Annotated in this window: 98 protein-coding genes and 1 pseudogene (2 of these 99 only partly in view); 44 read left to right on the top strand and 55 right to left on the bottom strand. The window is 67.5% G+C overall.

Annotated elements, in window-relative coordinates; translation table 11 throughout:
• The 4 genes from BMZ19_RS11000 to BMZ19_RS10985 all read left to right on the top strand — a co-directional run.
• Positions 1-220 carry the end of a metallophosphoesterase family protein gene (locus BMZ19_RS11000; RefSeq protein ID WP_090310792.1) on the top strand. 1748 nt of this gene lie to the left of the window's left edge, so only the last 220 of its 1968 coding nucleotides appear in the window; the start codon falls outside the window, past its left edge; the stop codon is at positions 218-220.
• A gap of 162 nt (positions 221-382) precedes the next feature.
• The gene (locus BMZ19_RS10995) at positions 383-1138 is read left to right on the top strand and encodes a transporter substrate-binding domain-containing protein (protein ID WP_212633215.1); all 756 of its coding nucleotides are present in this window, start codon (positions 383-385) and stop codon (positions 1136-1138) included.
• 12 nt (positions 1139-1150) lie between these two features.
• A complete protein-coding gene (locus BMZ19_RS10990; protein ID WP_090310790.1) occupies positions 1151-2683 on the top strand; it encodes a GGDEF domain-containing protein in 1533 nt (510 codons plus the stop codon).
• 20 nt (positions 2684-2703) lie between these two features.
• Positions 2704-3231: a hypothetical protein gene (locus BMZ19_RS10985; protein WP_090310788.1), complete on the top strand. Its 528-nt coding sequence runs from the start codon at positions 2704-2706 to the stop codon at positions 3229-3231.
• Between the two features lie 38 nt (positions 3232-3269).
• On the opposite strand, the gene hrpA is transcribed toward BMZ19_RS10985, so the two are convergent.
• Both hrpA and BMZ19_RS10975 read right to left on the bottom strand, forming a co-directional pair.
• Positions 3270-7328 carry an ATP-dependent RNA helicase HrpA gene (hrpA, locus tag BMZ19_RS10980; protein ID WP_090310786.1) on the bottom strand — a complete coding sequence of 1353 codons (4059 nt, stop codon included), beginning with the start codon at positions 7326-7328 and terminating at the stop codon, positions 3270-3272.
• A gap of 61 nt (positions 7329-7389) precedes the next feature.
• Positions 7390-8592, bottom strand: coding sequence for an MFS transporter (locus BMZ19_RS10975; RefSeq protein ID WP_090310784.1), 1203 nt, complete (start codon positions 8590-8592; stop codon positions 7390-7392).
• Positions 8593-8692: 100 nt separating this feature from the next.
• Here BMZ19_RS10975 and BMZ19_RS10970 point away from each other — a divergent pair, with 100 nt between their 5' ends.
• Positions 8693-9598: a LysR family transcriptional regulator gene (locus tag BMZ19_RS10970; RefSeq protein WP_090310782.1), complete on the top strand. Its 906-nt coding sequence runs from the start codon at positions 8693-8695 to the stop codon at positions 9596-9598.
• A 12-nt stretch (positions 9599-9610) separates the two neighbouring features.
• On the opposite strand, the gene fadD1 is transcribed toward BMZ19_RS10970, so the two are convergent.
• On the bottom strand, positions 9611-11299 hold the full coding sequence (gene fadD1, locus BMZ19_RS10965; protein ID WP_090310780.1) for a long-chain-fatty-acid--CoA ligase FadD1: 1689 nt from the start codon (positions 11297-11299) through the stop codon (positions 9611-9613).
• Positions 11300-11647: 348 nt separating this feature from the next.
• On the opposite strand from fadD1, the gene BMZ19_RS10960 reads away from it, so the two are divergent.
• Complete coding sequence (locus tag BMZ19_RS10960) at positions 11648-12118, top strand: MaoC family dehydratase (RefSeq protein WP_090310778.1); 471 nt, start codon at positions 11648-11650, stop codon at positions 12116-12118.
• A gap of 139 nt (positions 12119-12257) precedes the next feature.
• Here BMZ19_RS10960 and ccoM read toward each other — a convergent pair whose 3' ends face one another.
• Positions 12258-12374, bottom strand: a complete 117-nt coding sequence (gene ccoM / locus BMZ19_RS22800) for a cytochrome c oxidase subunit CcoM (protein WP_280142154.1) — start codon at positions 12372-12374, stop codon at positions 12258-12260.
• Between the two features lie 261 nt (positions 12375-12635).
• Positions 12636-12797, bottom strand: coding sequence for a hypothetical protein (locus BMZ19_RS22385; protein WP_090310776.1), 162 nt, complete (start codon positions 12795-12797; stop codon positions 12636-12638).
• Positions 12798-12960: 163 nt separating this feature from the next.
• Here BMZ19_RS22385 and rapA point away from each other — a divergent pair, with 163 nt between their 5' ends.
• Positions 12961-15810, top strand: a complete 2850-nt coding sequence (gene rapA / locus BMZ19_RS10950; RefSeq protein WP_090310774.1) for an RNA polymerase-associated protein RapA — start codon at positions 12961-12963, stop codon at positions 15808-15810.
• 158 nt (positions 15811-15968) lie between these two features.
• Here rapA and BMZ19_RS10945 read toward each other — a convergent pair whose 3' ends face one another.
• The gene (locus tag BMZ19_RS10945) at positions 15969-16757 is read right to left on the bottom strand and encodes a hydroxypyruvate isomerase family protein (protein WP_090310772.1); all 789 of its coding nucleotides are present in this window, start codon (positions 16755-16757) and stop codon (positions 15969-15971) included.
• Positions 16754-17647 carry an NAD(P)-dependent oxidoreductase gene (locus BMZ19_RS10940; protein ID WP_090310770.1) on the bottom strand — a complete coding sequence of 298 codons (894 nt, stop codon included), beginning with the start codon at positions 17645-17647 and terminating at the stop codon, positions 16754-16756. The genes BMZ19_RS10945 and BMZ19_RS10940 overlap by 4 nt, the downstream gene beginning before the upstream one ends.
• A gap of 177 nt (positions 17648-17824) precedes the next feature.
• Between BMZ19_RS10940 and BMZ19_RS10935 the strand changes: the two genes are divergently transcribed.
• Genes BMZ19_RS10935 through phnE form a run of 4 tightly spaced genes read left to right on the top strand, consistent with a single transcriptional unit; the run spans position 17825 to position 21108 of the window.
• Positions 17825-18676 (top strand): putative selenate ABC transporter substrate-binding protein, encoded by an 852-nt coding sequence (locus BMZ19_RS10935; protein WP_090310768.1) that lies wholly within the window; start codon positions 17825-17827, stop codon positions 18674-18676.
• On the top strand, positions 18673-19479 hold the full coding sequence (locus BMZ19_RS10930) for a phosphonate ABC transporter ATP-binding protein (RefSeq protein WP_090310766.1): 807 nt from the start codon (positions 18673-18675) through the stop codon (positions 19477-19479). Before BMZ19_RS10935 ends, BMZ19_RS10930 begins: the two co-directional genes overlap by 4 nt.
• Positions 19473-20327, top strand: coding sequence for a PhnE/PtxC family ABC transporter permease (locus tag BMZ19_RS10925; RefSeq protein WP_090310763.1), 855 nt, complete (start codon positions 19473-19475; stop codon positions 20325-20327). The genes BMZ19_RS10930 and BMZ19_RS10925 overlap by 7 nt, the downstream gene beginning before the upstream one ends.
• A gap of 13 nt (positions 20328-20340) precedes the next feature.
• Complete coding sequence (phnE, locus tag BMZ19_RS10920) at positions 20341-21108, top strand: phosphonate ABC transporter, permease protein PhnE (RefSeq protein ID WP_090310761.1); 768 nt, start codon at positions 20341-20343, stop codon at positions 21106-21108.
• Positions 21109-21128: 20 nt separating this feature from the next.
• Here the strand turns inward: phnE and BMZ19_RS10915 are convergent, their stop codons facing one another.
• Both BMZ19_RS10915 and BMZ19_RS10910 read right to left on the bottom strand, forming a co-directional pair.
• Complete coding sequence (locus BMZ19_RS10915) at positions 21129-21494, bottom strand: DUF5064 family protein (protein WP_090310759.1); 366 nt, start codon at positions 21492-21494, stop codon at positions 21129-21131.
• Positions 21495-21565: 71 nt separating this feature from the next.
• Positions 21566-21889 (bottom strand): DUF2288 domain-containing protein, encoded by a 324-nt coding sequence (locus BMZ19_RS10910; protein WP_090310757.1) that lies wholly within the window; start codon positions 21887-21889, stop codon positions 21566-21568.
• A gap of 221 nt (positions 21890-22110) precedes the next feature.
• Between BMZ19_RS10910 and BMZ19_RS10905 the strand changes: the two genes are divergently transcribed.
• From BMZ19_RS10905 to BMZ19_RS10885, 5 genes are all read left to right on the top strand, one after another.
• The gene (locus BMZ19_RS10905) at positions 22111-23232 is read left to right on the top strand and encodes a branched-chain amino acid ABC transporter substrate-binding protein (protein WP_090310755.1); all 1122 of its coding nucleotides are present in this window, start codon (positions 22111-22113) and stop codon (positions 23230-23232) included.
• 210 nt (positions 23233-23442) lie between these two features.
• Complete coding sequence (livH, locus tag BMZ19_RS10900) at positions 23443-24366, top strand: high-affinity branched-chain amino acid ABC transporter permease LivH (protein WP_090310753.1); 924 nt, start codon at positions 23443-23445, stop codon at positions 24364-24366.
• Between the two features lie 8 nt (positions 24367-24374).
• Entirely contained in the window at positions 24375-25631 is a 1257-nt protein-coding gene (locus tag BMZ19_RS10895) for a high-affinity branched-chain amino acid ABC transporter permease LivM (protein WP_090310834.1), read from the top strand.
• The gene (gene livG, locus BMZ19_RS10890) at positions 25628-26395 is read left to right on the top strand and encodes a high-affinity branched-chain amino acid ABC transporter ATP-binding protein LivG (protein WP_090310751.1); all 768 of its coding nucleotides are present in this window, start codon (positions 25628-25630) and stop codon (positions 26393-26395) included. Before BMZ19_RS10895 ends, livG begins: the two co-directional genes overlap by 4 nt.
• Positions 26396-26398: 3 nt before the next feature.
• The gene (locus tag BMZ19_RS10885) at positions 26399-27100 is read left to right on the top strand and encodes an ABC transporter ATP-binding protein (protein ID WP_090310749.1); all 702 of its coding nucleotides are present in this window, start codon (positions 26399-26401) and stop codon (positions 27098-27100) included.
• A gap of 74 nt (positions 27101-27174) precedes the next feature.
• On the opposite strand, the gene rpsA is transcribed toward BMZ19_RS10885, so the two are convergent.
• From rpsA to mtnA, 8 genes are all read right to left on the bottom strand, one after another.
• Positions 27175-28851 (bottom strand): 30S ribosomal protein S1, encoded by a 1677-nt coding sequence (gene rpsA / locus BMZ19_RS10880; protein ID WP_090310832.1) that lies wholly within the window; start codon positions 28849-28851, stop codon positions 27175-27177.
• 120 nt (positions 28852-28971) lie between these two features.
• Entirely contained in the window at positions 28972-29664 is a 693-nt protein-coding gene (cmk, locus tag BMZ19_RS10875; protein ID WP_090310746.1) for a (d)CMP kinase, read from the bottom strand.
• A complete protein-coding gene (locus BMZ19_RS10870) occupies positions 29661-31892 on the bottom strand; it encodes a bifunctional prephenate dehydrogenase/3-phosphoshikimate 1-carboxyvinyltransferase (protein ID WP_090310744.1) in 2232 nt (743 codons plus the stop codon). Before BMZ19_RS10870 ends, cmk begins: the two co-directional genes overlap by 4 nt.
• Complete coding sequence (gene hisC, locus BMZ19_RS10865) at positions 31885-32997, bottom strand: histidinol-phosphate transaminase (RefSeq protein ID WP_090310741.1); 1113 nt, start codon at positions 32995-32997, stop codon at positions 31885-31887. Before hisC ends, BMZ19_RS10870 begins: the two co-directional genes overlap by 8 nt.
• Before the next feature lie 66 nt (positions 32998-33063).
• Positions 33064-34173 (bottom strand): prephenate dehydratase, encoded by a 1110-nt coding sequence (pheA, locus tag BMZ19_RS10860; protein ID WP_425287165.1) that lies wholly within the window; start codon positions 34171-34173, stop codon positions 33064-33066.
• The gene (serC, locus tag BMZ19_RS10855) at positions 34173-35258 is read right to left on the bottom strand and encodes a 3-phosphoserine/phosphohydroxythreonine transaminase (RefSeq protein WP_090310739.1); all 1086 of its coding nucleotides are present in this window, start codon (positions 35256-35258) and stop codon (positions 34173-34175) included. The genes pheA and serC overlap by 1 nt, the downstream gene beginning before the upstream one ends.
• 86 nt (positions 35259-35344) lie before the next feature.
• Positions 35345-38107, bottom strand: coding sequence for a DNA gyrase subunit A (gene gyrA, locus BMZ19_RS10850; RefSeq protein WP_090310738.1), 2763 nt, complete (start codon positions 38105-38107; stop codon positions 35345-35347).
• Between the two features lie 137 nt (positions 38108-38244).
• Positions 38245-39321 (bottom strand): S-methyl-5-thioribose-1-phosphate isomerase, encoded by a 1077-nt coding sequence (mtnA, locus tag BMZ19_RS10845; protein WP_090310736.1) that lies wholly within the window; start codon positions 39319-39321, stop codon positions 38245-38247.
• Between the two features lie 131 nt (positions 39322-39452).
• Here mtnA and BMZ19_RS10840 point away from each other — a divergent pair, with 131 nt between their 5' ends.
• The 6 genes from BMZ19_RS10840 to BMZ19_RS10815 all read left to right on the top strand — a co-directional run bounded on the left by BMZ19_RS10840 (position 39453) and on the right by BMZ19_RS10815 (position 48210).
• The gene (locus tag BMZ19_RS10840; RefSeq protein WP_090310735.1) at positions 39453-40778 is read left to right on the top strand and encodes a TRZ/ATZ family hydrolase; all 1326 of its coding nucleotides are present in this window, start codon (positions 39453-39455) and stop codon (positions 40776-40778) included.
• A 93-nt stretch (positions 40779-40871) separates the two neighbouring features.
• The gene (ubiG, locus tag BMZ19_RS10835; RefSeq protein WP_090310734.1) at positions 40872-41570 is read left to right on the top strand and encodes a bifunctional 2-polyprenyl-6-hydroxyphenol methylase/3-demethylubiquinol 3-O-methyltransferase UbiG; all 699 of its coding nucleotides are present in this window, start codon (positions 40872-40874) and stop codon (positions 41568-41570) included.
• Positions 41571-41574: 4 nt separating this feature from the next.
• A complete protein-coding gene (mupP, locus tag BMZ19_RS10830; RefSeq protein WP_090310732.1) occupies positions 41575-42246 on the top strand; it encodes an N-acetylmuramic acid 6-phosphate phosphatase MupP in 672 nt (223 codons plus the stop codon).
• A gap of 214 nt (positions 42247-42460) precedes the next feature.
• Complete coding sequence (locus BMZ19_RS10825) at positions 42461-43201, top strand: YciK family oxidoreductase (protein ID WP_090310730.1); 741 nt, start codon at positions 42461-42463, stop codon at positions 43199-43201.
• A gap of 191 nt (positions 43202-43392) precedes the next feature.
• The gene (locus tag BMZ19_RS10820) at positions 43393-46875 is read left to right on the top strand and encodes a hybrid sensor histidine kinase/response regulator (RefSeq protein WP_090310728.1); all 3483 of its coding nucleotides are present in this window, start codon (positions 43393-43395) and stop codon (positions 46873-46875) included.
• A gap of 78 nt (positions 46876-46953) precedes the next feature.
• On the top strand, positions 46954-48210 hold the full coding sequence (locus BMZ19_RS10815) for an MgtC/SapB family protein (RefSeq protein ID WP_090310725.1): 1257 nt from the start codon (positions 46954-46956) through the stop codon (positions 48208-48210).
• Between the two features lie 87 nt (positions 48211-48297).
• Here BMZ19_RS10815 and BMZ19_RS10810 read toward each other — a convergent pair whose 3' ends face one another.
• The 10 genes from BMZ19_RS10810 to oscA form a co-directional block, all read right to left on the bottom strand.
• On the bottom strand, positions 48298-49776 hold the full coding sequence (locus tag BMZ19_RS10810) for a DNA recombination protein RmuC (RefSeq protein ID WP_090310723.1): 1479 nt from the start codon (positions 49774-49776) through the stop codon (positions 48298-48300).
• A 419-nt stretch (positions 49777-50195) separates the two neighbouring features.
• Positions 50196-51605, bottom strand: coding sequence for a threonine synthase (gene thrC / locus BMZ19_RS10805; RefSeq protein WP_090310721.1), 1410 nt, complete (start codon positions 51603-51605; stop codon positions 50196-50198).
• Between the two features lie 53 nt (positions 51606-51658).
• Positions 51659-52963 carry a homoserine dehydrogenase gene (locus BMZ19_RS10800; protein ID WP_090310719.1) on the bottom strand — a complete coding sequence of 435 codons (1305 nt, stop codon included), beginning with the start codon at positions 52961-52963 and terminating at the stop codon, positions 51659-51661.
• Between the two features lie 109 nt (positions 52964-53072).
• The gene (locus tag BMZ19_RS10795; protein WP_090310717.1) at positions 53073-53807 is read right to left on the bottom strand and encodes a thioredoxin fold domain-containing protein; all 735 of its coding nucleotides are present in this window, start codon (positions 53805-53807) and stop codon (positions 53073-53075) included.
• Positions 53808-53902: 95 nt separating this feature from the next.
• Complete coding sequence (gene xerD / locus BMZ19_RS10790; protein ID WP_090310715.1) at positions 53903-54799, bottom strand: site-specific tyrosine recombinase XerD; 897 nt, start codon at positions 54797-54799, stop codon at positions 53903-53905.
• Positions 54800-54893: 94 nt separating this feature from the next.
• Positions 54894-55883: a sulfate/molybdate ABC transporter ATP-binding protein gene (locus BMZ19_RS10785; RefSeq protein ID WP_090310713.1), complete on the bottom strand. Its 990-nt coding sequence runs from the start codon at positions 55881-55883 to the stop codon at positions 54894-54896.
• A 3-nt stretch (positions 55884-55886) separates the two neighbouring features.
• Positions 55887-56771 carry a sulfate ABC transporter permease subunit CysW gene (gene cysW, locus BMZ19_RS10780; protein WP_090310711.1) on the bottom strand — a complete coding sequence of 295 codons (885 nt, stop codon included), beginning with the start codon at positions 56769-56771 and terminating at the stop codon, positions 55887-55889.
• 13 nt (positions 56772-56784) lie between these two features.
• Positions 56785-57603 (bottom strand): sulfate ABC transporter permease subunit CysT, encoded by an 819-nt coding sequence (gene cysT / locus BMZ19_RS10775; RefSeq protein ID WP_090310709.1) that lies wholly within the window; start codon positions 57601-57603, stop codon positions 56785-56787.
• Between the two features lie 134 nt (positions 57604-57737).
• A complete protein-coding gene (locus tag BMZ19_RS10770; RefSeq protein WP_090310707.1) occupies positions 57738-58736 on the bottom strand; it encodes a sulfate ABC transporter substrate-binding protein in 999 nt (332 codons plus the stop codon).
• Positions 58737-58931: 195 nt separating this feature from the next.
• The gene (gene oscA / locus BMZ19_RS10765) at positions 58932-59117 is read right to left on the bottom strand and encodes a sulfur starvation response protein OscA (RefSeq protein ID WP_090310705.1); all 186 of its coding nucleotides are present in this window, start codon (positions 59115-59117) and stop codon (positions 58932-58934) included.
• Between the two features lie 254 nt (positions 59118-59371).
• Between oscA and BMZ19_RS10760 the strand changes: the two genes are divergently transcribed.
• From BMZ19_RS10760 to BMZ19_RS10750, 3 genes are all read left to right on the top strand, one after another.
• The gene (locus BMZ19_RS10760; protein ID WP_090310703.1) at positions 59372-59953 is read left to right on the top strand and encodes an RBBP9/YdeN family alpha/beta hydrolase; all 582 of its coding nucleotides are present in this window, start codon (positions 59372-59374) and stop codon (positions 59951-59953) included.
• Positions 59954-60033: 80 nt separating this feature from the next.
• Positions 60034-60858, top strand: coding sequence for a sigma 54-interacting transcriptional regulator (locus BMZ19_RS10755; protein WP_090310701.1), 825 nt, complete (start codon positions 60034-60036; stop codon positions 60856-60858).
• A gap of 200 nt (positions 60859-61058) precedes the next feature.
• Entirely contained in the window at positions 61059-61652 is a 594-nt protein-coding gene (locus BMZ19_RS10750; RefSeq protein WP_090310699.1) for a nitroreductase family protein, read from the top strand.
• A gap of 97 nt (positions 61653-61749) precedes the next feature.
• Here BMZ19_RS10750 and BMZ19_RS10745 read toward each other — a convergent pair whose 3' ends face one another.
• The gene (locus tag BMZ19_RS10745; RefSeq protein ID WP_090310697.1) at positions 61750-62721 is read right to left on the bottom strand and encodes a 2-hydroxyacid dehydrogenase; all 972 of its coding nucleotides are present in this window, start codon (positions 62719-62721) and stop codon (positions 61750-61752) included.
• Between the two features lie 349 nt (positions 62722-63070).
• Between BMZ19_RS10745 and BMZ19_RS10740 the strand changes: the two genes are divergently transcribed.
• Positions 63071-64402 (top strand): OprD family porin, encoded by a 1332-nt coding sequence (locus tag BMZ19_RS10740; RefSeq protein ID WP_090310695.1) that lies wholly within the window; start codon positions 63071-63073, stop codon positions 64400-64402.
• Between the two features lie 208 nt (positions 64403-64610).
• On the opposite strand, the gene BMZ19_RS10735 is transcribed toward BMZ19_RS10740, so the two are convergent.
• A complete protein-coding gene (locus tag BMZ19_RS10735) occupies positions 64611-65609 on the bottom strand; it encodes a sulfate ABC transporter substrate-binding protein (RefSeq protein ID WP_090310693.1) in 999 nt (332 codons plus the stop codon).
• A gap of 239 nt (positions 65610-65848) precedes the next feature.
• Here BMZ19_RS10735 and BMZ19_RS10730 point away from each other — a divergent pair, with 239 nt between their 5' ends.
• The 6 genes from BMZ19_RS10730 to BMZ19_RS10705 all read left to right on the top strand — a co-directional run bounded on the left by BMZ19_RS10730 (position 65849) and on the right by BMZ19_RS10705 (position 70922).
• Positions 65849-66487, top strand: coding sequence for a peroxiredoxin (locus BMZ19_RS10730; protein ID WP_090310691.1), 639 nt, complete (start codon positions 65849-65851; stop codon positions 66485-66487).
• 239 nt (positions 66488-66726) lie between these two features.
• Positions 66727-67689, top strand: a complete 963-nt coding sequence (locus BMZ19_RS10725; RefSeq protein WP_090310689.1) for a sulfonate ABC transporter substrate-binding protein — start codon at positions 66727-66729, stop codon at positions 67687-67689.
• A gap of 109 nt (positions 67690-67798) precedes the next feature.
• Entirely contained in the window at positions 67799-68947 is a 1149-nt protein-coding gene (ssuD, locus tag BMZ19_RS10720) for an FMNH2-dependent alkanesulfonate monooxygenase (protein WP_090310688.1), read from the top strand.
• A 101-nt stretch (positions 68948-69048) separates the two neighbouring features.
• On the top strand, positions 69049-69840 hold the full coding sequence (ssuC, locus tag BMZ19_RS10715; protein ID WP_090310686.1) for an aliphatic sulfonate ABC transporter permease SsuC: 792 nt from the start codon (positions 69049-69051) through the stop codon (positions 69838-69840).
• Entirely contained in the window at positions 69837-70634 is a 798-nt protein-coding gene (ssuB, locus tag BMZ19_RS10710; RefSeq protein WP_090310684.1) for an aliphatic sulfonates ABC transporter ATP-binding protein, read from the top strand. Before ssuC ends, ssuB begins: the two co-directional genes overlap by 4 nt.
• A gap of 72 nt (positions 70635-70706) precedes the next feature.
• Positions 70707-70922, top strand: a complete 216-nt coding sequence (locus tag BMZ19_RS10705) for a TOBE domain-containing protein (protein WP_090310682.1) — start codon at positions 70707-70709, stop codon at positions 70920-70922.
• 65 nt (positions 70923-70987) lie between these two features.
• Here BMZ19_RS10705 and rplS read toward each other — a convergent pair whose 3' ends face one another.
• The 5 genes from rplS to ffh all read right to left on the bottom strand — a co-directional run bounded on the left by rplS (position 70988) and on the right by ffh (position 74520).
• Positions 70988-71344: a 50S ribosomal protein L19 gene (gene rplS / locus BMZ19_RS10700; protein WP_090310680.1), complete on the bottom strand. Its 357-nt coding sequence runs from the start codon at positions 71342-71344 to the stop codon at positions 70988-70990.
• 42 nt (positions 71345-71386) lie between these two features.
• On the bottom strand, positions 71387-72130 hold the full coding sequence (trmD, locus tag BMZ19_RS10695) for a tRNA (guanosine(37)-N1)-methyltransferase TrmD (RefSeq protein ID WP_090310678.1): 744 nt from the start codon (positions 72128-72130) through the stop codon (positions 71387-71389).
• Between the two features lie 3 nt (positions 72131-72133).
• Positions 72134-72670: a ribosome maturation factor RimM gene (rimM, locus tag BMZ19_RS10690; protein ID WP_090310676.1), complete on the bottom strand. Its 537-nt coding sequence runs from the start codon at positions 72668-72670 to the stop codon at positions 72134-72136.
• 9 nt (positions 72671-72679) lie between these two features.
• Positions 72680-72925, bottom strand: coding sequence for a 30S ribosomal protein S16 (gene rpsP, locus BMZ19_RS10685; RefSeq protein WP_090310674.1), 246 nt, complete (start codon positions 72923-72925; stop codon positions 72680-72682).
• A gap of 218 nt (positions 72926-73143) precedes the next feature.
• Positions 73144-74520 (bottom strand): signal recognition particle protein, encoded by a 1377-nt coding sequence (gene ffh, locus BMZ19_RS10680; protein WP_090310672.1) that lies wholly within the window; start codon positions 74518-74520, stop codon positions 73144-73146.
• A 142-nt stretch (positions 74521-74662) separates the two neighbouring features.
• On the opposite strand from ffh, the gene BMZ19_RS10675 reads away from it, so the two are divergent.
• Positions 74663-75460 (top strand): cytochrome C assembly family protein, encoded by a 798-nt coding sequence (locus tag BMZ19_RS10675; RefSeq protein ID WP_090310670.1) that lies wholly within the window; start codon positions 74663-74665, stop codon positions 75458-75460.
• A gap of 13 nt (positions 75461-75473) precedes the next feature.
• Positions 75474-76760 carry an HlyC/CorC family transporter gene (locus BMZ19_RS10670; protein WP_090310668.1) on the top strand — a complete coding sequence of 429 codons (1287 nt, stop codon included), beginning with the start codon at positions 75474-75476 and terminating at the stop codon, positions 76758-76760.
• Positions 76761-76837: 77 nt separating this feature from the next.
• On the opposite strand, the gene purT is transcribed toward BMZ19_RS10670, so the two are convergent.
• From purT to BMZ19_RS10650, 4 genes are read right to left on the bottom strand one after another with little or no spacing between them, the layout of a single operon-like run.
• Positions 76838-78019 carry a formate-dependent phosphoribosylglycinamide formyltransferase gene (gene purT / locus BMZ19_RS10665; RefSeq protein WP_090310666.1) on the bottom strand — a complete coding sequence of 394 codons (1182 nt, stop codon included), beginning with the start codon at positions 78017-78019 and terminating at the stop codon, positions 76838-76840.
• A gap of 12 nt (positions 78020-78031) precedes the next feature.
• Positions 78032-78268: a DUF1289 domain-containing protein gene (locus BMZ19_RS10660; protein ID WP_090310665.1), complete on the bottom strand. Its 237-nt coding sequence runs from the start codon at positions 78266-78268 to the stop codon at positions 78032-78034.
• Positions 78268-78792 (bottom strand): gamma carbonic anhydrase family protein, encoded by a 525-nt coding sequence (locus tag BMZ19_RS10655; protein WP_090310663.1) that lies wholly within the window; start codon positions 78790-78792, stop codon positions 78268-78270. The genes BMZ19_RS10660 and BMZ19_RS10655 overlap by 1 nt, the downstream gene beginning before the upstream one ends.
• Before the next feature lie 28 nt (positions 78793-78820).
• A complete protein-coding gene (locus tag BMZ19_RS10650) occupies positions 78821-79423 on the bottom strand; it encodes a CoA pyrophosphatase (protein WP_090310661.1) in 603 nt (200 codons plus the stop codon).
• Between the two features lie 270 nt (positions 79424-79693).
• On the opposite strand from BMZ19_RS10650, the gene BMZ19_RS10645 reads away from it, so the two are divergent.
• On the top strand, positions 79694-80200 hold the full coding sequence (locus BMZ19_RS10645; RefSeq protein WP_090310659.1) for a L,D-transpeptidase family protein: 507 nt from the start codon (positions 79694-79696) through the stop codon (positions 80198-80200).
• Between the two features lie 90 nt (positions 80201-80290).
• On the opposite strand, the gene BMZ19_RS10640 is transcribed toward BMZ19_RS10645, so the two are convergent.
• Together BMZ19_RS10640 and purL are read right to left on the bottom strand one after the other, a co-directional pair.
• Positions 80291-80608, bottom strand: coding sequence for a YqfO family protein (locus BMZ19_RS10640; protein ID WP_090310828.1), 318 nt, complete (start codon positions 80606-80608; stop codon positions 80291-80293).
• Positions 80609-80850: 242 nt separating this feature from the next.
• A complete protein-coding gene (gene purL, locus BMZ19_RS10635; protein ID WP_090310657.1) occupies positions 80851-84747 on the bottom strand; it encodes a phosphoribosylformylglycinamidine synthase in 3897 nt (1298 codons plus the stop codon).
• A gap of 156 nt (positions 84748-84903) precedes the next feature.
• Here purL and mltF point away from each other — a divergent pair, with 156 nt between their 5' ends.
• Positions 84904-86361 carry a membrane-bound lytic murein transglycosylase MltF gene (mltF, locus tag BMZ19_RS10630; protein ID WP_090310655.1) on the top strand — a complete coding sequence of 486 codons (1458 nt, stop codon included), beginning with the start codon at positions 84904-84906 and terminating at the stop codon, positions 86359-86361.
• Positions 86362-86388: 27 nt separating this feature from the next.
• On the opposite strand, the gene tadA is transcribed toward mltF, so the two are convergent.
• From tadA to guaB, 5 genes are all read right to left on the bottom strand, one after another.
• Positions 86389-86871: a tRNA adenosine(34) deaminase TadA gene (gene tadA / locus BMZ19_RS10625; protein WP_090310653.1), complete on the bottom strand. Its 483-nt coding sequence runs from the start codon at positions 86869-86871 to the stop codon at positions 86389-86391.
• An 88-nt stretch (positions 86872-86959) separates the two neighbouring features.
• Entirely contained in the window at positions 86960-88333 is a 1374-nt protein-coding gene (locus BMZ19_RS10620) for a multicopper oxidase family protein (RefSeq protein ID WP_090310651.1), read from the bottom strand.
• Positions 88334-88475: 142 nt separating this feature from the next.
• A complete protein-coding gene (locus BMZ19_RS10615; RefSeq protein ID WP_090310649.1) occupies positions 88476-89753 on the bottom strand; it encodes a DUF445 domain-containing protein in 1278 nt (425 codons plus the stop codon).
• A 127-nt stretch (positions 89754-89880) separates the two neighbouring features.
• Positions 89881-91461: a glutamine-hydrolyzing GMP synthase gene (gene guaA / locus BMZ19_RS10610; RefSeq protein ID WP_090310647.1), complete on the bottom strand. Its 1581-nt coding sequence runs from the start codon at positions 91459-91461 to the stop codon at positions 89881-89883.
• Positions 91462-91553: 92 nt separating this feature from the next.
• Positions 91554-93023 carry an IMP dehydrogenase gene (gene guaB, locus BMZ19_RS10605; protein ID WP_090310644.1) on the bottom strand — a complete coding sequence of 490 codons (1470 nt, stop codon included), beginning with the start codon at positions 93021-93023 and terminating at the stop codon, positions 91554-91556.
• 223 nt (positions 93024-93246) lie between these two features.
• On the opposite strand from guaB, the gene BMZ19_RS10600 reads away from it, so the two are divergent.
• From BMZ19_RS10600 to BMZ19_RS10585, 4 genes and pseudogenes are all read left to right on the top strand, one after another.
• Positions 93247-94236: a helix-turn-helix transcriptional regulator gene (locus tag BMZ19_RS10600; RefSeq protein WP_090310642.1), complete on the top strand. Its 990-nt coding sequence runs from the start codon at positions 93247-93249 to the stop codon at positions 94234-94236.
• A gap of 119 nt (positions 94237-94355) precedes the next feature.
• On the top strand, positions 94356-95228 hold the full coding sequence (locus tag BMZ19_RS10595; RefSeq protein WP_090310639.1) for a transporter: 873 nt from the start codon (positions 94356-94358) through the stop codon (positions 95226-95228).
• 14 nt (positions 95229-95242) lie between these two features.
• Positions 95243-96415: pseudogene (locus BMZ19_RS10590) on the top strand (MFS transporter).
• A 27-nt stretch (positions 96416-96442) separates the two neighbouring features.
• Complete coding sequence (locus tag BMZ19_RS10585; protein ID WP_090310637.1) at positions 96443-97555, top strand: class II histone deacetylase; 1113 nt, start codon at positions 96443-96445, stop codon at positions 97553-97555.
• Between the two features lie 18 nt (positions 97556-97573).
• Here the strand turns inward: BMZ19_RS10585 and BMZ19_RS10580 are convergent, their stop codons facing one another.
• From BMZ19_RS10580 to BMZ19_RS10565, 4 genes are all read right to left on the bottom strand, one after another.
• A complete protein-coding gene (locus tag BMZ19_RS10580) occupies positions 97574-97882 on the bottom strand; it encodes a ribbon-helix-helix domain-containing protein (RefSeq protein ID WP_090310634.1) in 309 nt (102 codons plus the stop codon).
• Positions 97883-98027: 145 nt separating this feature from the next.
• Entirely contained in the window at positions 98028-98609 is a 582-nt protein-coding gene (locus tag BMZ19_RS10575; protein WP_090310632.1) for a DJ-1/PfpI family protein, read from the bottom strand.
• A 119-nt stretch (positions 98610-98728) separates the two neighbouring features.
• Complete coding sequence (locus tag BMZ19_RS10570) at positions 98729-99277, bottom strand: sugar ABC transporter ATPase (RefSeq protein WP_090310630.1); 549 nt, start codon at positions 99275-99277, stop codon at positions 98729-98731.
• 78 nt (positions 99278-99355) lie between these two features.
• On the bottom strand, positions 99356-99823 hold the full coding sequence (locus BMZ19_RS10565) for a multidrug/biocide efflux PACE transporter (RefSeq protein ID WP_090310627.1): 468 nt from the start codon (positions 99821-99823) through the stop codon (positions 99356-99358).
• A gap of 88 nt (positions 99824-99911) precedes the next feature.
• Here BMZ19_RS10565 and BMZ19_RS10560 point away from each other — a divergent pair, with 88 nt between their 5' ends.
• Both BMZ19_RS10560 and xseA read left to right on the top strand, forming a co-directional pair.
• The gene (locus tag BMZ19_RS10560) at positions 99912-100802 is read left to right on the top strand and encodes a LysR family transcriptional regulator (RefSeq protein ID WP_170847743.1); all 891 of its coding nucleotides are present in this window, start codon (positions 99912-99914) and stop codon (positions 100800-100802) included.
• 43 nt (positions 100803-100845) lie between these two features.
• Entirely contained in the window at positions 100846-102225 is a 1380-nt protein-coding gene (gene xseA, locus BMZ19_RS10555; RefSeq protein ID WP_090310824.1) for an exodeoxyribonuclease VII large subunit, read from the top strand.
• Positions 102226-102291: 66 nt separating this feature from the next.
• Here xseA and BMZ19_RS10550 read toward each other — a convergent pair whose 3' ends face one another.
• The 5 genes from BMZ19_RS10550 to BMZ19_RS10530 all read right to left on the bottom strand — a co-directional run bounded on the left by BMZ19_RS10550 (position 102292) and on the right by BMZ19_RS10530 (position 110464).
• The gene (locus BMZ19_RS10550; RefSeq protein ID WP_090310625.1) at positions 102292-104670 is read right to left on the bottom strand and encodes a PepSY domain-containing protein; all 2379 of its coding nucleotides are present in this window, start codon (positions 104668-104670) and stop codon (positions 102292-102294) included.
• Between the two features lie 172 nt (positions 104671-104842).
• Positions 104843-105523, bottom strand: a complete 681-nt coding sequence (locus BMZ19_RS10545) for a Fe2+-dependent dioxygenase (protein ID WP_090310622.1) — start codon at positions 105521-105523, stop codon at positions 104843-104845.
• A gap of 62 nt (positions 105524-105585) precedes the next feature.
• Complete coding sequence (locus BMZ19_RS10540; RefSeq protein WP_090310621.1) at positions 105586-107805, bottom strand: TonB-dependent receptor; 2220 nt, start codon at positions 107803-107805, stop codon at positions 105586-105588.
• Positions 107806-107938: 133 nt separating this feature from the next.
• Complete coding sequence (locus BMZ19_RS10535; RefSeq protein WP_090310619.1) at positions 107939-109096, bottom strand: alpha-hydroxy acid oxidase; 1158 nt, start codon at positions 109094-109096, stop codon at positions 107939-107941.
• Between the two features lie 204 nt (positions 109097-109300).
• Entirely contained in the window at positions 109301-110464 is a 1164-nt protein-coding gene (locus BMZ19_RS10530) for a type III PLP-dependent enzyme (protein WP_090310617.1), read from the bottom strand.
• Between the two features lie 366 nt (positions 110465-110830).
• Between BMZ19_RS10530 and BMZ19_RS10525 the strand changes: the two genes are divergently transcribed.
• Positions 110831-112414, top strand: coding sequence for a peptide chain release factor 3 (locus tag BMZ19_RS10525; protein ID WP_090310615.1), 1584 nt, complete (start codon positions 110831-110833; stop codon positions 112412-112414).
• A gap of 59 nt (positions 112415-112473) precedes the next feature.
• Positions 112474-113253, top strand: a complete 780-nt coding sequence (locus BMZ19_RS10520) for a TatD family hydrolase (protein WP_090310614.1) — start codon at positions 112474-112476, stop codon at positions 113251-113253.
• 46 nt (positions 113254-113299) lie between these two features.
• Here the strand turns inward: BMZ19_RS10520 and ampE are convergent, their stop codons facing one another.
• A protein-coding gene (ampE, locus tag BMZ19_RS10515; protein WP_090310612.1) for a regulatory signaling modulator protein AmpE crosses the window boundary here: on the bottom strand, positions 113300-113509 show its 3' portion. It continues 615 nt past the right edge of the window; the window shows 210 of its 825 coding nt (coding positions 616-825); its start codon lies off the right edge, out of view; its stop codon occupies positions 113300-113302.

The following is a 113509-nucleotide window of genomic DNA, read 5'->3' as shown; positions in this document are numbered from 1 at the left end:
ACACTCGCCGCTCAACTGGTTCACCAAGCGGCGCAGGATGCAGATCACCCCGCGCATTCCCAGCCGCAGCCAGCGTGGCGAGCGCCTGTGGAACGGAGCCGGCCTCGGCCAGGTGCGCCTCGACGAGCACGGCCGGCCCAGCGAGATCCACCAGCTGAACGCCGATGGTTCGGAGCCGACGCGCTTCGAGGTAACCGAACGGGAGGAGCTGCACGGCTGAACACCAAGGCAGCCACGGAATCCCCAGCACGGCTCGTGCGTGTCGCCACGGGGGCTGCACAACACAGCCTTGATCCAGGTCAGCCGGCGGCGCGCCATACAGCTGGCGCTGGCATTACAATGCCATCAATGTGAATGCTATAACCGCACAAGGATCCCGACGATGCGCCCCGGACCGACCGCTCTATCCCTGCTGATGCTCGGCCTGCTACTGGTTCAGGGCGCCCATGCCGAAATCCTGCGTATCGCCACCGAGGGCAACTACGCCCCGTTCAGCTACCAGGGCGACAACGGCAGCCTGGCCGGTTTCGACGTCGAGATCGCTCAGGCCCTGTGCCAGCAGATGCGGGTCGACTGCGAAGTCCAGGCGATCGTCTGGGACAAGCTGATCCCCAGCCTAGAGTCAGGCCAGGTGGACATGATCGTCGCCAGCATGGCGCGTACCGCGGAGCGCGAGCAGCGGGTCGCCTTCAGCGACTACTATTACCAGTCCCACTCGGTATTCGCCGGCAAGGCCGGCATCGCCGCCGATACCTCTCCCGGGGCGCTGGCCGGCCTGCGCCTGGCGATCATCAGCGGTACCATCCAGGCCGACTTCGCCAGGGAGCGCTATCCGCAGAGTCCCTTGTTGCTGGTCGCCCACCAGGAAGAAGCCTTCGACATGCTGCTGGCCGGCAAGGCCGACCTGGTGCTGTCCGACACCATCAACCTGCTCGATTTCCTGCAGCAGCCGAAGGCGACCGGCTACGACTTCATCGGCCCGCCCCTGCTTGGCGACACCCTGAGCAGCAAGGCGCACATAGCCGTGCGCAAGAACGACCACCTGCTGGATCGGGTCAATCGCGCGCTGGAGGCAATCCGCCTCAATGGCGTCTACGACCGCATCAACCGCCACTACTTCCCCTTCAGCATCTACTGAGAGCCATCGCGCATGACTCAGCCGCGCCCGCACGCGCACTTTCGTCCCCGCCTGGCTACCACCGTGCGACTGGGGCTGGGCGGCCTGCTTCTGTTGTTCAGCCTGAGCGTCTGGCTGTCCCTGCCCCTGCTCGGCGGTATCGTCGACAAGACCAACCAGGTGCGCGACGAGTATCTGCCCGACCTGACCCGCTGGCGCTACAACACCCAACGCACCGAGCAGCTATACGGTTTCATCCAGACGCTCTACTGGAGCAATGACAGCCAGGTGGCGCGCAGCAGCCGCCTGCAAGCCCAGGTGCTGCTCGACAGCTTCGCCTTCGAGCCGAGCAACGCGCTGACAACCCAGGCCGCACAGATCCTCCTCAACATCCAGACCCTGGCGCGGCTGCGCGACAGCCAGCGCACCACCCTGCACGAAGTGCAGGCCCTGGCCGGCGCCCTGCAACGCGGCGACGCCATCTCCGGCGACGGTGCAGAGCGCCTCGGCCGCTTCGCCGCCTCCTGCACCCGGCTCGGCCTGATCGGCACGGACTGGCAGGCCCTGCGCCAGGAGGCCGATCAGTTGCAGGCCCGCCTCCCGACCGAGCCTGCCAAGGCCCTCGCCGAGTTGCAGACCCGCTTCGCACAACTGCAGGCGCTGGAAACCCAGGTCGATCAGACCTACCGGCAGGCCCTCGAGCAGCAGAAACACCTGGCCGCCACCCTCAATACCGACACTGCGCTGAAGACCCAGCAGATCGCCTCGGCTGTCGAGAAGGAAGCGAACCAGATCCGCCACTACGGCCTGCTGACCATGCTACTGCTCGGCGCCATCACCCTCGGCATGCTGTACGCCTTCCAGCGCTTCCTGCTGCGGCCGATCCTGCGCTGCACCCAGGCGCTGGAACAACTCAACAGCAAACAACCGGTCCAGCTGCCGGAGCGCACCCTGTTCCATGAACTGGACACCATCTGCCGGAGCGTGAGCCAGTACAGCGACATGACCCGCCAGCTGCAGCACCTCAACCAGGAACTGATGCAGCTGTCCCAGCAGGACGGCCTGACCGGACTCAGCAACCGGCGCCATTTCGACAGCGTGCTCGCCGTCGAACACGCCCGCGCCTGCCGCCACGGTCAAGACCTGGCGCTGATCCTCATCGACATCGACCACTTCAAGAAACTCAACGACCGCTACGGCCACCTGCTCGGCGACGACTGCCTGCGCCAGCTGGCCGACGTGCTCCGCCGTTTCAGCCGGCGACCGGGCGATCTTGCCGCCCGCTATGGCGGCGAGGAGTTCGCGCTGATCCTGCCGGAAATGAGCCTGGAGCAGAGCCGGCTGCTGGCCCAGCGCGTGCGCCAGACCCTCGCCGAGCTGGTCGTCCCCACCGATACGGGCGAGCCGGTATGCTTCACCGCCAGCCTCGGCCTGATCCATACTGGCCGGGCCGGCCGGCACACGCCGGAGAGCATGATCCACCAGGCCGACCTCGCCCTCTACCGGGCCAAGCAACTGGGCCGCAACCGGGTGGAGATCGCCGAGCAAGCCGTCGCGCCGACCTGACAGATACGCCGGAGAGAAACATGCTGCCCCGCACCCTCGAACAACTGGATGCCCTGCGCGACGAGTGCAAGGCCATGGTCACCCGGCGCGCCGGCCTCTCCGCCGGGGCGGCGGTGTTGCCGATCCCCGGCCTCGACCTGGGCGCCGACATCGCCCTGCTGGTCGAACTGATCCCGGCGATCAACCAGAAATTCGGCCTCGCCCCCGAGCAGATCGAGGGTCTCGACCCGAAGATCAAGCGGGTGATCCTGATCGGCGCCACCAGCCTCGGCAACCAGATGATCGGCAAATGGGTGACCCAGCAGCTGGTCATGCAGATGCTCAAGCGCGTCGGCATCCGCGTCACCACCAAGACGGTAGCCAAGTTCGTGCCCATCCTCGGCCAGGCCCTGGCCGCCTCGATCAGCTTCGGCGCGATGAAGATACTCGGCAACGCCCATGTGGAGGACTGCTACAAGGTGGCCAGACAGGCGCTGCTGGCGCAGGAGCCGGAGCAGATCCGGATCATCGAGGTGACCCCGGACATGGTCGAGATCGCCCGGCGCTGATCGTCCTTAAGCGTCGGCGGGCGCGAGGGGCTATCCGCCTACGCCTCGACCGCCGCCCACTGCTTGCTCAAGCGCTTGTCCGACACCGCCATTCTGGTCCCCAGCTGCTGGGCGAACAGCGATACCCGGTACTCTTCCAGCATCCAGCGATACAGGGTCAGCTCGGGATCGCGCTTGCCTTCCTGGGCGTGCTTGGCGGCTCTAGTCTGGTACTGCTCCCAGTAGCCGGCCAGTTCCCCGCTCCACACGCGGTCGCGCTGCAACTGGCTGCCGACCTTATCCAGGCGCTGTTCGACAGCCTTGAGGTAGCGCGGGTATTCCCTGATCCATTCGGCCGGGGTCTGGCGGACGAAGCCGGGGTAGACCAGGTGGCCGAGCTGGGTCTTGATGTCGTTGAGGGCGACGGCCATGGCCAGGTCGATGCGGCCCTTGAAGCGCTTCTGCAGGCCGTGCCAGAGCTTGAGGATTTCCAGCGTGAGTTTGGCCAAACGCTCGGCGTGCTCTGCCCAGCTACCGCGCTTCTGTTCAGCAAGTGACGCCAGGGCCGCGCCGTCGCGCGGCAGCGGGCTCTGGCCGTCGAGGATGCAGCTGTCCAGGCTGGCCAGCAGAATGTCCTCGACCAGCGCGTCGACGCGACCCAGGTCGCGGTACAGCAGGCCCAGCTCGGTGAGCCCCGGCAGCCGGGTGCGCAGGTACTTGGCCGGCTCGGCCAGTTGCTGCAGCAGCAGGCGCTGCAGTGCGCGGCGGTGCTGGAACTCGGCTTCGCTCTGGGTCGGGAAGCGCCCTTCCTTGACCACCCCGCCCTCCTCGACCAGCGCCGGGTAGACGGTCAGCGACAGGCCGGCGATCTTCTGCTGGGTCTGCGCCTCAACAGCGGCGAAGTCGCGGGCGGCGACCGGCTTGGCCTCGCCCTTGCTCGCCGGCAGCGCCAGCGCGGCCTGGCTGGCCTCGGCGAAGCGCGCGGTCAGCTCGGCGAGATCGCGGCCCTCGCCGAGGAACTTGCCGCGCGCATCGACCACCTCGATGTTCATCTTCAGGTGATTTTCCAGCTGGGCGGCGGCATCCGCCCAAGCCTCCTCCGGCACGCGGGCGCCGGTCATGCGCTGCAGCTCACGGCCCAGCGCTGCGGGCAGCGAGCCCTCGCCGAAGGCCAGCTTGGCCATGGCGGCGCCGACAAAGTCCGGCACCGGCACGAAGTTCTTGCGCAGCGCCTTGGGCAGGTTGCGCACCAGCGCCACGCACTTGGTTTCCAGCAGGCCCGGCACCAGCCAGTCGAGGCGCTCGGCCGGCAGCTGCGGCAGCAGCGGCGCCGGCACGCGGATGGTGACGCCGTCGCGCGGATGGTTGGGCTCGAAGTGGTAGGAGAGCGGCAACTGCAGGCGGCCGATGCTCAGGCTGTCGGGATACTGCTGCGCAGTGATCTCGCTGGCTTCGCGGGCCAGTACGTCCTCCTCGCGCATGATCAACAGCTGCGGGTTCTTCGCACTCTCGCGCTTGTACCAGGTCTCGAAGCTAGCGGTCTGGTAGATGTCCGCCGGCAGGCGCGCGTCGTAGTAGGCGTACAGGGTTTCCTCGTCGGCGAGGATGTCGCGCCGGCGCGCCTTGGCTTCCAGCTCGTCGAGCTTGTCGAGCAACTGGCGGTTGGCGCTCAGGCACCTGGCGCGGCTGTTGATCTCGCCGCGCACCAGGCCCTCGCGGATGAACAGCTCACGCGCGGCCGGCGGGTCGATGGGGCCGTAGTGCACCGCACGGCGGCCGACCACGATCAGGCCGTAGAGGGTGATCTGCTCGAAGGCCACCACCTGGCCGCGCTTCTTCTCCCAGTGCGGTTCGAGGTGGTTCTTCTTGACCAGATGCGGCGCCAGCGGCTCGATCCAGTCCGGCTCGATCTTCGCCACCATGCGCGCGAACAGCTTGGTGGTCTCCACCAGTTCGGCGGCCATGATCCACTGCGGGCGCTTGCGCGACAGCGCGCTGGACGGGTGGATCCAGAAGCGCCGCTGGCGGGCGCCGAGGTAGTCGCCCTCCTCGGCCTTCTGGCCGACCTGGCTGAGCAGGCCGGCGAGGATCGCCTTGTGCACCGCCGCATAGTTCTTCAGCGACTGCGCCACCTGCTGGCGCTCGCCCTGGGCGGCCACCGCCTGGCGGGCGCGCTGGTCCAGTTCGCCGCTGACCTTGGATCCGGCCGCCGGCTTGGCGGCGCTCTGCGGCGCCTCGGTCTTGTTCAGCGCCAGCTTGAGGTCGCGGCAGGTCAGCAGCAACTGGCGATGGGCGTCGCGCCATTCGCGCAGGCGCAGATAGTTGAGAAAATTCTTGCGGCACCAGCTGCGCAGGGCGCTGGAACCCAGCGCCTGGCGCTGCTCCTCGAAGCCGTGCCACAGGTTGATCAGCGCGGCGAAGTCGGAGTCGACGTCCTTCCACTGCGCATGGGCCTGGTCGGCGGCCTGCTGGCGGTCGGCCGGGCGCTCGCGCACGTCCTGCACCGACAGCGCGCTGGCGACGATCAGTACTTCGGCGAGGCTGCCCTGCTGGGCGCCTTCCAGCAGCATGCGGCCGAGCCGCGGGTCGATCGGCAGGCGCGCCAGCTGGCGGCCCAGCGGGGTCAGCTGGCCCTCGCGGTTGACCGCCGACAGTTCCTGCAGCAGGTTGAAGCCGTCGTTGATCGCCTTGCCTTCCGGCGGCTCGATGAACGGGAAGTTCTCGATGCTACCCAGGCGCAGATGAAGCATCTGCAGGATCACCGCGGCGAGGTTGGTGCGCAGGATTTCCGGATCGGTGAACTCGGGGCGAGCGAGGAAGTCCTCCTCGGCATACAGGCGCACGCAGATGCCCGGCTCGACCCGGCCGCAGCGACCCTTGCGCTGGTTGGCGCTGGCCTGCGACACCGCCTCGATGGGCAGGCGCTGGACCTTGGAGCGGTAGCTGTAGCGGCTGATCCGCGCGGTGCCGCTGTCGATCACGTAGCGGATGCCCGGCACGGTCAGCGAGGTTTCCGCGACGTTGGTGGCCAGCACGATCTTGCGCCCGGACATCGGCTGGAAGATCTTCTGCTGCTCGGCCGGGGTCAGCCGCGCATACAGCGGCAGAATCTCGGTGTGACGCAGGTTGGCCTTGCGCAGCACCTCGGCGCAGTCGCGGATCTCGCGCTCGCCGGGGAGGAACACCAGCACGTCGCCGGGACGCTGGCCGACGCTGCGCTCGTGGGCGGCCAGCTCGTCGAGGGTCGCGAGAATGCCCTGGTCGACCGACAGGTCTTCCTCGACGCGGTTGCCATCCGGGTCGACCTCGGCGGTCAGCGGCCGGTACCAGGTCTCCACCGGGTAGGTGCGCCCGGACACCTCGACCACCGGCGCCCCCGGAAGGCCGGCCCCGCCGAAGTGCTTGGAGAAGCGCTCGAGGTCGATGGTCGCCGAGGTGATGATCACCTTGAGGTCGGGACGGCGCGGCAGCAGGGTCTTCAGGTAGCCGAGCAGGAAGTCGATGTTCAGGCTGCGTTCGTGGGCCTCGTCGACGATGATCGTGTCGTAGCGCTCGAGATGGCGGTCGTGCTGGGTCTCGGCGAGCAGGATGCCGTCGGTCATCAGCTTGACCAGGCTGCTGTCCCTGCTCTGGTCCTCGAAGCGCACCTGGTAGCCGACCAGTTCGCCCAGCGGCGTGCCCAGCTCTTCGGCGACGCGGGTCGCCACGCTGCGCGCGGCCAGCCGGCGCGGCTGGGTATGGCCGATCAGGCCGTGACTGCCGCGGCCCAGCTCCAGGCAGATCTTCGGCAGCTGGGTGGTCTTGCCCGAACCGGTTTCGCCGGCGATCACCACCACCTGGTGCCTGGCGATGGCCGCCTTGATCTCGTCGCGGCGCGCGGCGATCGGCAGCGCATCGTCGTAGCGGATGCGCGGCACGCTGGCCTGGCGCGCCGCGACCTTGGCGGTGGAGGCCTGGAAGCGCTCCAGCCACTGCGCCAGCTTGGCCTCGTCCCACGCGGGCGTGCCCGCCTGCTTGCGCAGCTCGTGCAGCTGGCGGCGCAGGCGATGACGGTCGGCGATCAGCGCTTGGTCGAGATTCTTCAGCAGCTGGTCGAAGGCGGGCGTGGCGTCACTCATCGGGCAGGAGTCGGCTTGCTATTCAGGGGCGGCGATTGTCGCAGATTTGCTCGCCAGCGGGTCAGCCCTCGGCGCCGACGGCCAGCGTCGCGTCGCGCCGCCCGAGCGCCAGCCAGATCCCCAGTGCCACCACGCCCAGCGCCGCGCCGGCACTGCACACCCCTGCCCAGCCGTATGCCTCGAACAGCGCCGCCGAAGCCAGCGAGCCCAGCGCACCGCCGATGAAGTAGCCGGTCATGTAGCCGGCGTTGATACGGCTACGCGCCTCGGGGCGCAGCCGGTAGACCTGGTTCATGTTGCTGACGTGGGTCAGCTGCACGGCCAGGTCGAGCACCACCACGCCAACCAGCAGCGCAGCCAGCGAGGTGCCGCCGAAGCCCAGCGGCAACCAGGACAGGGCGAGCAGCAGCAGACCCAGGCTGGTGGCCTGCGCGCCACGCCCGCTGTCGGCCATGCGCCCGGCCTGGCTGGCGGCCAATGCACCGACCGCACCGACCACGCCGAACAGGCCGATCACTCCGTCGGAATAGCCATAGGGCTCGGCCGACAGCAGGAAGGCCAGCGGCGTCCAGAGCATCGCGAACATGGCGAAGCTCAGGCCGCCGAGCAATGTGCGCAGGCGGAATTCGGGCTCGTCGCGGAACAGCAGAGCCACCGAGGCCATCAGGCGCGGATAGCTGATGCGTTCCGGGTGGCGATAGCGCGGCAAGGCGAACCACAGGGCCAGTGCGGTGATCGCCATCACCGCCGCCGCCAGCAGGTATACGCTGCGCCAGTTGCCCAGCGCGGACAGCGTGTCGGCCACCGTGCGCGCCAGCAGGATGCCCAGCAGCAGGCCGCTCATCAACGTGCCGACCACCCGTCCGCGCTCCTCCGGCGCGGCCAGGGTCGCCGCGAACGGCACCAACACCTGGGCGACCACCGAGAACATCCCGGCCAGCGCAGTGCCCAGCAGCAGCACCGCGAAGCTTGGCGCCAGCGCACTGAGCAACAGGCCGCCGGCGACCACCAGGGCCATGCCGACGATCAGCCCCCGTCGTTCCAGCAAGTCGCCCAGCGGCACCAGCAGGATCAGGCCGACGGCATAGCTGACCTGGGCGGTGGTGACGAGGATCCCAGCCTTGGCATAGGAGAGGTCGAACTGCTCGGCCAAAGTCTGCAACAGCGGCTGGTTGTAGTAGTTGCTGGCCACCGCCACGCCGGTGGCGAAGGCCATCAGCAGGACCAGCCAGCGGCTCAGATAGGGGGTTGGGTGTTCGTGCATCGCGTCGGCCTCGCAGGGTGGGGAGGCAGTATCGGCCCGACGCAGCAATGACAGAAATGAATTGTTAAGATCGCTGCAATCGCATAACAAGATTAAAATCATGAACCTCAAGCAGCTCGAATTCGCCATTGCCGTCGCCGAGGAAGGCAACTTCACCCGTGCTGCCGAGCGCTGCAACGTGGTGCAGTCGGCACTCAGCCACCAGATCGCCCGCCTGGAGGAGGAGCTGGGCACTCGCTTGTTCGAGCGCCGGCCACGGCAGGTGCTGGTAACAGCCGCCGGCGAGGCACTGCTGGACCAGGCACGCCTGGCGGTGGAGGCCACGCGGCGGATTCCGGCGGTGGTCGCCGCGGTAGCCGGCGAGGTGCGCGGCAGCCTCACGGTGGGGATGATCTCTTCGCTCGACCTGTTCGACATCGTCGAGCTGCTCGCGGCCTTCCACGTCCGCTTCGCGCAGATCGACATCGGCCTGCGTCAGGAGCACAGCGAGATCCTGCTGGAGGCCGTGCGCAAGCGCAGCATCGATCTGGCTTTCATCGGGGTGTCGGCCAGCACGCTACTGGAGGGTGTCGAGAAACGCCTGCTGGCCGAAGAGGAGCTGGTCGCGGTCCTCCCCCCCGGCCACCCGCTGGCGGGCCGTGAGCGTCTGCATCTCGAGGAAATCCAATATTTGCCGCTGGTCGACTTTCCTGCCGGCAGCAGCGCCCGCCAACAGACCGACGAGGCCTTCGCTGCCCTCGGCCTGCCCCACCGGGTTCGCTTCGAGATCAGCCACATTGACCTGATGGAGCGCTTCGTCCGCGGCGGCATGGCGGTCGGACTCGCGCCCACCAGCACCGCTGCCACCTTTGACGGCCTGACGCGCATACCCGTCTGCGACGCGCCCAAGCGCAGGGTCTTCGCCATCTGGCCGAGTACGCCGACACCGGCGACCCGAGAGCTGCTGAGCGAGCTGGAAACGCTCCTGGCGCGAACCGGCCTCACGGCAGCGCCAAGCATCCCGTAGACCGACTGCGACTCAGGCCGCCGTGCGCTTCTTCAACTCCTCGTCGCGCAGTTCCCGGCGCAGGATCTTGCCAACGTTGCTGGTCGGCAGACTGTCGCGAAACTCCACCTGGCGCGGCACCTTGTACTTGGTGAGGTTGGCGCGCATGTGCGCCAGCACCTGCTCGGCAGTGAGCTCGGCTCCGGGCTTGCGCACTACGAACAGCTTGACCGCCTCGCCGGTCCTTTCGTCCGGCACGCCGATGGCGGCGCAGTTCTGCACCCCTGGGAGGGAAGCCAGCACCTCCTCCAGCTCGTTGGGATACACGTTGAAGCCGGAGATCAGGATCATGTCCTTCTTGCGGTCGACGATGCGGATATAGCCATCCGGTTGGATGACGGCGATGTCGCCGGTCTTCAGCCAGCCTTCGGCGTCCAGCACCTCGGCGGTGGCCTCGGCGCGCTGCCAGTAGCCCTTCATCACCTGCGGGCCCTTGACGCACAGCTCGCCGGGCTCGCCGAGGCCCAGATCGTTGCCGGCCTCGTCGATCACCTTGCACAGGGTCGAGGGCACCGGAATCCCGATGGTCCCCGGCTGGTTGTGCTGGCGCGGATTGACCGCCACCACCGGACTGGTTTCGGTAAGGCCGTACCCCTCGCAGATGGCGCAGCCGGTGATCTCCTTCCAGCGCTCGGCACTCGCCTGCTGCAGGGCCATGCCGCCCGAGATGGTCAACTTCAGCCCGGAGAAGTCCAGGCGGCGGAATGCCTCGCTGTTGCACAGGGCTACGAACAGGGTGTTGAGACCGACGAAGCCGTTGAACTTCCACTTGGCCATCTCGCCGACCATTGCCGGCAGGTCGCGCGGGTTGGTGATCAGCACATTGTGGTTGCCCATCAGCATCATCGCCATGCAGTGAAAGGTGAAGGCATAGATGTGGTACAGCGGTAGCGGGGTGATCAGCACCTCGCTACCCTCGTCGAGGTTGTCGGCCATCAGCGCCTGGCACTGCAGCATGTTGGCGATCAGGTTGCGGTGGGTGAGCATGGCCCCCTTGGCCACCCCGGTGGTGCCGCCGGTGTACTGCAGCACCGCCACATCGCCGGGCTGCGGCTGGGCCTCGCGCAGCGGCCGGCCACGGCCACGCTCCAGCACCTCGGTGAACTTCACCGCCTGTGGCAGGTGGTAGGCCGGTACCAGCTTCTTCACGTAACGCACCACGCTGTTGACCAGCAGGCGCCGCAGCGGCGACAGCAGGTCGCCGACCTCGGTGATGATCACCCGGCGCACGCCGGTATGCGGTAGCACTTCCTCGGCCAGGTGCGCCATGTTGGCCAGACAGACGAGGGCCTTGGCACCGGAGTCGTTGAACTGGTGCTCCATCTCCCGCGCGGTATACAGCGGGTTGGTGTTGACCACCACCAGTCCGGCACGCAGGGCGCCGAACATCGCGATGGGGAACTGGATCAGGTTGGGCAGCTGGATGGCGATGCGGTCGCCGGGCGCCAGATCGGTGTGCTCCTGCAGCCAGGCGGCAAAGGCGCCGGACAGTTCATAGAGCTCGCCGTAGCTGAGGGTGCGGCCGAGGTTGCTGAAGGCCGGCTTGTCGGCAAAGCGCTGACAGGATTCGCGCAGCACCGCGAGGATGTGCGGATAGCGGTCGGGATCGATCTCGGCTGCGACCCCTGCCGGGTACTTGTCCGTCCAGAAGCTTTCGGTCATCGCGACTCCCCCGAGCGACTGCGCCTGTCGACCGCTGCGGGAACGCAACTGCGCGTTGCCTCGCCTGCCGTGGCGCTTTGTTATGTATGGCCCGCGCCGGCGCGGGTCGCAAGCAGCGGTCGCCTGAGCGGGGTGAGTCGAGGATAGCAGCTCCCCGCCAGCCCCAACCAGCGGCGGACCGGGCCGCAGGGGAAGCCGGTCACAGCTTGCGCTGCCTGCCGGCCCCTGCGCCCGATGTAGCGGTCGTCACCAGCTACTCTGTACTTTATCCTGCGACCCGGTCGCCCCGGGCAGGACTCGCTGCCCCGGACACGCGAACGATAGCCACTCGATGAGCCAGGAGAATCCATGAATCTGGTAGAAAACACCCCCTACGCTGAACTGCAGGTCGGCCAGAAGGCCGCCTATCAGCGCACCGTGGAAGAGCGCGACATCCAGCTGTTCGCCGAGGTTTCCGGCGACCGCAACCCGGTGCACCTGGATGCCGAGTACGCCGCCACCACCCAGTTCAAGGAGCGCATCGCCCACGGCATGCTCACCGGTGCGCTGATCAGCGCGGCGATCGCCTGCACCCTGCCGGGACCGGGCACCATCTATCTCGGCCAGAACCTGCGCTTCACCCGCCCGGTGAAGCTCGGCGACGCGCTGACGGTGGAGCTGGAAGTTCTGGAGAAGCTGCCGAAGAACCGCGTGCGCATCGCCACCCGCGTCCTCAACCAGCAGGGCAAGTCCGTGGTGGATGGCGAAGCCGAGGTCATGGCGCCGCAGGACAAGTTGAGCATCGCGCTCACCGAGCTGCCGCCGATCACCGTGGGCTGAGCCCGCCCGCCACGACAGACACCACAACGCCCGCGATTGCGCGGGCGTTGTGCGTTCAGGGCTTTTCTGCAGGCAAAAAAATAGGCGACCGAAGTCGCCTTAAATGCCTTGCGTGCTCATGAGTCGGGAAGGATCGGTTCTACTTCTTGCTGCCTTTCTGTGCGTCCTTCCAGACGAAATATCCAAAACCACCCAAGAAGCCGGCAGTCAACACCACGATTACGATGCCTGCGATTACTACTTCATCCATAAACATGGTTCGTCTCTCCGCGCTGTCTTGCTGTTGGAGCCAGAATACCCATGCACGCAGCCGGGAAATTGACCCGGATCAACAGGCACCAACGACCTTGCCGACGAAGGCAGGCAAATCCTGACGCAGATCAACGGAAGCGGCGGGCGGCGGGCGGCGGGCACGATATAACCCTCGGCCGCTGGCGGCCGCCATGTGCGGACAATAGAGATAAGGGGCGCGAACGTAAGCTCGCGACACCCGCTAGACGCTTGGCGTCGAGTGGCCTCAGCGCTTCTTCGGCTTGCCGCGGGCCTTGCTCTTCTTCTTTGCGGTCAGCGGCAGCGCCTGCTCGAACGCCTGGCGCATGTCCTGCAGGCGCTTCTCGTGCAGGTCGTGGATGCGCCGCTCGCGCTCGGCGGCGAAGTCGATCAGGGTTTCGTCACTCATGGCAGCGCTCCTGCGGCGGTGGATGGGCGGGGGGACGGCGAATCCGTCGGTCATTCCATGATGCGCAGTTGTACCGGCCATGACCAGCCCGCGGTTGTCTTTGGCCTGCCCGGCATGCTTCCGCTAAAATGCCGCATTCTTCTTTTCGTGTCTGGAGACATGCATGGCGCAGTATCAACCGGGGCAACGCTGGATCAGTGACAGCGAGGCGGAGCTGGGTCTGGGAACCATTCTCGCCCAGGACGGCCGGCTCCTCACCGTCCTCTATCCGGCGACCGGCGATACCCGGCAGTACGCGCTGCGCAATGCACCGCTGACCCGCGTGCGCTTCTCGCCCGGCGACGAGATCACCCACTTCGAGGGCTGGAAGCTGACCGTGCAGGAAGTCGAGGACGTCGACGGCCTGCTGGTCTACCACGGCCTCAACGGCGAGCACGAAGCCCGCACCCTGCCGGAAACCCAGCTGTCCAACTTCATCCAGTTCCGCCTGGCCAGCGACCGCCTGTTCGCCGGGCAGATCGACCCGCTGCAGTGGTTCGCCCTGCGCTACCAGAGCCTCGAGCACAGCAGCCGCCTGCAGCAGTCGTCGCTGTGGGGGCTGTCCGGCGCCCGCGCCCAGCCGATCGCCCACCAGCTGCACATTGCCCGCGAAGTCGCCGACCGCGCCAGCCCGCGCGTGCTGCTGGCCGACGAAGTGGGCCTGGGCAAGACCATCGAGGCCGGCCTGATCCTTCATCGCCAGCTGCTCAGCGGCCGCGCCCGTCGCGCCCTGATCCTGGTGCCGGAAAACCTCCAGCACCAGTGGCTGGTGGAAATGCGCCGGCGCTTCAACCTGCAGGTCGCCCTGTTCGACGCCGAACGCTTCCTCGAGAGCGATGCCGACAATCCGTTCGAGGACTGCCAGCTCGCGCTGGTCGCCCTCGACTGGCTGCGTGACGACGTGCGCGCCCAGCAGGCAGTGCTGGACGCCGAATGGGACCTGCTGGTGGTCGACGAAGCCCACCACCTGGTCTGGCATCCGGAAGGTGCCAGCGCCGAATACCGCCTGGTGGAAGAACTGGCCGCCAGCATCGCCGGCGTCCTTCTGCTCACCGCCACTCCCGAGCAGCTCGGCCTGGAAAGCCACTTCGCCCGCCTGCGCCTGCTCGACCCGGACCGCTTCCACGACCTGGAGACCTTCCGCGCCGAGAGCGCCCAGTACCAGCCGGTGGCCGAGGCGGTGCAGGAGCTGCTCGACCACGGCAAGCTGTCCAGCGCGGCCCGCGCGGCGATCCACGGCTTCCTCGGCAACCAGGGCGACGAGCTGCTGGCCAGCGTCGAGGCCGGCGACGAGGAGGCCCGCGCGCGCCTGGTCCGCGAACTGCTCGACCGCCACGGCACCGGCCGCGTGCTGTTTCGCAACACCCGCGCCGCGGTGCAGGGCTTCCCCGAGCGCCAGCTGCACCCCTACCCGCTGCCGAGCCCGGACGAGTACCTGGAGCTGCCGGTCGGCGAGCATGCCGACCTCTACCCGGAGGTCGGCTACCAGGCCCAGCAGGAGGACGAGAGCGACGACAGCCAGCGCTGGTGGCGCTTCGACCCGCGTGTCGAGTGGCTGATCGACACCCTGAAGATGCTCAAGAAGGTCAAGGTACTGGTGATCTGCGCCCACGCCGAGACCGCCCTGGACCTGGAGGAAGCTCTGCGCGTGCGCTCCGGCATCCCGGCCACGGTGTTCCACGAGGGCATGAGCATCCTCGAGCGCGACCGCGCCGCCGCCTACTTCGCCGACGAGGAATTCGGCGCCCAGGTGCTGATCTGCTCGGAAATCGGCAGCGAAGGCCGCAACTTCCAGTTCGCCCACCACCTGGCGCTGTTCGACCTGCCGGCCCACCCGGACCTGCTGGAACAGCGCATCGGCCGCCTCGACCGCATCGGCCAGCAGCACACCATCCAGCTGCACGTGCCCTACCTGGAAAACAGCGCCCAGGAGCGCCTGTTCCAGTGGTATCACCAGGCGCTGAACGCCTTCCTCAACACCTGCCCGACCGGCAACGCCCTGCAGCACCAGTTCGGCCCGCGCCTGCTGCCGCTGCTCGAAGCCGGCGACGACGGCGAGTGGGCGCAGCTGCTCGGCGAAGGCCAGGCCGCCCGCGAAAGCCTGGAAACCGAGCTGCACAGCGGTCGCGACCGCCTGCTCGAACTCAACTCCGGCGGTGCCGGCGAAGGCGAAGCGCTGGTCGAGGCGATCCTCGAACAGGACGACGAGTTCGCCCTGCCGATCTACATGGAAGCGCTGTTCAACGCCTTCGGCATCGAAAGCGAGGACCACTCGGAAAACGCCCTGATCCTCAAGCCCAGCGAGAAGATGCTCGACGCCGGCTTCCCGCTCGGCGACGACGAGGGCGTCACCGTCACCTACGACCGCAACCTCGCGCTGGCCCGCGAGGACATGCAGTTCCTCACCTGGGAGCACCCGATGGTGCAGGGCGGCATGGACCTGGTGATCTCCGGCTCGATGGGCAACACCTCGGTGGCGCTGATCAAGAACAAGGCACTGAAGCCCGGCACCGTGCTGCTCGAGTTGCTCTACGTCGGCGAAGTGGTGGCACCGCGCGCCCTGCAGCTGGGCCGCTACCTGCCGCCGGCCGCGCTGCGCTGCCTGCTGGATGCCAACGGCAACGACATGGCCTCGCGGGTCAGCTTCGAGACCCTGCACGACCAGCTGGAAAGCGTGCCGCGCTCGAGCGCCAACAAGTTCGTCCAGGCCCAGCGCGATCAGCTGAGCAAGCTGATCAAGATCGGCGAAACCAAGGCCGCCCCGCGCCACGCCGAACGCGTGGCCGAGGCCGCACACCGCTTCGCCGCCGAGCAGGACGAGGCGCTGGCACGCCTGGAAGCGCTGCGCGCGGTCAACCCCAGCGTGCGCGACAGCGAGCTGGACAGCCTGCGCCGGCAGCGCGAACAGGGCCTGGCCCTGCTGGAGAAGGCCTCGCTGCGTCTGGAAGCGATCCGCGTGCTGGTGGCCGGCTAAGCGCCACGGTCATCCTGTGGGAGGCCCGACCTCGGGGCGAAGCTCTTCGCTCCAGGGCGGGTCTGCGGCCCGCTTCGCCGCGAGGTAGCGTCGCCCACAAGCCACCGTCAAGAACGTCCCTTCGGCGCAACGCCGCGGGGGACAACGACTGTCAGGTCTTACATTCCTGCAGACCGCCACTGCGCCAGCCAGCCCAGGCTGGCCGCGGTGCCCGCCGCCCCCGGCTTGTACTCGGCCGCCAGCCAGCCGTCGTAGCCGCTCGCCCGCAGCGCGGCCAGCGCCTCGGCAAAATCCAGCTTGCCGCTACCCGGCGCACCGCGCCCCGGGCAGTCGGCGAACTGCATGTGGCCGATGCGCCCGGCCAGCGCGGCGATGCAGGCCGGCAGCTCCAGGCCCTGGCGGGCCATGTGGTAGAAGTCCAGCTGCACGGCGAAGTTGCGATGGTCAACCGCCGCGATCAGCATGTTGAGGTCGTCCGGCGTATTGATCAGGAAGCCCGGCATGTCCAGCGGATTGATCGCCTCGGCCAGCACCTGGATGCCCAGCGGCGCGAAGGCCTCGGCCGTGCGGCGCAGGTTGCCGACCAGGGTGGCCAGCGCGTCCCCGCGCGCCACACCCTCGGCCAGGCGGCCGGGCAGCACGTTGACGCACTGCGGCTGCAGCACCTGCGCATAGGCCAGCGCCTGCGCCAGCGCGGCGTCGAATTCGGCCTGGCGCTGCGGCACCGCCGCCAGTCCCGGCCCGCCGCCCAGCAGGTCGCCGGCCGGCAGGTTGATCAGCACCAGCGGCAGGCCGGCGCGCTGCAGCGCCGCGTGCAACTCTTCGGCCGCCAGCGCGTAGGGAAACTGGATCTCCACCCCGGCAAAACCGGCATCCGCCGCCGCCTGGATGCGCTCCAGCAGCGGCAGCTCGGTGAACAGCAGGCTGAGGTTGGCGCACAGCTTCATGCCTCGCCCTCCCGGCGATAGAGTTCGACCAGGGTGGCCGGATCGCACTCGAGGTTGCCCAGACTGCCGTGCAGGCGCATCAGCTGGGCGGCCAGGCCGCTCAGCGGCGTGGACGAGCCCTGCTCGCGCGACAGCTTGACTGCGGTGTCGAGGTCCTTGAGCAGGGTGCGCACGTGCCACTTGACCGGCTCGAAGCGGCTTTCGGCCATCTGCGGGGCGAGGATCTGCAGGGGCTTCGAGTCGGCGAAGCCGCCGGCCAGCGCCGGGGCCAGCAGGCTGGCGTCCACCCCGGCCTGCTCGGCCAGCGCCACCACCTCGGCGATCACCAACGCGTTGCAGGCGACGATCATCTGGTTGCACACCTTGGTCACCTGGCCGGCACCGACCTCGCCCATGCGCGTCAGGCGCTGGCCCAGGTGGGCGAGGATCGGCCGCAGGCGCTCGATGTCGTCCTCCGCACCACCGGCCATGATCGCCAGGCTGCCAGCCTCGGCGCCCGGCGTGCCGCCGGACACCGGCGCATCGACCCAGCGCATGCCGCAGCGCTCCTCCAGCTCGATGGCCATCTCGCGGGTGGCGCCCGGCTCGCAGCTGGAGAAGTCGACCAGCAACTGCCCCGGCAAGCCCTGCTCGACGATGCCACCGGGACCGAACACCACCTCGCGCACCGCTGCGGTATCGGCCAGGCAGAGCATGACGATGTCGGCCTCGAGGCACAGGTCGCCAGGATGGTTGACCACCTGGGCTCCGCCGTCCACCAGCGTCTCGCACTTGGCCGGGTTGCGGTTCCACACGCTCAGGGGAAAGCCGGCCGCCAGCAGGCGGCGGCTCATCGGCAGGCCCATCAGGCCGATGCCGGCAAAGGCCAGGGCGGGCAAGGTATCGCTCATGTCCATCTCCGCAACGGGGGGAAAGCGCCATCTTAGCAACAGATGGCCCGGCGACCGATTGGCCATGCGGCCAATCCCCGCGACGATGCGCAGGCCGCGGCAAAAGGCGCGCAAAGCCGCGCGCTTGCCCCTATAATTCGCGCCCGAACGTTTCCGCTATTGAACCGGAGATTCACCATGCTCAAGCGTACCCTGGCGCTCGCCGCCGGCATTGCCCTGTCCGTTTCCGCCCTGGCCACCCAGGCCGCCGATGTGCTCAAGGTATCCGCCATCCCCGACGAGGCGCCCACCGAACTGCAGCGCAAGTTCAAGCCGCTGGGTGCCTACCTGGAGAAGGAACTGGGCATGCCGGTCGAGTTCGTGCCGGTTTCCGACTACGCCGCGGTGGTCGAGGGCATCGCCGCCGACCGTGTCGACCTGGCCTGGCTGGGCGGCTTCACCTTCGTGCAGACCCGCCTGAAGACCGGCAACGCCATCCCGCTGGTGCAGCGCGAGCAGGACGAGAAGTTCACCAGCAAGTTCATCACCGCCGACACCAAGGTGAAGTCGCTGCAGGACCTCAAGGGCAAGACCTTCGCCTTCGGCTCGGTGTCCTCCACCTCCGGCAGCCTGATGCCACGCTACTTCATGCAGAAGGACGGCATCGTTCCCGAGCAGTTCTTCTCCCGCGTGGCGTTCTCCGGCGCCCACGACGCCACCGTCGCCTGGGTGCAGGCCGGCAAGGTCGATGCCGGCGTGCTGAACGCCTCGGTATGGGACAAGCTGGTCGCCGCCGGCAAGGTCGACACCGCCAAGGTCAAGGTCATCGCCACCACGCCGACCTACTACGACTACAACTGGACCGTGCGCGGCACTCTGGATCCGGCGCTGACCACCAAGATCAAGGCCGCGTTCCTCGCCCTCGACCCGGCCAACCCGGAGCACAAGGCGATCCTCGACCTGCAAGCCGCCAGCCGCTTCATCGAAACCAAGCCGGAAAACTACACCGGCATCGAGGAAGCTGCCCGCGCCGCCGGCCTGCTGAAGTGACCGTGCGCCTGACCGGCGTGGGCCTGACCCACGCCAACGGTCGGCGCGCCCTGCAGGAAGTCGAACTGACGGTCGGCCGCGGCGAGCGGCTGGCCATCATCGGTCCGTCCGGCGCCGGCAAGACCACCCTGCTGCGCCTGCTGGCCACCAGCCTGCAACCCTCCGAAGGCCGTCTCGAACTGCTCGGCAGCGAGCCGTGGCGCCTGCCCGCCGGGCAGCGCAAGCGCCTGCGCGCGCGCCTCGGCCTGGTCCACCAGAGCCCGCCGCTGCCGCCGCGCCAACGCGTGGTCACCGCCGTGCTGGCCGGCCGCCTCGGCCAATGGCCGCTGTGGAAGTCCCTGCTCAACCTGCTGCACCCGCTCGACCCGGCCGGCGCCCGCAACGCCCTGGGCCGCCTGGACCTGGCCGAGCAGCTGTTCGAGCGCTGCGACCAGCTCTCCGGCGGCCAGCTGCAGCGCGTCGGCATCGCCCGCGTGCTGTACCAGCAGGCCGAACTGATCCTCGCCGACGAACCGGTCTCGGCGATGGACCCGGTGCTGGCCAGCCACACCCTCGGCGTGCTCAACCGCGAGGCCGAATCCCGTGGCGTCACCCTGCTGGCCAGCCTGCATGCGGTGGACCTGGCACTGGCGCATTTTCCGCGCATCGTCGGCGTACGCGAGGGGCGCATCGCCTTCGACCTGCCGGCCCACGCGGTGACTCCGCAGGCGCTGGACGCCCTGTATGCCAACGAGCAGCTGGACCAGCCGCGACCGGCCTCCCCGGCCCCGGCACCGCACGTGGTGACCATCCCGCGATGCTGAGCAACTTGACCTCGACGGCCACGGCGTCGAACCCGCTGCGCGACCCCGCCGCCCTGCCGCGCCTGCTGCTGACCCTGCTCGCCATGGCCCTGCTGTGGCCGGGCCTGCAGCTCAGCGAGCTGAACCTCGCCGTGCTGTTCGACGCCGGCAACGCCGCGACCATGGGCAGCTTCGTCGGCGACTTCTGGCCGCCGACCCACGACGGCGAGTTCCTCGCCCTGCTCGGCCGCGCCACCCTGGAAACCTTGGCCATCGCCACCGCCGGCATGGCCCTGGCCTGGCTGATCGCCGTGCCCTGCGCGCTGCTGGCCACCCGCGTGCTGTCGGTCTCCGCCGTGGCCCGTGGTGGTCACCCGGTCTGGTGGGCGCAGGCGTTGCGCTGGCCGGTACGCATGCTGCTGATCGTGCTGCGCAGCATTCCGGAGATCGTCTGGGCGCTGCTGTTCGTGCGCGCCGTCGGCCTCGGCCCCACCGCCGGGGTGCTGGCCATCGCCATCACCTACAGCGGCATGCTCGGCAAGGTCTACGCGGAAATCTGCGAATCGGTAGACCCGCGCCCGGCGCGCGCCCTGCTCGCCGCCGGCAGCCCGCGCCTGGCCGCCTTCGCCTACGGCGTGCTGCCCAATGCGGCGGCGGAGATGCTCTCCTACACCGTGTACCGCTGGGAGTGCGCGATCCGCGCCTCGGTGGTGATGGGCTTCGTCGGTGCCGGTGGCCTCGGCCAGCAGATCGACCTGTCGATGCGCATGTTCGCCGGTGGAGAGGTGGCCAGCATGCTGCTGACCTTCTTCGCCCTGGTGCTGCTCGCCGACCAGCTCAGCCGCTTCCTGCGCGGTCGTCTGACATGAGGAGCCGCCGGCCATGAAGCGTGCACTCAACTACGCCCTGCTGCTGGCGATCCTGCTCGCCGTCGCCGTCTCCTTCGTCGGCCTCGGCCTGGACTTCTCCGGGCTGACCAGCGCCCGGGGGCTGGCGCTGATGGCCGACTACGCCGCTGGCTTCTTCCCGGCCGATTTTTCCGCCGCGCACCTCGCCCAGATTGGCCGCGCCAGCCTGGAAACCCTGGCCATGTCGGCACTGGGCACCCTGCTCGCCGCGCTGCTCGGCCTCGCCCTGGCCCTGCCGGCCGCCGGGCGCTTCGGTGCCGTCGCTGGCGCGCTGGCGCGCTTCGTGCTCAATGCCCTGCGCTCGATTCCGGAACTGGTGTGGGCGGCGCTGATGGTGCTGGCCGCCGGGCTGGGGCCGAATGCCGGCACCCTGGCCCTGGCTCTGCATACCACCGGGGTGCTCGGCCGGCTGTTCGCCGAGGCACTGGAGAACACTCCAGGCGAACCGGCCGAGGCCATCCGCCTGGCCGGCGGCGGGCACGTCGCCGCCTTCGTCTACGGCACTCTGCCGGGGGTATGGCCGCAGCTGATCGCCTACTCGCTGTACCGCTGGGAGAACAACATCCGCATGGCCAGCGTGCTCGGCTTCGTCGGTGCCGGCGGTCTCGGCCAGATGCTCTACGTCAGCCTCAGCCTGTTCCAGCAGGCCCAGGCCGCCACGGTGATCCTCGCCATGCTGCTGCTGGTGCTGGCGGTGGATGCGCTGAGTGGCTGGGCGCGCCAGCGCTGGGTCAGCCACTAGCCGCTGGCGGTCCGCCGCGGTCAGGAGCCAGCGTTCGGGTCATGGGCGCTCAACGGCCCGCCGACGGCCGCTTTGAGCTTGGCGCGGAGGTCCTCGAAGGTGGCGTCGAATTCCTTGTGGTGACGCAGGACCGGGCTGTGGTTGATCGGCATGCCATGCTTGGCGGCAACCTTCCCCACCGTGCTGGCGAAGTTGAACACGGTATCGTGGGACATCTCGAAGGCTTCCTCGAAAGGCTTGCCGTCGATCTCGCCAGTCATGCGGAAGTGCACCATCGGCCCGTCCTTGGCGCCGGGACGCACTTCGTAATAGAAATCGACGTTGTAGGTTGGCAGGCCTAAAGCGGCCACCGGGTTGAATACGTGTACATGACCGGGCTCGAACATGATTGCATTCCTCCTATTGGAAACTGCAGTCAGTCTAGTCCGACTTTCATGCCCAGCCCGCCGGCACCGGATCAGTGCAAGGACGGCGCCACGCGCTCCTGCACCAGCACCCAGGGCGCCACCACCACCGCCCACAGCTGCGGATCGCGCGCCTGGTAATCCTCGGCATCCGCCACCGCCATCTTGCGTAGGCTGCCCGCAGTCAGCCAGACGCTGACCTTCGCCCCGTCATCCTCGGCCAGCGCTTCGGCCACCGCCACCAGATCCAGCTCGCCGGCCACCCGCAGGACGTTGCCGCCGGCGAAGAAGCGCTGCAGCTCCTGCCAGGTAATCGTGGCGGTTTCGCCAAGCAGCTTGGCATAGAGGGTGCTAGGTTCAGAATTAGGGGCAGACATGGAAGCTCACCTTCAGTCGGGGACGCCATGATAGCGCTCAGCCATGTGGAGACAAGCCTGCACAGTCGGCTGTAGTGCAGCGCAAACTGTCGGGACGCTTCCGGGCACTGGCTTTTTGCGTGGCTACACGGCAACTTAGCGGCGTGATCAGAAGCTTGTTGCAGATTGATGGCTGAGCCCCGGTCTGCACCACATACAACGAAGACAACAGTGGAGCATTTATGAGCAAAGTCACAGGGAAGCTTTCCCGGCTGTTCGCCGCCATTGCCATGGCCGGCTGCGCCAGCCACAGCCTGGCGGCGGACACCCTCAAGATTGCCATCGCCGGCCCGGTAACCGGTGCGGTGGCCCAATACGGCGAGATGCAGTTCGTCGGCGCGGAAATGGCCATCGAGCAGATCAACAAGGCCGGCGGGGTCAACGGCCAGATGCTCGAAGGCGTGCACTACGACGATGCCTGCGATCCCAAGCAGGCCGTGGCAGTGGCCAACAAGGTCGTCAACGACGGCATCTCCTTCGTCGTCGGCCACCTCTGTTCCAGCTCCACCCAGCCGGCGTCCGACATCTACGAGGACGAAGGCATCCTGATGATCAGCCCGGCCGCCACCAGTCCGGACATCACCGCCCGCGGCTACCAGATGATCTTCCGCACCATCGGCCTGGACAGCCTGCAGGGCCCCACCGCCGGCAAGTTCATCGCCGAGACCATCAAGCCGGCCAGCATCGCGGTGATCCACGACAAGCAGCAATACGGCGAAGGCATCGCCACCGCGGTCAAGCAGACCGTGGAGCAGGCCGGCATCAAGGTCGCCCTGTTCGAGGGCATCAACAGCGGCGACAAGGACTTCTCCTCGCTGATCGCCAAGCTCAAGCAGTCCGGGGTCGACTTCGTCTACTACGGCGGCTACCACCCGGAACTCGCCCTGCTGATGCGCCAGAGCGCCGAGAAGGGCCTCAAGGTCCGCTTCATGGGACCGGAAGGCGTGGGCAACTCGGAGATCTCCGCCCTCGCCGGCCCGGCCTCCGAAGGCATGCTGGTGACCCTGCCGAAGTCCTTCGACCAGGATCCGAAGAACCAGGCGCTGGTCGAGGCGTTCAAGGCCAAGAAGCAGGACCCGTCCGGCCCCTTCGTGTTCCCGTCCTATGCCGCCGTGCAGGTGATCGCCGAAAGCATCGACAAGATCGACAGCACCGACCCGGTGAAGGTCGCCGAAGCCCTGCGCAGCAACAGCTTCGAGACGCCCACCGGGACGCTGGCCTTCGACGATAAGGGCGACCTGAAGGACTTCAGCTTCGTGGTCTACGAGTGGCACGCCGACGGCAGCAAGACCGAGGCCAAGTAACCCAAGCGTCCGGCCGGGTACCTGCCCGACCGCGACATGACCCCGCAGCGCCGGCGGCGGATCCCGCCGGCGCCTGCAGGATTCGATCCCTGCGCAACCGGACGACCAGCCCGGACGAACTGATGTAGGCAAGGCTCCGGACGCATGGCCAGCGGCCGAGGCTTGCGCGCATCCGTCAGCACCGCCGCAGCGATCCTCAGGAGAGGCGTCATGCCCGAGATCTACCACTACCTGCAACAACTGGTGAACGGCCTCACGGTCGGCAGCACCTACGCCCTGATCGCCATCGGCTACACCATGGTCTACGGCATCATCGGCATGATCAACTTCGCCCACGGCGAGGTATACATGATCGGCTCCTATGTGGCCTTCATCGCCATCGCCGGCCTCGGCCTGCTGGGCCTGGAGAGCCTGCCGCTGGTGATGTTCGCCGCCTTCGCCGCCAGCATCATCGTCACCAGCGCCTACGGCTACAGCATCGAGCGGGTCGCCTACCGCCCGCTGCGCGGCAGCAACCGGCTGATCCCGCTGATCTCGGCGATCGGCATGTCGATCTTCCTGCAAAACCAGGTGCTGCTGGCCCAGGACTCCAAGGACAAGGCCATCCCCAACCTGCTGCCGGGCAACTTCGTGTTCGGCGAGAGCACCATGAACGGCGTGGTGCTCTCCTACATGCAGGTACTGATCTTCGCCGTCACCCTGGCGACCATGCTCGGCCTGACCCTGTTCATTTCCCGCTCGCGCCTGGGCCGCGCCTGCCGCGCCTGTGCCGAGGACATCAGGATGACCAACCTGCTCGGCATCGACAGCAACCGCATCATCGCCCTGACCTTCGTCATCGGCGCGGCGCTGGCCGCGGTGGCAGCGGTGCTGCTGGGCATGCAGTACGGCGTGATCAACCCGCACATCGGCTTCCTCGCCGGGATCAAGGCGTTCACCGCCGCGGTGCTCGGCGGCATCGGCAGCATCCCCGGCGCCATGCTCGGCGGCCTGCTGCTCGGCGTGGCCGAAGCCTTCGGCGCCGACCTGTTCGGCGACCAGTACAAGGACGTGGTGGCCTTCGGCCTGCTGGTGCTGGTGCTGCTGTTCCGCCCGACCGGCATCCTCGGCCGCCCGGAGGTGGAAAAGGTATGAGCAGCTCGATGACTGGCAAGAACCTCAAGACCGCCTTCTTCAGCGCCCTGCTGGTGCTGGCGGTGGCCTACCCGGTGCTCGGCCTCAAGCTGACCACCGTGGGCATCCGCGTCGAGGTACACGGAGCCAGCCCGCTCACCCTGTGGGTCATCGCCGCCTGCGCACTGGCCATGTTCGTCTGGCAACTGACCCGCGAACGCATCGCCGGTGCCTGCTCCGGCATCCCGCGCCCGTCCATGCCCAGCGGTGCCGGCAATTTCCTCACCCTGCCCTCGACCCAGCGCTGGGCGCTGCTGGCGCTGGTGGTCGTCGGCCTGGCCTGGCCGTTCTTCGGCTCGCGCGGCGCGGTGGACATCGCCACCTTGATCCTGATCTACGTGATGCTCGGCCTCGGCCTGAACATCGTGGTCGGCCTGGCCGGCCTGCTCGACCTCGGCTACGTCGGCTTCTATGCGGTCGGCGCCTACAGCTATGCCCTGCTCTCGCACTACTACGGCCTGGGCTTCTGGACCTGCCTGCCGATCGCCGGGGCCATGGCCGCGCTGTTCGGCTTCCTGCTCGGTTTCCCAGTGCTGCGTCTGCGCGGAGATTACCTGGCGATCGTCACCCTCGGCTTCGGCGAGATCATCCGCATCCTGCTGCGCAACATGACCTGGCTGACCGGCGGGCCCAACGGCATCAGCGGCATCGACAAGCCGACCCTGTTCGGCCTGACTTTCGAGCGCCGCGCCCCCGAGGGCATGCAGACCTTCCACGAGTTCCTCGGCATCGCCTACAACTCCAACCACAAGGTGATCCTCCTCTACCTGATCGCCCTGCTGCTGGTACTGCTGGCCCTGCTGGTGATCAACCGCCTGATGCGCATGCCGCTGGGCCGGGCTTGGGAAGCCCTGCGTGAGGACGAGATTGCCTGCCGCGCGCTGGGCCTCAACCCGACCCTGATCAAGCTGTCGGCCTTCACCCTGGGCGCATGCTTCGCCGGCTTCGCCGGCAGCTTCTTCGCCGCCCGCCAGGGCCTGGTCAGTCCCGAGTCGTTCACCTTCATCGAGTCGGCGATCATCCTCGCCATCGTGGTGCTCGGCGGCATGGGCTCGCAGCTCGGCGTGATCCTCGCCGCGGTGGTGATGATCCTTCTGCCGGAGCTGGCCCGTGAATTCAACGAATACCGCATGCTGATGTTCGGCGCCCTGATGGTGCTGATGATGATCTGGCGCCCGCAAGGCCTGCTGCCGATGCAGCGCCCGCATCTGGAGGTGCGACCATGAGCCGTCCCCTGCTTGAGGTCCGCGACCTGTCCATGCGCTTCGGCGGCCTGCTGGCGGTCAACGGCGTATCCCTCGACGTGCAGACGAAGCAGGTGGTGTCGATGATCGGCCCCAACGGCGCCGGCAAGACCACCGTGTTCAACTGCCTGACCGGCTTCTACCAGCCCAGCGGCGGCAGTATCACCCTCAAGGGCGAGGCGATCCATGGCCTGCCCGGGCACAAGATCGCCCGCAAGGGCGTGGTGCGCACCTTCCAGAACGTCCGCCTGTTCAAGGACATGACCGCGGTGGAGAACCTGCTGGTGGCCCAGCATCGCCACCTCAACACCAACTTCCTCGGCGGCCTGCTGAAGACCCCGGCGTTTCGTCGCAGCGAGCAGGACGCCATGGAGTTCGCCGCCCACTGGCTGGATCGCGTCGACCTGCTCGAGGTGGCCAACCGCCCGGCCGGCACCCTGGCCTACGGCCAGCAGCGTCGTCTGGAAATCGCCCGCTGCATGATGACCCGCCCGCAGCTGCTGATGCTCGACGAGCCGGCCGCCGGCCTCAACCCACGCGAGACCGAGGAACTCAAGCAGATGATCGGCGTGCTGCGCGACGAACACGGCGTCACCGTGCTGCTGATCGAGCACGACATGCATCTGGTGATGAGCATTTCCGACCACATCTACGTGATCAACCAGGGTACCCCCCTGGCGGACGGCACGCCGGAGCAGATCCGCAGCAACCCGGACGTGATCAAGGCCTACCTGGGGGAAGCCTGAGCCATGCTGAGTTTCGACAACGTCTCCACCTTCTACGGCAAGATCCAGGCGCTGCGCGGGGTCAGCCTTGAGGTGCGCAAGGGCGAGATTGTCACCCTGATCGGCTGCAACGGCGCCGGCAAGTCCACCCTGCTGATGACCCTGTGCGGCTCGCCGCGCGCCGCCAGCGGCAGCATCCGCTACGAGGGCGAGGAGCTGGTCGGCCAGGACTCCTGCGACATCATGCGCAAGAGCATCGCCATCGTCCCGGAGGGACGGCGGGTATTCGCCCGCCTCACCGTGGAGGAGAACCTGGCCATGGGCGGCTTCTTCACCGCCAAGGGTGACTACCAGGAACAACTGGACAAGGTCCTCGAGCTGTTCCCCCGCCTCAAGGAACGCTATGCCCAGCGTGCCGGCACCATGTCCGGCGGCGAGCAGCAGATGCTCGCCATCGGCCGCGCGCTGATGAGCAAGCCACGCCTGCTGCTGCTCGACGAGCCGTCGCTGGGCCTGGCGCCGATCATCATCCAGCAGATCTTCGCCATCATCGAGCAGCTGCGCGAGGACGGCGTCACAGTGTTCCTGGTCGAGCAGAACGCCAACCAGGCGCTCAAGCTGGCCGATCGCGGCTACGTGCTGGAGAACGGCCGGATCGTCCTGCAGGACAGCGGCGCTGCGTTGCTGGCCAACCCGGAGGTGCGCAAGGCCTACCTGGGCGGCTGATCGCACCGAGCGCACAAATCGCAGGCACAAAAAAGGGCGACCGAAGTCGCCCTTTTTTCATGAACAGTCAGAACTTAGTTCTGGTTGCTCATTTGTGCCTTGATCAGGTCGCCGATGGTGGTCGGGCCTACGCTCACGTCTTGCTTGCGCAGTTCCTTCATCGCTTCCTTCTCTTCAGCCACGTCCTTCGATTTGATGGACAGGCTGATCACGCGGCTCTTGCGATCCACGCTGATGATCTTGGCTTCGACTTCTTCGCCTTCCTTCAGCACGTTGCGCGCGTCTTCAACGCGGTCACGGCTGATTTCGGAAGCCTTCAGAACGCCTTCCACTTCGTTGGCCAGAGTGATGATGGCGCCCTTGGCGTCAACTTCCTTCACGGTGCCACGAACAATGGTGCCTTTCTCGTTCAGGGCGGCGTAGTTGGAGAACGGATCGTCTTCCAGCTGCTTGATGCCCAGGGAGATGCGCTCGCGCTCCGGATCGACCGACAGGATCACGGTGTCCAGCTCGTCGCCCTTCTTGAAGCGACGCACGGCTTCTTCACCGGCTTCGTTCCAGGAGATGTCGGACAGGTGAACCAGGCCGTCGATGCCGCCGTCCAGACCAATGAAGATACCGAAATCGGTGATCGACTTGATGGTGCCGGAGATGCGGTCGCCCTTGTTGAACTGACCGGAGAACTCTTCCCACGGGTTCGGCTTGCACTGCTTGATGCCGAGGGAGATACGACGACGCTCTTCGTCGATGTCCAGGACCATGACTTCCACTTCGTCGCCGACGTTGACGACCTTCGACGGGTGGATGTTCTTGTTGGTCCAGTCCATTTCGGACACGTGCACCAGACCCTCGACGCCTTCTTCCAGCTCTGCGAAGCAGCCGTAGTCGGTGAGGTTGGTGACGCGCGCCTGAACGCGGGTGCCTTCCGGGTAACGAGCCTTGATGGCAACCCACGGATCTTCGCCCAGCTGCTTCAGACCCAGGGAGACGCGGTTGCGCTCGCGGTCGAACTTCAGCACCTTGACATCGATCTCGTCGCCAACGTTGACGATCTCGGACGGATGCTTGATGCGCTTCCAGGCCATGTCGGTGATGTGCAGCAGACCATCGACGCCGCCCAGGTCAACGAACGCACCGTAGTCGGTGAGGTTCTTGACGATACCCTTGACCTGCTGGCCTTCCTGCAGGGACTCGAGCAGAGCTTCGCGCTCGGCGCTGTTCTCGGCTTCCAGCACGCTGCGACGGGAAACGACAACGTTGTTGCGCTTCTGGTCGAGCTTGATGACCTTGAACTCGAGTTCCTTGTTTTCCAGGTGCGCGGTGTCGCGTACCGGACGCACGTCAACCAGCGAACCCGGCAGGAATGCGCGGATGCCGTTGATGTCGACGGTGAAGCCGCCCTTGACCTTGCCGTTGATGATGCCCTTGACCACTTCTTCGGCAGCGAACGCAGCTTCCAGAACGATCCAGCACTCGGCGCGCTTGGCCTTCTCGCGGGACAGCTTGGTCTCGCCGAAGCCATCTTCCACGGCGTCCAGCGCGACGTGAACTTCGTCACCAACCTTGATGGTCAGTTCGCCCTGCTCATTGTAGAACTGCTCGACCGGGATGACGCCCTCGGACTTGAGGCCGGCATGCACGGTGACCCAGTCACCGTCGATGTCGACCACGATGCCGGTGATGATGGCACCCGGCTGCATGTCGAGGGATTTAAGGCTTTCTTCAAAGAGTTCTGCGAAGCTTTCGCTCATGTTCATACCTGTTGATCAAGGGCACAGGAAATATGCCCGATCCGCACCCCAGTCGGCACGGGTTCGTTGTCATATGGAGGTGGGCGGCATGGGACTGGTTTCCCGTCCACCTCATCTGGATCACCCAGCCAGGTCGCGTGCGGCGACTTCGGCGAGGATGCGTTCCAGTACCTGCTCGATCGAGAGTTCAGTGGAGTCCAGCAGTATGGCGTCTGACGCCGGCTTCAGCGGAGCCACTGTGCGCTGCGTGTCGCGTTCGTCACGGGCGCGGATCTCTTCCAGCAGACTTGACAGATTAACACCAGCTACCTTGTCCTTCAACTGCAGGTAGCGCCGCCGGGCGCGTTCCTCGGCGCTGGCGGTGAGGAAAATCTTCAGCGGCGCATCGGCGAATACCACGGTGCCCATGTCGCGACCGTCGGCCACCAGACCGGGCGAAACGCGGAAATCGCGCTGGCGCTGCAGCAGCGCGCTGCGCACGCCGGGCAGCGCGGCGACCTGCGAGGCGCCGGCGCCGGCCTGCTCGGTACGCAGCTCGTCACCGACCTCCTCGCCCTCGAGGAGGATGCGCTGGCCGTGCAGGCCTTCCTGGGCGGCGACGAACTGCACGTCCAGGTTGGCGGCGAGGGTTTCCAGGGCCGTCTCGTTGTCCAGGCCGATGCCGTGGCGACCGGCGGCCAGCGCCAGCAGGCGATACAGCGCGCCGGAGTCGAGCAGGTGCCAGCCCAGCTGGCGTGCCAGCCGGCTGCACACCGTGCCCTTGCCCGAACCGCTCGGCCCGTCGATGGCGATGACCGGGGCCAGGGCGGTCATTGCTCGCCCTCCTTGGCCACGCGCACGCCGACCTCGGCGCAGAGGGCGAGGAAGTTGGGGAACGAGGTGGCCACGTTGGCGCAGTCGTGGATGCGGATCGGCGCGCTGGCGCGCAGCGAGGCGACGCTGAACGACATGGCGATGCGGTGATCGCCGTGGGCCCACACCTCGCCGCCACCGATCGGACCGCCGTCGATGACGATGCCATCGGCGGTCGGCTCGGCCTTGACGCCGCAGGCCTGCAGCCCGTCGGCCATCACCTGGATACGGTCGGACTCCTTGACCCGCAGCTCCTCGGCGCCGCGCAGCACGGTGCGCCCCTCGGCGCAGGCGGCAGCGACGAACAGTACCGGGAACTCGTCGATGGCCAGCGGCACCAGGTCCTCGGGGATCTCGATGCCTTTCAGTTTCGCCGAACGCACGCGCAGGTCGGCCACCGGCTCGCCGCCGACGATGCGCTGGTTTTCCAGGGTGATGTCGCCGCCCATCAACTTGAGGATGTCGATCACCCCGGTGCGGGTCGGGTTGATGCCGACGTGTTCGAGAACCAGCTCGGAGCCATCGGCGATGCTCGCCGCCACCAGGAAGAAGGCTGCCGAGGAAATGTCGGCCGGCACCTCGATCTGGGTGGCGGTCAGCGCGTGACCGCTCTCCACCCTGGCGGTGGCACCCTGCACCTCGACCGGGTAGCCGAAGCCGCGCAGCATGCGCTCGGTGTGGTCGCGGGTCGGCGCAGGCTCGGTCACCGAGGTCGAGCCTTCGGCATACAGGCCCGCCAGCAGCAGGCAGGACTTCACCTGGGCGCTGGCCACCGGCATGTCGTAGTGCATGCCGGTCAGGCGCTGACCGCCCTTGATCGACAGCGGCGGGCGGCCCTCCGGACCGGTCTCGATCACCGCGCCCATCTCGCGCAGCGGCTTGGCCACGCGATTCATCGGCCGCTTGGACAGCGAAGGGTCGCCGGTCAGCACGGTGTCGAAAGGCTGCGCGGCGAGCAGGCCGGAGAGCAGGCGCATCGAAGTGCCCGAGTTGCCCATGTACAGCGGGCCGGCCGGGGCCTTGAGGCCGTGCAGGCCGACGCCGTGCACGGTGACGCGGCCGTGGTGCGGACCTTCGATGACCACGCCCATGTCGCGGAACGCCTGGATGGTGGCCAAGGCGTCCTCGCCCTCGAGGAAGCCTTCCACCTCGGTGGTACCCTCGGCCAGCGAGCCGAGCATGATCGAGCGGTGGGAGATGGACTTGTCGCCCGGGACGCGGATCCGTCCGTTCAGGCTGCCGCCCGGCTGGGCCAGGAAAATCAGGTCGTTGGAATGCATGGCGTCCACATAGGCCCGACGGGCCAGAATTTTGCTGAAATGCTCACGGGCGACGCGGGCGCGGGTGAACACGCCCAGCAGTCGATGCCCGTCTCCATGATCGATCGCCTCGCGCAGACCATCGAGGTCGCTGCGGAAGCGGTCGAGAATGCGCAGCACCGCCTCGCGGTTGGCGAGGAAGATGTCGTGCCACATCACCGGATCGCTGCCGGCGATGCGGGTGAAATCGCGAAAGCCACCGGCAGCGTAGCGGAAGATCTCGAGGTTCTCGCTCTGGTGGGCCAGCGAGTCGACCAGGCCGAAGGCCAGCAGGTGCGGCAGGTGGCTGGTGGCGGCGAGCACCTCGTCGTGGTGCTCGACGGCCATGTGCTCGACGTCGGCACCCAGCGCCCGCCACAGGCGGTCGATCAGCGCCAGCGCCGCCGGCTCGGTCTCGGCCAGCGGGGTGAGGATCACCTTGTGGCGGCGGTACAGCTCGCCGTTGGCCGCCTCCACGCCGCTCTGCTCGGAGCCGGCGATCGGGTGGCCGGGTACGAAGCGGGCGATGCGCGCACCGAGCACCTGGCGCGCGGCGCGCACCACGTTGCCCTTGGCGCTGCCGGCGTCGGTGAGCACCGCATCGCCCAGCTCGAGGCTGGCCAACTGGGCAAGCACCTTCTCCATCGCCAGGATCGGCACTGCCAGCATGATCACCTCGGCGCCGACGCAGGCCGCGGCCAGCTCGCTTTCGCAGCGGTCGACCACGCCCAGCTGCACCGCCAGGCGGCGCGACTCGGCGTCCAGATCGACGCCCACCACCTCGCGGCACAGGCCCAACTGGCGCAGGCCCTTGGCGAAGGAGCCGCCGATCAGGCCGAGACCGACCACCACCAGGCGGCCGACCAGCGGCTCAGGCCTGCGTTCAGCCACGACCGAGCACCTGGGTCAGCGCCGCGAGGAAGCGGGCGTTTTCCGCCTCGGTGCCGATGGACACGCGCAGGAAGGTCGGCATGCCGTAGCCGGCCACCGGACGGACGATCACGCCGCGCTCCAGCAGACCCTGGTTGATCGGCGCGGCGTCGGTACCGAAGTCGACGGCGAGGAAGTTGCCCTTGCTGGGAATCCACTTCAGGCCCAGCTCGCGCAGGCCGGCTTCCAACTGCGCCATGCCGGCCGCATTGACCCGGCGGCCTTCGGCCAGGTACTCGGCGTCATCCAGCGCGGCGCAGGCGGCGACCAGAGCCAGGCTGTTGACGTTGAACGGCTGACGCACGCGGTTGAGCACGTCGGCCACCTGCGGCGAGGAGGCGGCATAGCCGACGCGCAGGCCGGCCAGACCGTAGGCCTTGCACAGGGTGCGGGTGACGATCAGGTTCGGGTAGCGCGCCAGGTATTCGAGGCCGTTGGGCAGTTCGGAGCCTTCGGCGAATTCGATGTAGGCTTCGTCGAGCACCACCAGCACGTTGGCCGGCACGCGGGACAGGAACGACTCCAGCGCATCCGGGCCGAACCAGGTGCCGGTCGGATTGTTGGGGTTGGCGACGAATACCACGCGGGTATTGGCGTCGATCGCCGCCAGCATGGCCTCCAGGTCGTGACCATGGTCCCTGGCCGGCACGGCGCGACCCTCGGCACCGGTGGCCTGGGTGGAAATCGGGTAGACGGCGAAGGCGTACTGGCTGAACACCGCATTCAGCCCCGGCGCCAGCCAGGCGCGGGCGATCAGGTCGAGCACGTCGTTGGAGCCGTTGCCCAGGGTGATCTGCGCAGGATCGAGGCCGAAGCGTTCGGCCAGCTTGGCCTTGAGCCGGTAGCCGCTACCATCCGGGTAACGGGTGATGTCAGCCAGTTCGGCGCGGATCGCCTCCAGCGCCTTGGGCGACGGGCCCAGCGGGTTCTCGTTGCTGGCCAGCTTGACGATGCCGGCCGGGTCGAGGTTCAGCTCGCGGGCCAGTTCGTCGACCGGCTTGCCCGGCACGTAGGGGGACAGTTTCTGCACACCCGGCACGGCCAGGGCGAGGAAATCACAGCTCATCGGTTTGTCTCCGGCAAGGATCGCCGGCCGCGGGGCAAAGGCGACCCGGACCGGCACAGACGCGGTTTACAGTACGGCGTTGGGGTAGGAGCCGAGCACCTTGACGGCCACGGTTTCCTGGCTGATCTGCTCCAGCACGTCCTTGACCAGCGGGTCCTGCTGGTGGCCGACGAAGTCGATGAAGAACACGTAGGTCCACTTGCCGCTGCGCGACGGGCGGGTCTCGATGCGGGTCAGGTCGATACCGCGGGCCTGGAACGGCACCAGCAGATCGTGCAGCGCCCCCGGCTTGTTGTTGGTGGAGACGATGATCGAGGTCTTGTCGTCGCCGGTCGGCGGCACTTCCTGGTTGCCGATGATCAGAAAGCGCGTGGAATTGTCCGGGCGATCCTCGATCTTCTCGGCCAGCTTGGTCAGCCCATACAGCTGGGCGGCCATGTCGCCGGCGATCGCCGCGCTGTTCCACTCGCTCTTCACCCGCTTGGCGGCGTCGGCGTTGCTCGACACCGCGACGCGCTCGACGTTCGGGTAGTGCGCATCCAGCCACTTGCGGCACTGGGCCAGCGACTGGGCGTGGGAGTAGATGCGCGAAATCTTGTCGGTCTTGGTGTTCTCACCGACCAGCAGGTGGTGGTGGATGCGCAGCTCCACCTCGCCACAGATCACCAGATCGTGCTCGAGGAAGCTGTCGAGGGTGTGGTTGACCGCGCCCTCGGTGGAGTTTTCCACCGGCACCACGCCGAAGTTGACCGCGCCGGCGGCCACTTCGCGGAACACCTCGTCGATCGCCGCCATCGGCTGGCTGATCACCGCATTGCCGAAGTGCTTGAGCGCCGCGGCCTGGGTGAAGGTGCCCTCCGGGCCGAGGTAGGCGACCTTGAGCGGGTGCTCGAGGGCCAGGCAGGACGACATGATCTCGCGGAACAGGCGCGCCACTTCCTCGTTGCCGAGCGGTCCCTGGTTGAGCTCCATGATGTGCTTGAGCACCCAGGCTTCGCGCTCGGGACGGTAGAACACCGGCTGCTCACCGGGCTGCAGCGAGGCCATCTTGACCCGCGCGACTTCCTCGGCGCAGCGCGCGCGCTCGCTGATCAGGCCGAGGATCTGCTCATCGAGGCTGTCGATGCGCACGCGCAGGGCCTGCAACTGCTCCTTTTCGGAGATCACATCCGTCATCAGCCGTGCTCCTTCTCGAACTCGGCCATGTAGGCGACCAGCGCCTGCACCGCGTCGAGACCGACCGCGTTGTAGATGGAGGCCCGCATGCCGCCGACCGAACGGTGGCCCTTGAGGTTGAGCAGGCCGCGCGCCTCGGCGCCGGCGAGGAACACCTTGTCGAGCTTCTCGTCGGCCAGGCGGAACGGCACGTTCATCCACGAACGGGCGTTCTTGGCGATCGGGTTGGTGTAGAAGGCGCTGGCGTCGATGGCGCCGTAGAGCAGCTCCTGCTTGGCGCGGTTGCGCTGCTCCATCGCCTCGAGGCCGCCCTGCTCCTTCAGCCACTCGAACACCAGGCCGGACAGGTACCAGGAGAAGGTCGCCGGGGTGTTGTACATCGAGCCGTTGTCGGCGGCGACCTTGTAGTCGAGCATGGTCGGGCAGATGCTGCGCGCCTTGCCGAGCAGGTCTTCGCGGATGATCGCCACCACCAGGCCGCTGGGGCCGATGTTCTTCTGCGCACCGGCGTAGATCATGCCGAACTGCGACACGTCGATCGGCCGGGAGAGGATGTCCGAGGACATGTCGACCACCAGCGGCACCTCGCCCAGCTCCGGCACCCAGTCGAACTGCAGACCGCCGATGGTCTCGTTGCTGGCGTAGTGCAGGTAGGCGGCGTTCTTGCTCAGCTGCCAGTCGTTCTGCCCGGGGATGGCGAAGAAGTCGTAGGCCTTGGCGCTGGCGGCGACGTTGACGTTGCCGAAGCGGCGCGCTTCCTCGAGGGCCTTCTTCGACCAGATGCCGGTGTCGACGTAGTCGGCGATGCCGTCTTCGGGCAGCAGGTTCAGCGGAATCTGCGCAAATTGCTGGCTGGCGCCGCCCTGCATGAACAGCACCTTGTAGTTCGACGGAATGCTCAGCAGGTCGCGCAGGTCCTGCTCGGCCTTCTCGGCGATGGCGACGTAGTCGTCGCTGCGGTGGCTCATCTCCATCACCGACAGGCCCTTGCCGTGCCAGTCGAGAAGTTCGGCCTGGGCCTTTTGCAGAACGGCTTCGGGCAGCGCGGCCGGGCCGGCGCAGAAATTATGGGCTCGCATGCTCACATCCACTCTCAGTTGTTGGGCGCAGGGCGCCACGCGCCCTTCGCCGATATTGCTGCGACCGCAGGCGGCGAGCCGCCTGCGCCTGCTTACTCTTCGCTGACCTGCGGCTCGATCTCGTCGTTGGCCGCCAGGTCTGCGCCGATCACCGCCGCACTGTCCGCCAGCTCGTCATCCTCGCCATTGTCCGACGGCTCCTGCACGCGCTCCAGACCGACCAGGGTCTCGTCGCTGGCCAGCTTGATCAGGGTCACGCCCTGGGTGTTGCGGCCCAGCGAGGACACCTCGTCGACACGGGTGCGCACCAGGGTGCCCTGGTCGGAGATCAGCATGATCTCCTCGCCGTCCTGCACCTGGATGGCACCGACCAGCCGGCCGTTGCGCTCGTTGCTGACCATGGCGATCACACCCTGGCCGCCGCGGCCGCGCTGCGGGAACTCGTCGATGGCGGTGCGCTTGCCGTAGCCGCGCTCGGAGGCGGTGAGGATCTGCGCCTGCGGTTCGGGGATCAGCATGGAAATCAGCTGCTGGCCGTCCGCCAGGCGCATGCCGCGCACGCCGCGGGCGGTACGGCCCATGGTACGCACGTGTTTTTCCTTGAAGCGGATGACCTTGCCGCCGTCGGAGAACAGCATGATCTCCTTTGCGCCATCGGTGATGGCGGCGGCGATCAGGGTGTCGCCCTCCTCCAGCTTGAGGGCGATCAGGCCGCTGCTGCGCGGCTTGCTGAACTGCACCAGCGGGGTCTTCTTCACGGTACCGAAGGCGGTGGCCATAAAGATGTAGGCGCCGGTCGGCTCGTCCGGATCAAAGTCGGCCACCTCGGCATCGCTGTCTTCGGCGCTTTCCGCCTCGACCAGCTCGCCCTCGATCACCAGGCCTTCGTTGTCGTCCAGCTCCTCATCGGCGCCGGCGCTCTGCTGCAGTGCCTCGAGGTCGACCTGCAGCATCGCGGTGATGCGCTCGCCCTCGTCCAGCGGCAGCAGGTTGACCAGCGGACGGCCACGCGCGGTGCGCGAAGCCTCGGGAATCTCGAAGGTGCGCAGCCAGTAGACCTTGCCCTTGCTGGAGAACAGCAGCAGGGTGGCGTGGCTGTTGGCGACCAGCAGGTGCTCGATGTAGTCCTCGTCCTTCACCCCGGTGGCCGACTTGCCACGCCCGCCGCGACGCTGCGCCTGGTAGGCGGCCAGCGGCTGGGACTTGGCGTAGCCGCCGTGGGAGATGGTCACCACGCGCTCTTCTTCGGTGATCAGGTCGGCGATGGTCAGGTCGACCTGGGAGGCGACGATCTCGGTGCGCCGCGCATCGCCGAAATCGGCCTTGACCTTCTCCAGCTCCTCGCGGATGACTTCCAGCAGGCGCACCGGATTGCTCAGGATGCGCAGCAGCTCGCCGATCTGCAGGAGGATCTCCTGGTACTCGGCCAGCAGCTTCTCGTGCTCCAGTCCGGTCAGGCGGTGCAGGCGCAGCTCGAGGATGGCCTGGGCCTGTTCCGGCGACAGGTAGTACTTGCCCTCGCGCAGGCCGTACTGCGGATCGAGGTCGTCCGGACGGCAGGAGTCGGCGCCGGCGCGCTCGACCATGGCTTCCACCGCGCTGGACTCCCAGGCGGTGGCGATCAGGCGTTCCTTGGCCTCGGCCGGGGTCGGCGACTGCTTGATCAGCTCGATCACCGGGTCGATGTTGGACAGCGCCACCGCCTGGCCTTCGAGGATGTGGCCGCGCTCGCGGGCCTTGCGCAGCTCGAACACGGTACGCCGGGTCACCACTTCGCGGCGGTGACGGACGAACACCTCGAGCATGTCCTTGAGGTTCAGGGTACGCGGCTGGCCGTCGACCAGCGCCACCACGTTGATGCCGAACACGCCCTGCATCTGGGTCTGCGCGTAGAGGTTGTTGAGCACCACCTCCGGCACCTCGCCGCGACGCAGCTCGATGACCACGCGCATGCCGTCCTTGTCCGACTCGTCGCGCAGCTCGCTGATGCCCTCGAGCTTCTTCTCCTTGACCAGCTCGGCGATCTTCTCGATCAGGCGCGCCTTGTTCAGCTGGTAGGGCAGCTCGGTGACCACCAGCTGCTGGCGGCCGCCGACCTTGTCGATGTCCTCGACCTCGACGCGGGCACGCATGTAGATGCGGCCACGGCCGGTGCGGTAGGCCTCGATGATGCCGGCGCGGCCGTTGATGATCCCCGCTGTAGGGAAGTCCGGGCCGGGGATGTAGTGCATCAGCTCGTCGACGGTCAGCTCGGGGTTGTCGATCAGCGCCAGGCAGCCGTCGATCACCTCGCGCAGGTTGTGCGGCGGGATGTTGGTGGCCATGCCCACGGCGATGCCGCTGGAGCCGTTGACCAGCAGGTTGGGGATCTTGGTCGGCATGACCGCCGGGATCTGCTCGGTGCCGTCGTAGTTGGGCACCCAGTCGACGGTTTCCTTGTCCAGATCGGCGAGCAGCTCGTGGGCCAGCTTGGCCATGCGCACTTCGGTGTAACGCATGGCGGCAGCGTTGTCGCCGTCCACCGAACCGAAGTTGCCCTGGCCATCGACCAGCATGTAGCGCAGCGAGAACGGCTGGGCCATGCGCACGATGGTGTCGTACACCGCGGTGTCGCCGTGCGGGTGGTACTTACCGATGACGTCACCGACCACACGGGCGGACTTCTTGTACGGCTTGTTCCAGTCGTTGCCCAGCTCGCTCATGGCGAACAGCACGCGCCGGTGCACCGGCTTCAAGCCGTCGCGCGCGTCCGGCAGGGCACGCCCGACGATCACGCTCATCGCGTAGTCGAGGTACGACTGCTTCAGCTCGTCTTCGATATTGACCGGGAGAATTTCTTTGGCCAGTTCGCCCATGAGAAGCCTGGTTCCTTTGTTCTAGGCAGGTGCCAGCAGAGTGGCATCGCGCGCAATACTGGAAGGCCCTTGCGGGCCTTTTAAAAAGAGGCAGGAGCTTACCACAAGCGTCCTCGGCGGACACCCGCCAGCCCGCGTCAGTGCAGGCGCTTGCGGCACATCAATTGGGCCATTTTCTTCGCATCCGGACGCTCGACCACGCCCTTCTCGGTGACGATGGCGTCGATCAGATCGGCCGGGGTGACGTCGAACACCGGGTTGACCGCATGCACCTCGGCGGCCACGCGCTGGCCGCCGATTTCCAGCAGCTCGCGACCGTCGCGCTCCTCGATGGGGATGTCGTCGCCGCTCTCCAGACTCATGTCGATGGTCGAGCTGGGCGCCACCACCATGAAGCGCACGCCGTGGTGCATGGCGTTGACCGCCAGCTGGTAGGTGCCGATCTTGTTGGCCACGTCGCCGTTGGCGGTGATGCGGTCGGCGCCGACGATCACCCAGCTGATGCCTTCGGTCTTCATCAGGTGCGCAGCGGCGGCGTCGGCATTCAGGCTCACCGGGATGCCCTCGCCGGCCAGCTCCCAGGCGGTCAGCCGGGCGCCCTGCAGCCAGGGCCGGGTCTCGTCGGCGAACACCCGCTCGACCAGGCCGGCGACATGCGCGGCGCGGATCACCCCCAGCGCGGTGCCGAAGCCGCCGGTGGCCAGGGCGCCGGTATTGCAGTGGGTCAGCAGCTTCTGCGCGCGGCGGTCGTGCTTGCGGATCAGCTCGACGCCGAGCTGGGCCATGGTCAGGTTGGCCTCGCGGTCGCTGTCGTGGATGCCGATGGCCTCGGCTTCCAGGGCGGCCAGCACGTCGTCGCCGTCCTGCAGACGAGCCAGGCGCTCGCGCATGCGGTCCAGCGCCCAGAACAGGTTGACCGCGGTCGGCCGCGAGGCCGCCAGCACGGCGAAGTCCTCCTCCAGCGCCGCCCGCCAGTCGCCGCCGGCGGCCAGCCGCGCGCGCGCGCCGAGCACCACGCCGTAGGCGGCGCTGATGCCGATCGCCGGGGCGCCGCGCACCACCATCAGACGGATCGCCTCGGCCACCCCGGCGGCGCTGTCGTAGCTGCGCCAGGTTTCCTCGAGCGGCAGCACGCGCTGATCGAGCAGATGCAGGACGCCGTCATGCCAGTCGATTGCCTTGACCTTTTCCGCCGCCAGCAGTTGCTCGCGCATGGGGAATACCTCGCCGATACCTGAAAAAGCCGCCGAGTATACCTGCTTGTCCCGGCTCGCGGCCGCTTCAAGACCGGCGCCGCAGCCGCTACACTCGCAGCCTCTCAGACGTCGCACCGGAAGCCTCGCCCATGCCCAGCACCACCGCCCCCCTGGATCTGCTCCTGCTCCCCGAATGGATTGTCCCGGTGGAGCCGGCCGGCGTGGTCCTGCGCGGGCATGCGCTGGGCATCCGCGACGGGCGCATCGCCCTGCTCGCCCCGCGCCAGCAGGCGCTGGCCATCCCCGCCCGCGAGCGCCGCGAGCTGCCGGGCATGCTGCTGGCCCCCGGCCTGGTCAACGCCCACGGCCACGCGGCGATGAGCCTGTTCCGCGGCCTGGCCGACGACCTGCCACTGATGACCTGGCTGCAGGAGCACATCTGGCCGGCCGAGGCCAAGTGGGTGAGCGAGGACTTCGTCCGCGACGGCACCGCACTGGCCATCGCCGAGCAGGTCAAGGGCGGCGTCACCGCCTTCTCCGACATGTACTTCTTCCCGCAGATCGCCAGCGAGGTGGCCCATGGCAGCGGCGTGCGCGCGCAGATCACCATTCCGGTGCTGAACTTCCCGGTGCCCGGCGCCCACGACACCGACGAGGCGCTGCGCCACGGCCTCGAACTGTTCAGCGACCTGCGCCACCACCCGCGCATCAAGGTCGCCTTCGGCCCGCACGCCCCCTACACGGTCAGCGACGACCGCCTGGAGCGGGTGCGCGTGCTGGCCGAGCAGCTCGACGCCGGCATCCACATGCACGTGCACGAGACCGCCCACGAGGTGCAGCAGGCCCTCGAGCAGCACGGCGAGCGGCCGCTGGCGCGCCTGGCCCGTCTCGGCCTGCTCGGCCCGCGCTTCCAGGCCGTGCACATGACCCAGATCGACGACCACGACCTGGCGCTGCTGGTGCAGCACAACAGCAGTGTGATCCACTGCCCCGAATCCAACCTCAAGCTGGCCAGCGGCTTCTGCCCGGTTGAGCGCCTGTGGCAGGCCGGGGTCAACGTCGCCATCGGCACCGACGGCGCGGCGAGCAACAACGACCTCGATCTGCTCGGCGAGACCCGTACCGCGGCGCTGCTGGCCAAGGCGGTGGCCGGCTCGGCCACCGCGCTGGACGCCCACCGCGCCCTGCGCATGGCCACCCTCAACGGCGCCCGCGCGCTGGGCATCGACGACGAGTGCGGCTCGCTGGAGGCCGGCAAGAGCGCCGACCTGGTGGCCTTCGACCTCGGCGGCCTGGCCCAGCAACCGGTCTACGACCCGGTCTCGCAGCTGATTTATGCCAGCGGCCGCGACTGCGTGAAGCACGTCTGGGTCGGCGGCAAGGCGCTGCTCGAGGACGGCCGCCTGACCCGTGTCGACGAGGACGAGTTGCTGGACAAGGCGCGCGCCTGGGGCACGAAGATCGCCGGGGCGTAGCGGATGGCGCGACACGCCGTGCGCCCCCAATCCGTGCGAAAACTGGCAAGATAGGCGTCTGACGCAACCAGCCTTGCCAACGGAATCCGCACCATGAGCAACGTCGACCACGCCGAAATCGCCAAATTCGAGGCCCTCGCCCATCGCTGGTGGGACCGCGAGAGCGAGTTCAAGCCGCTGCACGAGATCAACCCGCTGCGGGTCAACTGGATCGACGAGCGCGTCGGCCTGGCCGGCAAGCGGGTGCTCGACGTCGGCTGCGGCGGCGGCATCCTCAGCGAGTCGATGGCCCTGCGCGGCGCGACCGTAACAGCCATCGACATGGGCGAGGCGCCTCTGGCCGTGGCGCGCCTGCACCAGCTGGAGTCCGGGGTGCAGGTCGACTACCGGCAGAGCACCGCCGAGGCGCTGGCTGCGGAAATGCCCGGCCAGTTCGACGTGGTCACCTGTCTGGAGATGCTCGAGCACGTGCCCGATCCGGCCTCGGTGATCCAGGCCTGCCAGCGCCTGGTCAAGCCCGGCGGCCAGGTGTTCTTCTCGACCATCAACCGCAATCCCAAGGCCTACCTGCTGGCGATCATCGGCGCCGAATACCTGCTGAAGATGCTGCCGCGCGGCACCCACGACTTCAAGAAGTTCATCCGCCCCTCGGAACTGGGCGCTTGGTGCCGCGGCGCCAAGCTCGCGGTCAAGGACATCGTCGGCCTGACCTACAACCCGCTGAGCAAGACCTACAAGCTGGGCAACGACGTCGACGTCAACTACATGATCCAGACCTTGCGCGAGGAGTGAGCCGATGCGCTTGCGAGCGGTTCTGTTCGACATGGACGGCACGCTGGTCGACAGCGCGCCGGACTTCATCGCCGTGTGCCAGGCCATGCGCGCCGTGCGCGGCATGGCCCCGCTGGAGCCGCAGCGGATCCGCGACCAGGTGTCCGGCGGCGCACGGGCGATGGTCGCCTGCACCTTCGACCTCGACCCGGAACATCCCGAGTTCGACGCCCTGCGCCGCGAGTTTCTCGAGCGCTACCAGGCACACTGCGCGGTGCTCACCCGTCCCTTCGACGGCATCCCCGAGCTGCTCGCCGACCTCGAGCGCGCGCGCCTGCGCTGGGGCGTGGCGACCAACAAGCCGCTGCACTACGCCGAGCCGATCATGCAGCACCTGCAACTGGCCGAGCGCGCCGCGGTGCTGGTCTGTCCCGAGCACGTCAAGCGCAGCAAGCCCGACCCGGAGATGCTCCTGCTGGCCTGCCAGCAGCTCGGCCTCGACCCGCGCGAGGTGCTCTACGTCGGCGACGACGCCCGCGACATCGAGGCCGGCCGCGCCGCTGGCACGCGCACGGTGGCGGTGCGCTACGGCTACATCCACCCCGACGACAATCCCGGCCACTGGGGCGCCGACCTGGTGATCGGTCACCCCAGCGAGCTGCGCGAGGTACTCGACCGCGCCCTGTGCGGCTGCTGAACGGCCACTAAGACTTCCGGCGCATAGCCGCTGCCCCGCGCCTGCGCGACACTCGATGACAAACCAGGCGGCGCTCTGGCCCGGTGCAATCCGCCAGGCCCGCCCCAGCAGACAGCCGACACCCCGGCCACGGCGAGCGCCGCAAGGCGGCTCGCCATGCCGGTGCAGGTGTCGCTGCGCGAATTCCTTCTGCGATTTGAACGAGGCTCTACCCATGTTCCAATACTCCGCCCGCCCCGACCTGCTCAAGGATCGGGTGATCCTGATCACCGGCGCCGGCCGCGGCATCGGCGCCGCCGCCGCCCGGACCTTCGCCGCCCATGGCGCCACGGTGGTCCTGCTGGGCAAGACCATCGAGCATCTGGAGGAGGTCTACGACCAGATCGAGAAGGCCGGCGGCCCGCAGCCGGCGATCTTCCCGTTCAACCTGGAAACTGCCCAGCCGCACCAGTATGACGAGCTGGCGGCGACCATCGAGCGCGAGTTCGGTCGCCTCGACGGCCTGCTGCACAACGCGGCGATCCTCGGTCCGCGCACGCCGATCGAGCAGTTCTCCGGCGACAACTTCATGCGCGTCATGCAGGTCAACGTCAACGCGGTGTTCATGCTCACCAGCGTGCTGCTGCCGCTGCTCAAGCTGTCCAGCGATGCCTCGGTGCTGTTCACCTCCAGCAGCGTCGGCCGCAAGGGCCGCGCCTACTGGGGCGCCTACGCGGTGTCCAAGTTCGCCAACGAGGGCCTGATGCAGGTGCTCGCCGACGAAGTCGACGGCATCAGCGCAGTGCGCGCCAACAGCGTCAACCCCGGCGCCACCCGCACCAGCATGCGCGCCCAGGCCTACCCGGGCGAGAACCCGCTGCAGAACCCGACGCCGGAAGAGATCATGCCGGTCTACCTGTACCTGATGGGTCCGGACAGCAGCGGTGTCAACGGCCAGGCCTTCGACGCCCAGTAAGCCCCCGCGGGCGTCCGCCGCGACGCCCGTCTCCCCCTGCCGCCCCGCCGCGCCCTGCGCCCGCCCTCGCCGCCCCGCCTGCAACCCGCAGCGCAGAGCCGCTGCCATGCCTCCACGACCTTGGTCGCAAGGGCCTGACGGCGCAGCACTTTGCTGCCAAACTCTGCCGATCCCGATACACCGGAGTTCGCATGTCGCTGTCCAGCGGGCTGATCGCCGCGGTCGCCCTGGCCTACATGGCCATCCTGTTTGCCATCGCCTTCTACGGCGACCGTCGCCAGACCACCGGCGTGGCTCGCCCGCGCCTGCGCGCCTGGGTGTACAGCCTGTCCCTGGCGGTGTACTGCACCAGCTGGACCTTTTTCGGCGCGGTCGGCCAGGCGGCCGGACAGCTGTGGTCGTTCGTGCCCATCTACCTCGGCCCGCTGCTGCTGCTGCTGTTCATGCCGCAGATGCTGGCCAAGATGATCCTGATCAGCAAGCAGGAAAACATCACCTCGATCGCCGACTTCATCGCCGCGCGCTACGGCAAGTCGCGCTCGCTGGCCATCGTCGTGGCCTTGATCTGCCTGGTCGGCGTGCTGCCCTACATCGCCCTGCAGCTCAAGGGGATAGTCCTCGGCGTCAACCTGCTGACCGGCGCCGATGCCAGCGCCAACGGCCTGGGCGCCCAGGACACGGCGTTGATCGTGTCGTTGATCCTCGCCCTGTTCACCATCCTGTTCGGCACCCGCAACCTCGACGCCACCGAGCACCACCGCGGCATGGTCATGGCGGTGGCCTTCGAGTCGCTGGTCAAGCTGCTGGCGTTCATCGCCGTCGGCGTGTTCGTCACCTGGGGCCTGTACAACGGCTTCGACGACCTGCTGGCCAAGGCCCAGGCGGCACCGCGCCTCGCGGAATACTGGCAGCAACCGATCGACTGGCCGGCAATGATCGTGCAGACCGGCGTGGCGATGATGGCGATCATCTGCCTGCCGCGGCAGTTCCACGTCACCGTGGTGGAGAACATCGAGCCACAGGACCTCAACCTGGCGCGCTGGGTATTCCCCCTCTACCTGGTGCTGGCGGCGCTGTTCGTGGTGCCAATCGCCCTGGCCGGGCAGCTGCTGCTGCCGGCCGGGGTGCAGCCGGACTCCTTCGTCATCAGCCTGCCGCTGGCCGAGGCGCATCCGGCGCTGGCCCTGCTGGCCTTCATCGGTGGCGCCTCGGCGGCCACCGGCATGGTCATCGTCGCGGCGGTAGCGCTGTCGACCATGATCTCCAACGACATGCTGCTGCCCTGGCTGCTGCGCCGGCACAGCGCCGAGCGGCCCTTCGAGGAGTTCCGTCACTGGCTGCTGTCGGTACGGCGCATCGCCATCATCGCCCTGCTGCTGCTGGCCTACGTGATCTACCGACTGATCGGCCCCAGCATCAGCCTGGCCAGCATCGGCCAGGTAGCCTTCGCCGCCATCACCCAGCTCGGCCCGGCGATGTTCGGCGCGCTGTACTGGAAGCAGGCCAACAGCCGCGGCGTATTCGCCGGCCTCGCCACCGGCGCGCTGCTGTGGTGCTACACCCTGCTGCTACCGCTGCTCGCCGATGGCCTGGGCTGGTCGCTGGCCATCTTCCCCGGCCAGCAGTGGCTGGCCGGCAACCCGCTGGGCCTGCCGATGGACGCCCTGACCCAGGGCACCCTGCTGTCGCTGACCGGCAACTTCCTGGTGTTCGTGCTGGTTTCCCTGTTCTCGCGCACCCGCGTCTCCGAGCACTGGCAGGCCAGCCGCTTCGTCGGCCAGGAAGCCTCGGTGCGTCCCAGCCCGCGCCTGCTGCTGGCGGTGCAGGTGCAGGACCTGCTCAACCTGGCCGCCCGCTTCGTCGGCGAGGAACGCGCGCGGCAGAGCTTCATCCGCTTCGCCTATCGCCAGGGCAAGGGCTTCAGCCCGAGCCAGACCGCCAGCAGCGAATGGATCGCCCACACCGAGCGTCTGCTCGCCGGCGTGCTTGGCGCCTCCTCGGCCCGTGCGGTGGTCAAGGCCACCATCGAAGGCCGCGACATGCAGGTCGAGGACGTCGTGCGCATCGTCGACGAGGCCTCGGAGGTTCTGCAGTTCAACCGCGCGCTGCTGCAGGGGGCGATCGAGAACATTTCCCAAGGCATCAGCGTGGTCGACCAGTCGCTGCGCCTGGTGGCCTGGAACCGCCGCTATCTGGAACTGTTCGAGTACCCCGAGGGCCTGATCAGCATCGGCCGGCCGATCGCCGACATCATCCGCTACAACGCCGAACGCGGCCTGTGCGGCAAGGGCGACCCGGACATCCACGTGGCCAAGCGCCTGTACTGGATGCGCCAGGGCACTGCGCACACCTCCGAGCGCACCCTGCCCAACGGCCGGGTGATCGAGCTGGTCGGCAACCCGATGCCCGGCGGCGGCTTCGTCATGTCGTTCACCGACATCACCGCCCACCGCCAGGCCGAGGATGCGCTCAAGGAGGCCAACGAGAGCCTCGAGCTGCGGGTCGAGGAGCGCACCCGCGAACTGTCCGCGCTCAACGAGCAGCTGTCCGAGGCCAAGGCCCGTGCCGAACTGGCCAACCAGTCGAAGACCCGCTTCCTCGCGGCGGTCAGCCACGACCTGATGCAGCCGCTCAACGCCGCGCGGCTGTTCTCCGCCGCCCTCGCCCACCAGGAGGCGCTGCCCGGCGAGGTACAGGAACTGGTCCGCCACCTAGACTCCTCGCTGCGCTCGGCCGAGGATCTGATCGCCGACCTGCTGGACATCTCGCGCCTGGAAGGCGGGCGCTTCACCCCCGAGCGCAGCGCCTTCGCCCTCGACACCCTGTACGACGCCCTCGGCGTGGAATTCCGCGCCCTGGCCCAGGAGCAGGGCATCGACCTGCACATCCGCGCCAGCCGGCAGCGCATCGACAGCGACCCCAAGCTGCTGCGCCGGGTGCTGCAGAACTTCCTGACCAACGCCTTCCGCTACGCCAAGGGCAAGGTGCTGCTCGGCGTGCGCCGCGAGGGACGTTACCTGCGCCTGGAAGTGTGGGACCGCGGCCCGGGCATTCCGGCCGACAAGCTCAAGGTGATCTTCGAGGAATTCAAGCGCCTGGACAGTCACCAGACCCGCGCCGAGAAGGGCCTGGGCCTCGGCCTGGCGATCGCCGACGGCCTCTGCCAGGTGCTCAAGCACCGCATCGATGTGCGCTCCTGGCCGGGCAAGGGCAGCGTGTTCAGCGTGCGCGTGCCACTGGCCCGCGGCCTGGCCGTGCCGCTGGCCAGCCCGCAGACGCAGAGTACCGCCGGGCAGACCATGAACGGCGCGCGGGTCTGGTGCATCGACAACGAGGACAGCATCCTCACCGGCATGCGCAGCCTGCTCAGCCGCTGGGGTTGCCAGGTGCAGACCGCGCGCAGTCGCGCAGAGTGCGCGCAGCTGCTGGCCAGCGACAGTCCGCCGGAACTGGTGCTGGTCGACTACCACCTGGATGACGGCGAGACCGGCCAGGCGCTGATGGGCTGGCTGCGCGCCCGCCTCGGCCAGCCGGTGCCGGGGGTGGTGATCAGCGCCGACGGCCGCGCCGAGCTGATCGCCGAGGTGCACGCCGCCGGCCTCGACTACCTGAGCAAGCCGGTCAAGCCCGCCGCACTGCGCGCCCTGCTCAGCCGCCACCTGAAGCTGCACTGACCCCCGCAGCCACGCCCGGGCCGCAGTCCCGGACGTGGCTGATAGACTCAGGGGCATGCATCCGCCAGGGAACCGCCGATGACCCCCAACCTCGATATCCTGCTGGATCTGGCCAGCGCGCTGGCCATCGGCCTGCTGATCGGCGCCGAGCGCGGCTGGAGCGCGCGCAACAGCGAGGACGACCAGCTCGCCGCCGGAGTGCGCACCTTCGGCCTGGTCGGCCTGCTCGGCGGCCTCGCCGCCCTGCTCGCCAGCCATCTCGGCGCGGGGGTATGGATCGCCCTGCTGCTGGCCCTGACGATCCTCAGCACCACCGCCTACGTGGTCGCCCTGCGCCACAGCAGCGATCACGGCCAAACCAGCGAGATCGCCCTGCTGCTGACCTTCCTGCTCGGCAGCCTGGCGCTGGCCGACAGCCGCCTGCTGGCCGGCGGCTGCGCGGTGGTGGTGGCCCTGCTGCTGCGCCTCAAGGAACCCATGCATGCGGCGCTCCGGCGCCTGTCCGCCGAAGAACTGTCCGGCGCGCTCAAGCTGCTGTTCATTTCCATCGTGCTGCTGCCGGCGCTGCCCAACCAGGGCTACGGCCCCTGGCAGGTGTTCAATCCCTACGTCACCTGGTGGATGGTGGTGCTGATCGCCGGGCTGGGCTTTGCCGCCTACGTGGCCATCCGCCTGGTCGGCACCCGCCACGGCCTGCTGCTGACCGCCCTGCTCGGCAGCGTGGTGTCCTCCACCATCATGACCATGACCCTGGCCCGCCTGCATGGCCAGCGCGAACTGCACACCCTGCTGGCCACCGGCCTGCTGGGCACCTCGGCGCTGGTGTTCCCGCGCGTGCTGCTGGAAGTAGCGGTGGTCAACCCGCAGCTGGTGCCGGGACTGCTCTGGCCGCTGGCGGCCGCAACGCTGGTGTATGCCCTGGGCGCGCTGTACTGGTGGCAGCGAGCCAGCAGCAGCGAGCTGCCGGCGGATGCCGAACCGCCACTGAAGAACCCCTTCGAACTCGCCCCGGCCGTGCGCTTCGCCCTGCTGCTGGCGCTGATACTGCTGCTGGTGGAGATCGCCCGCCGCGAGCTGGGCGACGTCGGCGTCTACCTAGTCGCCGTGCTGTCCGGCCTCACCGACGCCGACGCCATCACCCTGTCGCTGTCACGCAGCGCGCTGAGCGAGCTGGACCCGCAGGTGGCGGTCCGCGGCATCGCCCTGGCGGTGGCCAGCAACAGCCTGATCAAGGGCGTGCTGATCGCCGTGCTCGGTGGCCCACGCTTGGCCCTGCTGACCCTGCCGGTGATGGCCGCCGGCCTGGGGCTGGGCCTTGCGCTGGTGCTGCTCTGAACAGACCTGTGCCGAACGGAGCGCAGTTGCCCCCTAGCGGTGCCCGCGCCGCGTGGATAAGCGCGCAACGTTATCCACAGATCGCGGTCAGGCGGGGTCCTCGTCCAGGGCCAGCGGCAGGCTGGCCGAGCGCTCCAGCCAGTCGGCCGGCAGGCTCTTGCTGGCGCGGGCACCGAGCAGCTTGAGCTGCTCGCTGCGGCTGATCAGGTCGCCGCGCCCGGCGGTGAGCTTGTTCCGCGCGCTGGCGTAGGCCTTGTCCAGCTGCTGCAGGCGGCTGCCGATCTCGTCGAGATCCTGCACGAACAGCACGAACTTGTCGTACAGCGCGCCGGCGCGCTCGGCGATCTCGCGGGCATTGAGGTTCTGCCGCTCCTGGCGCCACAAGCTGTCGATCAAGCGCAGGGTGGCCAGCAGGGTGGTCGGGCTGACGATCACGATGTTCTGCCCGAAGGACTCTTCGAACAGTCCCGGCTCGGCCTGGAGGGCGGTCGCGAAGGCGCCTTCCAGCGGCACGAACAGCAGGACGAAATCCAGGCTGTGCAGGCCCTCGAGGCGCTGGTAGTCCTTGCCGGAGAGCCCCTTGAGGTGGCTGCGCAGCGACTGCACGTGCTGCTTGAGGGCCTGCTGGCGGCTGCCCTCGTCCTCGGCGCCGACGTACTGCTGGTAGGCGGTCAGGCTGACCTTGGCGTCCACCACCACCTGGCGCTCGCCAGGCAGGCGGATCAGCACGTCGGGCTGGAAACGCTCGCCGCCGGCGCCGCGCAGGCTGACCTGGGTGTCGTACTCGCGGCCCTTCTCCAGCCCGGCGTGCTCGAGCACCCGTTCGAGCACCAGCTCGCCCCAGTTGCCCTGGGTCTTCTGCCCCTTGAGCGCGCGGGTCAGGTTGGTCGCCTCGTCGCCGAGGCGCTGGTTGAGCTGCTGCAGGCGCTCCAGCTCCTTGCCCAGCGAGAAGCGCTCGCGCGCCTCCTGTTGATAACTCTGCTCGACGCGCTGCTCGAAGCTGTGCAGGCGCTCGCGCAGCGGATCGAGCAGTTGACCGAGGCGCTGCTGGCTGCTCTCGGCGAAGCGCTGCTCGCGTTCGTCGAAGATCTTTCCGGCGAGCTCGGCGAACTGCGCGCGCAGCTCGTCGCGCGCGCCCTGTACCTCCTCCAAGCGCTGACGGTGGCCCTGCTGCTGCTCGCGCAGCGCCGCACTCAGCGCCGCCCGCTCGGCGGCCAGGTCGCGCAGTTCCTCCTCGCGCTGCTGGCGCTCCTGCTGCCACTGCTGCGCCGCCTCGGCGGCCTTCTGCCGCTCGACGCCGAGCAGCTGTACCTCGCGGCGCAGCGCCGCGGTTTCGCCCTGCAGGCTCAGCAGCAGGCGCTGCTGGCCCTGGCCCTCGCCACGCGCCAGCTCCAGCCGGCTGGCCAGTTCGCCGCGGGCCTGCTCGCTGCTGGCCAGGCGCTCCTCGAGCAGGCCGACCTGCTGCTGGGCCCGACTGCGTTGCTGCTGCAGGGACCACAGCAGCGCGGCCAGCGGCAGGGCCGCAGCGACAACACCGAGCAACAGGCTGGACAACTCGAAGGGCATGACCGGACTCCGTGACTGATAGGGACGAGTATAACGATCTTATCCACAGTTACAGCGCTGGACAGGGCGGCGTTCAATCCACAATTACTGTGGATAACTGGGTGGACAAATTCCGGACAGATCGCCCTGCCCCCTGCAGCGCATGGCCTGCAGACAAACTGGTCATTTTTTGCTCAGCATTTTTTCTGCTTGATTTTCAATGAATTAGTTATTAGCGGCGGCGGACCCGAGACGCACCAGCGCAGGGCGACGGGATTTGCGCAGGAACCTGGAAATTGTGCACAAGTTCGCACCCGGATGGCGCCAGGCACCACAATGGTCTGCGCCCGACCTCCCCCGGCAGTCCTTGCTGGTGCAGCAACAAAAAGGGCCGGCTGCTTGCGCAACCGGCCCCCCCTGTGGACAACTCGCAGCTTAACTTACAGCGGCTTGCCGCGGTTGCCGTGCTGACTGACGAAGTCCTGCACGGTCTTCAGGTCGTTGGCCAGCACGGTGCAGCGCTCCTCGCGCTGGAACAGGTCGGCCAGGTGCGGCGGCAGCTGCGGCACGGCGGCGATGCCGGCCTTCTCCACCGCTTCCGGGAACTTGACCGGGTGCGCGGTGCCGAGCACCACCATCGGCAACGCCTGGCTGCGGCGGCAGTCGCGGGCGGCCTTGACGCCGATCGCGGTGTGCGGATCGAGCAGGTAGCCGGTCTGCGCATGCACCTGAGCGATGGTCGCGCAGGTCTGCTCGTCGTCCACCGCCAGCGAGTCGAACAGGCGGCGGGCTTCGGTCCAGCGGTCATCGGCCACCGACAGCTTGCCGGTGGCCTTGAACTCGTCCATCAGCGCGCTGACGGCCAGGCCATTGCGGCCGTGCAGGTCGAACAGCAGGCGCTCGAAGTTGGACGACACCATGATGTCCATCGACGGCGACAGCGACGCGTGCAGGGTGTCCTTGTCGTAGCGGTTGCCGGACATGAAGCGGTGCAGGATGTCATTGCGGTTGGTGGCGACGATCAGCTGGTTGATCGGCAGGCCCATGTTGCGCGCCAGGTAGCCGGCGAAGATGTCGCCGAAGTTGCCGGTCGGCACCGAGAAGGCCACCGAGCGGTGCGGTGCGCCGAGCTGCAGGGCGGCGTGGAAGTAGTAGACGATCTGGGCCATGATCCGCGCCCAGTTGATCGAGTTGACCGCCACCAGGCGGGTGCCCTTGAGGAAGCCCTGGTCGGCGAAGCTGGCCTTGACCATCTCCTGGCAGTCGTCGAAGTTGCCTTCGATGGCGATGTTGTGGATGTTCTCGCCGAGGATGGTGGTCATCTGCCGGCGCTGCACCTCGGACACGCGGTTGTGCGGGTGCATGATGAAGATGTCGACGTTGTCGCAGGCCTTGCAGCCTTCGATGGCGGCCGAGCCGGTGTCGCCGGAGGTGGCGCCCATGATCACCACACGCTCGTTGCGCTTGGCCAGTACGTGGTCGAGCAGACGGCCGAGCAGCTGCAGGGCGAAGTCCTTGAACGCCAGGGTCGGGCCCTGGAACAGCTCGAGCACCCACTCGTTGGCGCCCAGCTGGGTCAGCGGCGCCACTGCCTGGTGGGCGAACACGCCGTAGGTGTCTTCCAGAATCTGCTTGAAGTCGGCATCGGCGATGCTGCCGGCGACGAACGGGCGCATCACCCGGAAGGCCAGCTCGTGGTACGGCAGACCGGCCCAGGAGGCGATCTCCTCGACGGTGAAGCGCGGCAGGTTTTCCGGCACGTAGAGGCCACCGTCGCTGGCGAGGCCCGCGAGCAGCACGTCTTCGAAGTTGAGGGCCGGCGCCTGGCCGCGGGTACTGATATAGCGCATGGGGACAAACCTTCGGTGCGGGCTGCCGGCGCGCGCCGACAGCCGTTGACGGATTAGTTGAGCTGTTCGACGCGGATGCGCACGACCTTGCCGGCCACGCCTTCCAGGCCTTCGAGGGCGGCGATGGCGTCGTTCATGTTCTGCTCGCGCACACGGTGGGTGACCAGGATCATCGGCACCAGGCCGTCGTGTTCCTCGGCTTCCTTCTGCATGATCGATTCGATGTTGATGCCGCGCTCGGAGAGGATGGTCGCCACCTGGGCCAGCACGCCCGGATGGTCCTTGGCCTGGATGCGCAGGTAGTAGGCGCTCTCGCAGGCCTCGATCGGCAGGATCGGGTGGTCGGACAGCGAATCCGGCTGGAAGGCCAGGTGCGGCACGCGGTTCTCAGGGTCGGTGGTCAGCACGCGGGTCACGTCGACCACGTCGGCCACCACCGCCGAGGCGGTCGGCTCCATGCCGGCGCCGGCGCCGTAGAACAGGGTGCTGCCGACGGCGTCGCCGTTGACCATCACCGCGTTCATCACGCCATTGACGTTGGCGATCAGGCGGTCGGCCGGAATCAGCGTCGGGTGCACGCGCAGCTCGATGCCGGCCTCGGTGCGGCGGGCCACACCGAGGTGCTTGATGCGGTAGCCCAGCGCCTCGGCGTAGTTGACGTCGGCGGTGGTCAGCGCGGTGATGCCCTCGGTGTAGGCCTTGTCGAACTGCAGCGGGATGCCGAAGGCGATGGAGGCGAGGATGGTCAGCTTGTGCGCGGCGTCGATGCCCTCGACGTCGAAGGTCGGGTCGGCTTCGGCGTAGCCCAGCGCCTGGGCTTCCTTGAGTACGTCCTCGAAGGCACGGCCCTTCTCGCGCATCTCGGTGAGGATGAAGTTGCCGGTGCCGTTGATGATGCCGGCCAGCCAGTTGATGCGGTTGCCGGCCAGACCCTCGCGGATTGCCTTGATCACCGGGATGCCGCCGGCCACGGCGGCTTCGAAGGCGACGATGACGCCCTTCTCGCGGGCCTTGGCGAAGATCTCGTTGCCGTGCACGGCGATCAGCGCCTTGTTGGCGGTGACCACGTGCTTGCCGTTCTCGATGGCCTTGAGCACCAGCTCGCGGGCCACGGTATAGCCGCCGATCAGCTCGATGACGATGTCGATTTCCGGGTTGCTGGCCACCTCGAACACGTCACCGGTGATGGGGGTACCGGTGGTATCGCATTGCGGGTTGGCGTCACGCGCGGCAATCTGCGCCACTTCGATGCCGCGCCCGGCACGGCGGGCAATCTCTTCGGCATTGCGCTTGAGCACATTGAAGGTACCGCCACCGACGGTTCCCAACCCACAGATACCTACTTTCACCGGTTTCACGCTAAGTTCCCCATCATCACTACACAGAACGGCCGGAAATTCCGGCCGATGAAAAGATCCGCACATTACGAAGCGGCTGGTGGTTAGTCAATCGCCAGCTGCCCGTCGCTCACTTGGCCGCCAGTGCCGCCTCGGCCAGCTGCGGCGCCGGCTGGTAGCCGGGGATCAACTGGCCATTGGCCAGCACGATGGCCGGGGTGCCCTGCACGCCGATCATCTGGCCGAGCTGGTACTGCTTCTCCACCGGATTCTCGCACTGCGCCGCCGGTACTTCCTTGCGCGCCTTGGCCAGGTTCATCGCCTCGCGCGGGTCCTTGGCGCACCACACGCTGACCAGGGTGTTGTAGCCATGGCTGCCGGTGCCCTGGCGCGGGAAGGCGACGTAACGCACCTCGACGCCGCGGCGGTTCAGCTCGGCGACTTCGCTGTGCAGCTTCTGGCAGTAGCCGCAGTCGGTGTCGGTGAACACGGTGATGTGGGTCTTCTGCGCGGCCTTCGGATCGGCCGGGAACACCACCATCTCCTTGGCGGGAATGGCGTTGATCTGCTGGGCCACCGCCTTGCTCTCGGCCTGCTCGGTGAGGTTGACGGTCTTGCCGTCCTTGACCTGGAACAGGAAGCCCTGCAGGACGAACTGCGCGTCGGCGCTGGCATACAACAGGCGGCCGCCCTTGAGCTGCACCTGGTACAGACCGGGCATCGGACTTTCGCTGATCGCCTCGATCGGCAGGTTCGGCTGCAGCGACTTCAGGGTCTGGCGGATCGCCAGGTCCGGATCGGCGGCCAGGGCGATGGAGCTGGCCAGACCGAACGCGGCGGCAGCGAGAAAGCGGGACAGACGCATGGAAACTCCTTGAGCGCGAGGAAGCGGCTTGAACTATTGATAAAGCCTAACATACCCGCCCGCCGCGACTGCGGAGCGGCTACACAGGCCGACGATCAGCCGCGCGGATGGTGCTCGGCGTGCAGCGCCTGCAGGCGGGCGCGCGCCACATGGGTGTAGATCTGCGTGGTCGACAGGTCGCGGTGGCCGAGCAGCATCTGCACCACGCGCAGGTCGGCGCCATGGTTGAGCAGGTGGGTGGCGAAGGCGTGGCGCAGGGTATGCGGCGACAGCGGCTTGTCGATGCCGGCGCTGCGGGTGTGCAGCTTGATGCGGTGCCAGAAGGTCTGCCGGGTCATCTGCTCGCCACGCAGACTGGGAAACAGCACATCGCTGGGCTTGCCGATCAGCAGCTCGCCGCGCGCCTCGCGCAGGTAGCGCAGCAGCCAGTCGATGGCCTCCTCGCCGAGTGGCACCAGGCGCTCGCGAGAGCCCTTGCCGAACACCCGCACCACACCCTGGCGCAGGTTGACCTGCTCCAGGGTCAGACCGACCAGCTCGCTGACCCGCAGGCCGCAGGCATACAGCACCTCGAGCATGGCGCGGTCGCGCAGGCCGAGCGCCTCGGCGGTGTCCGGCGCGACCAGCAGCGCCTCGACCTCCGCCTCGCTGAGGGTGTGCGGCACCGCCCGCGACTGGCGCGGCAGGGCGACCAGCAGGGTCGGGTCCTCGGCGATGAAGTCCTCGAGCATGCAGTAATGGTAGAAACCGCGCAGGCAGGACATCAGCCGCGCCGTGGAGCGGGCGTGATAGCCGTGGTCGAGGCGCCAGCCGAGGTGCTCGAGAATCAGCTCGCGATCGACCCGCTCGAGGTCGAAGCCGCGCTCCACCAGCCAGTCACGGAACAGCGCCAGGTCGGTGCCGTAGGCCAGGCGGGTATGCCGGGACAGGCCCTTTTCCAGCCAGAGGGATTCGAGGAAGCGTTCGACAAGCGGGTGACTGACGGCAGACATGGGCAATACGCCAGGCCAAAAAGCGCAGTCTGGCAGAGCCCGGCCAGGCCGACCAGCCCGGCCTGCGGGCGCAGACCGGGATGGCCGAGCGGGTTCAGGACGCGGAACGCAGGCTGCCGGCAGCGGGACGGAAATACAGGGGGTCGCCGCGCTGCAGGCCGAGCAGGCTGGCATGGCTCTTCACCACCTCGGCCTCGATCAACTCGCCCTGTCCCTCGACCTTGAGGGTCACCCGGGTGATCGCGCCGAGCGGGCGGATGTCGCGCACCTCGGCACGGCGGTGCTCGGCCAGCGGCTCGCGCGCCAGCGACACCTCGTGGGGGCGGAACAGGATGTGCCCCTCGTCGCCCAGCTGCAGGCGGTTGGAGTCGCCGAGGAAGTGGTAGACGAAGTCGCTGGCCGGCTGCTCGTAGACCTCGCCGGGATGGCCGATCTGCTCGATCACGCCCTTGTTCATCACCACGATGCGGTCGGCGACCTCCATGGCCTCCTCCTGGTCGTGGGTGACGAACACCGAGGTCAGGTTGATCTCCTCGTGCAGGCGCGCCAGCCAGCGGCGCAGCTCCTTGCGCACCTTGGCGTCCAGCGCCCCGAACGGCTCGTCGAGGAGGAGGATCTTCGGCTCCACCGCCAGCGCGCGGGCCAGGGCGATGCGCTGGCGCTGGCCGCCGGACAGCTGCTCGGGGTAGCGGTCGGCCAGCCAGTCGAGCTGCACCATGCCGAGCAGCTCGTGGACCTTGGCGGCGATCTGCGTCTCGCTCGGCCGCTCGCGCTTGGGCTTCATGCGCAGGCCGAAGGCGACGTTGTCGAACACCGTCATGTGGCGGAACAGCGCGTAGTGCTGGAACACGAAGCCGACGTTGCGGTCGCGCACGTCGTGACCGGAGACATCCTCGCCGTGGAACACGATGCTGCCCTGGTCCGGGCTTTCCAGGCCGGCGATGATGCGCAGCAGGGTGGTCTTGCCGCAGCCGGACGGACCGAGCAGGGCCACCAGCTCGCCGCTGCGGATATCCAGATTGATGTCGTTGAGGACCTGGAAGGCGCCGAAGCGCTTGCTGACGTTGCGGATCTCGATACTCATGGCTTATTCCTCGGCAGCATTCGACTGGAGGCGCGCCAGGCGGGCCTCGCTCCACTGCTTGAGCAGCAGGATGCACAGCGCCAGGGCCAGCAGCAGACTGGCGACGCTGAAGGCGGCGACGTGGTTGTACTCGTTGTAGAGAATCTCGACGTGCAGCGGCAGGGTGTTGGTGTAGCCGCGGATATGCCCGGAGACCACCGACACCGCACCGAACTCGCCCATCGCCCGCGCGGTGCACAGCACCACGCCATAGATCAGGCCCCACTTGATGTTCGGCACGGTGACGTACCAGAACATCTGCCAGCCGTTGGCGCCGAGCAGGCGCGCGGCCTCCTCCTCCTGGGTGCCCTGCTCCTGCATCAGCGGGATCAGCTCGCGGGCGACGAAGGGCACGGTGACGAACAGGGTGGCCAGCACGATGCCGGGCACGGCGAAGACGATCTGGATGTCGCGGTCCTGCAGCCACTCGCCGAAGAAGCCCTGGGCGCCGAACAGCAGCACGTAGATCAGGCCGGCGATCACCGGCGACACCGAGAACGGCAGATCGATCAGGGTGACCAGCAGGCTCTTGCCGCGGAACTCGTACTTGCTCACGCACCAGGCGGCGGCGACGCCGAACAGCAGGTTGAGCGGCACCGAGATGGCCACGGCGAGCAGGGTCAGCTTGAGCGCGGCAATCGCGTCCGGCTCGAGGATGGCGGTGAAGAACACGCCCAGGCCCTGCTTGAGCGCCTCGCTCAGCACCATATATAGAGGCAGCAGCAGGAACAGCGCGAACACCAGCCAGGCGCCGATGATCAGCAGGTTGCGGCCCAGCGCGTGGCCGCAGCGCGCGGCATTGGCGTTGCCGTGCGCCTTGGCGGAGGTGACCGCGGTAATGGATGACATGACGACCTCCTCCTTACGGGGTTTCGATGCGGCGCTGCAGCAGGTTGACCAGCAGCAGCAGGACGAAGGACACCACCAGCATCAGCACGCCGATGGCGGTGGCGCCGGTGTAGTCGTACTGGTCGAGCTTGACCATGATCAGCAGCGGCAGGATCTCGGTCTTCATCGGCATGTTGCCGGCGATGAAGATCACCGAGCCGTACTCGCCGACGCCACGGGCGAAGGCCAGCGCGAAGCCGGTCAGCCAGGCCGGCAGCAGCGCCGGCAGCAGCACGTGGCGGAACACCTGCAGCGGCCTGGCGCCCAGGCAGGCGGCGGCCTCCTCGACCTCGCGAGGGATGTCGGCCAGCACCGGCTGCACCGTGCGCACCACGAACGGCAGGGTCACGAAGGTCAGCGCCAGGGTGATGCCCAGCGGGGTGTAGGCAATCTTGAAACCGAGATCGCTGGCGAACTGGCCGACCAGCCCGCTCGGCGCGTACAGCGCGGTCAGGGCGATGCCGGCTACCGCGGTGGGCAGGGCGAACGGCAGATCGATCATCGCATCGATGATCCTGCGCCCGGAAAAGCGGTAGCGCACCAGCACCCAGGCCAGCAGGGTGCCGATCAGGCCGTTGATCAGCGCGGCGACGAAGGCCGTGCCGAAGCTCAGCTTGAGCGCCGCCAGCACCCGCGGGGCGCTGACGATGGCCCAGAAATCGCTCCAGGTGAGTTGCGCGGCATGCACGAACATGGCGCCCAGCGGAATCAGCACCAACAGGCCGAGATACACCAGGGTGTAGCCCAGCGTCAGCCCGAAGCCGGGTATGACGGGGGAAGTGCGGCGGGACATAGGATCCTCTGGATCTCAAGCAAGCTGGCGACGCCAGCGGTTGAACAGTCCGTAGGATGGGTTGAGCTTGCGATACCCATCTCTGGGTAGGCTTGGAACCGATGGGTATCGCTTCGCTCAACCCATCCTACGAATCACTGCACCTGGTAGATCTGGTCGAACACGCCGCCATCGTTGAAGAACTTCGGCTGCGCGCTCTTCCAGCCGCCAAAATCCTTGTCGATGGTCACCAGCTTGAGGTCGGGGAATTGCTTGCTGAACTCGGCAGCCACCTTGGCGTCACGCGGACGGTAGAAGTTCTTCGCCGCGATACGCTGGCCTTCCGCGCTGTATAGATAGTTCAGGTAGGCGGTGGCCACCTCGCGGGTGCCCTTCCTGTCGACGTTCTTGTCGACCACCGCCACCGGCGGCTCGGCGAGGATCGACAGCGACGGTGCGACGATCTCGAAGTTCTCCCCCCCCTCCTCCTTGAGCGCCAGGAACGCCTCGTTCTCCCAGGCCAGCAGCACGTCGCCGATGTTGTTGTTGACGAAGGTGATGGTCGAGCCACGGGCGCCGGTATCCAGCACCGGGACGTTCTTGTACAGCTGCTCGGTGAATTCCTTGGCCTTGGCCTCGCTGCCGTACTTCTGCTCGGCGTAGGCCCAGGCGGCGAGGAAGTTCCAGCGTGCGCCGCCGGAGGTCTTCGGATTGGGGGTGATCACCTCGACGCCCGGCTTGACCAGATCGTCCCAGTCCTTGATGGCCTTGGGGTTGCCCTTGCGCACCAAGAACACGATGGTCGAGGTGTACGGGGTGCTGCCCTGCGGCAGACGCGACTGCCAGTCCTCGGGGATCAGCTTGCCGAGCTTGTTGAGCTCGTCGATGTCGCCGGCCAGGGCCAGGGTCACCACGTCGGCGCGCAGGCCGTCGATCACCGCACGGGCCTGCTTGCCGGAGCCACCGTGGGACTGCTGGATGGTCACCGCCTCGTGGCCCCGGGCCTGCCAGTGCTTGTTGAAGGAGGTGTTGAATTCGCTGTACAGCTCGCGGGTCGGGTCGTAGGACACGTTGAGCAGGGTGGTCTGCGCCTGCACGGCGGCGCTGAGGGACAGGCCGGCGATGGCGGCCAGGGCGAAACGACGAATGGACATGCTGTTGCTCCTTGGGCGTGCCTCAGGCGGCACGCCAGACGATGCGAAGGTGGTGAAGGTCGTAGCGGGACTTCAGCGACACATTCGCCAGCAACAGCGGCGGAAGGCTCGAGTGGTCATGTGCGTGCTCATGCTCTGGTCGGGATCAGACTTCATGCTCACGCCCTCTGGTGGTCCAGTCGGGCCTGTGCGGGATCAGGGTTGCTTGCTGCCGGTCGGCGACTGCAGACGGAATTTTTCCTTGCGCTCGATCTGCACCACCTGGCCGTTGTGCACGGTGATTTCCACCGCGCCGTAGCGCAGGCCATTGAGGGCATTGTGGATCTCGCGCAACAGGCCGGCCTCGTCCTGGCCTTCGATGCTGCGAAGGGTGGCGCTCATGCTGATGCTCCTTGATCGGTTTGCCACGGCAGGGGGTGGCGTGGCGCATCTTAGGCAGAGCCAGAATATTCTTAAAAATACTGTTTAAGAATCTTTATATTCCTAAAAAACCTAAGCAGGCAGCGCGTGCCTGCGCTTTCATTACACTCTCAAAAAAGACAAAAAAGCATAAATAAATAATTTTTTATTACTTAACATTCTTATTTCGGCTTTCTAGACTGCACAACTCAACCGCAGACACGAGGGCTGCCCCCATGCGCCGTCACGCCATCCACTACCTGATCCTGCCGGGCTGGCAGGGCTCGCCGGCCGAGCACTGGCAGAGCCACTGGCAACGCAGCCTGCCGGACGCCAGCCGGGTCGAGCAGGCCGACTGGCTGAATCCGCAACGCGAAGCCTGGGTGGCACGCCTGGAGCAGCACATCGCCGCAGCCTCCGGCCAGCTGATCCTGGTGGCCCACAGCCTGGGCTGCGTCACCCTCGCCCACTGGGCGGCGCAGGCCGCCCCGGCGTTGCTGGCCAAGGTGCGGGGGGCGCTGCTGGTGGCGCCGGCGGATGTCGAGCGCCCCGGCTGCCCGCAGGAACTACAGAACTTCGCGCCGATGCCGCGCCAGTCGCTGCCGTTCCCCAGCCTGCTGGTCGGTTCCGACAACGATTCGGCGGCAACCCCGGAGCGGGCGCTGCAACTGGCCCGCCAGTGGGGCGCCGAACCGGTGGTGCTGAGCGGCGTAGGACACATCAACGTCAAGTCCGGCCACGGTCAGTGGGAGCAGGGCTTCGCCTACCTGTATCGCCTGCAGACCCTGATCGAGCAACAGGCCCGGCGCCGGGCCTGAGCCCCTGCCCATGACCTGCTATGCGTCGGGCGCCGAATCCTTCTGAACGGCTGGAGCCAGGCTCCGGCCGGGAGCCTGTCATGAACCCGCACCATCCCCTCAACCAACCGATCCTGACCTTCGCCGACGCCGAGCGCAGTCCGCTGAGCATCCGCGCCAAGGCGCTGGTGTTCGTCGACCCGCGCTCGCGCCAGCTGCACGAGGAAACCGAGCGCCTCGCCCCCGGCTACCAGCCGCTGCTGATCCGCGGCGAGACCGGCACCGGCAAGGAGCTGCTGGCTCGCCATATCCACCGCTCGAGCGGCCGCCCCGGCCTGTTCGTCGCCCTCAACTGCGCCAGCCTCAGCCCGCAGCATGCCGAAGCCGAACTGTTCGGCCACGCCCCCGGGGTGTTCAACGGCTCGGCCAGCAGCCGCGCCGGCTGGTTCGGCTCGGCCCACGGCGGCACCCTGTACCTGGACGAGATCGGCGACCTGCCGCTGGCGCTGCAGGGCAAGCTGCTGCGCGCCCTGGAAACCCGCGAGGTGCTGCGCGTCGGCGCCCGCGAGGCCCATCCGGTAGACGTGCGCCTGGTCGCCGCCACCAGCTTCGACCTGAGCCGTGCGGCGCGGGTGGGCAAGTTCGACGAGCGCCTGCTGCGCTACCTGGACGACGGCCGCCTGCTGCTGCCGCCACTGCGCGAGCGGCCGGGCGACATCCTGCCGATGGCCAGCTACTTCCTCGGCATGCACGCCCAGCGCCTCGGCCTACCGGCACCGCTGCTCAGCCCCCAGGCCCAGCAGTTGCTGGAAAACTACCGCTGGCCGGGCAATACCCGCGAGCTGGAAAGCGTCATCCACTTCGCCCTGCTGGTGTGCGGCGAGTCGATCGATCCCGAGCACCTCGAGCTGCCGGCCAGCGCCTGAGAGGATGCTGCGCCGTGCAGAACACCAGGCCTGTTTGCCGACTTGCAGAACCATCGACGCTGGAACCATTCCACGGATTCAGGTTCATGCCCCCACGTCCCTGCGGACCGATTGTCCGCTCACGGACAACCTTTGCGGCCGCCAATGCGGCAAGATGAGTGGGTTCGAGTCAGCGAGTCGTACACTACCCAGGAGCCCCCATGAGCAAAAACTCCCGCGTCGCCACCCATGCCGTCGACCCGCAGTTCCTCGAGCGCTGGTCGCCGCGCGCCTTCAATGGCGAGAGCATTCCCGAGACCACCCTGCTCGGCTTCATCGAAGCCGCACGCTGGGCGCCCTCGGCCTACAACTCGCAGCCCTGGCGCTTCCTCTACGCCCGCCGCGACGGCGCCGACTGGCAGCGCTATCTGAACCTGCTGATCGAGTTCAACCGCGGCTGGGCGCAGCATGCCTCGGCGCTGCTGGTGATCGTCTCGAAGACCACCTTCGTACCGCCGGGCAAGAGCGAAGCACAGCCGGCCCCCTCGCATGGCTTCGATACCGGCGCAGCCTGGGGCTTCTTCGCCCTGCAGGCCCACCTGGCCGGCTGGCACACCCACGCCATGACCGGCTTCGACAAGGAACTGGCCCGGACCGAGCTGAAGATCCCGGATGGCTACGAAATCCACGCCATGGTCGCCGTCGGCAAGCGCGGCGACGCCGCCAGCCTGCCCGAGCCCTTGCAGGCCCGTGAAACCCCCAGCCCGCGCCTGGCGCTGGGGGCCATCGCCGCCGAAGGCGACTTCAGCCTGTAAGGCTGACCGTCAACAGCACGAGGGCGAAGACACTGCTGGTGTCTTCGCCCTCGTGCTTTGCGCTGCTCCCCTCCTTGCGCTGCGCTTTAGCGCTGCCTCAGCGCGCCCGCACCTGCGGATTGACCCTATGCCGCGGCGTGCCGCCGAGCAGCGCGCGCTCCAGGTTGTCCAGCGCCAGCTCGGCCATCGCCTGGCGCGTCTCGTGGGTGGCCGAGCCCACGTGCGGCAGGGTCACCACGTTGGGCAGGGCGAACAGCGGCGACTCGCGCAGCGGTTCCTTCTCGTAGACGTCGAGGCCGGCGGCGCGGATCTGGCCGTTCTGCAGCGCCTCGACCAGCGCCGCCTCGTCCACCACCGGGCCGCGGGCGACGTTGACCAGGATGGCGCTCGGCTTCATCAGCGCCAGCTCGCGGCGGCCGATCAAGTGGCGGGTCTGCGCGCTGAGCGGCACCACCAGCACCACGAAGTCGGCCTCGCCGAGCAGCTCGTCAAAGCCGCAGTAGCGCGCGCCCAGTTCCTGCTCCAGCGCCGGCTTGCGGCTGTTGCCGCTGTACAGCACCTCCATGTTGAAACCGAAGCGCCCGCGGCGGGCGATGGCCGCGCCGATGTTGCCTAGGCCGAGGATGCCGAGGGTCTTGCCGTGCACGTCGCTGCCGAACTGCGCGGGGCCGACCGGCGCCTGCCAGTGGCCCGCCTTGACCCAGGCATCCAGCTCTGGCACCCGCCGCGCGGCGGCCATCAGTAGGGTGAAGCCGAGGTCGGCGGTGGTCTCGGTCAGCACGTCCGGGGTGTTGGTGAGCAGGATGCCGCGCTCGTTGAGATAGGCCAGCTCGTAGTTGTCGTAGCCCACCGAGATGGTCGAGATGACTTCCAGTCGGCCGGCACGTTCGAGCTGGGCGCGACCGAACGGCCGGCCGACGCCGAGCAGGCCGTGGGCCTCGGGCAGTGCCGAGGCGTACTGGGCGTCGATGTCGCCGGCAGGGTCGAGCAGGGTGACGTTGAAATTGTGCCGCAGGCGCTGCTGATGCTCGGGGCTGAGACGGCTGAAGACGAAGACGTTCTTTTTCATGGCGATCCTGCGCGGCAGCTCGGTGGGGTGGCGAGGAGCAAGGATTGCCCGGATGCGGGCGCCCGTCCAGCCTCGCCGAGGGCGGGCGCCAGCTCGGCGCGGCCCATGGCGTCCGGCGAGCAGGCCCTGTCCTCTCGTCGAGACGTGACGCCACCGCGCCACCAATTATAAAAAAATAGAATATAAAAATAAAAATATATTCTTTTTGGATTTATCAGCTTTCACCTATCTTCACGTCACCGACATGCGCATGTCCCTTCCCGTGACTGTCGGCCCGTGACCGCCCATTCGACCACGAAACGCCCGCACGGCCGGCTCATCCAGCACTCAAGCCTTGGAGCATCGAGCAATGAACAAGTCCACTCTGGCCCTGGCCATCGTGGCGGGCATCGTGGGTCTGCCATTCGTGCAGCAGGCGTCCGCCACAGGATTCATCGAAGACAGCAAGGCCAGCCTCGGCCTGCGCAACTTCTACTACGACCTGAACACCAAGAACACCGCCAACAACAATGGCGAGGCCAGCGAATGGGGCCAGGGCTTCATCTTCAACTACGCCTCCGGCTACACCGAGGGCACCGTGGGCTTCGGCGTGGATGCCATCGGCCTGCTCGGCGTCAAGCTGGACTCCGGCGGCACCAACACCAAGGCGGGCCGCGAGCGCACTCCGGGCCAGCTGTTCCCGCTGGAGAGCGACGGCAGCGCAGTGGACGAGTACAGCAAGGCCGGCGTGACCGCCAAGGTCAAGCTGTCCAAGACCGAGGCGCGCCTCGGTACCCTGCAGCCCAAGCTGCCGGTGGTGACCTTCAACGACGGCCGCCTGCTGCCGCAGCTGTTCGCGGGCGGGCAGATCACCTCCAGCGAGATCGACAACCTGACCCTGACCGCAGGCCAGCTGGAGCACGCCAAGGGCCGCAGCTCCACCGACGACACCGGCCTGCGTATCGGCGGCGCGAGCGGCGATGCCGACACCAACAAGTTCTACTTCGCCGGCGGCGACTACAAGCTGAGCAAGGACCTGACCGCGCAGTACTACTTCGGCAACCTGGAAGACTTCTACGAGCAGCACTTCGTCGGCCTGGTGCACAACTGGGCGCTGCCGGTGGGCGCGCTGAAGAGCGACCTGCGCTACTTCGACAGCAGCTCCGACGGCAAGAACGCCAGCGCTACCGGTCGCAGCGAGGGCTATCGCAGCAGCGGCTATTGGGCCGCAGGCGATGCCAACAGTGGCAAGGTCGACAACCAGACCTGGAGCACCCTGTTCACCTACACCCTGGGCGGTCATGCCTTAGACCTGGGCTACCAGCAGGTCGACGGCGACAGCGACTTCCCCTTCCTCAACCAGGGCGACGGCTCCAGCTCCTACCTGATCACCGACCGCCAGATCGGCAAGTTCCAGAACGCCGGCGAGCGCACCTGGCTGGCCGGCTATGCCTACGACTTCGCCAAGATCGGTGTGCCGGGCCTGAAAGCCAGCGTGGTCTACCTGAGCGGCGACAACATCGACGCGCCCGATGGCGAGAATAAGGAGTTGGAGCGCGACCTGCGCCTCGACTACGTGCTGCAGGACGGCGCGCTCAAGGGCCTGGGCCTGTCCTGGCGCAATGCCTCGCTGCGCGGCAATGACTCGGCCGACCGGGACGAGAACCGCCTGATCGTCAGCTACACCCTGCCACTGCTGTAACTCGCCCACGGGCGGCAGATCCCTCTGCCGCCTGCCATGCGGCAAGCTGCGCCCAAGCCCGACGGGATATCCCGCCGGGCTTTTTGCCATCCATGGGGATTGCCGCAGTCATCGTCGACCCTGGCGCTCGGGATCCATCACCAGGCAACCCGACAGCAAAAAGCCCGGTGGGGAGAGACCCCGCCGGGCTTTGGTCAGGCACGCAAGGTTACTGCGCGCCGTAGGCCTGGTCGAACACGCCGCCGTCGTTGAAGTGGGTCCTCTGGATCTGCGGCCACTCGCCGAAGGTCTGCACCGCATCGAGCAACTCCACCTGGGGGAAGCGGTCGGCGAACTCGGCGAGGATCGCCGGGTTGCGCGGGCGCAAGTAGTTGGCCGCGGCGATGCGCTGGCCTTCGTCGGACCACAGGTACTTGAGGTAGGCCTCGGCCTCGGTCCGGGTGCCCTTCTTGTCGACCACCTTGTCCACCACCGCCACCGGCGGCTCGGCCTGCACCGACACGCTCGGGTAGACCACCTCGAACTCGCCGCGACCGAACTCGCGGGCGATCATCTCCGCCTCGTTCTCGAAGGTCACCAGCACGTCGCCGATCTGGTTCTGCATGAAGGTGGTGGTCGCCGCGCGGCCGCCGGTATCCAGCACCGGCGCCTGGCGGAACAGCTTGCCGACGAACTCGCGCGCCGCGGCCTCGTCGCCGCCGTTCTTCAGCACGTAGCCCCAAGCCGACAGGTAGGTGTAGCGGCCGTTGCCCGAGGTCTTCGGGTTGGGCACCACCACCTGCACGCCGTCCTTGAGCAGGTCCGGCCAGTTCTTGAAGCCCTTGGGGTTGCCCTTGCGCACGATGAACACGGTGGCCGAGGTGAAGGGTGCGCTGTGGTCCGGCAGGCGCGCGGCCCAGTCCTGCGGAATAAGCTGGCCATGGTCGTGCAGGGCGTTGATGTCGGTGGCCATGTTCATGGTGATGACGTCGGCCGGCAGGCCGTCGATCACCGCCCGCGCCTGCTTGCTCGAGCCGCCATGGGACATCTGGATCTGCAGAGGCTTGCCGCCTTCAGCCTGCCAGTGCTTCTGGAAGGCGACGTTGTATTCCTTGTAGAAGTCGCGCATCACGTCGTAGGAGACGTTGAGCAGGCTGGCAGCCTGGGCGGCGCCGGAGGCCAGCGCCACGCTGGCGGCCAGCAGGGAAGAGGTAAGCAGTCGCTTCATCGGGCAATCCCTGGGGGGTTGGACACAAGAATGCCGGACTATAGGAAATCGTTTTTATTCCATAAAAGAATATTTAGTTACTTGCTTAGCTCTGGGTCGCATAAATCAAGAAGTCTCTGGCGGGCACACCTCATATCCCCAAAAGGAATTAATAAATCATTATTTATTCTTTTTAATCCTGAAAGATCCTGCGCATAGTGGCTCCCAGCAAGGACATACCCATTCTGAGGAGCAGAACCATGAGCATCCGTCTCGGCGACATCGCCCCCGATTTCGAGCAGGACTCCAGCACCGGCCGCATCCGCTTCCATGAGTGGCTGGACGACAGCTGGGGCATCCTGTTCTCCCACCCGGCCGACTTCACCCCGGTGTGCACCACCGAGTTGGGCTTCACCGCCAAGCTGAAAGGTGAATTCGCCCAGCGCGGCGTCAAGGCCATCGCCCTGTCGGTGGACCCGGTGGACTCGCACCTGAAGTGGATCGAGGACATCAACGAGACCCAGGACACCCAGGTCAACTTCCCGATCCTCGCCGACGCCGACCGCAAGGTGTCCGACCTCTACGACCTGATCCACCCGAACGCCAGCGACACCCTGACCGTGCGCTCGCTGTTCATCATCGACCCGAACAAGAAGGTGCGCCTGATCATCACCTACCCGGCCAGCACTGGGCGCAACTTCCACGAGATCCTGCGGGTGATCGACTCGCTGCAGCTGACCGACAGCCACAAGGTCGCCACCCCGGCCAACTGGCAGGACGGCGACGAGGTGGTGATCGTGCCCTCCCTCAAGGACGAGGCCGAGATCCAGCAGCGCTTCCCCAAGGGCTACCGCGCGGTGAAGCCTTACCTGCGCCTCACCCCGCAGCCGAACCGCTGAGTTTCAACCCTCAAGCCACGATGGGGTTCGGGGCCTGAACGGCAGGACAGGCCCCTTTTTTATCCACAGGCGACGACACGGTCACACCGGCCCGTCGTGATTGTTTCTGGCGAGCGCAACCACGCAGCCCTTCCCTTGAACACCTCGCCGCGAGGCGAGGCTCAGGCAACGTCCTCACGCGGCCCGCCAACGGGCCAGCAGGCAGCCCCCCCTGACGACTTGCACACAAGGAGAGCGCCATGCGCACTACTTACCTGCGTCGAGGACTGGTCGCCCTGCTGGCAGCCGCGATCTCCTCCGCCGCCTTCGCCGATGATGCCGACAACACCCTGCGCATCGGCTACCAGAAATACGGCACCCTGGTCCTGCTCAAGGCCAAGGGCACGCTGGAGGAGCGCCTCGCCGCCCAGGGCGTCAAGGTACAGTGGACCGAGTTCCCGGGCGGCCCGCAGCTGCTGGAAGGCCTCAACGTCGGCTCGATCGACTTCGGCGTGACCGGCGAGACCCCGCCGGTGTTCGCCCAGGCCGCCGGCGCCGACCTGCGCTACGTCGCCTACGAGCCGCCGGCGCCGACCGGCGAGGCGATCTTGGTGGCCAAGGATTCGACCATCAGGAGCGTGGCCGAGCTGAAGGGCAAGAAGGTCGCCCTGAACAAGGGCTCCAACGTGCACTACCTGCTGGTGCGCGCCCTGGAAGATGCCGGCCTGTCGATCAAGGACATCACCCCGGTGTACCTGCCGCCGGCCGACGCCCGCGCTGCCTTCGAGCGCGGCAGCGTGGACGCCTGGGTGATCTGGGACCCCTTCCAGGCCGCCGCCGAGCAGCAGCTGTCGGCGCGCACCCTGCGCGACGGCAGCGGGCTGGTCGACAACCACCAGTTCTACCTAGCCAGCGGCAGCTACGCGAAGCAGCACCCGCAGGTGGTCGGCGCGCTGATCGAGGAAATCCGCGCCATCGGCGAGCAAGCCAAGGCCGACCCGGCCAAGGTCACCGCCCAGGTCGCCCCGCTGATCGGTCTGAGTCCCGAGATCACCCACAAGGCGGTGACCCGCCAGGGCTACGGCGCCCAACCGCTGACCCCCGAAGTGGTCGCGGCCCAGCAGAAGATCGCCGACACCTTCGCCGACCTCAAGCTGATTCCCAAGCGCCTGACCATCCAGGACGTGGTCTGGACGCCGCCGGCCAAGGTCGCCCAGCAGTAAGCCCCGTGGCGGGCGTGCCCTCAGAGCAGCCCGCGACTCCCCTCTCGATCACCGAACCATCGCGCGCATGAGCCAAGCCCCACGCGCGCCCACATCAAGGAATACTGCGATGAGTCTGAACATCTTCTGGTTTCTCCCCACCCATGGCGACGGCCACTACCTGGGCACCGCCAAAGGCGCCCGCGCCGTCGACCACGGCTACCTGACCCAGGTCGCCCAGGCCGCCGACCGCCTCGGCTTCGGCGGCGTGTTGATTCCCACCGGGCGTTCCTGCGAGGACTCCTGGCTGGTCGCCGCCTCGCTGATCCCGGCCACCCAGCGCCTCAAGTTCCTCGTCGCCCTGCGTCCCGGCATCATCTCGCCGACCGTGGCCGCCCGTCAGGCGGCGACCCTCGACCGCCTGTCCAACGGCCGCGCGCTGTTCAACCTGGTCACCGGTGGCGATCCGGACGAACTGGCGGCCGACGGCCTCAACCTCAGCCACGCCGAGCGCTACGAGGCCGCCGTGGAGTTCACCCATGTCTGGCGCAAGGTGCTGGAAGGCGAAACCGTCGACCTCGACGGCAAGCACATCCAGGTCAAGGGCGCCAAGCTGCTCTACCCGCCGATTCAGCAGCCGCGCCCACCGCTGTACTTCGGTGGTTCTTCCGAGGCGGCCCACGAGCTGGCCGCCGAGCAGGTCGAGCTGTACCTGACCTGGGGCGAGCCGCCGCAGGCGGTGGCCGAGAAGATCGCCGATGTGCGCGCGCGCGCCGCCAAACACGGGCGCACGGTGAAGTTCGGCATCCGCCTGCACGTGATCGTGCGCGAAACCAACGAGGAGGCCTGGGCCGCCGCCGAGCGCCTAATCAGCCACCTGGACGACGACACCATCGCCAAGGCGCAGGCTTCGCTGGCGCGCTTCGACTCGGTCGGCCAGCAGCGCATGGCCGCCCTGCATGGCGGCAGCAAAGACAATCTGGAAGTGTCGCCCAACTTGTGGGCCGGGGTCGGCCTGGTGCGCGGCGGCGCCGGCACCGCGCTGGTCGGCGACGGCCCTACCGTGGCGGCACGGGTCAGGGAGTATGCGGAGCTGGGCATCGACACCTTCGTGTTCTCCGGCTACCCGCACCTGGAGGAGTCCTACCGGGTCGCCGAGCTGCTGTTCCCGCACCTGGACATCGCCCAACCGGAGCGCCCGCAGAGCCGCGGCTACGTCAGCCCGTTCGGCGAGATGATCTCCAGCGACATCCTGCCCAAGGCGGCCGCACAGAGCTGAGGCTGCCAACCACGCTCGCCGGAGCACGCTGCAGGGGTGAATTCATTAGCCCCTGCAGCGTGTCCAAGGCGAATGAAATCGCCCCTACACGAGTTGGCATCATGAGTACGCATACTACCGAAAAACTCCTCCTGCGCCTGGCGCCCTGGGCGCTGCCGGTCCTGCTGCTCGGCGTCTGGCAACTGACCGCCAGCAGCGGCTGGCTGTCCACCCGCATCCTGCCGGCGCCCAGCGCCGTGCTCGCCGCCGGCTGGGACCTGCTCGGCAGCGGCGAGATCTGGCAGCACCTGGCGATCAGCGGCTGGCGCGCCAGCATCGGCTTTGTCATCGGCGGCAGCCTCGGCCTGCTGCTCGGCTTCATCACTGGCCTGTCGCAATGGGGCGAGCGCCTGCTCGACAGCTCGGTGCAGATGATCCGCAACGTGCCGCACCTGGCGCTGATCCCACTGGTGATCCTGTGGTTCGGCATCGATGAGACCGCGAAGATCTTCCTGGTCGCCCTCGGCACCCTGTTCCCCATCTACCTCAACACCTACCACGGCATCCGCAGCGTCGACGCCGGACTGGTGGAGATGGCGCGCAGCTACGGCCTGTCCGGCTTCGCCCTGTTCCGTCAGGTGATCCTGCCCGGCGCCCTGCCGTCGATCCTGGTCGGCGTGCGCTTCGCCCTCGGCTTCATGTGGCTGACCCTGATCGTCGCCGAAACCATCTCGGCCAACGCCGGCATCGGCTACCTGGCGATGAACGCCCGCGAGTTCCTGCAGACCGACGTGGTGGTACTGGCGATCCTGCTCTACGCGGTGCTAGGCAAGCTGGCCGACGTCGCCGCCCGCGGCCTCGAACGCTTGTGGCTGCGCTGGCACCCGGCCTACCAGCAAGGGGGTGCGCGATGAGCGCCCAGGTCCTCAAGCGCGGCATCCCGCTGCACCTGCATGGCGTGGCCAAGGCCTTCGGCCCGCGCAGCGTGCTGCATGACATCGACCTGCACATCCCCGCCGGCCAGTTCGTCGCCGTGGTCGGCCGCAGCGGTTGCGGCAAGAGCACCCTGCTGCGCCTGCTGGCTGGCCTGGACAATGCCACTTCCGGCGAGCTGCAAGCCGGCAGCGCAGCGCTGAACGAGGCGCGCGAGGATATCCGCCTGATGTTCCAGGACTCGCGCCTGCTGCCGTGGAAGCGGGTGATCGACAACGTCGGCCTGGGCCTAGCTGGCGACTGGCAGGCCCAGGCGCTGGACGCACTGGACGCGGTCGGTCTGGCCGAGCGCGCCCATGACTGGCCGGCGGCGCTGTCCGGCGGCCAGAAGCAGCGCGTGGCCCTGGCCCGCGCGCTGATCCATCGCCCGCGCCTGCTGCTGCTCGACGAGCCGCTCGGCGCCCTGGACGCGCTGACCCGCATCGAGATGCAGCAGCTGATCGAGCGCCTGTGGCAGCAGCATGGCTTCACCGTGCTGCTGGTCACCCACGACGTCAACGAGGCAGTGGCAGTGGCCGACCGGGTGATCCTGATCGAGGACGGCCAGATCGGCCTCGACCTGCCGGTCCTCCTCGCCCGCCCGCGCCCGCGCGCCTCGGCGGCGCTAGCCGCGCTGGAAGCCAGAGTGCTCGAGCGCGTGCTGGCCCTGCCGCCCCAGGAAGAAACTGCCGAACCCGTATCGCCATTGCCCTCGCAACTGCGCTGGGCCCTTTGAACAGCCCCTTCTCCCGCCAACGGGAGAGGGGTAATGAACCCGACCTACCCTTACCCCTGAAGGAGCAACACCATGACCATCAAAGCCATCAACGTGCGCAACCAGTTCAAGGGCACCATCCGCGAGATCATCCTCGGCGACGTGCTGTCGGAAATCGACGTGCAGACCGCCGCCGGCATCGTCACCTCGGTGATCACCACCCGCTCGGTCAAGGATCTCGAACTGGCGGTCGGCAGCGAAGTGATCGCCTTCGTGAAATCCACCGAGGTGTCGATCGCCAAGCTGTGAACGGCAAATCGCAGACACAAAAAAAGCAGCCCGAGGGCTGCTTTTTTTGTGCAGGGAAGCGGGTCTTAGACCAGCTTCTCCTTGATGCGGGCGGCCTTGCCGGACAGCGCGCGGAGGTAGTACAGCTTGGCCTTGCGCACGTCGCCGCGACGCTTGACGTTGATGCTGTCAACCAGCGGGCTGTAGGTCTGGAAGGTACGTTCCACGCCCACACCGTTGGAGATCTTGCGTACGGTGAAAGCGCTGTTCAGGCCGCGGCTGCGCTTGGCAATGACCACGCCTTCGAAGGCCTGCAGACGCTGACGGTCGCCTTCCTTCACTTTCACCTGGACGATCACGGTGTCGCCAGGGGCGAAGGCCGGGATCTCTTTGCTCATCTGTTCAGCTTCGATCTGCTGAATGATCAGGTTCTTGTTGCTCATGCTGTGCTCCAAAGACAAGTCGTGTGACTCGCCATCGATACGTTAACTATCGTCCCGCTGGCGGATGTATTCCTCCAGCAGCTTTTTCTCTTCTCCAGAAAGCGAGCGACTATCCAGAAGATCGGCACGTCGTTCCCAGGTACGTCCCAGGGACTGCTGCAAACGCCAGCGCCGGATGTGTTCGTGGTTGCCGCTGAGCAGCACCGGTGGAACACCTTTGCCTTCGTACACCTCGGGTCGGGTGTAGTGCGGGCAATCGAGCAGGCCGTCGGTAAACGAGTCCTCCTCGGCGGAATCTGCATGCCCCAACGCTCCGGGCAGCAACCGCGTAACCGCATCGATCAGCACCATGGCCGGCAGCTCACCGCCGGACAGGACATAATCGCCAATCGACCATTCCTCATCCACGTGCGTCTCGATGAAACGCTCGTCGATGCCTTCGTAACGCCCGGCGATGAGGATCAGTCGCTCCTCCTTCGCCAGTTCGCGAACCGCCGCCTGATCCAGGCGTCGTCCCTGCGGCGACAGGTAGATCACCTTGGCCGCAGCGCCGGCAGCTTGCCTGGCATCGGCCAGGGCGCGCTCCAGCGGCTTGATCTTCATCACCATCCCGGGGCCGCCGCCGAAAGGCCGGTCGTCCACCGTCTGGTGGCGGTCTTCGGTGTAGTCCCGAGGATTCCAGCAGTGCAGCTGCAGGAGACCCTGCTTTACCGCGCGACTGGTAATACCGTACTCGCCGATGGCAGCGAACATTTCGGGGAACAGGCTGAGAACGTCTACCCGCATGGGTTAGAAATCCGCATCCCAGTCCACCCGCATCTCACCGGCAGACAGGTCGACGCTTTGCACGCATTGCCCGGTATAGGGCAACAGACGCTCGCGATCATCCAGACTGCCCGTGCAGGGCTTCACCACCAGCACGTCATTGGCGCCGGTTTCCAGCAAGTGATCGACCTGGCCGAGCAACTGCCCGTCCTGATTGATGACCTTCAGACCTTCCAGCTGATACCAGTAGTACTCGTCATCCTGCAGTGCCGGCAGCTGGCTGCGCGGTACACAGATGAGGAATCCGGCATAGCCGCGGGCCTCTTCGCGATCGTCGAGCCCCTTGATCTTGGCGGTCAGCACCTTGTTATGCAGGCGCCCACTGGCCAGTTCGACCTGACGAACCTCGCCATCGCGCGTAAGCGTCCAGTGACGGTAGTCCAGCAGGTTATCCAGCGGATCGGTGTAGGAATAGACCTTCACTTCGCCGCGGATGCCGTACACCGAACCGATTTTGCCGAGAACGACCAGATCCTCGGCGGGTGCCGGCGAATTTTGCATATTCAAGGCTTAGGCTTGCGCCGCTTCCTTGAGCAGCTGGGCAGCGCGCTCGGACGGCTGGGCGCCCTGGCTCAGCCAGTACTGGGCACGTTCGGCGTTCACGGACAGGCGCACTTCAGCACCGGTGGCAACCGGGTTGAAGAAACCGATACGCTCGACGAAACGGCCGTCACGGGCGGAGCGGCTGTTGGTCACGGTCAGGTGGTAGAAAGGGCGCTTCTTGGAGCCACCACGAGCAAGACGGATAGATACCATTGAACTTCGTTCCTGTAGTCGGTGCTTGCAAAAACTGTATGCACACTAGGGCCCACGGCCCGAAAGGCCGCACATTTTAAGGATTATCCAGGGATTTGCAAAGCCCTTTTGCGGCGCTCGCCAAAGCGGGCACCGGCATGGAGTCATCCTCGGTTCATCGCGCACCGCCGGAGCAGTCCGCGAAGATCGGCGGCGACCCGCTGGCCGCCGCCCGATTCTTACATCTTCGGCATGCCGCCACCGGGCAGCAGACCGCTCATTCCGCGCATCATCTTGGCCATGCCGCCCTTGGCGGTGACCTTCTTCATCATCTTCTGCATCTGCTTGTGCTGCTTGATCAGGCGGCCGACATCCTGCACCTGGGTTCCCGAACCCATGGCGATGCGGCGCTTGCGCGAACCGCTGATGACTTCCGGATCGCGGCGCTCGAGGGGGGTCATCGAGTTGATGATCGCCTCCATCTGCTTGAACTGCTTCTCCGCCACGTTCTGGGCGTTGCCCATCTGGCCGAGGTTCATGCCGCCGAGCATCGGCAGCTTGTCCATCAGGCTGCCGAGGCCGCCCATGTTCTTCATCTGCTGCAGCTGGTCACGGAAGTCCTCGAGATCGAAACCCTTGCCCTTCTTCAGCTTCTTGGTGAGCTTCTCCGCCTTCTCGCGGTCCATGGTCTGCTCGGCCTGCTCGATCAGGCTGAGCACGTCACCCATGCCGAGGATGCGCGAGGCCACGCGATCGGGATGGAACGGATCGAGCGCTTCGCTCTTCTCGCCCATGCCGAGGAACTTGATCGGCTTGCCGGTGATGGCGCGCACCGACAGCGCGGCACCGCCACGGGCATCGCCGTCGACCTTGGTCAGCACCACGCCGGTCAGCGGCAGGGCCTCGTTGAAGGCCTTGGCGGTGTTGGCGGCATCCTGGCCGGTCATGGCGTCGACCACGAACAGGGTCTCGACCGGATTGATCGCCGCGTGGACCTGCTTGATCTCGTCCATCATCTCGGCGTCGATGTGCAGACGACCGGCGGTGTCGACGATCACCACGTCGATGAACTTCAGCCGGCCCTCGGCGATGGCCGCGCGGGCGATGTCCACCGGCTTCTGGCTGAGGTCGGAGGGAAAGAAGGTGACCCCCACCTCGCCGGCCAGGGTTTCCAGCTGCTTGATCGCCGCCGGGCGGTAGACGTCGGCCGACACCACCAGCACCGACTTCTTCTTGCGCTCCTTGAGGAAGCGCGCCAGCTTGCCCACCGTGGTGGTCTTGCCCGCGCCCTGCAGGCCGGCCATCAGGATCACCGCCGGCGGCGTGGCGGCGAGGTTGAGATCCTCGTTGGCCGCGCCCATCAGCTCTTCCAGCTCGGCGCGGACGATCTTCACGAACGCCTGGCCCGGAGTCAGGCTCTTCGACACCTCGGTGCCGACCGCGCGATCCCTGACCTTGTTGACGAAGTCCTTGACCACCGGCAGGGCGACATCGGCCTCGAGCAGGGCCATGCGCACCTCGCGAAGGGTGTCCTTGATGTTGTCCTCGGTCAGCTTGGCGCGGCCGGTGACATTGCGCAGCGTCTGCGAGAGGCGGTCGGTCAAATTCTCGAACATGCACGGTCCTTTGAAGGGGGAGCTTGCGGCAAGTGGCGGATTATAGCCGAGTGCGGCGGCCGCCGACACCGCCCGCAGGCTTTCGTGGATAGCCGGTTCTGTGCCAAACTCGGCAACTCCGAGGCTTCCCCCACAAGGACTTATGACGCCTTTGCTGCCCAGCCTGGCGGCCGCCGGCCTGTATGCCGGGGCCGCACTCTACCAGGCCCTGCTGCTTTCCCGTCGTGCGGTGCCCGACAAGCGCCTGCTCGGCCTGCTCGGCGTGCTTGCCCTGCTGGCCCACGCCTTCGGCCTGCGCCTGCTGCTGCTGGACAACGGCGCCCTGCTGCTCGACTTCTTCAATGCCGCCAGCCTGCTGGCCGCCGCGGTGATCGCCCTGACCCTGCTGGCCAGCCTGCGCATCCCGGTGGAGAACCTGCTGATGCTGCTGTTCCCGCTCGGCAGCCTGACCACCCTGCTCGCCCTGCTACCCGGCGGCACCACCCAGCCGATCGTCGAGGCACCGGGCATTCTCGCCCATATCCTGCTGTCGATCCTCGCCTACGGCATGCTGACCATGGCGGTGCTGCAGGCACTGCTGCTGCTGTTGCAGAACCATCAGCTCAAGCACAAGCACCCCTCCGGCATCATCCGCAACTTCCCGCCGCTGCAGACCATGGAAAGCCTGCTGTTCAGCTTCCTGTGGGGCGGCTGGCTGCTGCTCTCGCTGTCCCTGCTGTCCGGCTGGCTGTTCCTCGGCGATCTGTTCGCCCAGCATCTGGCGCACAAGACCCTGCTCGCCGGCCTGGCCTGGGTGGTGTTCGGCGTGCTGCTGTGGGGCCGCCACCAGCTCGGCTGGCGCGGCGGCAAGGCGATCCGCTGGACCCTGGCCGGCTTTCTCCTGCTGATGCTGGCCTATTTCGGCAGCAAGCTGGTCCGCGAATTCATCCTGCACATCTAGGGCACCTGACGCCGTGGGCGATCTCCATTCAAGCTTTCTGTTCGGCCTGCTGGTCTTCCTGATCATCTGCTCGGCGTTCTTCTCCAGCTCGGAGACCGGCATGCTCAGCCTCAACCGCTACCGCCTGCGTCACCTGGTACGCGAGGGGCACAAGGGCGCACGCCGCGCCAGCGACCTGCTCGACCGGCCGGACCGTCTGCTCGGCACCATCCTGGTCGGCAACAACGTGGTCAACATCCTCGCCGCCTCGATCGCCACGGTGATCGCCGTGGACCTGTGGGGCGACGCCGGCATCGCCATCTCCACCGTGCTGCTGACCATCGTCATCCTGATCTTCGGCGAGATCACCCCCAAGACCCTGGCCGCCCTGCGCCCGGAGCAGGTCGCCTACCCGGCCAGCCATGTCCTGCTGCTGCTGATGCGCCTGCTCTACCCGCTGGTATGGCTCACCGGTGCGATCAGCAACGGCCTGCTGCGCCTGTTCGGCGTCGACCCGGCACAGGCCCGCCAGGACAGCCTGTCCACCGAGGAACTGCGCAGCGTGGTGCGCGAGTCCGGGCCGGGCCTGCCGGCCGACCGGCAGAGCATGCTGCTGGGCATCCTCGACCTGGAGAAGGTCTCGGTCAACGACATCATGATCCCGCGCAACGAGGTGATCGGCATCGATCTGGAGCAGGATCTCGAGCAGATCATCGCCCAGCTGCGCACCACCACCCACACCCGCCTGCCGGTCTACCGCCACGACTTCAATCAGGTCGAGGGCGTGATCCACATGCGCCGCATCGCCCGCCTGCTGACCCACAGCCAGCTGACCTGCGAGGCGCTGCGCAGCGCCTGTGTGGAACCCTACTTCGTGCCGGAGAACACGCCGCTGTCGACCCAGCTGATCAACTTCCAGAAGCACAAGCGGCGCATGGGCATGGTGGTCGACGAATACGGCGAGGTGATCGGCCTGGTCACCCTGGAGGACATCCTCGAGGAGATCGTCGGCGAATTCACCACCCAGCCCAGCCAACGGGCGGCGGACGTCCACCCGCAGGAGGATGGCAGCTACCTGATCGACGGCAGCGCCAACATCCGCGAGGTCAACCGCGAGCTGGACTGGCACCTGCCCTGCGATGGCCCGCGGACCATCAACGGTCTGGTCACCGAAGCGCTGGAAAGCATCCCCGATAGCAGCGTGTGCCTGAAGATCGGCCCCTACCGCCTGGAAATTCTCGAGCCGGCGGAAAACCGCGTGAAGCACGTCCGCGCCTGGCGCGCCGACCGCCAGCCCGACGAGGACAGCGAGGCGCACTGAGTCGCGCTGACCGATATGAAAAAGGCCGACCACTCTTGCGAGGGCCGGCCTTTTTAGTTGCGCTGCTGGCGCTGGAGTTACAGCTCGACGGTCACCGCCTGCGCCGCACGCAGCGCCTTGGCGCGCGCCGCCTCGATCGACTCGTCACGCGCCAGCGCCACACCCATGCGCCGCTGACCGCTGACTTCCGGCTTGCCGAACAGGCGCAGCGCGGTATCCGGCTCGGCCAGCGCCGCGCCCAGGTTGCCGAAGCGCACCTCGCGCGACTCGCCCTCGACCAGGATCACCGCCGAGGCCGACGGGCCGAACTGGCGGATCGCCGGGATAGGCAGGCCGAGGATGGCCCGCGCGTGCAGGGCGAACTCGGAGAGATCTTGGGAGATCAGCGTCACCAGGCCGGTGTCGTGCGGGCGCGGCGACACCTCACTGAACCACACCTGCTCGCCCTTGATGAACAGCTCGACACCGAACAGGCCGCGGCCGCCGAGCGATTCGGTCACCGCACGGGCGATGCGCTCGGACTCGGCCAGCGCGACCGGGCTCATCGCCTGCGGCTGCCAGGACTCCTGGTAGTCGCCCTTTTCCTGACGGTGGCCGACCGGCGCGCAGAAGGTGGTGCCGCCGATGTGGCGCACGGTGAGTAGGGTGATCTCGTAGTCGAAATCGATGAAGCCCTCGACGATCACCCGGCCCTTGCCGGCGCGACCGCCCTCCTGGGCGTAGTCCCAGGCCTTCTGCACGTCGGCCTCGCCGCGCAGCAAGCTCTGGCCCTTGCCGGAGGAACTCATGATCGGCTTGACCACACAGGGGAAACCCAGCTCGGCCACCGCGGCGGCATAGTCCGCGAAGCTGTCGGCGAAGCGGTACGGCGAGGTGGGCAGGCCCAGCTCCTCGGCGGCCAGGCGGCGGATGCCCTCGCGGTTCATGGTCAGCTTGGCCGCGCGCGCCGTGGGCACCACGGTGAAGCCTTCGGCCTCCAGCTCGACCAGGGTATCGGTGGCGATCGCCTCGATCTCGGGGACGATGTAGTGGGGCTGCTCCTGCTCGATCACCGCGCGCAGGGCGGCGCCATCGAGCATGCTGATCACGTGGCTGCGATGCGCCACCTGCATGGCCGGGGCGTTGGCGTAGCGGTCGACGGCAATCACCTCGCAGCCCAGGCGCTGCAGTTCGATGACGACTTCCTTGCCCAGCTCGCCAGAGCCGCACAGGAGCACACGGGTCGCGCTCGGCGACAGCGGGGTTCCGATCATGGTCACGGAATGCTTCCTTCAGAGGGGATTGGGTTTTACCAGAAATAGTCCGCTGGCCAGGGCACGTTCGTGGCAGCGCGCGAGCACGGCGCGGCGCTCGCCGTTGCCCATGCGCCCCCAGCGGGTGATTTCCTCGCCGCTGCGCTGGCAGCCGACGCAGATGTCGTCGTCATCCAGCGCGCAGACGTATACGCAGGGCGAGGCAACCGGCTTTTCCTGCGCTTCTTGTGCTTCTTGCGACTGCAGCTCGACCATCAGTCGGCCTGCTCGGCCAGTTCGCGGGCATAGCGGCGGGCATTGTCGACGTAGTGCGCGGCATTGCTTTCCAGGCCGCGCATCTGCTCATCAGTGAGCATACGTACCACCTTGCCGGGCACGCCCATCACCAGACTGCCGTCGGGAATCTCGCGACCTTCAGGGATCAGCGCACCGGCGCCGATCAGGCAGTGCCTGCCGATCCGCGCGCCGTTGAGCACCACGGCGCCGATGCCGACCAGGCTGTGATCGCCGACCGTGCAGCCGTGCAGGGTGACCTTGTGGCCGATGGTGACGCCCTTGCCGAGGGTCAGCGGCCAGCCCATGTCGGTGTGCAGCACGCTGCCGTCCTGCACGTTGCTGCCCTCGCCGATGTGGATCAGTTCGTTGTCGCCGCGCAGCACGGCGCCGAACCACACGCTGGCGTCGGCATCCAGGCGCACCTTGCCGATCAGGCTGGCATCGGGTGCGATCCAGCTGTCGGGATGGGCTTCGACACGGGCATCGCCGAGGCGGTATTTCATTGGCTGTGGTCCTCGCAGTGTTGGGGGGTCAGCGACCGATGTGGAACGTTTCCGGCGGGTGCTGCATCTCGATGCCCGCGTCGTAGATCAGGTTGACCAACTCGACGATCATGATCGCGGTCAGCCCCCAGATCTTGAAGCCGCCGTAGCGGTAACTGGGCACGTACCAGCTGTAGCCCAGATAGTCGATGCGATGGGTGATCTCGCGCGGATCCTCGCGAAAATACTCGAGCGGCACGGAAAATACCGCGGCGATCTCGTCGTCGTTGGCCTTGAACTCCACATAGTCGGGAATGAAGCCGACAAAGGGGGTGACCTTGATGCCGTGGCGCGAGATCTGTGTGCTGAGCGGACCGATCACCTCGACCAGCCCCGGCGCCAGCCCCACCTCCTCGTGCGCCTCGCGCAGGGCGGTGAACACCAGCGATTCGTCCTCCGGGTCACGCCGTCCGCCGGGAAAGGCCACCTCGCCACCGTGGGTGGACAAGCCACTGGCGCGCAGGGTCAACACCAGCTGCGGCTCCTCGCTGCGGGTGATCGGCATCAGCACTGCCGCTTCGGGAAAGGACTGGTCGCTGGGCAGGGAACCGGGACTGTGGGCCTGTACGCGTTGGCGCAGCACGTCCAACATGGGACACTCTCGTCATGGATGATGAACGAATCATGGCACGAAAGGCCGGGTGCGCCCAAGTCCGACCTCCCGAAGGCGACGCACGACGACATTTGCCCGCCGCCGCCCTTCCCCCACCCTCGGCACTCACCTAAAATTCACCCATAGTCACCGTCGGCAGCAGTCCGGCTCTCACCGTGGCACAGCGCGACCATCAGCCCTTGCGGCGCGCTGCATGAACAACCGGCCGCCGGGCTGACGGCCACCCTGGTTTGCACTGGAATGCCCGTCATGCGCTGGTTGATCGTCCTGTTCTGCTTCCTCTTCACCAGCCTGCCCCAGGCCATGAGCACGCCCAGCCTGGAATCGCCGACGGCGGTCGACAAGGTGCTGGTGGTCAAGTCCGAGCGCAAGCTGCACCTGCTCAGCCGCGGCGAGATCCTCAAGAGCTATCGGGTCTCGCTGGGCAAGCAGCCCAACGGCCCCAAGCGCTATCAGGGCGACAAGCGCACCCCGGAAGGCTTCTACTGGATCGACTGGCGCAAGAACAGCGACAAGTACAACCTGTCCATGCACATCTCCTACCCCAACGCTCGGGACCGCCAGCACGCGGAGCAGAAAGGCCTGCCAGCGGGCGACATGATCATGATCCACGGCACGCCGCTGGATGAGGAGTACCCCGAGTGGTACTTCCACACCCTGGACTGGACCGAAGGCTGCATCGCCATGCGCAACCACGACATGCGCGAGGTGTGGAGCCTGGTCAAGGACGGCACGCTGATCGAGATCCGCCCCTGAGTTCACCCGCCAGAATCTGCGCGCAATAAAAAAAAGGTGCCGACATCCAAGGATGCGGCACCTTTTTTTCGTTTCAGGCCAGTCGCCGACTCAGAACACCATGTCCGACAGTCGCCAGACGTCGAAGGCCGGCGTCTCGTAGGGATGGCTCTGCTTGAGCGCCTTGACCGCGGCGTGGATCAGCTCGTCCGCCACCACCAGCTCGACCTTCCACTCGGCCACCTGGGCCAGCTCGCCCTGGGCACCGACGTAGGGCTGGCTGCCCGGCAGCGGATGGAACTGGCCCTGGCCGAGGGTCTGCCAGCAGCAGCTGTCGTACTCGCCGATGCGCCCGGCACCGGTGGCGAAGATCGCGGTCTTGACCGCGTCCAGATGGGTCTCGGGAACGAAGAAACACAGCTTGTACATCAAGGTCTCCGACGCGAAGAGATGAATCGGCAGCAATGGCCACAGGCCCGTTATCCTGCCACAACCGCTGGCGGTCTGGCGCCTCTTCCTTGACGGCTCGTCGGCAGCATCCGCCGGACGGCGGAAGATCCCGGGAAAAAGCCCACTCCAGATAGCAAAAGGGCGCCCGCTCGTTGGCGGACGCCCTTGATCAGCGACACCGCCCGCCAGCACGCCAGGCGCTGGACGGCCGATGGTCCGGGTCAGTCGACCCAGACCCGCGCGTTGCGGAACATGCGCATCCAGCCGGCGTCTTCCTGCCAGTCGTCCGGACGCCACGAGTTCTGCACGGCGCGGAACACCCGCTCGGGGTGCGGCATCATGATGGTGACGCGACCGTCGCGCGTGGTCAGGCCGGTGATCCCGCGCGGCGAACCGTTGGGGTTGGCCGGGTAGGTTTCGGTGACCTTGCCGTGGTTGTCGACGAAGCGCAGCGCCACGGCGCCGGACAGGTCGGCCTGCAGCAGGGCTTCCTCGCTGGCGTACTCGGCATGCCCTTCGCCGTGGGCGATGGCGATCGGCAGACGCGAACCGGTCATGCCCTGCAGGAAGATCGACGCCGACTCCTGCACCTGGACCATGGCCACCCGCGCCTCGAACTGCTCGGAGCGGTTGCGCACGAAGCGCGGCCAGGCCTCGCTACCGGGAATCAGCTCGCACAGGTTGGAGAGCATCTGGCAGCCGTTGCACACGCCGAGGGCGAAGCTGTCCTTGCGCTCGAAGAAGGCGCTGAAGTTGTCGCGGGCGCGGTTGTTGAACAGCACCGACTTGGCCCAGCCGCCACCGGCGCCGAGCACGTCGCCGTAGGAGAAGCCGCCGCAGGCCACCAGGCCCTTGAAGTCCTCCAGGCTGGCGCGACCGGCGATGATGTCGCTCATGTGCACGTCGACCACCGCAAAACCGGCGCGGTGGAAGGCGGCCGCCATCTCGGTCTGGCCGTTGACGCCCTGCTCACGCAGGATCGCCATGCGCGGACGCACGCCCGTCTTGATGTAGGGCGCGGCGACGTCCTGGTTGACGTCGAAGGCCAGCTTGACCGACAGGCCGGGATTGTTTTCCTCGAGCAGGCCGTCGTACTCCTGCTCAGCGCACTCGGCGTTGTCACGCAGGCGCTGGATGCGGTAGCTGGTCTCGCTCCAGATGCGCTGCAGGATGCGCCGCTCGGCGCTGTACACGGTCTCGCCGCTCCAGTGCAGGCGGATGTCGCCGCCGTTGAGCGGCTGGCCGATCACCGCCACGCAGTCGCCCAGACCGGCGGCGCTGAACTGCGTCAGCACTTCGGCGGTGTCGCCCTGGCGGACCTGGATGACGGCGCCCAGCTCCTCGTTGAACAGCACCGCACCCAGTTCCTCACGGCTGTTGGCCAGCGCGTCGAGCTGCAGGTCGAGACCGCAGTGGCCGGCAAAGGCCATCTCGGTGACGGTGGTCAGCAGCCCGCCGTCGGAGCGGTCGTGGTAGGCGAGCAGGCGGCCGTCGGCATTCAGGCCCTGGATCACGGCGAAGAACGCCTTGAGGTCCTCGGCGTCGTCGACGTCCGGGACGCTGCGGCCGATCTGGCTGTACACCTGGGCAAGGATCGAGCCACCCAGACGGTTCTGGCCACGGCCAAGGTCGACCAGCAGCAGGTCGGTGGCGCCCTTGTCCAGGCGCAGCTGCGGGGTCAGGGTGCGGCGGATGTCGTTGACCCGGGCAAAGCCGGAGATGATCAGCGACAGCGGCGAGGTGACGCTCTTGTCCTCGCCGTTGTCCTGCCAGCGGGTCTTCATGGACATCGAGTCCTTGCCCACCGGAATGGTGATGCCCAGCGCCGGGCACAGCTCCATGCCCACTGCCTTGACCGTCTCGTACAGACGCGCGTCCTCGCCCGGATGGCCGGCAGCGGCCATCCAGTTGGCCGACAGCTTGATCTCGGAGATCTTCTCGATGCTCGCCGCCGCCAGGTTGGTGATGGTCTCGCCGATCGCCATGCGTCCGGATGCCGGGGCATCCAGCAGGGCCAGCGGGGTGCGCTCGCCGACCGCCATGGCTTCGCCGGTGTAGACGTCGAAGGCGGTGGCGGTGACGGCGCAGTCGGCCACCGGCACCTGCCACGGGCCGACCAGCTGGTCGCGGGCGACCAGGCCGGTGATCGAGCGGTCGCCGATGGTGATCAGGAAGTTCTTGCTGGCCACGGCCGGGTGGCGCAGCACGCGCTCGACCGCCTCGCCCAGCTCGAGGCCGGCGGCCGCGAAGTCGTCACCCAGTTCCGCCTCGCGGGTCACCGAGCGGTGCATGCGCGGCGCCTTGCCGAGCAGCACGTTGAGCGGCATGTCGACGGCATTGTTGCCAAAGTGGCTGTCGGCCACGGTCAGCTGCGGCTCGGCCAGCGCCTCGCCGACCACCGCGAACGGGCAGCGCTCGCGCTCGCAGATGGCCTTGAAGGTCTCCAGGTCGGCAGCGTCGACCGACAGCACGTAGCGTTCCTGCGACTCGTTGCACCAGATTTCCAGCGGGCTCATGCCCGGCTCGTCGTTGGGCACGTTGCGCAGTTCGAAACGGCCGCCACGGCCGGCGTCGTTGATCAGCTCCGGCAGGGCGTTGGACAGGCCGCCGGCGCCGACGTCGTGGATGAACTTGATCGGGTTCTGATCGCCCATCTGCCAGCAGCGGTCGATGACCTCCTGGCAGCGGCGTTCCATTTCCGGGTTCTCGCGTTGCACCGAGGCGAAGTCGAGGTCGGCCGAGCTGCTGCCGGTGGCCATCGACGAGGCGGCACCGCCGCCCAAGCCGATCAGCATGGCCGGGCCGCCGAGCACGATCAGCTTGCCGCCGACCGAGATCTCGCCCTTCTGCACGTGTTCGGCGCGGATGTTGCCCAGGCCGCCGGCGAGCATGATCGGCTTGTGGTAGCCGCGCACTTCCTCGCCATGGGGGGTATCGATGGCCTGCTCGAAGGTGCGGAAGTAGCCGGTCAGGTTGGGACGGCCGAATTCGTTGTTGAACGCGGCGCCGCCCAGCGGCCCCTCGATCATGATGTCCAGCGCGCTGACGATGCGCTCGGGCTTGCCGTAGGACTTCTCCCACGGCTGCTCGAAGCCGGGGATCTGCAGGTTGGAGACGGTGAAGCCGACCAGGCCGGCCTTGGGCTTGGAGCCGCGCCCGGTGGCACCCTCGTCGCGGATCTCGCCGCCGGAGCCGGTGGAAGCGCCGGGGAACGGGGCGATGGCGGTCGGGTGGTTGTGGGTCTCCACCTTCATCAGGATGTGCACCGGCTCCTGGTGGGCAGCGTACTCGTGGCTGCCCGGCTGCGGGAAGAAGCGCCCCGCGGTGAAGCCCTCGATCACCGAGGCGTTGTCCTTGTAGGCGCTCAGCACGCCTTCGCGGTTCAGCTCGTAGGTGTTCTTGATCATGCCGAACAGCGACTTTTCCTGGCTCTCGCCATCGATGTCCCAGCTGGCATTGAAGATCTTGTGCCGGCAGTGCTCGGAGTTGGCCTGGGCGAACATCATCAGCTCGATGTCGTGGGGATTGCGCCCCAGCTCGCCGAAGCTCTTCACCAGGTAGTCGATCTCGTCCTCGGCCAGGGCCAGGCCCAGCTCGACGTTGGCGGCCTCCAGCGCGGCGCGACCGCCGCCCAGCACGTCGACCACGGTCAGCGGCTTGGGCTGGGCATGGCTGAACAGCGCCTGCGCCTCATCCATCTGCGCCAGAACCAGCTGGGTCATGCGGTCGTGCAGTATCGCGGCGACCAGCTCGGCCTCGGCCGCGGACAGCTCGCCGGCCACGTAGTAGGCGATGCCGCGCTCGAGGCGCTGGATCTTGGCCAGGCCGCAGTTGCGGGCGATGTCGCTGGCCTTGCTCGACCACGGCGAGATGGTGCCGAAGCGCGGCACCACCAGGAACAGACGGCCTTGCGGCTTCTGCACCGGGACGCTCGGACCGTACTGCAGCAGACGGGCCAGCACCTGTTCCTCGTTGCTGTCGAGTGCGCTGGTCACTTCAGCGAAATGGGCAAACTCGGCGTACAGACCGGTAACCGCAGGAACCTTCTGGGTCAGTTGCTCGAGCAGTTTGCCGTGACGGAAGGCGGAAAGAGCGGGAGTGCCGCGCAGGATCAGCATTGTCGGAACAGCCTCTTGGGCAAGGGAGTGCGAAAGACTGCGCATTCTAGCGCAAAGCAGCCAGCCCGGCACCCGCAGCCGTCGGCTGTGCCGCCGCGATCAGGTTAGCCGACGGTCGATGTATGGCCCCTGCCCGGCTTTGCGTATACTTCAGCCATGCTCAGCCTCATTGCACTACGCCTGCGTCACAGCGTCTGGCTGCTGGCGACCGTACTGATCCTGCTGCTCAGCGCGTGTGGCGAACAGCCCACCGCCCTCGAGCGGGTCCGGGAGGAAGGCGTGCTGCGCGTGATTACCCGCAACAGCCCGACCACCTACTACCAGGACCGCAACGGCGAGACCGGCTTCGAGTACGACCTCGCCGAACGCTTCGCCAAGAGCCTCGGCGTCAAGCTGGAACTCGAAACCGCCGACAGCCTCGACGCGCTGTACGCCCGCCTGAATGCCCCCGACGGCCCGCACCTGGCCGCCGCCGGCCTGATCGAATCCGCCAGCCGCAGCTCGCTGGCACGCTTCAGCCACGGCTATCTGGATGTCACCCTGCAGGTGGTGCATCGCCACGGCCAGCCGCGACCGACCAAGCCCGAGCAACTGGTCGGCAAGCGCATCACCGTGGTCAAGGGCAGCGTCCATGCCGAGCGCCTGGCCGAACTGAAGCAGCGCCTGCCCGAACTGCAGTACACCGAGTCCGACGAGGTCGAGGTGGTCGACCTGCTGGGCATGCTCGACGAGGGGCAGATCGACCTGACCCTGGTTGGCTCCAACGAGCTGGCGATGAACCAGTTTTCCTTCCCCAACGTACGCGTCGCCTTCGATCTCGACAGTAACCAGCACCTGGCCTGGGCCGTGGCGCCCGGAGCGGACGCCAGCCTGCTGCAGGCGATCAACGCCTTTCTCGACAAGGCCCAGGCCGACAAGACCCTGCAGCAGCTCAAGGAGCGCTACTACGGACACGCCGAGGTGCTCGGCTATGTCGGCACCTACACCTTCGCCCGCCACCTGCAGCAGCGCCTGCCGCGTTACGAGCAGCACTTCCTCAAGGCCGCCGAGAACTACAAGGTCGACTGGCGCCTGCTCGCGGCGATCGGCTACCAGGAGTCGATGTGGCAGCCCGAAGCCACCTCGAAGACCGGCGTGCGCGGCCTGATGATGCTCACCCAGCGCACCGCCCAGGCCATGGGCGTGGTCAATCGCCTCGACCCCAGGCAGAGCATCCGCGGCGGCGCCCGCTACTTCACCGAAGTGCACGCCGGCCTGCCGGACAGCATCAAGGAGCCGGACCGCACCTGGTTCGCCCTCGCCGCCTACAACGTCGGTGGCGGCCATCTGGAAGACGCGCGCAAGCTGACCGCCGCTGCCGGCCTGAACCCCAACAAGTGGCTGGACGTGAAGAAGATCCTGCCGCGCCTGTCACAGAAGCAGTGGTACACCAAGACCCGCTACGGCTACGCCCGCGGCGGAGAGCCGGTGCACTTCGTCAACAACATCCGCCGCTACTACGACATCCTCACCTGGGTCACCCAGCCGCAGCTGGAAGGCAGCCAGGTCGCCGACCGCGGCCTGCACCAGCCCGGCGTCGACAAGACGCCGCCCAAGGTCGAGCCGCGCCTGTAGCCCCGCACTCGGCGAGAGACGGCGGGTTCAGGCCTTCTGCCGGCGCAGGCGAAAGAACTCGCTGAGGATCGCCCCGCACTCCGCCGCCAGCAGACCGCCCTCGATCAGCACCCGGTGATTGAGAAAGGCCTGCTCGAAGAAGCGTCCGCGGCTTTCCACCACCCCAGCCTTCGGCTCGGTGGCGCCGTACACCACCCGACCGATGCGCGAATGGACGATCAGCCCGGCGCACATGCTGCATGGCTCCAGGGTCACGTACAGGGTACTGCCCACCAGGCGATAGTTCTGCAGATTGCGCGCCGCATCGCGGATCGCCACCATCTCGGCATGGGCGCTGGGATCATGGGTGGAGATCGGGCAGTTAAAGCCGCGGCCGACGATCTCGCCGCCCACCACCAGCACCGCCCCCACCGGCACCTCGCCGAGGGCCGCGCCCTGGGCGGCCAGCGCCAGCGCCTCGCGCATGAAGCGCTCGTCGTGGCTGCGGTCGATGATCACGGGTCTTTTCATGGGCGGTCGGCTGGCTGCGTCAAGAAGCCCGCCAGTTTGGGAAAAGCCGGCGCGGAGTCAAGCCCGGTCGTCCCGAGGCAGGCAATGGCTACACCACGGCAATCGCCGCCATCAGCCCGGTCTCCATGTGGTCGATTACGTGGCAGTGGAACATCCAGGTGCCCGGATTGTCCGCCACCAGCGCCACCCGCGCGGTTTCCTGCTTGCCCAGCAGGTAAGTATCGGTGAACCAGGGCGTGTCGATCCGCCGCCGGTTGGACGACAGCACCTTGAAGCTCATGCCGTGCAGGTGGATCGGATGCTGGTACTGGCTGAGGTTGCGCAGCTCGAGGATGTAGCTGTGCCCCTGCTTGAGGGTGGCGATCGGTCGTTCGGCGCAGCTCTGGTCGGCGATATCCCAGGCCTGGCCGTTGATCTGCCAGAAGCTGTGCGCGGCGCCCTGCTCGAGGTTGACCGACACCGCGCCGGTCCACTCGAAGTTGAAGCGCAGCGTCTCCGCGCTGGCCAGGTCCGGCTCGGCGATCGGGTTGGCCGGCAGGGCCGGCGGCCAGTCGCCAGCCGACTCGCTGCTGGCCACGCTCTTCAGGGTCGCCAGGCGCAGCGGGCCGTTGCGCAGCGGCAGCTCGGTACCGGCCGCCGGCACGCGCAGGGCCAGCTCGATGCGCATGCCCGGACCCAACCAGTACTCCTTGCCCAGCGGCTGCGGCGCCACCGGGTTGCCGTCGAGGGCGTAGATGCGCGCCTCGGCCTGCGGCAGGTTGAGGCGGTAGGTCAAGGTGTTGTCGAGATTGAGCAGGCGCAGGCGCACGATTTGTCCGGCCGGCAGCTCGAGGGTCGGCGCATGCACGCCGTTGATCGTGCTCAAGCGCCCCACCGTACCGCCGCGCGCTGCCTCGCGCGGCACGCTGAAGTCGCTGAAGGCGCCCTGCTCGTCGACATGCCAGCTCTTCAGGCTCAGCGTGCACTCGTGGCGGAAGCCGCTCGGCTCACGCTCCTCGACGATCAGCGGGCCGACCAGCCCGCGGCCGAGCTGTTCGCCGCTGGCGGTGTGCGGGTGGTACCAGAAGCTGCCGGCATCCGGCACGCGGAAGCGGTAGTCGAAGTACTCGCCGGGCAGCACCGGCAGCTGCGACACGTAGGGCACGCCGTCCATCTCCAGCGGCAGGCGGATGCCGTGCCAGTGGATGGTGCTCGGCTCCGGCAACTGGTTGATGAAGCGCACCCGCAGCCAGTCGCCCTGGCGCGCGCGCAGTTCCAGGCCCGGCGCCTGGCCGCCGTAGGCCCAGGCGCTGGTCTTGTGCCCGGGCACCAGCTCGACGTCCAGCGGCGCGGCGATCAGCTCGTAGTCGTGGGTAGCGGTCTCGGCCGGTCGCCCCAGCCAGTAGCGCGCGCCGCCACCGGCGAGGCCGAGCACGCCGAGACCGGCCAGGCCGGTGAGCACTTGTCTGCGGGTGAAGGACATCGAGCCTCCTGATCTGCGGAGAGGGGTGGCGCGACTGCCAGGCAGCCGCGAATGACAGAGTTTCTCATTATCCACGCCTCAGGTGCGAGCCATCCCTGCGACACAACAGCGCTGCTCGTCGCGCTGGCACACAGCAATGCCCCTAGCCGCTCAATAGCCGGGTCAGCCCATGCAGCAGCAGCCCGACCATGCCGCCGACCAGGGTGCCGTTGATGCGGATGAACTGCAGGTCCTTGCCGACGTTGTGTTCCAGCAGGGCCACCAGCTCGTCGCTGTTCCACTTTTCCACCCGTTCGGCGATGTAGCGGCGGATGTCCTCGCGGTGGCGCTCCACCAGCTTGGGCGCCACCTCCAGCAACTGGTCGTTGATCCAGCGGCGCATCGCGGCATCGCGCTCGAGCGCCTCGCCGAGGCGCAGGCTCAGCTTGATCAGGCGCCGGCGGATGGTCGAGTCGGCGTCGGCCAGGTCGGCCTGCAGCCAGTCGACCAGCTCGTCCCCCAGCCCGCGCAGGTAGGCGGCCACCGCCGGATGGGCGAGCAGCTGCTCGCGGATCTGCTCGCCCTTGAGACGGAAGGCGGGGTCTTCCTTGAGCCGCTCGATGCAGCGCGCCACGCAGCGATCGAACTTGCCGCGCAGCTCGTGCTGTTCGTCGCGGCTGATCTCGCCGATCAGCGCCGACACCCGACGCACCACCTTGTCCGCCGACCACTGGCCGGCCTTCTCGTCCAGCCCGATGTCCTTGCCGAACAGGCGGAAACGCAGGGCGCTGAACTCGCTGGACAGGCCGGCGGCGATGCGCTGCTGCACCGCCTCGTCCTGCAGCAACTCGTCCAGCTGGGCCAGCAGCTCGTCGAGCATGGCCTGGTGGCGGCGCTCGTGGGTCAGCAGGTCGAGCAGCTGGCCGCCGAGGCTGGCCAGATCCACCTCGCGCAGCTTGGCGGTGGCGCTGCGCTGGATGAAGCGGCGCACCCGCTCGTCGCGCAGGGCATGGATGCCGTAGCGGGCGACGCCGACCAGCTGGCCACCGAGCGCCTCGGCATTGCTCGGCTGGCGCAGCCAGCCGGCCAGCCGCGCCGCCGCGTCGAACGCATCGAGCTTGGCCAGCACCTGCGGGGTGGCGAGGAAATGGGTGCAGATGAAGTCGGCGAGATTCTGGCCCAGGCGCGCCTGCTTGCGCGGGATGATCGCCGTGTGCGGGATCGGCAGACCCAGGGGATGGCGGAACAGTGCGGTGACCGCGAACCAGTCGGCGATCGCGCCGACCATCGCCGCCTCGGCGAAGGCCGCCAGGTAGCCCCAGCCCCAGGCCGGCTGCGCCACCGCCATATGCGTGGCCAGCGCGTACAACGCGGCGGCCAGCAGCAGCAGACCGAGGGCGATGGCCTTCATCCGCGCCAGAGGGGAATTCCAGATCGACATCGGGCGACTCCTTGCCAGTGGCTTGCTGCCCAGCAGCATAGGTTGCCGCGCCCGTTCGGCAAACCCTGGACGGCACAAGGGCAGCCGAAGCTGCCCTTGTGTTCACTGCCTCAACCCAGCGAGCGGATCATTCCCACTCGATGGTCGCCGGCGGCTTGCTCGACACGTCGTAGGTGACGCGGGAGATGCCTTCGATCTCGTTGATGATGCGGTTGGAGACCTTCTCCAGCAGCTCGTAGGGCAGGTGCGCCCAGCGGGCAGTCATGAAGTCGATGGTTTCCACCGCGCGCAGGGCGACGACCCAGGCGTAGCGACGGCCGTCACCGACCACGCCGACCGACTTCACCGGCTGGAACACCACGAAGGCCTGGCTGGTCTTGTGGTACCAGTCGAAGTTGCGCAGCTCCTCGATGAAGATGTGGTCGGCGCGACGCAGCAGGTCGGCGTACTCCTTCTTCACCTCGCCGAGGATGCGCACGCCCAGGCCCGGACCCGGGAACGGGTGGCGGTAGACCATGTCGTAGGGCAGGCCGAGTTCGAGGCCGATCTTGCGCACCTCGTCCTTGAACAGCTCGCGCAGCGGCTCGACCAGCTTGAACTGCATGTCTTCCGGCAAGCCGCCGACGTTGTGGTGCGACTTGATCACCTTGGCCTTGCCGGTCTTGGCGCCGGCCGACTCGATCACGTCAGGGTAGATTGTGCCCTGGGCGAGGAAGTCGATGCCCGAAAGCTTGGTGGCCTCCTCGTCGAACACCTCGATGAAGCTGCGGCCGATGATCTTGCGCTTCTCTTCCGGGTCGCTGATGCCGGCCAGGCGACCGAGGAACTTGTCTTCGGCGTTGGCGCGGATCACCTTGATGCCCATGTTCTCGGCGAACATGGTCATCACCTGGTCACCCTCGTGCAGGCGCAGCAGGCCGTTGTCGACGAACACGCAGGTCAGCTGGTCGCCGATGGCGCGATGCAGCAGGGCGGCGACCACCGAGGAGTCGACGCCGCCGGACAGGCCGAGCAGCACCTTGGAGTCGCCGACCTGGGCGCGCACGTTGGCGATGGCGTCCTCGACGATGTTGGCCGGGGTCCACAGCGCTTCGCAGCCGCAGATGTCCAACACGAAGCGCGACAGGATGCGACCGCCCTGACGGGTGTGGGTCACTTCCGGGTGGAACTGCACGCCGTAGTAGGCGCGGCTGTCGTCGGCCATGGCGGCGATCGGACAGCTCGGGGTGCTGGCGACAATGTGGAAGCCTTCCGGCAGGTCGGTGACCTTGTCGCCGTGGCTCATCCACACGTCCAGCGCCAGCACGCCGTCGTCGTCCATGTGGTCTTCGATGCCGTCGAGCAGGCGGCTCTTGCCGACCAGGTCGACGCGGGCGTAGCCGAACTCGCGCAGGTCGGAACCCTGCACCTTGCCGCCGAGCTGCTCGGCCATGGTCTGCATGCCGTAGCAGATGCCGAACAGCGGCACGCCCAGCTCGAACACCGCCTGCGGCGCGCGCGGGCTGTCTTCTTCGTGGACCGACTCCGGACCACCGGCGAGGATGATGCCGCGCGGGGCGAAGGCGCGGATGGCCGCGTCGTCCATGTCGAACGGATGGATCTCGCAGTACACGCCGATCTCGCGCACGCGGCGGGCGATCAGCTGGGTGTACTGGGAACCGAAGTCCAGGATCAGGACCCGGTGGGCGTGAATGTCGTGGTGGGCCATAGCCGTCTCTCGTGGCGGAATTCACAAACGACTCGGGGCTGCCCGCCTTTTACAGCAGCAGCCCCGGGTCGACAGATCAAAAGCTCAGCGAATCAACCTACGCGGTAATTCGGGGCTTCCTTGGTGATTTGCACATCGTGCACGTGCGACTCGGCCATGCCGGCGCCGGTGATGCGCACGAACTGCGGACGGGTACGCATCTCTTCGATGTTGGCGCAGCCGGTGTAACCCATGGAGGAGCGCAGGCCACCCATCAGCTGGTGGATGATCGCGCTCAGGGCCCCCTTGTACGGCACGCGGCCTTCGATGCCTTCCGGGACCAGCTTCTCGGCACCGGCCGAGGAGTCCTGGAAGTAGCGGTCGGAAGAGCCCTGGGCCTGGGCCATGGCGCCCAGCGAACCCATGCCGCGGTAGGCCTTGTAGGAACGGCCCTGGAACAGCTCGACCTCGCCCGGCGCTTCTTCGGTGCCGGCGAACATCGAGCCCATCATCACCGCGTTGGCGCCGGCGACGATGGCCTTGGACAGGTCGCCGGAGAAGCGGATGCCGCCGTCGGCGATCATCGGTACGCCGACCGCAGCCAGGGCGGTGGCGACGTTGGCGATGGCGCTGATCTGCGGCACGCCGACACCGGCCACAATGCGGGTGGTGCAGATCGAGCCCGGGCCGATGCCGACCTTGACGCCGTCGGCGCCGGCTTCGACCAGCGCCAGGGCAGCCTCGGCGGTGGCGATGTTGCCGCCGATCACCTGCACCTCGGGGAAGTTCTGCTTGACCCAGCGCACGCGATCGATCACGCCCTTGGAGTGACCGTGGGCGGTGTCGACCACCACCACGTCGACGCCGGCAGCAGCCAGCGCGGCGATGCGGTCGCCGGTGTCGGCACCGGTGCCGACGGCGGCGCCGACGCGCAGGCGACCCTGGTCATCCTTGGAGGCCAGCGGGTAGGTCTTGGCCTTCTCGATATCGCGGAAGGTCACCAGGCCACGCAGGTGGAAGTCCTTGTCGACCACCAGCATCTTCTCGATGCGGTGCTCGTAGAGCTTGGCCTTGATCTCTTCGAGACCGGTGCCTTCCTGCACGGTAACCAGCTGGTCCTTGGGCGTCATGATCGCCGCCACGCTGTCGCCGGTATTCGGCGTGAAGCGCAGGTCGCGACCGGTGACGATGCCCACCAGCTCATTGCCGGACACCACCGGGAAACCGGAGAAGCCCAGCTCGTCGGCCTTGCGCAGCAGCTCGCTGATCTTGGTTTCCGGGGTCACGGTCTCCGGATCACGGACGATGGCGGTCTCGTGACGCTTGACCTTGCGCACCTCGGCAGCCTGCTGCTCGATGGTCATGTTCTTGTGGATGATGCCGATGCCGCCTTCCTGCGCCATGGCGATGGCCAGGCGGGACTCGGTCACGGTATCCATCGCCGCGGAAACCAGCGGAATGTTCAGTTCGATACCGCGGGTCAGACGGGTCTTGAGGGAAACATCCTTCGGCAGAACCTCGGAGTAACCGGGGATCAAGAGAACATCGTCGAAGGTCAGGGCTTCTTGGCTGATACGCAGCATGGCGGGGGCTCCCGGACGGGAAAAATGGAAGCGCGGCATTATACCCGGCACAGCGATTGCACTCAACGCGCCTGGTCGCCGAGTTCGGAGCATGCCGGCATGGACCGATCATCCTGCATCTGCAGGATAGGCGCCCCCCAGGCCGCGACGGATACTCGAACCAGCCCCCTGCTACGGCAGGCTGGTGCAAACAATTACAAGAATCAGGTCCGAGGAGCACGGCATGAGCAGCCACGCACGGGAAGACCAGCTGATTTCCAGCAGCTGGCTGGAGGGGTTCAGCGACGCCCTGCTGGACATCCACCGCCTGGCCAGGGACAAGGCCCTCGAGAGCTTCCACCACCAGGCGCTGCAACGCCTGCAACGCCTGCTGCCGTTCGACAAGGCCTGGTGGGGACGCGCCGCGCTGATCGACGGCCTGCCCGAGGAGCACAGCCGCCACCTGTTCGCCCTGCCGGCGGACTATTTCGACGACTGGCAGTCGATCCGCGAGCAGGACATCACCGTCGACCGCGTCCACTCCTCACCGGGGCATGCGGTGATCATCGACATGCAGGCCGCGGACAGCCCGGCCGGCCTGCGCTGGCTGGCCGCGCGCCACGAGCTCGGCGAACTGATCTGCATCATCCACGTCGACCCGCTGACCCAGCTCAGCGACCACCTCGCGCTGTACCGCCGGCCAGGGGCGCCGCGCTTCAATACCCTCGACCGCCTGCTGCTCGACAACCTGATGCCGCACCTGGTGGCCGCCGTCTCGGTCAACCAGATCCGCACCCTGGTGGCCATGCGCGAGTCGCTGCAGTCGCAGGCGCTGGCCATGGCGGTGTGCGACCGCCATGGCGTGCTGTACTGCGCCGAACGCGGCTTCGTCGAGCTGCTGCTCACCGAATGGCCGCAGTGGACCGGGCCGCAGCTGCCGGAACAGGCCAGCCCGCAGGGCTACGCCGGCGCGCGCCTGGCGATCGAGTCGCGCATCGTCGGCGACCTGCACCTGCTCACCGCACGGCGCCGCGGACCGCTGGAGCGGCTCAGCTGCCGCGAACGCGAGGTCGCCCTGCTGTTCGGCGAGGGCCGTACCTACAAGGAAATCGCCCGCGAGCTGGGCCTGGCACCCAACACCGTGCGCCACCACATCCGCACCCTCTATTCCAAGCTCGGCGTCAACGACAAGGCCAGCGTCGCCCACCTGCTGCACCAGCTAGCCCCCGACTGATCCGCCCCGGATAACCCGCACGCCCACCCTCGCCTGCCGCGCCTAGCGCCGGCCGGTACGGGTTCGGCTTGCCCGAAAACAGCCCCCGCGAACACGACAACAAGAGAGGAAACACCCGCATGACTGCATCGCCCCATCGCCTGCTCGGCGCCGTCCTGCTCAGCCTCGCTGCCGGCAGCACCAATGCCGCCGACCTCAACGCCCGCGACTTCTTCACCGCGCCGGTCGGCACCAGCCTCGGCGTGTTCTACCTGCCGACCGTGCGCGCCGACGAGTTCCGCGGCGCGCACAGCACCGACAAGGACGCCGAGCTGAGCGTCAACGCCTTCGCCTGGCGCCAGCTGTGGTTCAGCGAGATTTGCGGCACCCTGTGCACCCCGCAGTTCATCATCCCGGTGGCCGACATTGAGGCGCGCCTGCCCGGCGGCAGCCGACAGCAGAGCGAACGCGGCCTCGGCGATCCGCAGTTCGGCGGCACCCTGTTCTTCATCAACGATCCGGCCAGCCGCACCTACAGCGGCCTGCTGACCCTGATCAGCGCGCCGCTCGGCGAGTACCACGACGACAACCCCGACGTCTCGCCGGGCGCCAATCGCTGGGGCGCCACCTTCAATTACAACTACACCCAGGGCGTCGGCGAGAAGTGGGTGCTGGAAGCCAACCTCGAGGCGCAGCTCTACGGCAAGAACGACGACTACTACGGCATGGACCTCGAGCAGGACCCGCTGTACCGCCTACAGGCCTTCGCCTCCTACGACTTCACCCCCGCCACCTATGGCGCGCTGCGCCTGATCCATGCCGACGGCGGCGAGCTGCACCTGGACGGCGACCGCCTCGACGGCACCCACCAGCGCTACACCCAGCTCGGCTTCGAGCTCGGCCACTGGCTGGACCGCCAGAACCAGCTGATGTTCGCCCTGTCGCAGAACGTCGACACCGACAACGCCTACCACGGCAACCAGGCCCTGCTGCGCCTGGTCCATGTGTTCTGACGAGGAATTCGCCCATGTCCACCCAGACCCACGTCAGCGGCACCGCCGCCCAGTCCAGCGACGGCTTCGGCTTGCTCACCGCCATCGTCCTGCTCGCCGCCATCACCCCCGCGGTGCTGATGACAGCCCCGGCGCTGGCCGCCCAGCTCGCCGCGCAGTGGCAGCTGAGCCCGGCGCAGATCGGCGACCTGTTTTCCTGCGAACTGGGCGCCATGAGCCTGGCCACCCTGCCGGCCTACTGGTGGCTGCGGCGCGTCGACTGGCGCCGCGCAGCCCTCGTCGCCGGCCCGCTGTTCGTCGCCGCCAACCTGGCCTCGGCCTTGGTGGCGGACTACGCCACCCTGCTCGGCCTGCGCTTCGCCAGCGCCCTTGCCGGCGGCTCGCTGATGATCCTGTGCATGTCCAGCGCAGCCAGCACGGCCAATCCCGGCCGCGTCTACGGCCTGTGGGTGATGGGCCAGCTGGTGATCGGCGCCGTCGGCCTGGCCGTGCTGCCGGGGCTGTTCGCCGCACACGGCATCGCCGCCTGCTACCTGCTGCTGGCCGTGTTGATGAGCCTGTGCCTGCCGCTGAGCCGCTGCCTGCCGGCCGGTGCCACACCGAGCGTGCAGAAGAGCGCGGCCGGGCGTGCAGCGGGTTTCCGCCTGCGCGCCGCTCTCGGCATCCTCGCCGTGCTGACCTTCTATATCAGCCTGAGCGGCATCTGGACCTTCATCGGCAGCATCGCCGGCTAGGCCGGCCTAAACGCCGGGCAGAGCGGCGACATCCTCGCCGTGGCCACCCTGCTCGGCATCGCCGGCGCCGGCTGCGCCTCGCTGATCGGCGAGCGCTGCGGCCGCGCGCCGCTGCTGCTGGCCGGCTACCTGATGATGCTCGGCGCCATCCTCCTGCTGCTCGAACAGCCACAACTGGCGCGCTTCGCCGCCGCCGCGCTGCTGTTCAAGTACACCTGGACCTTCGTGCTGCCCTTCATCCTCGCCAGCCTCGCCGCGCTCGACCCGTCCGGGCGTCTGATGAACACCACCAACCTGGTGATCGGCGGCGGACTGGCCGTCGGTCCGGCCATCGCCGGCCGCCTGCTCGAGGCCAGCGGCGGCGACTTCCAGCCCCTGCTGCTCGGCGCCGCCGCCAGCGCCGCCCTGTCGCTGGGCCTGATCCTCGCCATCAACCGCCGCCAGCCGGCCTGATTTTCCTGCCTACACGGAGCAACCGACATGCGCAGACGCACCGCCTTCTTCTTCGACGAACTCTGCCTCTGGCACAGCGCCAGCCAACACGCGCTGATCCTGCCGGTGGGTGGCTGGGTGCAGCCGCCGGCCGCCGCCGGCCACGCCGAGTCGCCGGAAACCAAGCGCCGCCTGAAAAACCTGATGGACGTTTCCGGCCTGACCCGCCAGCTCGACCTGCGCAGCGCGGCGCCGGCCAGCGAGGAGGACCTGCTGCGCGTGCACCCGGCGCACTACCTGGAGCGCTTCAAGGCGCTCAGCGACACCGGCGGCGGCCTGCTCGGCGATCACGCACCGATCGGCCCGGGCAGCTACGAGATCGCCAAGCAGGCCGCCGGCCTGGCCATCGCCGCGGTGGATACCGTGCTGCACGGCGAGGCGGACAACGCCTACGCGCTGTCGCGCCCGCCGGGCCACCACTGTCTGGCCGACCAGGCGATGGGCTTCTGCTTCCTCGCCAACATCCCGCTGGCCATCGAGGCGGCCAAGGCGCGCCACGGCATCGAGCGGGTGGCGGTGATCGACTGGGACGTGCACCACGGCAACGGCACCCAGGCGATCTACTACCAGCGCCCGGACGTGCTGACCGTCTCCCTGCACCAGGAAGGCTGCTTCCCGGCCGGCTACGGCGGCGCCGCGGACCGCGGTGAGGGTGCCGGCGAAGGCTGCAACCTGAACATCCCGCTGCTGCCGGGCGGCGGCCACGACGCCTACCTGTACGCCTTCGAACGCCTGGTGGTGCCGGCGCTGGCGCGCTTTCGCCCGCAGCTGATCGTGGTCGCCTGCGGCTACGACGCCAACGCGGTCGACCCTCTGGCGCGCATGCTGGCGCACAGCGGCACCTTCCGGGCGCTGACCGCGCGCCTGCGCCAGGTCGCCGAGGAATTCGCCGAAGGCCGCCTCGTGCTGGTCCACGAGGGCGGCTATTCCGAGGCCTACGTGCCGTTCTGCGGCCAGGCGGTGATCGAGGCGCTGGCCGGGGTGAATACCGCGGTGGAGGACCCGCTGCTCGGCTTCATCGAGCAGCAGCAGCCCAACGCCGAGGTGCGCGCCCTGCAGCGCCGGCTGCTGGATCGTCAGGCGGAGGACTGGGGGCTGTGAGAAAGTGCCGGGCGCCTCTTAAGAGACCGCCCGGCCGCCGACCACGCTCAGCTCGGCGACCCGGTCGCGGCGCTGGGCCAGGTAGCGGGTGCAGCTGACACGCAGGAAGGAGGCGAAGTTGACCACCTCGCCGCGGTAGTCCATGACCTCCTCGTAGAGCTTGGCGATCAGCTGGTTGGTGGTCATGCCGTCGACCTCGGCGATCTCGCGCAGGATGTCCCAGAACTGGTTCTCCAGACGCAGGGTGGTGACCACGCCACGGATGCGCAGGGAGCGCGAGCGCGATTCGTAGAGGATCGGGTCGGCCTTGACGTACAGCTCGCACATGACTGTTTTCCTTTCCATCGACATGGCACCGGCAGCGCCGCCGTGGTGGACAAGGCTGCGCCGTTGTCCACCCTACCTGCTGGCGGCACAGCCTTCATAGGGTAGAAAACTCGCGCAGCGATTTTCTACCGTCCCGCGGCGCGAACTACAGCTCGATGCGCGTGCCGAGCACCTTGAGAAAGGCCGCCAGCCAGGCCGGATGCGCCGGCCAGGCCGGGGCGGTGACCAGGTTGCCGTCGACATGGGCCTGGTCGACCGGGATCTCCACGTAGCGTCCACCAGCCAGGCCGACCTCCGGCGCGCAGGCCGGATAGGCGCTGCACTCGCGCTCCTCGAGCACGCCGGCGGCGGCGAGCAGCTGGGCGCCGTGGCAGATGGCGGCGATCGGCTTGCCGGCCTGGGCGATGGCCTGCACCAGGGCGATCACCTCCGGGTTCAGGCGCAGGTACTCCGGCGCGCGGCCGCCCGGCACCACCAGCGCGTCGTAGTCCTCGGCGCGCACGGCGGCGAAGTCGAAGTTGAGGGCGAAGTTGTGCCCCGGTTTCTCGCTGTAGGTCTGGTCGCCCTCGAAGTCGTGGATCGCCGTGCGCACGCTCTGCCCGGCGCTCTTGCCCGGACACACCGCGTGCACCACATGGCCGACCATGCTCAGCGCTTGGAACGGCACCATCACTTCGTAGTCCTCGACGTAGTCGCCGACCAGCATGAGGATCTTCTTCGCAGCCATCGTTCTCTCCCTGTTGCGGGTGGTGAAGGTCCGTGCAGTATCGACCATGGAACGGCGGACGGGTAACAGCGGCCTACTACAGTTCGACATGCAACGGCACGCCACGCGGTGCCCCGCCCTCAGGGGTCGACGCGCACCTGACGCACCGGAAAGCCCAGTCGCTCGGCGAAGACAGCGAGGAAATCCTGGCGGAACACCGCCTCCGTCCAGCCGTTGAAGATGAAGCCCAGATTGGAAAAGCCGCACGGCTGCAGGAACAGGAAACCGTTGATGTCGTCCTCGAAGCCGCATTCCGGGCAGGTGAAGTTGTCGGTCTGTCCCGGCCACCACTCGTCCAGGCTGGCGAACAGCGGCTCGCCGATCTCCTGGCGGCACTGCGGGCAGCCGGCCTCCTCGCGAAAGTCGCGGGTCGGCGTATAGATGCAGCGCTGGGTGACGATCTCCAGGCCGTTGAGCGGCTGGCCGAACGGCAGCAGCTCGGGATGCTCCACCACCCGTTGCGCCCCCCGGGCAATCGCATAGGCCATGCCGTTGCCGCCCTGCCCGCAGGTGCTCGGCAGCGCCTCGACGATCTCGCGCTTGACCAGCCAGTTCAACAGCTGGCGCGCCTTCGCCTCATGGGCGGGGACGCTGGAAATTTGCGGGACGAGGATGCATTGCGCGGTCATGTCGATTCGGGCCGGTGACGGGAAATGCCGGCAGCTTAGGCCCTCGGCCGGGCAAATCAAGCCCGGCACCGGGATCGCTCAAAGCGCCTGCGACGCCGCAGCGCAACGCTCCCGGCGCAGCCAGCGCGCGCGCAGTACATCCCAGCTCCAGTTGAAGCCCACGGTGTAGGGCAGGAAGAACAGGATCAGGCCGATGTCGAGCAGCAGCGCCTCGAGCAGACCGATCGACAGCCACCAGGCCGCCAGCGGCACCAGCACGACGATCAGCCCCGCCTCGAACAACGCCGCATGACACAGCCGCGCCTTCAGGTTGCGCTGGAAGCCCAGGCGGCGCTGGGCGCGGTCGAACAGGTCGTTGAACAGCATGTTCCACAGCATGGCGATGGTCGAGAACATCAGGGTCAGCGCCCCCAGGTGCAGCAGCGGCTGGTCCAGCAGCCAGGCCATGGCCGGCGCGCAGATCACCAGGGCGATGAGTTCGAAGGCGAGCGCATGGCCGATGCGCTCGCCCAGGGAGCGTTGTAGCGGGTTGGCGGACAGACTCATGGGGCGGACCTCGTGATCGCAAGCGTTGGGCGCTATCCTCATCGGAAATCCTGCCACTAAAAAACCAGCTGCCATCGGTGAAACCGATATGAATCTTTCTGCCGAAGCGCTCCAGGCCTTCACCCAGGCGGCCGCCTGCGGCTCGCTGAGCGCCGCCGCGCGGCGCCTGGGCAAGAGCCAGTCGACCATCAGCGAAGCGGTGGCGCGCCTGGAGATCGACGTTGGCGTCGAGCTGTTCCAGCGCGGCCCGCGGCGGCTCGCGCTGACCGCAGCCGGCGCTAGCCTGCTGGCCCACGCCGAGGCCGTGCTGGCCGCCGGCGATCGCCTGGCGCGCCATGCGGCCCGGCTGGCGCAGGGTCAGGAAGCGCGGCTGACGCTGGCCCTGTCCGACGCCTACCAGAACCGCCAGTACGAGGCGCGCCTGCTGGAGCTCGACCAGCGCTTCCCCGACCTGGAGTTCGAATGCCTGATCGCCGAGCACGCCGACGTGCTCGACCTGGTCAGCCAGGGACGCGCCCAGCTCGGCCTGCTCGCCGCCCAGCCCAGCTACCCGCCGGACATCGCCCACGCCGGCGTGGCGACCAGCGCCGAGTTCGGCCTGTTCGTCGCCCGCGGTCACCCGCTGGCCGAGCTGCCGCGGGTGACCGCCGCGGATCTGGCGCACTGGCGCGCGTTGCGCCTGAGCAGCGTGGCCGTCAGCGACACGCCTGCCGACGAGCTGCCCGGCAGCGACGTGCGTAGCGGCGGGCGCTGCTGGTCGGCGCCGGACTACCTGCTGCTGCTGGAAATGGCCGGGCTCGGCTTCGGCTGGGCGGCGCTGCCACGCCAACTGGTCAGCGGCTACGGCAACGGCCGCCTGCAGGAGCTGGCGCTGGACGGCTGGCCCAGGCGCGTGCCGGTGGATGCGGTCTGGTCGCGCCAGCGCGAACTCGGGCCAGTCGCCGCCTGGCTGCTCGACCGATTGCTCGCCGACGAGTGAACGCCTGTCGCTCCCGCCGCTCTCCCGGCTTATCATGCCGGCCATGATCACAGACCAGTTCCAGCGGCTCGGCCTCGATCGCGAGGTACTGACCGTCAGCCAGCTCAACCAGCGCGCCCGCCACCTGCTCGAGGACGTGTTCCCGCAGGTGTGGGTCGAGGGCGAGATTTCCAACCTGGCGCGGCCCTCCTCCGGGCACGTCTACTTCACCCTAAAGGACGCCGGCGCTCAGGTGCGCTGCGCGCTGTTCCGCTCCAGCGCGGCGCGGGTGCGCCAGGCGCTGCGCGACGGCCTGGCAGTGAAGGTGCGCGGCAAGGTCTCGCTGTTCGAGGGCCGCGGCGACTACCAGATGATCCTCGACACGGTGGAGCCGGCCGGCGACGGCGCGCTGCGCCTGGCCTTCGAGGCACTCAAGGACAAGCTCGCCGCCGAGGGCCTGTTCGCGGCCGAACGCAAGCGCGCGCTGCCGGCTCATCCGCAGCGCATTGGCATCGTCAGCTCGCCCTCGGGCGCGGTGATCCGCGACATCATCAGCGTGTTCCGCCGCCGCGCGCCGCAGGTGGAGCTGACTCTGGTGCCCACCGCCGTGCAGGGTCGTGAAGCGACCACGCAGATCGTCCGCGCCCTCGCGCTGGCCGACCGCCAGGGCTTCGACGCGCTGATCCTCGCCCGCGGCGGCGGCTCGCTGGAGGACCTGTGGTGCTTCAACGAGGAGGCGGTGGCGCGCGCCGTGGCCGCCTGCCAGACACCGATCGTCAGCGCGGTCGGCCACGAGACCGACGTGTCGATCGCCGACTTCGTCGCCGACGTACGCGCACCGACGCCCTCGGCCGCCGCCGAGCTGCTGGCACCCGACTCCAGCGACCTGCAGCGCCGCCTCGACGGCCTGCAGCGCCGCCTGACCCTGCGCATGCAGCACCTGCTCGCCGCCCGGCAGATGCAGGTCGACGGCCTGCGCCGGCGCCTGCGCCACCCCGGCGAGCGCCTGCGCCAGCAGGCCCAGCGCCTCGACGATCTGGAGCTGCGCCTGCAGCGCGCCATGAGCCAGCGCCTGCGCAGCAGTCGTGACCAGCTGGGGCGTCTGGAAACCCGTCTGGCCGGCCAGCATCCCGAGCGCCTGCTTGAACTGCTGCGCCAGCGTCTCGATCACCTCGCCCAGCGCCTGCCGCGCGCCATGCACGCCGGCCTGCGCGAGCGCCGGCAGAAACTCGAAGCAACGGTGCAAACCCTGCAGGTGGTCAGCCCGCTGGCCACCCTCGGCCGCGGCTACAGCATCCTCCTCGACGACCGCGGCCGCGCCGTACGCCGCGCCACCGATACCGCCTCCGGCCAGCGTCTGACCGCGAAGCTGCATGAAGGCGAGCTGGCGCTGCGCGTCGAGGAGACCTCGGCGACGCCAGCCACCCTGCAGCTGCCGCTGTAACGCAAACGCCGGACGGCGTCGTTTCCCTTGTTTCGCCGGGTGGGCAACGGCCCACCCGGTACTCCCTCAGTACAGATCGCGCCGGTAGCGCCCACTGTCCTGCAGCTCGGCCAACGCCGCCGCGCCGAGCAGCTCGCGCAGCACGGCATCGACACCCTCGCCCATGCCCTGCAGGCTGCCGCAGACGTAGATGACCGCGCCGTCCGCCAGCCAGGCACGCAGCTCGTCGGCCGCCGCGCGCAGGCAGTCCTGCACGTAGACCTTGTTCGCCTGGTCGCGGGAGAACGCCAGATCGAGGCGCTGCAGGTGCCCACCGGTCTGCCAGGCCAGCAGCTCGTCGCCGCAGAGGAAATCGTGCTCCGCGGTGCGCTCGCCGAAGATCAGCCAGTTGCGCGCCTGGCCGCGGCGGGCCCGCTCGCGCAGCAAGCTGCGCAGGCTGGCCAGGCCAGTACCGTTGCCGATCAGCAGCAGCGGCCGGTCGTCCTCCGGCAGCTGGAAACCGGCGTTGCGGCGCAGGCGCAGCGGTGCCGTGGCACCTTCACTCAACTGCACGCACAGCCAGCCGGAACACAGCCCCGGCGTGCCGTCGGCGTGCAGGTGCAGGCGCACCAGAATCTCCAACGCGCCGTCCTCGGCCAGCGAGGCGATCGAGTAGCTGCGCGGCCGCGCCCCGGCCTGCGGCGGGAGGATCTCGACCAGATCGCCAGCCTCCCAGAGCTGCCCGGCCGGTACCTGGAATGCCAGGCGCCAGACCGGCGCAGCGTTGCTGCCGGGGTTGAGCCACTGGCGCTCGCACAGCGTCCACTCGGCAAAGCCGGGCTCGGCCGGGGCCTCTGGCGGCGTGCTGCCGGTCAGCTCGCCGAGCAGGGTGCGCCAGCGCTGCAGCGCCGAGTGGTCGCCGCTGTCCACCTCTACCGGGGCGAACAGGCTGCGCGCGCCCTGACCCTGCAGCCAGTCGTGCAGCTGGCGGCCAAAACCGCAGAAGCGCTGGTACTGACGATCGCCCAGGCCGAGCAGGGCGTACTCGAGATGGCCCAGATCGAACTCGCCACCCAACACCCGGCGCACGAAGCCGCGCGCGCTGTCCGGCGCCTCGCCGTCGCCGAAGGTGCTGACCACGAACAACGCGCGCTCGGCGCCACGCAGGGCCTGCGCGTCGAGCTGGGCCAGCGAACGGACCTGCACGGTGGCACCGGCCGCCTGCAGCTGGCCGGCGGTCTGCCAGGCCAGCTGTTCGGCGAAGCCGTTCTGGCTGGCAAAGCCGATCAACCAGGGCTGGCCGTTGCCGCTCGCCGCATCGAGGGCCTGGCGCCCGGCGCGGGCCGCGCGACGCTGACGACGGCGGCCGAGGTAGAGCTGCCAGCCGGTAATGAAGAACAGCGGCATGGCCAGGCTGGCCAGCAGCATGAGGATGCGCCCGGGCTGGCCGAAGTAGTCGCCGGTGTGCAGCGGGTAGACGCTGGCCAGCAGCTGCTGGACGCCGCTCTTGTCGCTGTAGCGCTCGTGCTGCAGCAGCTTGCCGCTGGCGGCGTCCAGGTTCAGGCGGTTGAAGGCGCGATTGTGCGCGGCGGCCTGCGGCAGGTACATCACCTGCAGCGGCTGGCCGGCGCGCTCGGGCAGGCGCAGGTTGGCCAGGCGGTAGTCGTCCTGCACTGCGTGGCGGAACGCCATCCACAGAGGGTCGATGCTCACCGGCGGACGCGGCGCCTCGGCCTGCGCCTGGCCCTGCGGCGACTGACCGCGGCGCTTGCCCGGACCGCCGTGCTGCGGCGCCGGCTCACCGGCCAGCGCGTGCACGCCGTTGCGGTACCACTCGTAGGACCAGTAGAGCCCGGTCAGCGACGCCAACAGGTAGGCCAGCAGCACCCAGGTACCGGCCACCGCGTGCAGGTCCCAGAGGAAGCCGCGACCACTGCGCCGCCAGTCGAGGGTCAGCCAGGCGCGCCAGTTGCCGGCCTGGCGCGGCCAGCGCAGGTACAGCCCGGACAGGCAGAGGAACACCAGAGCGAGGGTCGCCGCGCCGGTGATCGGCTTGCCGGCATCGCCGATGGCCAGCCAGCGGTGCAGCTGCATCATGAACTGGAAGAAGCCGGCGCCGCGCGCGGCACCCAGCAGCTCGCCACTGTAGGGGTCGGCGTAGAGATTCTCGCCGCGCGGGCCGCCGCCGCTGACGTTGACCTTGACCGCGTCCAGCGCGTCGGCCGAGAAGGTCAGGCCGAGCACCGCGCGCTGCGGTAGCTGCTCGCCGACACGAGCCACCAGTTCGTCCGGGCTCAGCGGCCGCGCGCCCAGCGCCGGCTCGACGTTCATCACCCCGGGATTGAGCAGGCGCAGCAGCTCGTCCTGGTAGGACAGGCTGGCGCCGGTCACGCCCATCAACGCCAACACCAGCCCGGCGCTGATGCCCAGCAGCCAGTGCAGCTGGAAGAGGATTTTCTTGACCACCTGGGATCACCTGATCGCTATGCCGCGACTGCGGCGAAATCGGATTCGGACACGGCGAAGCACCGCATCGCACCACCACCGTTGGCGGTGCGAAACGATTTTATTCGAGAATTACTTGCAACAAATTGGTTTTACCCAACCTTTACCCGCGCCTTGGACGCGGGCAGGTCGGCTACAGCGCCCAGCGACGCAGCAGGTTGTGGTACACGCCGGTGAGCTGCACGCTGGCGGCATGGTCGGCGCCGAGCTCCTGGTTGAGGCGCTGGATGCCGGTGTCCAGATCGAATAGCAGACTGCGCTGGCCGTCGTCGCGCACCATGCTCTGGATCCAGAAGAACGAACAGACCCGTGCCCCGCGGCTGACCGGAGTGACCCGGTGCAGGCTGGTGGAGGGATAGAGGATCAGGTCGCCGGCCGGCAGCTTGACGCTGTGGGCGCCGTAGGTGTCCTCCACCACCAGCTCGCCACCGTCGTACTCGTCGGGGCCGGTGAAGAACAGGGTGGCCGACAGGTCGGTGCGCACCCGCTCGCCACGGCCGCGATCCAGGCGCACCGCGTTGTCGACGTGCAGGCCGAACGACTGGCCACCCTGGTAGCAGTTGAACAGTGGCGGATACACCTTGTCCGGCAGCGCCGCGGCGATGAACAGCGGATTGCGCTCCAGTGCCTGGAGGATCAGCGCGCCGAGCTGTTGCGCCTCGGCGCTGTCTTCCGGCAGCTGCAGGTTGTCCTTGGCCATCGCCGACTGGAAGCCGGCGGTGCTCTTGCCATCCACCCAGGGCGCCTGCTGCAGCAGGCGCCGGCATTCGAGAACCTGTTCCGGGGTAAGCAACCCGGGGATGTGCAGCATCATGGCGTTGCTCTCCTGGTACGGCAAAGCCCCGCGAGAGCGGGGCTTGCCTGAACATCGGGGGGTCAGAAGGAATAGTTGGCCGAGAGTACCGCGCTACGGCCGTCACCCGGAACCAGACCACCGGAGTTGCTGCCGGTGCCGTTGCTGGTCCGCACGCGATCGTAGTACTCCTCGTCGAACAGGTTGTTCACGTTCAGCTGCAGCTGCAGTTGCTTGCTGGCCTGGTAGCCGAGCATCGCGCCATGCACCCAGTAGGCGTCGATCTTGGCACGGCTGGCCTGCGGCGGGGTATCGCCGGTCGCCACGGCCACGTTGCGCTCGTCGACGAACTGCGCGCCATAACCGACCTCGAAGTCGGCCGGCAGCTGGTAGCTGGTCCAGACGCTGAAGGAGCGCGGCGGGGTATTGGCCAGCGCCTGGCCTTCCTGCACCTGGTCCTCGCCCGGCGCCGCCTTCAGCACCTCGCTGCTCAACTGGGTGTAGGAGGCGAAGACCTGCCACTTGTCGGTGATCTTGCCCGAAGCCCCCAGCTCGAAGCCCTGCACGCGCTGCTCGCCCTGCAGCTCGAAGGTGCCGTCATCCAACTCGACACGACCATTGGTCTTGTCGACGCGGAAGATCGCCGCGTTGAGCGACAGACGCTGATCCAGCAGATCCCACTTGGTCCCCAGTTCCCAAGTCTCGTTCTTTTCCGGATCGAGGTCCTGGTTGCCGACATTCAGACCGCTGCCGCTGGTGGCCAGGTTCTGCGCCGAGGGGTTGTAGGAGTTGCCCCAAGCCACGTAGATGGTGCCGTTTTCCACCGGCTTGTAGGCCAGACCGACGCGACCGCTGAACATCTCGTCGCTGGACTCCAGCTCGACATCTGTGTCGGTGGCTATGGTGTGGGTGTCGTTGTTGCCCTCGTAGCGCTCCCAACGGGCACCCAGGGTCAGATCCCACTGATCGCTCAGCGCGAGAGTGTCGAAGACATACAACGCGTGATCGGTCAGCTCGGCGTCGAGGTAGGACGTATCGCTCTTGTTCCGCGGACCTACGTAGTAGCCGGGCGGGTTGTCCAGATCATAGACGATGCTCAGGTCCAGATTGTTGCTGAAGTTGGTGCGATCGAGGGTCTCGCGGGAAACCTCGAAGCCGGTCACCAGGGAGTGCTCGATGAAGCCGGTAGCGAAGTTCCACTTCAGGTTGGTCTGGTTGATCGCCAGCTTGGTGGTGGTGTCGCGACCGTTGCCAGAGCCCGAGCGGTACCTGTACTGGCCGGGGCCGATACCGCTGCCCACCGTCTGCACATAGCTGCGGGTGGTCACCGTGCGGTTATCGGTCTCGCTGTAGCGGGCGATGGTGTCCAGGCTGACCCAGTCGTTGAAGTCGTGCTCGAACTTGGCGGTGAAGGAGTCGACGTCGACCTCCTCGGTATCGATGTTGCGGAAACCGAAGTAGTCGTCGCGGTCGACGCCGGCCAGTACCTTGCCGGCGATGGCCGGCAAGCCGTACTCGGGCAGGTTCTCGTCGGACTGGTGCAGATAGCTCAGGGTCAGGCGGGTCGGCGTACCCAGCCCGAAGGCCACCGACGGCGCGATCCCCCAGCGCTCGTAGTTGATCTGGTCGCGGCCGGCCACGTCGTTCTCGTGGGCCATCAGGTTGATGCGGGCCGCGGCGCCCTCGATGCCTTCCAGCGGCTGATTGATATCGGCGGCCAGGCGATGGTAGCCATCGGTGCCCACACCGGCTTGCAGGTTGTTCGACTCGCGCAACCTCGGTGTCTTGCTGACCATGTTGATCGCACCGGCGGTGGCGCCGGCACCGGCATACACCGAGCTCGGCCCCTTGACCACTTCCACCATTTCCAGGTTGAACATGTCGGAACGGGTCATGTTGGCGCTGTCGCGCAGACCATCGACCATCAGGTTGTTGGTGGCGCTGAAACCGCGGATGTTGATGCTGTCGCCGTAGTTGCCGCCCTCGCCGGCACCGAAGGTGATGCCGGAGACATTGGACAGCACTTGGCGCAGGCTCAGGGCGTTCTGCTCCTTGATCACCTCCGCCGGTACCACGGTCACGGTCTGCGGGGTATCCAGCAGCGGCGCGGTGTATTTCGGCGAGGAGACCGACTCGGTCTTGTAGCCGGCCTCCTGTTCGCCCTGCACGCTGACCTTGTCGAGCTGCAGGGTGCCCTGCTCCTCGGCCAGCGCCGGAGCAGCCAGGGAAACCACGGCAAGGCCGATGGCCGAGGCCAGCAGGTGCTGGGGTTGACGCGATGAAGACTTGATGAAGGCACGCATGAGAATCACTCCCTAGACTTAATGGGATGCGATTCTATTTGAGAAATATTATCAGTAAAGAGTTGATCGCATTCTTTACGTTTCCTTTACATAAGTCGCGGAACTCTTCCTCCCGACACCGATACGTCCTACCTCATGCGTTTGTCCCGCCCGGAGGTGACGGGCAGTCCTGCTGCCATCCGCGTGGATACCACAGCAATTCGGGACCGATCTCCGCCAGGCTGCGACAACCGGTCAGGGCCATGGCGACCTCCAGCTCGGCGCGCAGCAACTGCAGGACATGGGCGACGCCGGACGCGCCGGCGGTGGCCAGGCCGAAGATGTAGGGGCGGCCGACCAGCACGGCGCTCGCGCCCAGCGCCAAGGCCTTGAGCACATCGCTGCCGCGGCGGATGCCGCCGTCGAGCAGCAGCGGCAGGCGCCCCTCGACGGCGGCGGCCACTTCCGCGAGCACCTCGATGGTCGCCGGCTGGCCGTCCAGCGTGCGCCCACCATGGTTGGATACGATCAGCCCATCGACGCCTGCCGCCAGCGCCCGGCGCGCATCCTCGTCGTTCATCACGCCCTTGAGCAGGATCGGCAGGCGGGTCAGCCCGCGCAGCCAGGCCAGGTCTTCCCAGGTCGGCGCCGCGGCCAGCAAGGCACTGCCGAGCAGCAGGCTGCCGGCGGCGGGAGCGGCGCTGGCCTGCAGCGGACGCATGCCGCGCAGGTTGACCGCCTCGATGCCCGCCGGCAGAACGAAGCCGGCGCGCTGCTCGCGGTTGCGCATGCCGCCGACCGGCGCGTCCACGGTCAGCACCAGAGCCTGGTAGCCCGCCGCCTCGGCGCGCTGCACCAGCGCGCGGGTGAACTCGCGGTCGGACTGGATGTACAGCTGGAACCACAGCGCCGTCTGCGCCTGGCTAGCGATTTCCTCCAGGTCGACGCTGGCCTGGGTGCTGACCACCATGCCGGCGCGCAGTGCGCTCGCGCCGAGCACGCTCGCCAGCTCTCCCTCTGGATGGACGAGCTTCTGGAAAGCCACCGGCGCCAGGAAGATCGGATGATCGAAAGTCTGGCCGAAAAGGCTGACCCGGGTGTCGCCGCCACGCAGATCGGCGAGCACCCGGTTGCGCAGGCGCAGGCGCTGAAAGGCGGCGCAGTTGTCGCGCAGGGTCAACTCGTCCGCCGCGCCGCCGGCCATGTAGGCCCAGGCCTGGTCGCTCATCCGCGCGCGGGCGAACGGCTCGTAGTCGGTCACCGCGGCGATCTCGGCGGGAATCTGCTGCAACTTGGGCAAGGGCTGGGGCATCGACGCGATCCTCGAACGGTGGGCTGGGCGCAGGACAGCGAGCCTGCGCCGGTGTATTCGAGAATTATTCTAAATTGGGAATGTTTCCCGCGACAGGCGCATCGACCCGTTCCTTGATCCAGCACAAGCAATGGCAATGCTGGCCCCCGAACAAAAACGCCGCGACAGGTCGCGGCGTTTTTTTCATCCAGGGCGCAGGGCGGCTTAGATGTAGTAGGCCTTCAGCGGCGGGAAGCCGTTGAATTCCACCGCGCTGTAGCTGGTGGTGTAGGCGCCGGTGGACAGCCAGTACAGGCGGTCGCCGATGGCCAGGTTCAGCGGCAGGCCGTACTTGTAGTTCTCGTACATGATGTCGGCGCTGTCGCAGGTCGGACCGGCGATCACCACTTCTTCCAGCTCGCCCTTCTTCTCGGTCCAGATCGGGAACTTGATCGCTTCGTCCATGGTTTCGATCAGGCCGGAGAACTTGCCCACGTCGGTGTACACCCAGCGCTCCACGGCGGTACGCGACTTGCGCGCCACCAGCACCACTTCGCTGACCAGGATGCCGGCGTTGGCGATCAGCGAGCGGCCCGGCTCGAGGATGATTTCCGGCAGGTCGTCGCCGAAGTCTTCCTTGAGGAAGCGGATGATTTCCTCGGCGTAGGTTTCCAGGCTGTTGGTGCGGGTGATGTAGTTGGCCGGGAAGCCGCCCCCCATGTTGATCATCTTCAGCTCGATGCCGTCTTCTTCCTTGAGGCGCTCGAAGATCACCTTGACCTTGGCGATGGCGGCGTCCCACACGGAGATGTCGCGCTGCTGCGAGCCGACGTGGAAGGACACGCCGTAGGGCACCAGGCCCAGGTCGCGGGCGAGGATCAGCAGGTCCATGGCCATGTCAGTCTGGCAGCCGAACTTGCGCGACAGCGGCCAGTCGGCAGTGGTCGAGCCTTCGGTGAGGATGCGCACGTAGACCTTGGAGCCCGGCGCGGCCTTGGCGATGTTGCGCAGGTCGGCTTCCGAGTCGGTGGCGTACATGCGCACGCCCTTCTCGTAGAAGTAGCGAATGTCGCGCGACTTCTTGATGGTATTGCCGTAGCTGATGCGCTCGGGGCCGACGCCGCGGCTCATCACCTTGTCCAGCTCGTAGATCGAAGCGATGTCGAAGCTGGAGCCCTTTTCCTTGAGCAGGTCGATGATTTCGACCGCAGGGTTGGCCTTGACCGCGTAGTAGACCTTGGCGAACTCGAAGCCGGCGCGCAGGTCGTCGTAGGCCTTGTCGATGATCGCGGTGTCGATCAGGACGAAGGGGGTTTCCTTCTGGTCGGCGAACGCCTTCATTTTCTTGAAGGTGTCGCGGTCGTAATAGTCTTCAACCTTGATGGTCATGCTCGGCTGGGCTCCAAAATGGGAAAAACACAAAAGTTTCAAGGGGCTGTAACTGAACGCCTAATCCGTATCCCCACTTTGGTTCGCCTACTTCCCAAGGCATGTCGCCGAAAGCAAAAAGGTCAACCGCGCGTCGTGCTCGATGGCGGGTTGACCTTGCTGTCTCGTCGTCAGTACTTGAGCCGGATGGATCGTTTCCAGCATGGACGTTCGGGCGCGAACTTTAGGACCAAGGGGGGTCAAGATCAACCAGAAATTTCCCCAATTTGCCCCCGCTCATCACCAGCGGGTCAGCAGGGGGGCGCATCCGCTATAATCGCCGCCTTTTCTGACAGACCGACTACTCGTCGACGGGTTCCCTTTCCGATGACCACTCAGGCCGCCGAAGTAGCGAAGCGCCGTACCTTCGCCATTATTTCCCACCCCGATGCGGGCAAGACCACCATCACCGAAAAACTGCTGCTGATGGGCAAGGCGATTGCCGTCGCCGGCACGGTGAAATCGCGCAAGTCCGACCGCCATGCCACCTCCGACTGGATGGAGATGGAAAAGCAGCGCGGTATCTCCATCACCACCTCGGTGATGCAGTTCCCCTACCGCGAGCACATGATCAACCTGCTCGACACCCCCGGCCACGAGGACTTCTCCGAAGACACCTACCGCACCCTGACCGCGGTGGACTCGGCGCTGATGGTCCTCGACGGCGGCAAGGGCGTCGAGCCGCGCACCATCGCCCTGATGGACGTCTGCCGCCTGCGCGACACGCCGATCGTCAGCTTCATCAACAAGCTCGACCGCGACATCCGCGACCCGATCGAACTGCTCGACGAGATCGAGGCGGTGCTGAAGATCAAGGCCGCGCCGATCACCTGGCCGATCGGCTGCTACCGCGACTTCAAGGGCGTCTACCACCTCAGCGAAGACAAGATCATCGTCTACACCCCGGGCCACGGCCACGAGCGCACCGAGGTCAAGATCATCGAGCACCTCGACTCCGACGAAGCCCGCGCCCACCTGGGCGACGAGTACGAGCGCTTCCTCGAGCAGCTGGAGCTGGTGCAGGGCGCCTGCCACGAGTTCGACCAGGACGCCTTCCTCAAGGGCCAGATGACTCCGGTGTTCTTCGGTACCGCGCTGGGCAACTTCGGCGTCGACCACGTGCTCGACGCGGTGGTCGACTGGGCGCCGCAACCGCTGTCGCGCGCCGCCCACGAGCGCGTGGTGGAGCCGGTCGAGGAGAAGTTCAGCGGCTTCGTGTTCAAGATCCAGGCGAACATGGACCCCAAGCACCGCGACCGCATCGCCTTCATGCGCATCTGCTCGGGCAAGTACGAGAAGGGCATGAAGATGCGCCACGTGCGGATAAAGAAGGACCTGAAGATCGCCGACGCGCTGACCTTCTTCTCCAGCGAGCGCGAGATGCTGGAGGAGGCCTATGCCGGCGACATCATCGGCCTGCACAACCACGGCACCATCCAGATCGGCGATACCTTCACCGAAGGCGAGGCGCTGGGCTTCACCGGCATCCCGCACTTCGCCCCGGAACTGTTCCGCCGCGTGCGCCTGAAGGACCCGCTGAAATCCAAGCAGCTGCGCCAGGGCCTGCAGGAACTGGCCGAGGAAGGCGCCACCCAGGTGTTCTTCCCCGAGCGCAACAACGACATCATCCTCGGTGCGGTCGGCGTGCTGCAGTTCGACGTGGTCGCCAGCCGTCTGAAGGAGGAATACAAGGTCGAGTGCGCCTACGAGGCGATCAACGTCTGGTCGGCGCGCTGGATCGAGTGCGCCGACAAGAAGAAGCTCGAGGACTTCAAGGTTAAGGCCTACGAGAACCTCGCCGTAGACGGCGGCGGCCACCTCACCTACCTGGCGCCGACCCGCGTCAACCTCAGCCTGATGGAAGAGCGCTGGCCGGAGGTGAAGTTCCGCGCCACCCGCGAGCATCACTGATACCTGAGCGGGCGCCGTTCTGGCGCCCGCTACACTTCCGGCAGATGCCCGGAGGTTGCATGCAGCTGATCGACACCCACACCCACCTCGACTTCCCCGACTTCGACGCCGACCGCAGCGCCGTGCTGGCGCGCTGCCGCGCCTTGGGTGTGGAGAAGCTGGTGGTGCTGGGCGTGTACCAGGCCAACTGGCAGCGTCTATGGGATCTGGTCGAGAGCGAGGACGGCCTGTACGCCGCCTTCGGGCTGCATCCGATCTATCTCGAGCAACACCACCCCGAACATCTCGCCGAGCTGCGCGCCTGGCTGGAACGTCTGGCCGGCAACCGCAAGCTGTGCGCTATCGGCGAATTCGGCCTCGACTGGTATGTGCCCGAACTGGACCACGAGCGCCAGCAGGCGCTGTTCGAGGCGCAGCTCAAGCTGGCCGCCGAGTTCGAGCTGCCGGCGCTGCTGCACGTGCGCCGCGCCCACGCTCCGACCATCGCTACCCTCAAGCGCTATCGGCTCAAGCGCGCCGGCATCGTTCACGCCTTTGCCGGCAGCCTTGAGGAAGCGAAGGAATACCTGAAACTAGGCTTCAAGCTCGGCCTCGGCGGCGCCGCCACCTGGCCGCAGGCCAACCGCCTGCGCAAGGTGGTCGCGCAGCTGCCGCTGGAAGCCATGGTGCTGGAAACCGATGCCCCGGACATGGCGCCCGCCATGCACCCCCGACAGCGCAACAGCCCCGAGTACCTAGCGGAGATCTGCCGGGGGCTGGCCGAGCTGCGTGGCGTGACGCCCGAGGAGCTGGCCAGCGCCAGCAGCTGCAACGCCTGCGCACTGTTCGGCTGGCAGTGATCCTGCCGGAAGTCGGCGCGCTGGCTGCGGCCGGCGGAGCGAGTGGTTACAGCAGCAGAATCCACAGCGCCAGGGCGCTGTACCAGATCAGTCCGGCACGCAGCAGCAGGCTCCACAGCTCGTCCAGCGTCTCCACCCCGCCCCTGCCCGCGCGGGTATCCGCCGCCGCGCGGCCGGTATCGACCACCAACTGGGCGGCACTCGCCTGCAGACCGAACAGGCGCGGCCAGAGCACGCGATTGGCGGTGACGAAGTT

Source organism: Pseudomonas linyingensis (assembly GCF_900109175.1).
In the GTDB taxonomy this organism is placed as follows: domain Bacteria; phylum Pseudomonadota; class Gammaproteobacteria; order Pseudomonadales; family Pseudomonadaceae; genus Geopseudomonas; species Geopseudomonas linyingensis.
Note: the sequence above shows the minus strand (reverse complement) of the source record. Positions and strands in the feature narration are given on the sequence as shown.

Coding starts and splice junctions, on each gene's coding strand:
- BMZ19_RS10660 (WP_090310665.1), bottom strand. CDS start 78,268: ATGGTCGAGCTGCAGTCGCAAGAAGCACAAGAAGCGCAGGAAAAGCCG.
- pheA (WP_425287165.1), bottom strand. CDS start 34,173: ATGACGGATGTGATCTCCGAAAAGGAGCAGTTGCAGGCCCTGCGCGTG.
- BMZ19_RS10570 (WP_090310630.1), bottom strand. CDS start 99,277: ATGACCGCGCAATGCATCCTCGTCCCGCAAATTTCCAGCGTCCCCGCC.
- hisC (WP_090310741.1), bottom strand. CDS start 32,997: ATGAGCTGTGATTTCCTCGCCCTGGCCGTGCCGGGTGTGCAGAAACTG.
- BMZ19_RS10540 (WP_090310621.1), bottom strand. CDS start 107,805: ATGCGTGCCTTCATCAAGTCTTCATCGCGTCAACCCCAGCACCTGCTG.
- mupP (WP_090310732.1), top strand. CDS start 41,575: ATGCGCTTGCGAGCGGTTCTGTTCGACATGGACGGCACGCTGGTCGAC.
- guaB (WP_090310644.1), bottom strand. CDS start 93,023: ATGCTGCGTATCAGCCAAGAAGCCCTGACCTTCGACGATGTTCTCTTG.
- BMZ19_RS10735 (WP_090310693.1), bottom strand. CDS start 65,609: ATGAAGCGACTGCTTACCTCTTCCCTGCTGGCCGCCAGCGTGGCGCTG.
- BMZ19_RS10885 (WP_090310749.1), top strand. CDS start 26,399: ATGCTGAGTTTCGACAACGTCTCCACCTTCTACGGCAAGATCCAGGCG.
- BMZ19_RS10935 (WP_090310768.1), top strand. CDS start 17,825: ATGCTCAAGCGTACCCTGGCGCTCGCCGCCGGCATTGCCCTGTCCGTT.
- BMZ19_RS10785 (WP_090310713.1), bottom strand. CDS start 55,883: ATGAGTATCGAGATCCGCAACGTCAGCAAGCGCTTCGGCGCCTTCCAG.
- BMZ19_RS10745 (WP_090310697.1), bottom strand. CDS start 62,721: ATGAAAAAGAACGTCTTCGTCTTCAGCCGTCTCAGCCCCGAGCATCAG.
- BMZ19_RS10915 (WP_090310759.1), bottom strand. CDS start 21,494: ATGTTCGAGCCCGGTCATGTACACGTATTCAACCCGGTGGCCGCTTTA.
- BMZ19_RS10650 (WP_090310661.1), bottom strand. CDS start 79,423: ATGTTGGACGTGCTGCGCCAACGCGTACAGGCCCACAGTCCCGGTTCC.
- mtnA (WP_090310736.1), bottom strand. CDS start 39,321: ATGCGCGAGCAACTGCTGGCGGCGGAAAAGGTCAAGGCAATCGACTGG.
- ubiG (WP_090310734.1), top strand. CDS start 40,872: ATGAGCAACGTCGACCACGCCGAAATCGCCAAATTCGAGGCCCTCGCC.
- rapA (WP_090310774.1), top strand. CDS start 12,961: ATGGCGCAGTATCAACCGGGGCAACGCTGGATCAGTGACAGCGAGGCG.
- BMZ19_RS10560 (WP_170847743.1), top strand. CDS start 99,912: ATGAATCTTTCTGCCGAAGCGCTCCAGGCCTTCACCCAGGCGGCCGCC.
- BMZ19_RS10795 (WP_090310717.1), bottom strand. CDS start 53,807: ATGCGTCTGTCCCGCTTTCTCGCTGCCGCCGCGTTCGGTCTGGCCAGC.
- BMZ19_RS10970 (WP_090310782.1), top strand. CDS start 8,693: ATGAACCTCAAGCAGCTCGAATTCGCCATTGCCGTCGCCGAGGAAGGC.
- BMZ19_RS10585 (WP_090310637.1), top strand. CDS start 96,443: ATGCGCAGACGCACCGCCTTCTTCTTCGACGAACTCTGCCTCTGGCAC.
- BMZ19_RS10895 (WP_090310834.1), top strand. CDS start 24,375: ATGACTGGCAAGAACCTCAAGACCGCCTTCTTCAGCGCCCTGCTGGTG.
- rpsP (WP_090310674.1), bottom strand. CDS start 72,925: ATGGTATCTATCCGTCTTGCTCGTGGTGGCTCCAAGAAGCGCCCTTTC.
- BMZ19_RS10705 (WP_090310682.1), top strand. CDS start 70,707: ATGACCATCAAAGCCATCAACGTGCGCAACCAGTTCAAGGGCACCATC.
- xseA (WP_090310824.1), top strand. CDS start 100,846: ATGATCACAGACCAGTTCCAGCGGCTCGGCCTCGATCGCGAGGTACTG.
- BMZ19_RS10810 (WP_090310723.1), bottom strand. CDS start 49,776: ATGCCCTTCGAGTTGTCCAGCCTGTTGCTCGGTGTTGTCGCTGCGGCC.
- thrC (WP_090310721.1), bottom strand. CDS start 51,605: ATGCGCTATATCAGTACCCGCGGCCAGGCGCCGGCCCTCAACTTCGAA.
- xerD (WP_090310715.1), bottom strand. CDS start 54,799: ATGTCTGCCGTCAGTCACCCGCTTGTCGAACGCTTCCTCGAATCCCTC.
- cysT (WP_090310709.1), bottom strand. CDS start 57,603: ATGTCCCGCCGCACTTCCCCCGTCATACCCGGCTTCGGGCTGACGCTG.
- BMZ19_RS10760 (WP_090310703.1), top strand. CDS start 59,372: ATGCGCCGTCACGCCATCCACTACCTGATCCTGCCGGGCTGGCAGGGC.
- cysW (WP_090310711.1), bottom strand. CDS start 56,771: ATGTCATCCATTACCGCGGTCACCTCCGCCAAGGCGCACGGCAACGCC.
- BMZ19_RS10545 (WP_090310622.1), bottom strand. CDS start 105,523: ATGATGCTGCACATCCCCGGGTTGCTTACCCCGGAACAGGTTCTCGAA.
- BMZ19_RS10995 (WP_212633215.1), top strand. CDS start 383: ATGCGCCCCGGACCGACCGCTCTATCCCTGCTGATGCTCGGCCTGCTA.
- BMZ19_RS10600 (WP_090310642.1), top strand. CDS start 93,247: ATGAGCAGCCACGCACGGGAAGACCAGCTGATTTCCAGCAGCTGGCTG.
- ssuC (WP_090310686.1), top strand. CDS start 69,049: ATGAGTACGCATACTACCGAAAAACTCCTCCTGCGCCTGGCGCCCTGG.
- purL (WP_090310657.1), bottom strand. CDS start 84,747: ATGCTGATCCTGCGCGGCACTCCCGCTCTTTCCGCCTTCCGTCACGGC.
- BMZ19_RS10595 (WP_090310639.1), top strand. CDS start 94,356: ATGACTGCATCGCCCCATCGCCTGCTCGGCGCCGTCCTGCTCAGCCTC.
- BMZ19_RS10825 (WP_090310730.1), top strand. CDS start 42,461: ATGTTCCAATACTCCGCCCGCCCCGACCTGCTCAAGGATCGGGTGATC.
- BMZ19_RS10615 (WP_090310649.1), bottom strand. CDS start 89,753: ATGTCGATCTGGAATTCCCCTCTGGCGCGGATGAAGGCCATCGCCCTC.
- BMZ19_RS10815 (WP_090310725.1), top strand. CDS start 46,954: ATGACCCCCAACCTCGATATCCTGCTGGATCTGGCCAGCGCGCTGGCC.
- oscA (WP_090310705.1), bottom strand. CDS start 59,117: ATGAGCGCCACCCTTCGCAGCATCGAAGGCCAGGACGAGGCCGGCCTG.
- trmD (WP_090310678.1), bottom strand. CDS start 72,130: ATGCGGGTAGACGTTCTCAGCCTGTTCCCCGAAATGTTCGCTGCCATC.
- fadD1 (WP_090310780.1), bottom strand. CDS start 11,299: ATGACCGAAAGCTTCTGGACGGACAAGTACCCGGCAGGGGTCGCAGCC.
- BMZ19_RS10990 (WP_090310790.1), top strand. CDS start 1,151: ATGACTCAGCCGCGCCCGCACGCGCACTTTCGTCCCCGCCTGGCTACC.
- BMZ19_RS10975 (WP_090310784.1), bottom strand. CDS start 8,592: ATGCACGAACACCCAACCCCCTATCTGAGCCGCTGGCTGGTCCTGCTG.
- BMZ19_RS10675 (WP_090310670.1), top strand. CDS start 74,663: ATGACGCCTTTGCTGCCCAGCCTGGCGGCCGCCGGCCTGTATGCCGGG.
- BMZ19_RS10535 (WP_090310619.1), bottom strand. CDS start 109,096: ATGCCCCAGCCCTTGCCCAAGTTGCAGCAGATTCCCGCCGAGATCGCC.
- BMZ19_RS10725 (WP_090310689.1), top strand. CDS start 66,727: ATGCGCACTACTTACCTGCGTCGAGGACTGGTCGCCCTGCTGGCAGCC.
- BMZ19_RS10525 (WP_090310615.1), top strand. CDS start 110,831: ATGACCACTCAGGCCGCCGAAGTAGCGAAGCGCCGTACCTTCGCCATT.
- BMZ19_RS10575 (WP_090310632.1), bottom strand. CDS start 98,609: ATGGCTGCGAAGAAGATCCTCATGCTGGTCGGCGACTACGTCGAGGAC.
- BMZ19_RS10740 (WP_090310695.1), top strand. CDS start 63,071: ATGAACAAGTCCACTCTGGCCCTGGCCATCGTGGCGGGCATCGTGGGT.
- hrpA (WP_090310786.1), bottom strand. CDS start 7,328: ATGAGTGACGCCACGCCCGCCTTCGACCAGCTGCTGAAGAATCTCGAC.
- BMZ19_RS22385 (WP_090310776.1), bottom strand. CDS start 12,797: ATGAGTGACGAAACCCTGATCGACTTCGCCGCCGAGCGCGAGCGGCGC.
- BMZ19_RS10565 (WP_090310627.1), bottom strand. CDS start 99,823: ATGAGTCTGTCCGCCAACCCGCTACAACGCTCCCTGGGCGAGCGCATC.
- BMZ19_RS10750 (WP_090310699.1), top strand. CDS start 61,059: ATGAGCAAAAACTCCCGCGTCGCCACCCATGCCGTCGACCCGCAGTTC.
- livH (WP_090310753.1), top strand. CDS start 23,443: ATGCCCGAGATCTACCACTACCTGCAACAACTGGTGAACGGCCTCACG.
- ffh (WP_090310672.1), bottom strand. CDS start 74,520: ATGTTCGAGAATTTGACCGACCGCCTCTCGCAGACGCTGCGCAATGTC.
- cmk (WP_090310746.1), bottom strand. CDS start 29,664: ATGACCGCCCTGGCCCCGGTCATCGCCATCGACGGGCCGAGCGGTTCG.
- rplS (WP_090310680.1), bottom strand. CDS start 71,344: ATGAGCAACAAGAACCTGATCATTCAGCAGATCGAAGCTGAACAGATG.
- livG (WP_090310751.1), top strand. CDS start 25,628: ATGAGCCGTCCCCTGCTTGAGGTCCGCGACCTGTCCATGCGCTTCGGC.
- BMZ19_RS10910 (WP_090310757.1), bottom strand. CDS start 21,889: ATGTCTGCCCCTAATTCTGAACCTAGCACCCTCTATGCCAAGCTGCTT.
- BMZ19_RS10730 (WP_090310691.1), top strand. CDS start 65,849: ATGAGCATCCGTCTCGGCGACATCGCCCCCGATTTCGAGCAGGACTCC.
- BMZ19_RS10985 (WP_090310788.1), top strand. CDS start 2,704: ATGCTGCCCCGCACCCTCGAACAACTGGATGCCCTGCGCGACGAGTGC.
- tadA (WP_090310653.1), bottom strand. CDS start 86,871: ATGAAAAGACCCGTGATCATCGACCGCAGCCACGACGAGCGCTTCATG.
- ssuD (WP_090310688.1), top strand. CDS start 67,799: ATGAGTCTGAACATCTTCTGGTTTCTCCCCACCCATGGCGACGGCCAC.
- BMZ19_RS10960 (WP_090310778.1), top strand. CDS start 11,648: ATGAATCTGGTAGAAAACACCCCCTACGCTGAACTGCAGGTCGGCCAG.
- BMZ19_RS10520 (WP_090310614.1), top strand. CDS start 112,474: ATGCAGCTGATCGACACCCACACCCACCTCGACTTCCCCGACTTCGAC.
- ssuB (WP_090310684.1), top strand. CDS start 69,837: ATGAGCGCCCAGGTCCTCAAGCGCGGCATCCCGCTGCACCTGCATGGC.
- BMZ19_RS10820 (WP_090310728.1), top strand. CDS start 43,393: ATGTCGCTGTCCAGCGGGCTGATCGCCGCGGTCGCCCTGGCCTACATG.
- rimM (WP_090310676.1), bottom strand. CDS start 72,670: ATGCAAAATTCGCCGGCACCCGCCGAGGATCTGGTCGTTCTCGGCAAA.
- ccoM (WP_280142154.1), bottom strand. CDS start 12,374: ATGTTTATGGATGAAGTAGTAATCGCAGGCATCGTAATCGTGGTGTTG.
- BMZ19_RS10640 (WP_090310828.1), bottom strand. CDS start 80,608: ATGTACAAGCTGTGTTTCTTCGTTCCCGAGACCCATCTGGACGCGGTC.
- BMZ19_RS10620 (WP_090310651.1), bottom strand. CDS start 88,333: ATGTCCTTCACCCGCAGACAAGTGCTCACCGGCCTGGCCGGTCTCGGC.
- BMZ19_RS10770 (WP_090310707.1), bottom strand. CDS start 58,736: ATGTCCATTCGTCGTTTCGCCCTGGCCGCCATCGCCGGCCTGTCCCTC.
- BMZ19_RS10645 (WP_090310659.1), top strand. CDS start 79,694: ATGCGCTGGTTGATCGTCCTGTTCTGCTTCCTCTTCACCAGCCTGCCC.
- BMZ19_RS10580 (WP_090310634.1), bottom strand. CDS start 97,882: ATGTGCGAGCTGTACGTCAAGGCCGACCCGATCCTCTACGAATCGCGC.
- mltF (WP_090310655.1), top strand. CDS start 84,904: ATGCTCAGCCTCATTGCACTACGCCTGCGTCACAGCGTCTGGCTGCTG.
- phnE (WP_090310761.1), top strand. CDS start 20,341: ATGAAGCGTGCACTCAACTACGCCCTGCTGCTGGCGATCCTGCTCGCC.
- BMZ19_RS10905 (WP_090310755.1), top strand. CDS start 22,111: ATGAGCAAAGTCACAGGGAAGCTTTCCCGGCTGTTCGCCGCCATTGCC.
- guaA (WP_090310647.1), bottom strand. CDS start 91,461: ATGGCCCACCACGACATTCACGCCCACCGGGTCCTGATCCTGGACTTC.
- BMZ19_RS10530 (WP_090310617.1), bottom strand. CDS start 110,464: ATGACCATCAAGGTTGAAGACTATTACGACCGCGACACCTTCAAGAAA.
- BMZ19_RS10755 (WP_090310701.1), top strand. CDS start 60,034: ATGAACCCGCACCATCCCCTCAACCAACCGATCCTGACCTTCGCCGAC.
- gyrA (WP_090310738.1), bottom strand. CDS start 38,107: ATGGGCGAACTGGCCAAAGAAATTCTCCCGGTCAATATCGAAGACGAG.
- BMZ19_RS10840 (WP_090310735.1), top strand. CDS start 39,453: ATGCCCAGCACCACCGCCCCCCTGGATCTGCTCCTGCTCCCCGAATGG.
- BMZ19_RS10925 (WP_090310763.1), top strand. CDS start 19,473: ATGCTGAGCAACTTGACCTCGACGGCCACGGCGTCGAACCCGCTGCGC.
- BMZ19_RS10655 (WP_090310663.1), bottom strand. CDS start 78,792: ATGAAATACCGCCTCGGCGATGCCCGTGTCGAAGCCCATCCCGACAGC.
- rpsA (WP_090310832.1), bottom strand. CDS start 28,851: ATGAGCGAAAGCTTCGCAGAACTCTTTGAAGAAAGCCTTAAATCCCTC.
- BMZ19_RS10945 (WP_090310772.1), bottom strand. CDS start 16,757: ATGAAGCTGTGCGCCAACCTCAGCCTGCTGTTCACCGAGCTGCCGCTG.
- BMZ19_RS10940 (WP_090310770.1), bottom strand. CDS start 17,647: ATGAGCGATACCTTGCCCGCCCTGGCCTTTGCCGGCATCGGCCTGATG.